General features: G+C 68.4%; 104 protein-coding genes and 2 pseudogenes (2 of these 106 only partly in view). 49 read left to right on the top strand and 57 right to left on the bottom strand.

Annotated features, from left to right (window positions below):
- Both O7R11_RS07595 and O7R11_RS07590 read right to left on the bottom strand, forming a co-directional pair.
- A protein-coding gene (locus tag O7R11_RS07595) for a MacB family efflux pump subunit (protein WP_337996903.1) crosses the window boundary here: on the bottom strand, positions 1-1794 show its 5' portion. 153 nt of this gene lie to the left of the window's left edge; 1794 of the gene's 1947 nt are visible here — the first part of the coding sequence; its start codon is at positions 1792-1794; its stop codon lies off the left edge, out of view.
- Positions 1794-3056, bottom strand: a complete 1263-nt coding sequence (locus O7R11_RS07590) for an efflux RND transporter periplasmic adaptor subunit (RefSeq protein ID WP_337996902.1) — start codon at positions 3054-3056, stop codon at positions 1794-1796. Before O7R11_RS07590 ends, O7R11_RS07595 begins: the two co-directional genes overlap by 1 nt.
- Before the next feature lie 176 nt (positions 3057-3232).
- On the opposite strand from O7R11_RS07590, the gene O7R11_RS07585 reads away from it, so the two are divergent.
- Both O7R11_RS07585 and O7R11_RS07580 read left to right on the top strand, forming a co-directional pair.
- Entirely contained in the window at positions 3233-3895 is a 663-nt protein-coding gene (locus O7R11_RS07585) for a response regulator transcription factor (protein WP_337996901.1), read from the top strand.
- Entirely contained in the window at positions 3895-5172 is a 1278-nt protein-coding gene (locus tag O7R11_RS07580; protein WP_337996900.1) for an ATP-binding protein, read from the top strand. Before O7R11_RS07585 ends, O7R11_RS07580 begins: the two co-directional genes overlap by 1 nt.
- Positions 5173-5349: 177 nt before the next feature.
- Here the strand turns inward: O7R11_RS07580 and O7R11_RS07575 are convergent, their stop codons facing one another.
- The 6 genes from O7R11_RS07575 to O7R11_RS07550 form a co-directional block, all read right to left on the bottom strand.
- Positions 5350-5835 carry a hypothetical protein gene (locus O7R11_RS07575; protein ID WP_337996899.1) on the bottom strand — a complete coding sequence of 162 codons (486 nt, stop codon included), beginning with the start codon at positions 5833-5835 and terminating at the stop codon, positions 5350-5352.
- A 24-nt stretch (positions 5836-5859) separates the two neighbouring features.
- Positions 5860-6321 (bottom strand): hypothetical protein, encoded by a 462-nt coding sequence (locus O7R11_RS07570; RefSeq protein WP_337996898.1) that lies wholly within the window; start codon positions 6319-6321, stop codon positions 5860-5862.
- A gap of 30 nt (positions 6322-6351) precedes the next feature.
- The gene (locus O7R11_RS07565; protein WP_337996897.1) at positions 6352-6918 is read right to left on the bottom strand and encodes an RNA polymerase sigma factor; all 567 of its coding nucleotides are present in this window, start codon (positions 6916-6918) and stop codon (positions 6352-6354) included.
- A gap of 127 nt (positions 6919-7045) precedes the next feature.
- Entirely contained in the window at positions 7046-7474 is a 429-nt protein-coding gene (locus O7R11_RS07560) for a flagellar export chaperone FliS (protein ID WP_337996896.1), read from the bottom strand.
- A gap of 23 nt (positions 7475-7497) precedes the next feature.
- A complete protein-coding gene (gene fliD, locus O7R11_RS07555) occupies positions 7498-9171 on the bottom strand; it encodes a flagellar filament capping protein FliD (protein ID WP_337996895.1) in 1674 nt (557 codons plus the stop codon).
- Between the two features lie 133 nt (positions 9172-9304).
- Positions 9305-10111, bottom strand: a complete 807-nt coding sequence (locus tag O7R11_RS07550; RefSeq protein WP_337996894.1) for a flagellin — start codon at positions 10109-10111, stop codon at positions 9305-9307.
- A 297-nt stretch (positions 10112-10408) separates the two neighbouring features.
- On the opposite strand from O7R11_RS07550, the gene O7R11_RS07545 reads away from it, so the two are divergent.
- The 6 genes from O7R11_RS07545 to O7R11_RS07520 are packed head-to-tail and all read left to right on the top strand — an operon-like array spanning position 10409 to position 15789.
- Positions 10409-11086 carry a flagellar hook assembly protein FlgD gene (locus O7R11_RS07545; RefSeq protein ID WP_337996893.1) on the top strand — a complete coding sequence of 226 codons (678 nt, stop codon included), beginning with the start codon at positions 10409-10411 and terminating at the stop codon, positions 11084-11086.
- A gap of 29 nt (positions 11087-11115) precedes the next feature.
- Positions 11116-12417 carry a flagellar hook protein FlgE gene (gene flgE / locus O7R11_RS07540; protein WP_337996892.1) on the top strand — a complete coding sequence of 434 codons (1302 nt, stop codon included), beginning with the start codon at positions 11116-11118 and terminating at the stop codon, positions 12415-12417.
- Positions 12418-12422: 5 nt separating this feature from the next.
- On the top strand, positions 12423-12677 hold the full coding sequence (locus tag O7R11_RS07535; RefSeq protein WP_337996891.1) for a hypothetical protein: 255 nt from the start codon (positions 12423-12425) through the stop codon (positions 12675-12677).
- Between the two features lie 15 nt (positions 12678-12692).
- A complete protein-coding gene (locus tag O7R11_RS07530; protein ID WP_337996890.1) occupies positions 12693-13145 on the top strand; it encodes a hypothetical protein in 453 nt (150 codons plus the stop codon).
- Positions 13146-13162: 17 nt separating this feature from the next.
- Positions 13163-14869 (top strand): flagellar hook-associated protein FlgK, encoded by a 1707-nt coding sequence (gene flgK, locus O7R11_RS07525; protein WP_337996889.1) that lies wholly within the window; start codon positions 13163-13165, stop codon positions 14867-14869.
- Between the two features lie 17 nt (positions 14870-14886).
- Positions 14887-15789 carry a flagellin gene (locus O7R11_RS07520; RefSeq protein ID WP_337996888.1) on the top strand — a complete coding sequence of 301 codons (903 nt, stop codon included), beginning with the start codon at positions 14887-14889 and terminating at the stop codon, positions 15787-15789.
- Between the two features lie 94 nt (positions 15790-15883).
- On the opposite strand, the gene O7R11_RS07515 is transcribed toward O7R11_RS07520, so the two are convergent.
- From O7R11_RS07515 to O7R11_RS07490, 6 genes are all read right to left on the bottom strand, one after another.
- Positions 15884-16744: an RT0821/Lpp0805 family surface protein gene (locus O7R11_RS07515; RefSeq protein WP_337996887.1), complete on the bottom strand. Its 861-nt coding sequence runs from the start codon at positions 16742-16744 to the stop codon at positions 15884-15886.
- Positions 16745-16915: 171 nt separating this feature from the next.
- Positions 16916-17398 carry a GNAT family N-acetyltransferase gene (locus O7R11_RS07510; protein WP_337996886.1) on the bottom strand — a complete coding sequence of 161 codons (483 nt, stop codon included), beginning with the start codon at positions 17396-17398 and terminating at the stop codon, positions 16916-16918.
- Between the two features lie 67 nt (positions 17399-17465).
- The gene (locus tag O7R11_RS07505) at positions 17466-20462 is read right to left on the bottom strand and encodes an HD domain-containing phosphohydrolase (protein WP_337996885.1); all 2997 of its coding nucleotides are present in this window, start codon (positions 20460-20462) and stop codon (positions 17466-17468) included.
- Positions 20463-20929: 467 nt separating this feature from the next.
- Complete coding sequence (locus O7R11_RS07500; RefSeq protein WP_337996884.1) at positions 20930-21901, bottom strand: TerC/Alx family metal homeostasis membrane protein; 972 nt, start codon at positions 21899-21901, stop codon at positions 20930-20932.
- A gap of 231 nt (positions 21902-22132) precedes the next feature.
- The gene (locus O7R11_RS07495) at positions 22133-24163 is read right to left on the bottom strand and encodes an elongation factor G (protein WP_337996883.1); all 2031 of its coding nucleotides are present in this window, start codon (positions 24161-24163) and stop codon (positions 22133-22135) included.
- A gap of 256 nt (positions 24164-24419) precedes the next feature.
- A complete protein-coding gene (locus O7R11_RS07490; RefSeq protein WP_337996882.1) occupies positions 24420-25622 on the bottom strand; it encodes a pyridoxal phosphate-dependent aminotransferase in 1203 nt (400 codons plus the stop codon).
- A 240-nt stretch (positions 25623-25862) separates the two neighbouring features.
- On the opposite strand from O7R11_RS07490, the gene uvrB reads away from it, so the two are divergent.
- The gene (uvrB, locus tag O7R11_RS07485; RefSeq protein WP_337996881.1) at positions 25863-27971 is read left to right on the top strand and encodes an excinuclease ABC subunit UvrB; all 2109 of its coding nucleotides are present in this window, start codon (positions 25863-25865) and stop codon (positions 27969-27971) included.
- A 43-nt stretch (positions 27972-28014) separates the two neighbouring features.
- Here the strand turns inward: uvrB and O7R11_RS07480 are convergent, their stop codons facing one another.
- Positions 28015-28419: a hypothetical protein gene (locus O7R11_RS07480; protein ID WP_337996880.1), complete on the bottom strand. Its 405-nt coding sequence runs from the start codon at positions 28417-28419 to the stop codon at positions 28015-28017.
- 278 nt (positions 28420-28697) lie between these two features.
- Here O7R11_RS07480 and O7R11_RS07475 point away from each other — a divergent pair, with 278 nt between their 5' ends.
- The 4 genes from O7R11_RS07475 to O7R11_RS07460 all read left to right on the top strand — a co-directional run bounded on the left by O7R11_RS07475 (position 28698) and on the right by O7R11_RS07460 (position 31013).
- Entirely contained in the window at positions 28698-30098 is a 1401-nt protein-coding gene (locus tag O7R11_RS07475) for a ribonuclease J (RefSeq protein ID WP_337996879.1), read from the top strand.
- Positions 30099-30237: 139 nt separating this feature from the next.
- Entirely contained in the window at positions 30238-30441 is a 204-nt protein-coding gene (locus O7R11_RS07470) for a hypothetical protein (protein WP_337996878.1), read from the top strand.
- Positions 30407-30634 carry a hypothetical protein gene (locus O7R11_RS07465; RefSeq protein WP_337996877.1) on the top strand — a complete coding sequence of 76 codons (228 nt, stop codon included), beginning with the start codon at positions 30407-30409 and terminating at the stop codon, positions 30632-30634. Before O7R11_RS07470 ends, O7R11_RS07465 begins: the two co-directional genes overlap by 35 nt.
- A 43-nt stretch (positions 30635-30677) precedes the next feature.
- Positions 30678-31013 carry an FYDLN acid domain-containing protein gene (locus O7R11_RS07460; protein ID WP_337996876.1) on the top strand — a complete coding sequence of 112 codons (336 nt, stop codon included), beginning with the start codon at positions 30678-30680 and terminating at the stop codon, positions 31011-31013.
- 152 nt (positions 31014-31165) lie between these two features.
- Here the strand turns inward: O7R11_RS07460 and O7R11_RS14955 are convergent, their stop codons facing one another.
- The 3 genes from O7R11_RS14955 to O7R11_RS07450 all read right to left on the bottom strand — a co-directional run bounded on the left by O7R11_RS14955 (position 31166) and on the right by O7R11_RS07450 (position 33706).
- On the bottom strand, positions 31166-31414 hold the full coding sequence (locus tag O7R11_RS14955) for a DUF3644 domain-containing protein (RefSeq protein WP_420792977.1): 249 nt from the start codon (positions 31412-31414) through the stop codon (positions 31166-31168).
- Between the two features lie 187 nt (positions 31415-31601).
- Complete coding sequence (locus O7R11_RS07455; RefSeq protein WP_337996875.1) at positions 31602-32657, bottom strand: YeiH family protein; 1056 nt, start codon at positions 32655-32657, stop codon at positions 31602-31604.
- A gap of 224 nt (positions 32658-32881) precedes the next feature.
- A complete protein-coding gene (locus O7R11_RS07450; protein WP_337996874.1) occupies positions 32882-33706 on the bottom strand; it encodes an alpha/beta fold hydrolase in 825 nt (274 codons plus the stop codon).
- A 332-nt stretch (positions 33707-34038) separates the two neighbouring features.
- On the opposite strand from O7R11_RS07450, the gene O7R11_RS07445 reads away from it, so the two are divergent.
- The 4 genes from O7R11_RS07445 to pgsA all read left to right on the top strand — a co-directional run bounded on the left by O7R11_RS07445 (position 34039) and on the right by pgsA (position 38310).
- On the top strand, positions 34039-34818 hold the full coding sequence (locus O7R11_RS07445) for an SDR family oxidoreductase (protein ID WP_337996873.1): 780 nt from the start codon (positions 34039-34041) through the stop codon (positions 34816-34818).
- 44 nt (positions 34819-34862) lie between these two features.
- The gene (locus O7R11_RS07440) at positions 34863-35282 is read left to right on the top strand and encodes a dihydroneopterin aldolase (protein ID WP_337996872.1); all 420 of its coding nucleotides are present in this window, start codon (positions 34863-34865) and stop codon (positions 35280-35282) included.
- A 494-nt stretch (positions 35283-35776) separates the two neighbouring features.
- The gene (gene uvrC / locus O7R11_RS07435) at positions 35777-37636 is read left to right on the top strand and encodes an excinuclease ABC subunit UvrC (RefSeq protein ID WP_337996871.1); all 1860 of its coding nucleotides are present in this window, start codon (positions 35777-35779) and stop codon (positions 37634-37636) included.
- Between the two features lie 89 nt (positions 37637-37725).
- Positions 37726-38310 carry a CDP-diacylglycerol--glycerol-3-phosphate 3-phosphatidyltransferase gene (gene pgsA, locus O7R11_RS07430; protein ID WP_337996870.1) on the top strand — a complete coding sequence of 195 codons (585 nt, stop codon included), beginning with the start codon at positions 37726-37728 and terminating at the stop codon, positions 38308-38310.
- A 289-nt stretch (positions 38311-38599) separates the two neighbouring features.
- Here pgsA and O7R11_RS07425 read toward each other — a convergent pair whose 3' ends face one another.
- Complete coding sequence (locus O7R11_RS07425) at positions 38600-39496, bottom strand: branched-chain amino acid aminotransferase (protein ID WP_337996869.1); 897 nt, start codon at positions 39494-39496, stop codon at positions 38600-38602.
- 77 nt (positions 39497-39573) lie between these two features.
- Here O7R11_RS07425 and O7R11_RS07420 point away from each other — a divergent pair, with 77 nt between their 5' ends.
- From O7R11_RS07420 to O7R11_RS07410, 3 genes are read left to right on the top strand one after another with little or no spacing between them, the layout of a single operon-like run.
- On the top strand, positions 39574-40086 hold the full coding sequence (locus tag O7R11_RS07420) for a MarR family winged helix-turn-helix transcriptional regulator (protein ID WP_337996868.1): 513 nt from the start codon (positions 39574-39576) through the stop codon (positions 40084-40086).
- Positions 40083-40787, top strand: coding sequence for a response regulator transcription factor (locus O7R11_RS07415; RefSeq protein ID WP_337996867.1), 705 nt, complete (start codon positions 40083-40085; stop codon positions 40785-40787). The genes O7R11_RS07420 and O7R11_RS07415 overlap by 4 nt, the downstream gene beginning before the upstream one ends.
- Positions 40788-40804: 17 nt before the next feature.
- The gene (locus tag O7R11_RS07410; RefSeq protein WP_337996866.1) at positions 40805-42154 is read left to right on the top strand and encodes an ATP-binding protein; all 1350 of its coding nucleotides are present in this window, start codon (positions 40805-40807) and stop codon (positions 42152-42154) included.
- Between the two features lie 237 nt (positions 42155-42391).
- Here O7R11_RS07410 and O7R11_RS07405 read toward each other — a convergent pair whose 3' ends face one another.
- From O7R11_RS07405 to O7R11_RS07385, 5 genes are all read right to left on the bottom strand, one after another.
- Complete coding sequence (locus O7R11_RS07405) at positions 42392-43003, bottom strand: septation protein A (protein WP_337996865.1); 612 nt, start codon at positions 43001-43003, stop codon at positions 42392-42394.
- Positions 43003-43338: a tRNA-binding protein gene (locus tag O7R11_RS07400; RefSeq protein ID WP_337996864.1), complete on the bottom strand. Its 336-nt coding sequence runs from the start codon at positions 43336-43338 to the stop codon at positions 43003-43005. The genes O7R11_RS07405 and O7R11_RS07400 overlap by 1 nt, the downstream gene beginning before the upstream one ends.
- A 368-nt stretch (positions 43339-43706) precedes the next feature.
- Complete coding sequence (proC, locus tag O7R11_RS07395; RefSeq protein ID WP_337996863.1) at positions 43707-44534, bottom strand: pyrroline-5-carboxylate reductase; 828 nt, start codon at positions 44532-44534, stop codon at positions 43707-43709.
- A gap of 99 nt (positions 44535-44633) precedes the next feature.
- Positions 44634-45137 (bottom strand): type III secretion system chaperone family protein, encoded by a 504-nt coding sequence (locus O7R11_RS07390; protein ID WP_337996862.1) that lies wholly within the window; start codon positions 45135-45137, stop codon positions 44634-44636.
- 297 nt (positions 45138-45434) lie between these two features.
- Complete coding sequence (locus O7R11_RS07385; RefSeq protein WP_337996861.1) at positions 45435-45770, bottom strand: accessory factor UbiK family protein; 336 nt, start codon at positions 45768-45770, stop codon at positions 45435-45437.
- Between the two features lie 168 nt (positions 45771-45938).
- Here O7R11_RS07385 and rfaD point away from each other — a divergent pair, with 168 nt between their 5' ends.
- From rfaD to ychF, 9 genes are all read left to right on the top strand, one after another.
- Complete coding sequence (gene rfaD, locus O7R11_RS07380; protein ID WP_337996860.1) at positions 45939-46925, top strand: ADP-glyceromanno-heptose 6-epimerase; 987 nt, start codon at positions 45939-45941, stop codon at positions 46923-46925.
- A 12-nt stretch (positions 46926-46937) separates the two neighbouring features.
- On the top strand, positions 46938-47750 hold the full coding sequence (gene lgt, locus O7R11_RS07375; protein WP_337996859.1) for a prolipoprotein diacylglyceryl transferase: 813 nt from the start codon (positions 46938-46940) through the stop codon (positions 47748-47750).
- A complete protein-coding gene (locus O7R11_RS07370; RefSeq protein ID WP_337996858.1) occupies positions 47747-48808 on the top strand; it encodes a class I SAM-dependent methyltransferase in 1062 nt (353 codons plus the stop codon). Before lgt ends, O7R11_RS07370 begins: the two co-directional genes overlap by 4 nt.
- 108 nt (positions 48809-48916) lie before the next feature.
- Entirely contained in the window at positions 48917-49684 is a 768-nt protein-coding gene (pgeF, locus tag O7R11_RS07365) for a peptidoglycan editing factor PgeF (protein WP_337996857.1), read from the top strand.
- Positions 49681-50598, top strand: a complete 918-nt coding sequence (locus tag O7R11_RS07360) for a hypothetical protein (protein WP_337996856.1) — start codon at positions 49681-49683, stop codon at positions 50596-50598. The genes pgeF and O7R11_RS07360 overlap by 4 nt, the downstream gene beginning before the upstream one ends.
- A 112-nt stretch (positions 50599-50710) precedes the next feature.
- Complete coding sequence (locus tag O7R11_RS07355; RefSeq protein WP_337996855.1) at positions 50711-51643, top strand: ribose-phosphate pyrophosphokinase; 933 nt, start codon at positions 50711-50713, stop codon at positions 51641-51643.
- 118 nt (positions 51644-51761) lie between these two features.
- Entirely contained in the window at positions 51762-52385 is a 624-nt protein-coding gene (locus tag O7R11_RS07350; protein WP_337996854.1) for a 50S ribosomal protein L25/general stress protein Ctc, read from the top strand.
- A gap of 27 nt (positions 52386-52412) precedes the next feature.
- Positions 52413-53030, top strand: a complete 618-nt coding sequence (pth, locus tag O7R11_RS07345; RefSeq protein ID WP_337996853.1) for an aminoacyl-tRNA hydrolase — start codon at positions 52413-52415, stop codon at positions 53028-53030.
- 13 nt (positions 53031-53043) lie between these two features.
- Positions 53044-54144, top strand: a complete 1101-nt coding sequence (ychF, locus tag O7R11_RS07340) for a redox-regulated ATPase YchF (protein WP_337996852.1) — start codon at positions 53044-53046, stop codon at positions 54142-54144.
- 191 nt (positions 54145-54335) lie between these two features.
- Here the strand turns inward: ychF and O7R11_RS07335 are convergent, their stop codons facing one another.
- From O7R11_RS07335 to petA, 8 genes and pseudogenes are all read right to left on the bottom strand, one after another.
- Positions 54336-54998, bottom strand: coding sequence for a dienelactone hydrolase family protein (locus O7R11_RS07335; protein WP_337996851.1), 663 nt, complete (start codon positions 54996-54998; stop codon positions 54336-54338).
- Positions 54999-55184: 186 nt separating this feature from the next.
- Positions 55185-56057: a VOC family protein gene (locus O7R11_RS07330; RefSeq protein ID WP_337996850.1), complete on the bottom strand. Its 873-nt coding sequence runs from the start codon at positions 56055-56057 to the stop codon at positions 55185-55187.
- Between the two features lie 108 nt (positions 56058-56165).
- Complete coding sequence (locus tag O7R11_RS07325) at positions 56166-56810, bottom strand: class II aldolase/adducin family protein (RefSeq protein WP_337996849.1); 645 nt, start codon at positions 56808-56810, stop codon at positions 56166-56168.
- Complete coding sequence (gene mtnA / locus O7R11_RS07320) at positions 56807-57907, bottom strand: S-methyl-5-thioribose-1-phosphate isomerase (RefSeq protein ID WP_337996848.1); 1101 nt, start codon at positions 57905-57907, stop codon at positions 56807-56809. Before mtnA ends, O7R11_RS07325 begins: the two co-directional genes overlap by 4 nt.
- Positions 57904-58779 carry an S-methyl-5'-thioadenosine phosphorylase gene (locus O7R11_RS07315; RefSeq protein WP_337996847.1) on the bottom strand — a complete coding sequence of 292 codons (876 nt, stop codon included), beginning with the start codon at positions 58777-58779 and terminating at the stop codon, positions 57904-57906. Before O7R11_RS07315 ends, mtnA begins: the two co-directional genes overlap by 4 nt.
- A gap of 81 nt (positions 58780-58860) precedes the next feature.
- Positions 58861-59511, bottom strand: a pseudogene (locus O7R11_RS07310) (cytochrome c1); the annotation flags it as partial.
- A gap of 111 nt (positions 59512-59622) precedes the next feature.
- Positions 59623-60822: pseudogene (locus tag O7R11_RS07305) on the bottom strand (cytochrome b); the annotation flags it as partial.
- 22 nt (positions 60823-60844) lie between these two features.
- Entirely contained in the window at positions 60845-61378 is a 534-nt protein-coding gene (gene petA / locus O7R11_RS07300; RefSeq protein ID WP_337996846.1) for a ubiquinol-cytochrome c reductase iron-sulfur subunit, read from the bottom strand.
- A gap of 143 nt (positions 61379-61521) precedes the next feature.
- On the opposite strand from petA, the gene O7R11_RS07295 reads away from it, so the two are divergent.
- Positions 61522-61977 carry a tRNA (cytidine(34)-2'-O)-methyltransferase gene (locus O7R11_RS07295; RefSeq protein ID WP_337996845.1) on the top strand — a complete coding sequence of 152 codons (456 nt, stop codon included), beginning with the start codon at positions 61522-61524 and terminating at the stop codon, positions 61975-61977.
- Between the two features lie 3 nt (positions 61978-61980).
- Here the strand turns inward: O7R11_RS07295 and O7R11_RS07290 are convergent, their stop codons facing one another.
- From O7R11_RS07290 to O7R11_RS07265, 6 genes are all read right to left on the bottom strand, one after another.
- A complete protein-coding gene (locus O7R11_RS07290) occupies positions 61981-62664 on the bottom strand; it encodes a GDSL-type esterase/lipase family protein (protein WP_337996844.1) in 684 nt (227 codons plus the stop codon).
- Between the two features lie 81 nt (positions 62665-62745).
- Entirely contained in the window at positions 62746-64047 is a 1302-nt protein-coding gene (locus O7R11_RS07285) for a CCA tRNA nucleotidyltransferase (protein WP_337996843.1), read from the bottom strand.
- Between the two features lie 217 nt (positions 64048-64264).
- Positions 64265-65833 (bottom strand): nitrilase-related carbon-nitrogen hydrolase, encoded by a 1569-nt coding sequence (locus O7R11_RS07280; protein WP_337996842.1) that lies wholly within the window; start codon positions 65831-65833, stop codon positions 64265-64267.
- A 252-nt stretch (positions 65834-66085) separates the two neighbouring features.
- The gene (locus O7R11_RS07275; protein WP_337996841.1) at positions 66086-66355 is read right to left on the bottom strand and encodes a DUF6111 family protein; all 270 of its coding nucleotides are present in this window, start codon (positions 66353-66355) and stop codon (positions 66086-66088) included.
- Positions 66352-67044 carry a CoA pyrophosphatase gene (locus O7R11_RS07270; RefSeq protein WP_337996840.1) on the bottom strand — a complete coding sequence of 231 codons (693 nt, stop codon included), beginning with the start codon at positions 67042-67044 and terminating at the stop codon, positions 66352-66354. Before O7R11_RS07270 ends, O7R11_RS07275 begins: the two co-directional genes overlap by 4 nt.
- A complete protein-coding gene (locus tag O7R11_RS07265; protein ID WP_337996839.1) occupies positions 67002-67502 on the bottom strand; it encodes a DUF1285 domain-containing protein in 501 nt (166 codons plus the stop codon). The genes O7R11_RS07270 and O7R11_RS07265 overlap by 43 nt, the downstream gene beginning before the upstream one ends.
- A gap of 326 nt (positions 67503-67828) precedes the next feature.
- Here O7R11_RS07265 and bioB point away from each other — a divergent pair, with 326 nt between their 5' ends.
- The 9 genes from bioB to O7R11_RS07220 all read left to right on the top strand — a co-directional run bounded on the left by bioB (position 67829) and on the right by O7R11_RS07220 (position 77661).
- Positions 67829-68839 carry a biotin synthase BioB gene (bioB, locus tag O7R11_RS07260; protein WP_337996838.1) on the top strand — a complete coding sequence of 337 codons (1011 nt, stop codon included), beginning with the start codon at positions 67829-67831 and terminating at the stop codon, positions 68837-68839.
- Between the two features lie 11 nt (positions 68840-68850).
- A complete protein-coding gene (locus O7R11_RS07255) occupies positions 68851-70020 on the top strand; it encodes an aminotransferase class I/II-fold pyridoxal phosphate-dependent enzyme (protein ID WP_337996837.1) in 1170 nt (389 codons plus the stop codon).
- The gene (locus O7R11_RS07250) at positions 70017-70754 is read left to right on the top strand and encodes an alpha/beta fold hydrolase (protein WP_337996836.1); all 738 of its coding nucleotides are present in this window, start codon (positions 70017-70019) and stop codon (positions 70752-70754) included. The genes O7R11_RS07255 and O7R11_RS07250 overlap by 4 nt, the downstream gene beginning before the upstream one ends.
- Entirely contained in the window at positions 70751-71524 is a 774-nt protein-coding gene (locus tag O7R11_RS07245; protein ID WP_337996835.1) for a methyltransferase domain-containing protein, read from the top strand. The genes O7R11_RS07250 and O7R11_RS07245 overlap by 4 nt, the downstream gene beginning before the upstream one ends.
- An 18-nt stretch (positions 71525-71542) precedes the next feature.
- On the top strand, positions 71543-72283 hold the full coding sequence (gene bioD, locus O7R11_RS07240) for a dethiobiotin synthase (protein WP_337996834.1): 741 nt from the start codon (positions 71543-71545) through the stop codon (positions 72281-72283).
- On the top strand, positions 72280-73599 hold the full coding sequence (bioA, locus tag O7R11_RS07235; protein WP_337996833.1) for an adenosylmethionine--8-amino-7-oxononanoate transaminase: 1320 nt from the start codon (positions 72280-72282) through the stop codon (positions 73597-73599). The genes bioD and bioA overlap by 4 nt, the downstream gene beginning before the upstream one ends.
- A gap of 252 nt (positions 73600-73851) precedes the next feature.
- Complete coding sequence (locus tag O7R11_RS07230) at positions 73852-74058, top strand: heavy-metal-associated domain-containing protein (protein WP_337996832.1); 207 nt, start codon at positions 73852-73854, stop codon at positions 74056-74058.
- The gene (locus O7R11_RS07225) at positions 74058-76466 is read left to right on the top strand and encodes a heavy metal translocating P-type ATPase (protein WP_337996831.1); all 2409 of its coding nucleotides are present in this window, start codon (positions 74058-74060) and stop codon (positions 76464-76466) included. The genes O7R11_RS07230 and O7R11_RS07225 overlap by 1 nt, the downstream gene beginning before the upstream one ends.
- 4 nt (positions 76467-76470) lie before the next feature.
- Complete coding sequence (locus tag O7R11_RS07220; protein ID WP_337996830.1) at positions 76471-77661, top strand: M20 aminoacylase family protein; 1191 nt, start codon at positions 76471-76473, stop codon at positions 77659-77661.
- A gap of 3 nt (positions 77662-77664) precedes the next feature.
- Here the strand turns inward: O7R11_RS07220 and O7R11_RS07215 are convergent, their stop codons facing one another.
- Positions 77665-79155: a sensor domain-containing diguanylate cyclase gene (locus O7R11_RS07215; protein WP_337996829.1), complete on the bottom strand. Its 1491-nt coding sequence runs from the start codon at positions 79153-79155 to the stop codon at positions 77665-77667.
- A gap of 282 nt (positions 79156-79437) precedes the next feature.
- Between O7R11_RS07215 and O7R11_RS07210 the strand changes: the two genes are divergently transcribed.
- Complete coding sequence (locus O7R11_RS07210) at positions 79438-81456, top strand: methyl-accepting chemotaxis protein (RefSeq protein ID WP_337996828.1); 2019 nt, start codon at positions 79438-79440, stop codon at positions 81454-81456.
- Positions 81457-81510: 54 nt separating this feature from the next.
- Here the strand turns inward: O7R11_RS07210 and mntR are convergent, their stop codons facing one another.
- Positions 81511-81966 carry a manganese-binding transcriptional regulator MntR gene (mntR, locus tag O7R11_RS07205; protein WP_337996827.1) on the bottom strand — a complete coding sequence of 152 codons (456 nt, stop codon included), beginning with the start codon at positions 81964-81966 and terminating at the stop codon, positions 81511-81513.
- A gap of 184 nt (positions 81967-82150) precedes the next feature.
- On the opposite strand from mntR, the gene O7R11_RS07200 reads away from it, so the two are divergent.
- Positions 82151-83470: an Nramp family divalent metal transporter gene (locus O7R11_RS07200; RefSeq protein WP_337996826.1), complete on the top strand. Its 1320-nt coding sequence runs from the start codon at positions 82151-82153 to the stop codon at positions 83468-83470.
- A gap of 89 nt (positions 83471-83559) precedes the next feature.
- Entirely contained in the window at positions 83560-84663 is a 1104-nt protein-coding gene (locus tag O7R11_RS07195) for a hypothetical protein (RefSeq protein WP_337996825.1), read from the top strand.
- 4 nt (positions 84664-84667) lie between these two features.
- Here the strand turns inward: O7R11_RS07195 and panE are convergent, their stop codons facing one another.
- A complete protein-coding gene (gene panE / locus O7R11_RS07190) occupies positions 84668-85597 on the bottom strand; it encodes a 2-dehydropantoate 2-reductase (protein WP_337996824.1) in 930 nt (309 codons plus the stop codon).
- A gap of 123 nt (positions 85598-85720) precedes the next feature.
- Here panE and O7R11_RS07185 point away from each other — a divergent pair, with 123 nt between their 5' ends.
- Positions 85721-86287: a cupin domain-containing protein gene (locus O7R11_RS07185; RefSeq protein ID WP_337996823.1), complete on the top strand. Its 567-nt coding sequence runs from the start codon at positions 85721-85723 to the stop codon at positions 86285-86287.
- A gap of 154 nt (positions 86288-86441) precedes the next feature.
- Here the strand turns inward: O7R11_RS07185 and O7R11_RS07180 are convergent, their stop codons facing one another.
- Positions 86442-86609 (bottom strand): hypothetical protein, encoded by a 168-nt coding sequence (locus O7R11_RS07180; RefSeq protein ID WP_337996822.1) that lies wholly within the window; start codon positions 86607-86609, stop codon positions 86442-86444.
- Positions 86610-86938: 329 nt separating this feature from the next.
- Positions 86939-88633 (bottom strand): Na/Pi cotransporter family protein, encoded by a 1695-nt coding sequence (locus tag O7R11_RS07175; protein ID WP_337996821.1) that lies wholly within the window; start codon positions 88631-88633, stop codon positions 86939-86941.
- 276 nt (positions 88634-88909) lie between these two features.
- Between O7R11_RS07175 and O7R11_RS07170 the strand changes: the two genes are divergently transcribed.
- From O7R11_RS07170 to O7R11_RS07160, 3 genes are read left to right on the top strand one after another with little or no spacing between them, the layout of a single operon-like run.
- Positions 88910-89854, top strand: a complete 945-nt coding sequence (locus tag O7R11_RS07170; RefSeq protein ID WP_337996820.1) for a Bug family tripartite tricarboxylate transporter substrate binding protein — start codon at positions 88910-88912, stop codon at positions 89852-89854.
- Positions 89854-90306, top strand: a complete 453-nt coding sequence (locus O7R11_RS07165; RefSeq protein ID WP_337996819.1) for a tripartite tricarboxylate transporter TctB family protein — start codon at positions 89854-89856, stop codon at positions 90304-90306. Before O7R11_RS07170 ends, O7R11_RS07165 begins: the two co-directional genes overlap by 1 nt.
- A gap of 9 nt (positions 90307-90315) precedes the next feature.
- A complete protein-coding gene (locus tag O7R11_RS07160; RefSeq protein ID WP_337996818.1) occupies positions 90316-91803 on the top strand; it encodes a tripartite tricarboxylate transporter permease in 1488 nt (495 codons plus the stop codon).
- 48 nt (positions 91804-91851) lie between these two features.
- On the opposite strand, the gene O7R11_RS07155 is transcribed toward O7R11_RS07160, so the two are convergent.
- From O7R11_RS07155 to O7R11_RS07130, 6 genes are all read right to left on the bottom strand, one after another.
- A complete protein-coding gene (locus O7R11_RS07155) occupies positions 91852-92676 on the bottom strand; it encodes an ABC transporter permease (RefSeq protein ID WP_337996817.1) in 825 nt (274 codons plus the stop codon).
- A gap of 7 nt (positions 92677-92683) precedes the next feature.
- On the bottom strand, positions 92684-93916 hold the full coding sequence (locus O7R11_RS07150) for an ABC transporter permease (RefSeq protein ID WP_337996816.1): 1233 nt from the start codon (positions 93914-93916) through the stop codon (positions 92684-92686).
- Positions 93917-93976: 60 nt separating this feature from the next.
- Positions 93977-95023, bottom strand: coding sequence for an ABC transporter substrate-binding protein (locus O7R11_RS07145; RefSeq protein WP_337996815.1), 1047 nt, complete (start codon positions 95021-95023; stop codon positions 93977-93979).
- Positions 95024-95054: 31 nt separating this feature from the next.
- Positions 95055-96179, bottom strand: a complete 1125-nt coding sequence (locus O7R11_RS07140; RefSeq protein ID WP_337996814.1) for an ABC transporter ATP-binding protein — start codon at positions 96177-96179, stop codon at positions 95055-95057.
- Positions 96180-96468: 289 nt separating this feature from the next.
- Positions 96469-97764: a 4-aminobutyrate--2-oxoglutarate transaminase gene (gene gabT, locus O7R11_RS07135; RefSeq protein ID WP_337996813.1), complete on the bottom strand. Its 1296-nt coding sequence runs from the start codon at positions 97762-97764 to the stop codon at positions 96469-96471.
- A 27-nt stretch (positions 97765-97791) separates the two neighbouring features.
- On the bottom strand, positions 97792-99255 hold the full coding sequence (locus O7R11_RS07130) for an NAD-dependent succinate-semialdehyde dehydrogenase (protein WP_337996812.1): 1464 nt from the start codon (positions 99253-99255) through the stop codon (positions 97792-97794).
- A gap of 156 nt (positions 99256-99411) precedes the next feature.
- Between O7R11_RS07130 and O7R11_RS07125 the strand changes: the two genes are divergently transcribed.
- Genes O7R11_RS07125 through O7R11_RS07115 form a run of 3 tightly spaced genes read left to right on the top strand, consistent with a single transcriptional unit; the run spans position 99412 to position 102106 of the window.
- The gene (locus O7R11_RS07125; protein ID WP_337996811.1) at positions 99412-100578 is read left to right on the top strand and encodes an amidase; all 1167 of its coding nucleotides are present in this window, start codon (positions 99412-99414) and stop codon (positions 100576-100578) included.
- A complete protein-coding gene (locus O7R11_RS07120) occupies positions 100575-101273 on the top strand; it encodes a GntR family transcriptional regulator (protein ID WP_337996810.1) in 699 nt (232 codons plus the stop codon). The genes O7R11_RS07125 and O7R11_RS07120 overlap by 4 nt, the downstream gene beginning before the upstream one ends.
- Entirely contained in the window at positions 101270-102106 is an 837-nt protein-coding gene (locus tag O7R11_RS07115; RefSeq protein WP_337996809.1) for a sulfite exporter TauE/SafE family protein, read from the top strand. The genes O7R11_RS07120 and O7R11_RS07115 overlap by 4 nt, the downstream gene beginning before the upstream one ends.
- A gap of 229 nt (positions 102107-102335) precedes the next feature.
- On the opposite strand, the gene O7R11_RS07110 is transcribed toward O7R11_RS07115, so the two are convergent.
- From O7R11_RS07110 to O7R11_RS07075, 8 genes are all read right to left on the bottom strand, one after another.
- Entirely contained in the window at positions 102336-103940 is a 1605-nt protein-coding gene (locus O7R11_RS07110; RefSeq protein ID WP_337996808.1) for an ABC transporter substrate-binding protein, read from the bottom strand.
- Between the two features lie 12 nt (positions 103941-103952).
- The gene (locus O7R11_RS07105; RefSeq protein ID WP_337996807.1) at positions 103953-105035 is read right to left on the bottom strand and encodes an ABC transporter ATP-binding protein; all 1083 of its coding nucleotides are present in this window, start codon (positions 105033-105035) and stop codon (positions 103953-103955) included.
- Between the two features lie 11 nt (positions 105036-105046).
- Positions 105047-106111, bottom strand: a complete 1065-nt coding sequence (locus O7R11_RS07100; protein WP_337996806.1) for an ABC transporter ATP-binding protein — start codon at positions 106109-106111, stop codon at positions 105047-105049.
- A 5-nt stretch (positions 106112-106116) separates the two neighbouring features.
- Positions 106117-107010, bottom strand: coding sequence for an ABC transporter permease (locus O7R11_RS07095; protein WP_337996805.1), 894 nt, complete (start codon positions 107008-107010; stop codon positions 106117-106119).
- 4 nt (positions 107011-107014) lie between these two features.
- Positions 107015-107956: an ABC transporter permease gene (locus O7R11_RS07090; RefSeq protein WP_337996804.1), complete on the bottom strand. Its 942-nt coding sequence runs from the start codon at positions 107954-107956 to the stop codon at positions 107015-107017.
- A gap of 440 nt (positions 107957-108396) precedes the next feature.
- Positions 108397-109731 (bottom strand): amidase, encoded by a 1335-nt coding sequence (locus O7R11_RS07085; protein WP_337996803.1) that lies wholly within the window; start codon positions 109729-109731, stop codon positions 108397-108399.
- Between the two features lie 288 nt (positions 109732-110019).
- Positions 110020-111258: a NupC/NupG family nucleoside CNT transporter gene (locus tag O7R11_RS07080; RefSeq protein WP_337996802.1), complete on the bottom strand. Its 1239-nt coding sequence runs from the start codon at positions 111256-111258 to the stop codon at positions 110020-110022.
- A gap of 64 nt (positions 111259-111322) precedes the next feature.
- A protein-coding gene (locus tag O7R11_RS07075) for an ABC transporter ATP-binding protein (protein ID WP_337996801.1) crosses the window boundary here: on the bottom strand, positions 111323-112019 show its 3' portion. It continues 467 nt past the right edge of the window; the window shows 697 of its 1164 coding nt (coding positions 468-1164); its start codon lies off the right edge, out of view; it ends in the stop codon at positions 111323-111325.

Raw genomic sequence — 112019 nt, 5'->3', positions numbered from 1 at the left:
CACCAGGGCGTAGATGAGGAAGGCGAGCCCCACGCCGAGCACGCCGCCGAGCAGGCAGACCAGCACCGCCTCGATGAGGAACTGCTGCATGATGTCCGACTGCCGCGCGCCGACCGCCATGCGCACGCCGATCTCGCGGGTGCGCTCGGTGACCGAGACCAGCATGATGTTCATCACCCCGATGCCGCCGACCACCAGGGAGATCACCGCGATCGCGGAGACCAGGAGAGTCATCGTCGCCGTGGTCTTGTCCACGGTCTGGCGGATGGTGTCGGTGTTGATCACGAAGAAGTCCTTGGTGCGGTGGCGCGCCTGCATGAAATCGACGATGCGGCTTTCCGCCACCTTGGTGTCGGTGGTGTCGTTGACCCGCACGGTGATGCGTTGCAGGTAGGTCTGGCCGAGCACCCGGTTCATCGCCGTGGTATAGGGAATCCACACGTTCAGCGTGTCCGGATTGCCGAAGGCGGCGGTGCGCGCCGCAGTGACGCCGATGATCCGCGCCGGAACGTCGCCCAAGAGGATCACCTCGCCGATCGGGTCCGCATCCTCGCCGAAGATCTGCTTCAGGGTGTTGTCGTCGATCACCACGTCCTGGCTGCGGCGCTGCACGCTCTCCTCGGTGAAGGCGATGCCCGAGGCCATCTCGTAGCCGCGCACCCGGAAGTAATCCGGCCCGACGCCGTTGACCTGGCCGGTCACCGCGATGTTGCGGTAGCGCAGGGTGCGGCTGCCGCCGACGCTGGGGGTGACGCTGTCCACGTAGTCCTGCAGCTTCAGCGCCGCGGCGTCGCGCGGCACCAGGGTGCGCACCCGTCCGGAGCGGGTGTCGCCGAAGTCCTTGCCCGGCAGGATGTCGATGGTGTTGGTGCCGATCGAGCTGATGTCCTTGAGGATCTTCTGACGCGAGCCCTCGCCCAGCGCCACCACCGAGACCACCGAGGCGATGCCGATGATGATGCCGAGCATGGTGAGGAAGGTGCGCAGCCGGTGCGCGGCCATCGCCAGAACCGCCATGCGGAAGGCCTCCGCCGCGCGGTCGGCGCGCGCCCGCCAGCCGTCGCCCGCGGTCGGCGGCTCGGCCATCCGCCGCCGCGCCGCCGCGCCGGTCTCGCTGCGGTCGGCGAGGATTTCGCCGTCGCTGATCTCGATGATGCGCTCGGCGTGCGCCGCCACCGTGGGATCGTGGGTGACGATGATGATGGTGTGGCCCTCGGCGTGCAGTTCCTTCAGCAACGCCAGCATGTCCTCGCCGCTCTTGCGGTCGAGCGCGCCGGTGGGCTCGTCGGCGAGAATGACGCGGCCGCCGTTGACCAGGGCGCGCGCCACCGAAACCCGCTGCTGCTGGCCGCCGGAAAGCTGGGCGGGGGTGTGGTCGAGGCGGTCGTCGAGGCCGAGGCGGACCAGCAGGTCCACGGCGCGGGCGCGGCGCTCGGCGCGGGCGCGCCCGGCATAGACCGCGGGCACCTCGACATTGCCCACCGCATCGAGGATGGAGAGCAGGTGGTAGCGCTGGAAGATGAAGCCGAAGTGCTCGCGCCGCAGCTCCGCAAGCTGGTCGGGGGAAAGCTCGCGGGTGTCGCGCCCGGCGACGCGGTAAGCGCCGCGGGTCGGCCGGTCGAGGCAGCCGAGGATGTTCATCAGGGTCGATTTGCCGGAGCCGGAGACGCCGACGATCGCCACCATCTCGCCCGCCTCGATGGTGAGGTCGAGTCCCTTGAGCGCGGCGATGGTCTGGTCGCCCGAGGGGTATTCCCGCCACACCCCGTCGAGCCGCAGCAGAGGTTCGGCCATCAGAACAGCCTCCCCATAGGCGACCGCGGCTTGAAGCTTCCCGCCGCCGCGGCGGCGAGCGCGCGGCTGCTCACCACCCGCTCGCCGGCGGCCAGGCCTTCCACCACCTGGGCGGTGACGTGGTTGTTGATCCCCACCTTGACGCGGCGCTTCTCGACGCTGCCGTCCTCCTTCGCCACCTGCACCGTATAGAGGCCGTCGCGCCCCGGCGCGCCGAGAATGGCGGCGGGGATGGTCACCGCCTGCTTCGCCTCGGCGAGCACGATGGAGACCTGCGCGGTCATCGCGATGCGCAGCTTGCGGCCCGGATTGGGCACGTCGAACAGCGCGTTGTAATAGATCGCGGTGTTGCTGCTGGACGACGAACTGGACGACGAAGTGGTGCTGGTGGTGGTGCTGCTCGCGGTGCCGGAGGAGGCGTTGCAGCTGTTGCTGAAGTTCTCCGAGGCGGGCTCGATGGCGCGCACCTTGGTGTAGTAGCGGTTGTCCGGCTCGCCGAGGATGGTGAAATAGACGGTCTGCCCCGGCGCAACCCGCGGGATGTCCGCCTCGGAGACCTCGGCGCACACCGTCATGGTGTCGAGCTGGGCGAGCTTGAGCAGGGTCGGCGTGGTCTGGTTGGCGTTGACCGTCTGGCCCTCGTCCACCGCCACCGCCACCACGGTGCCGGAAATCGGCGCGCTGATGCGGGTATAGCCGAGGTTGACCTTGGCGGTGTCCACCGCCACCTTGGCCTGCTCGATCTCGGCGTCCAGCACCGCCACCCCGGCCTTCAGGGTCTTGAGGCCGGCCACCGCCGCCTCGTAGTCCTCGCGCGAGCCCGCGTCCTGCTTCAGCAGGCGGCTCTGGCGCTTGAAGGTGAGTTCCGCCTGCTCCAGCGAGGCGAGCTTGGCGGTGCGCTGCGCGATCACGCTGGCGAGCGCCGCCTCGGCGTTGCGCAGGGCGTTCTGCTGGGTCAGGGAGTCGATCTCCACCACCGGCTGGCCCTCGGAAACCGCATCGCCGAGGTTCACCTGGATCGCCTTGATCTGGCCGGAGACCTGCGCGCCGACGTTGACCTGACGCGCCGCCTGCAACGTGCCGTCGGCGAGCACCGTGTCCTCGATGTCGGCAAGCGCCGCGGCGACCGTCGGCGGCGGCGGCTCGCGCCCGCCCCACAGCATCCGCGCGCCCACCGCCAGCACCGCCACCGCCGCTGCGGCCACGGCGACGCGACGCCACGTCAGCTTCGCCCTCCAGGCCTGTCCTGCCGATTCGCTCACCGGATCCTCCTCGCTGGAAAAAACCGCCGCCACGCGGGCAACCGAAGCCAATATAGCTTCGCCGCAGGCGCGCCGCCGTCAAAACAGCGGCAAGGAAGTGTAAGCGCGGCGTAAATCCTTCCAGGTGTTGCGCGAAGCGTGGCATGAGGGATTATCTTGAAGGCGGAGGAAAAGACATGGCGACTCTGCTGTTGATCGACGACGACCGCGAACTCGCCGCGATGCTGACCGAATATCTGGCCGCGGAAGGGTTCACCGTGTCGGCGCGTCACACCGCGCAGGCGGGCATCGCCGCGGCGCTCTCCGGCGGCTTCGCCGCGGTGATCCTCGACGTCATGCTGCCCGACCGCACCGGCATCGACGCCCTCAAGACGATCCGCGCCGAGAGCCGCATTCCCATCCTCATGCTCACCGCGCGCGGCGACGACGTGGACCGCGTGCTCGGCCTGGAGATGGGCGCCGACGACTACCTGCCGAAGCCCTTCTTGCCGCGCGAACTGGTGGCGCGCATCCGCGCGGTGCTGCGCCGCACCGCCGAGCCCGCCGCCGCCGGGCCGCTGCTCCACGGCGGCCTCAGCCTGGACGCGCCGCGGCGCGAGGCGGCGCTCGACGGGCGCCCCCTGGACCTCACCGCCACCGAGTTCAACCTCTTGGAAATCCTCCTGCGCGAGCGGCCGCGCGTCGTCACCAAGGACGAGCTTTCGATGCGCGTGCTCGGCCACCCGCGCCGCCCCTACGACCGCAGCATCGACGTGCACGTCAGCAACATCCGCCAGAAGCTCGGCACCGTCGCCATCGAGACGGTGCGCGGCGTCGGCTACCGCATGGGAGACGCCTGATGCGGGTGCGGCTGTTCTGGAAGATTCTCCTCGGCTTCTGGCTGACCTTCTTTTTCATCCTGGAGGCGGCGTGGGTGTTCATCGCATTCTACCGCACGCCGACCACGCCGCCGCGCGTCGCCGCCCTGCCCAACGCCATCACCATGACGATGACCGCGGCGGAAACCGCGGTGCGCTGGGGCGGCATCGAGGCGCTCTCGGAGATGCTGTCCGTCTGGCCGGACGTCACCCGCAGCCGCCTGCGCATCGAACCCCCAGCGGGCGAGGCGCCGCAGACCCCCGGACTCTATGTGCGCGACGTGGCGGACCCCGGCGGCGCGGTGCACCGCCTCGTCTACGACGTGCGCGACGTCTCCCGCCACCGCGGCCCCTTCGACATTCCGCCAGACATCCTGACCATCGGCGCGGTCGGCGGCCTGCTGTTCAGCATCGTCCTCGCCTGGTACCTCACCCGGCCGATCCGGCGGCTGCGCGGCGGCTTCGAACGCCTCGCCGGGGGCGACCTCGGCGCGCGGCTGGCCCCCTCGATGGGGCGGCGCAGCGACGAGATCGCCGACCTCGCCCGCGACTTCGACGCCATGGCCGCCCGCCTGCAGGAGCTGGTGGCGGCGCGCGAACGCCTGCTCCACGACGTCTCGCACGAGTTGCGCTCGCCGCTGGCGCGGCTGCACCTCGCCGCCGAACTCGCCCGCCACTCGCCGGAGCGCATCGACGACGGGCTCCGGCGCATCGAAGCCGAGGCGCGCCGCCTCGACGACCTGGTGGGAGAGCTGCTCTCCCTGTCGCGGGTGGAGATCGGCCAGGATGCGGAGCCCGACTATTTCGACCCGCGGGAGCTCCTGCTTTCGGTGGTTTCCGACGCGCGCTTCGAGGCGCAGGAATCCGGCGTCGCGGTGGCGGAGCGCATCGGCCCGCTGCCCGAGCCCGCCCCCACCGTGGTCGGCCACGCCGAACTGCTGCGCCGCTCGCTCGACAACATCGTGCGCAACGCCCTGCGCTTCGCCGGGGGGACCGTCACCGTCGGCCTCGCCGCCGATGCGGCGCGCCGCGTCTACGTGATCTCCGTGGAGGACGACGGCCCCGGCGTCGCGCCCGACACCCTCTGCCGCATCTTCGAACCCTTCGTCCGCGGCGGCGGCGGCCAGGGCTACGGCCTCGGCCTCGCCATCGCGCGGCGAACCATCGCCGCCCACGGCGGCGAAATCGCCGCCGCCAACCGCCCGGACGGCGGCCTCGCGGTGACCATCACCCTGCCCTTCGGCCCCGCCGGGGAATAAAAAACCGACCCTTCGCGGAGGACCTGAGGCCCTCCGCACCTCCCCCTTAGGTTTTTCGCCGCGCAGCGGCAGGCAACGCCTCTCGTTGCCATCGCACGGGTTTATGGCGCTGCGCGCAGAAATCAAAAGTTATGGGAGGTGTGGAGGGTCCGCGACCCTCCACGAAGTTTTGGAGTTTTACGGCCGCGGCGGCGGGCCGGAATCGAGGCAGGCGCGCACGCTGTCCATGCGGGTGCGGATCGCCCGGGCGAAGGCCTCGCGCGCCGGGCGGTCGAGCGCCGCGATCATCTCCGTGAAGGTGGCGCGCAGGGCGTCGATCTCGCGCTTGCGGCGTTCCTCGAAATTCGGGTCGGCGAAGGGCCGGTCTTCCGGCAGGCGGCCCTCGACGAAGGCGCGCAGAATGTCCTCCGGCCGCGGCTGCGGGCCGGGCGGCGGCGCTTCCATGCCCTGGAAATTCCGTTTGAGAATGGCGAGCGCGCGGGTGCGGTCCGCACCGGAAAGCGCGGTTTCCGCCGCCTGCAGAAGATCGCGCTGGATGCCCGGGCGCGGCCCCACCGGCGGCAGCATCGGCAACCGCGGCGCCATCGCCGTGAAGAAGAACCCGGCCCCGACCCCGATCAGGAGGACGTTCACGGCTAGGGAAGCGATCAGCCATCGTTTCATCGAAACCGCCTCAGGCACCGAACCTCAGTTGACACCGAACACCGTGAGCGTGCCGGTCCAATCGCTCTCGGCGGTCGCCGTCAGGCGCTGCTGCCCGACGTAAAGGCCGACGCCGAGAAGAATGCCGCAGGCGAGGCACGCCACCCACAACCCCGCCAGCGGCCGCACCAGAACGCCGATCCCTACGGCGCGATCCGTCGAGGCCGGGCGCGCGGGCGCGCGCGGCAGCTCCCGCGCCTGGCGCGGCAGGGGGTCGTCCGGCAGGTTGTCGAGAATGGCATCGGTGAGGCTCTTGCGCCGCGCCTCCGTCAACGCCGGCTCGGCCGCCGACAGCAGGATGTCGAGTTCCTGCGCCTCCGCGAATTGGGTCCGCGCGGGTTCGGAATCCTGCAACAGCTTCTGGGCCGCCTGGCGGCGCGCATGTGGCCAGCGCGTCAGGTCGGCACCGTAGGTATCGAGCAACGCCCGGAATTCTTCTGGCGTCATGATCCCTCCGAATCGCCACGTCCTGTGGCTTTATTTAAGCACGCTTCTCAGCTTTTGCCGCCCCCTCTTCAGAAGGGACTCCACGGCATTCAGCCGCAGGCCCATAATCTCCGCAACCTCGCCTGCCGTCAAACTTTCGTGGTAATAGAGGGTGATCGCGGTTCTCTGCTGTTCCGACAGATGATGCATCGCGGCGCGCAGGCGCGTCGCCTCCTCCCGCTGCACGCACTGGGCGAGCGGGCCGGGCGCGTCGTCGGCGATCTCGGGGACCTCGTCGATCGAGGTGGAACGGGCGCGGCGGGTGTGGTCGATGCAGCGGTTGACCGCGACGCGGTAGAGCCAGGTGCGGAAGCGCGCCTGGCCCGGCGTCCACTGGGCGCGCGCGGTCCACACCTTGAGGAACACGTCCTGGGCGATGTCCTCGGCCTCCGCCGCGCCGACGATGCGCCGCGCGGTGCCGATGATGCGGTCGATGTGGCGGGCGACGAGCAGGCGGAAGGCCTCCTTGTCGCCGTCCTGAACGCGCAGCATCAGCGCCTCGTCGGTCATGTCCTCCGAAGTCGAACCCGGCCCTACCTTGACGGCGATCTCGTCCATCCACGTCCCCGTGGCGTGACTGTCGTCAACGGCTGCGGTTCCGCCCATTCCGCTCACTGCATTCACCGTTATGATCCCGTTTTAACAGCCGCGCTCCCCGCCGTCACTCGGCAGTATCTGCCTGGAACTAGGCAGATTTTTCCGCCGCCTCGACGACCAGGGAGGGCACCCCCGCAATCGCCGCGAAGGCCTCGCGCATCGCCAGGACCTGGCGTTGCACGCTGCCGTAGCGCAGCTCCGACTCCGGGGACTTCGCCTGCTTGGCACGGTGCAGCTGCACGATCGTGGTCTTGTAGTAGTCGTGCAGCATCTCGGCGATCGGCCTGGCCTTGGGGTCGGTCTGGTTGAGCGCCCCGTCGAGGCCCTGCAGGATCTTGGTGGCCGCGATTATGGCATTGAATTCGCCTTCGAAATCGTCCTGAAGGCAGGCCGCCTTGGCGTGCGCCACCGCGCACAGGACGGAATCGTAAAGCTCCACGATGATGCGCAGGGGCGTCTGGGTGCGGCGCGCCGCGCCGTAGGCCTTGGCGCCCATTTCATGGATGTTTCCGGTCATGGATTTCCCCTCCATTACAGATGTCATGAATCGTCATCGGATCCGAACAGGGCCTCGATCAGCGCCAGGGAGGTTTCCGCCTCCTCCATCGCCGTCTGCAGCTTCGCGTAATACTCAACGAGGTAGTCGTAGTAAGCGTCCGCCCGTTCCTCGATGCGGTCGCGCTTGTCCTGCTTGGTGCCGATGGTGCTTTCGAGCGAATCGATGCGGTTCCGGATCCGGCCGTCGTCCTCGTCCACGTAGCTTTCCAGCGTCGCCACCATCTGGTCGGCGAGGCCCGCTTCGACGGTCAGGGTGATGCTGTCGGTGGTGCCCGCGTTGTCGCCGCCGCCGGTATAGACCAGGCGCAGGCCTTCGTAGGCGGTGCCTTCGACGCCCTTGAGCGTCTGGTCGCTCACCTCCAGCGCCACGCCGTCGATGGTGGCTCCGGCGACGTTGCCGTCCGCATCCACCGTGATCTCCACGGTATAGGCGCCTGCCTCCATGTCGCCCGCGATGTCGCCGACGTAGAGGTCGGAATCGGACACCGAAGTGCTCTGCTGGAAGAACGCCTCCGCCACGTCCGCATGCTGGATGAGGAACTCCTCCAGGGCGTCCTCGTCGATTTCGAGGGTATTATCGTCGGCGTAGGTGATGCCCATGTCGGAGAGCATGTAGGTTTCGCCGTCCACCTCCACCGAGGAGCCGAGCAGCGCATAGAGCGCCGAATTGGCGGAGCGCAAGAGGCTGTCGCCGAACAGCACCGCGTCATCCACGGCGCCGTCGGAATCGGTTTCCTGGTTAATCAGGGCGAAGGAGCGGTAGGTATTGTAGGCGTCCACCAGAGCCTCGATCGCCTCGTAGACGCTGTCCAGGTCCTGGCCGACCTCGAGCGTGATGGTGCTGCCCGCGGTGTCGTCGTAGAGGCTGATCGACACGCCGGGGAGCACGTCCTCGATGTCGTTGGACGAACTGGTGACGGTGACGCCGTCGATGGTGAGCTCCGCCAGCCCCGCCGCCTGCAGTTCGTCGGCAAAGTCGCCACTGGAATCGATGATCCCCAGGTCCTGCAGTACCGAGCCGCTGGTATCGGTGGCGGCGATGCTCTGCCCGGTATCGGCGGAAGTGAGCACCAGGGTATAGCCGGAATCGCTGCTCTTGATCAGGGTGGCGGTGACGCCGCTCTCGCCGCTCACGTCGTTGATCGCCTCCGCGATATCGGCGAGCGACATGTCGGAGGCGATGACGATGCCGGTGGCGGCGCCGCTGTCTTCCGAAAGGGTGAGGGTGCCTTCATAGCCGAGCGCCGCGGTCTTGTCGGTCACCGCGTCGGAGGCGACCTTGTGGGCGGTGGCGAGGCTCTTCACCTCGATGGTGTAGACGCCGAGCTCCGCCTCTTCGGTGACGGTGGTGCCGATCACCTCGCCGGGGTCGGAGATCGACGACGACGACAGATAGGCGGAACGCTGCGCGAACACCGAATCGTCCGCGGCGGCGGACAGGGTTTCCGCCGCGTCCGACAGGTCGGTGAGGTCGGACAGCATCTCCTCGTAGCCGGAAACCTCGGACTCCAGCACGTCGATCTGGTCGTCGATCAGGTAGGCGTTGGCCATCTTGACCTCGTACGCCTCCTCGATCAGCGAGGCGTAGTCGAAATCCGACGACCCGGTGCCGGTGATGTAGGTGGTGCCGCTCGCACCCGTGACGATCGTGGACATGGCGCCTTTCCTCCCCGGCAAACGGGATGGAGGGGCCGGACAGCGCCGCACGCGGCGCGAAGGAGGGGAGCGTCCGGCCACCCCGGGGCGTCGGGCGCCCGCCCGTCAACCGGGCGGGCGCCTTGGCCTTTGCTTACTGCAGCAGCGACAGGAGCTGCTGCGGCATATCGTTGGCCGAGGCCAGGGCCGCGATGGCGGCGTTGGTCCGCACCTGCGCGGAAGAGAAGTCCGACTGCGCTTCCGCCACGTCGGCATCGACGATCGCCGACTGCGCGGCATCCAGGTTCTCCTCGGACGAGGTGATCTGGTCGGCGTGGTAGCTGAACTGCGATTCTTGCGCACCGACATCCGCTCGCACGCTCGCCAGGGTGTTGATCGCGGAGTTGACCGTGGTGAGCACCGTGGTGAAGTCGCTCGACGTGGTGACGTCCGCCAGACTGAGGTCGGTGGCATCCGCACCGGAGATCGCCACGGAGATGACGTCGGAGGCCGAGGTCCCGACCAGGAAGGTCGCGCTGTAGGAACCGTCGATCAGGGACGTGCCGTTGAAGGTGGTGGTCTGGGCGATCAGGTCGATTTCATCGACCAGGGTATTGTATTCGGAAACGATGTAGGCGAGTTCGTCATCGCCGATGGCGCCCGACACCGCCTCGGCGCACAGCACCTTCATGCGCTCCAGCACGTCGGAGATCGAGGAAAGGCCGCCGTCGGCGGTTTCCAGCACCGAGGCCGCGTGGCTGGCGTTGGTCGAAGCCTGACCCAACACCGCGACGTCGGACTGCAGCTTGGTCGCCACGGCGAGGCCGGCAGCGTCGTCGGAAGCGCGGGTGATGCGCGAACCGGACGCCACCTGGTTCAGGGCATTGGTCTGCGCCTCGGAGTTGATGTTGAGGTACCGCAGGGCGGAATTGGCGGAGGTGTTGGTCGTGATGACGGGCATGTGAAATCTCCTTCGTTGATCTCTAAACGGGGCCGTTCGAGCCTCGCTGCTGGGCACCCGCCGACCGCACTCCCGCGTCCGGGCCATTGGCGCCTTACCCGCTCTTACGGGACAGGCGCGCCGACACTGGCGCGCCGCGGCGCAAAATTTTTCCGGAAAGTTTTTCGCCAGTTTTTCCGTCCCCGCCGCGTTTGTCGGGAAATGGAGGCGCGCACAAGCGCCCCATCGCGACATCGCAAACCGGCCCGTCAGACGGGAAATGGCTTTCAAAAGGCCGGTTGGAACGGAGATGCGGAGATGACGACAGTCAGCTCGACCACGTCCAGCAGCGGTCTTTCCTCGACCACGGCGAGTTCCGTGGAATCGCTTTCGGAGAACTACGAGCTCTTCCTCAGCGTGCTCATCGCGCAACTGGAAAACCAGAACCCGCTCGACCCCACCGACACCGAGGAGATGACCAGCCAGCTGATCAGCTACGCGGGCGTGGAACAGCAGATTCTGTCCAACTCCTATCTCGAGAACCTGGTGCTCGCGACCAACAACGAAAGCGCCTCGGTGGCGCTGTCGCTGGTCGGCATGGAGGTCACCTACAACGCCGACGACCTCACCTACACCGAGGGCGGCAGCCTGTCCTGGGCCTTCGAGGTGCCGGACGACTGCGAAACCCTGGTGGCGCAGGTCCTCAACGAAGACGGCACCATCGTCTACTCCGAGGTGCTCGACGCCACGGCCGGGGAAACCACCTTCACCTGGGGCGGCACGCTCACCAACGGCAGCAGCGCCGAGAGCGGCACCTATTCCCTCACCCTCTACGCCGAGGATAGCGACGGCGAGGAGATCACCATCACCCCCGAGACCACCAGCGTGGTGTCGCGGGTCGATTGGTCCGGCGGCAGCGCGCAGCTGATCATGGAGAACGGCGCCACCGTCTCGCTGAGCGACATCGTCTCCGCCACTCAACCCTCGGATTCCTGACCGGTTCCCTCGATTACGGAGGCTCCCCCATGAGCACCCTCAGCAGTTCCATGAACGTCGCGGTCTCCGCTCTTTACGCACAGTCGGCGGCGGTCTCGACGATTTCCAACAACCTCGCCAATTCCAGCACCTACGGCTACAAGATCACCACCGCGTCGTTCTCGTCGATGGTGTCCGGCTCCGGCTCCTACAGCAACTTCACCGGCGCGGGCGTAACGGTGAACCCGAGCCAGAGCCTCACCACCCAGGGCACCCTGGTCGGCACCGAGAGCGACACCGACCTCGGCATCGACGGGGAGGGCTGGTTCGTCGTCGCCAACTCCTCGGACAGCGACGTGTTCTATTACACCCGCGCGGGCGACTTCTCGACCGACGACGAAGGCTATCTGGTCAACTCCAGCGGCTGGTACCTGCAAGGCTACGCCACCGACCGCGACGGCAGCGTCGTCGCCGGCACCTCCGCCGCCTCGCTGGAGGCGATCAACGTCAACGACTATGCGGGCGCGGCGGAGGCCACCACCGAGCTCGAGGTGCAGGCGATCCTGCCCGCGGACGCCGAAATCGGCGACGCCTTCACCGTGGATGCGGAAGTCTACGACAGCCTGGGCACCGCCTATACCCTGACCCTGACCTACACCAAGACCGCCGCCAACACCTGGGAGATGACCGTCGATCAGCCCGCCTACAGCAGCGACGGCACCACCGACACCGCCACCACGGTGACCCTCACCGGCTCCACCGTGACCTCCAACGTGGCGACCATCACCTTCAACGAGGACGGCACCCTCCTGACGCCCGCCGACGACATCGTCATCGGCATTTCGGGGTGGAGCAGCGGCGGCGCCACCAGCAGCATCGCGTACTCCTGCGGCACCGCCGACGCCACCGACGGGCTGAGCCAGTACGCCACCGGCGACGGCACCGCGGACCCCACGCTCACCCTGACGGCGGTAACCCAGGACGGCCTGCGCTTCGGCGAGTTCACCAGCGTCAGCGTCGATTCCTCGGGCTACGTCTACGCCAATTTCGACAACGGCATCAGCTACACGATCTACAAGATCCCGCTCGCCACCTTCGCCAACGACAACGGCCTGGAGGCCGAGAGCGGCACCGTCTACGCCGCGTCGATCTATTCCGGCGAGGCCAACCTGGTGGAAGCGGATTCCGGCTCCGCCGGGGCGATCGAGTCCGGCGAACTGGAATCCTCCACCGTCGATACCGCCACCGAGTTCTCCAGCCTGATCGTCGCGCAGCAGGCCTATTCCGCCGCATCCGAGATCATCAGCACGGTGAGCGACATGTACGACGAACTGATGGCCGCGAAGAGGTGATCCCGATGAAGCCCGACGCCGAGCGCACACGCCTGGACAGCCTGCTCAAACGCGCCGCCGCGGCGCGCCGCCGGGCCGCCCGCGCCACGCCCTCGGCGGACCGGGCGGAACGGCTGCGCATCCTTTCCGAGCTGACCGATACCCTGGCGGCGCTTTCCGCCGCACGCACCGAGGTGCTGGCGCGCCTCGCCAAGACCCGCAAGAGCCGCACCGCCACCGCCGCCTACGGCCGTGCCGCGGCCCTTTTTTCCCATCGTTGAGTGGAGACACCTACCATGTCCACTGCCACCATCGACTCCCTCGACCGCAAAACCCTGGCGGATTTCCAGGCGGTGTTGCATGAGCTCACCACCCTGGTGCAGGAGGAGAACCTCATCCTCGCCGTCCCGGCGGAGACTCTGCCGCAGTCCCTGGTGGAGCGGAAGGAGGAGCTGGGCAACCTCTACGCCGCGCTCACCCAATCGCTGCGCCGCCGCGCCGCGGCGATGCACGCCGCGGGCGAACTCGACCCCGAAGACCTGGAAAAGCAGATCCGCGACCTGGTGTTCCGCCTCAAGGAGAACCAGACCCTGCTCAACGCCCGCAAGGCAGCCACCGCGCTGCGCGTCGAGGCGGTGATGAAGGCCCTGGCCGAGCGCGAACGCAAGGACACGCTGAATTACGGCGCGGGCGGCGATGCCGTGGCGCGCCTGACGGCGCGCGCGGGCGGCCTGCGCCTTCAGGCATAAGCCGGGAGGAAGCGGCGATGTCGATCTCCAGCATCCTGTATACGGCCACCAGCGCCCTCTCCGTGGCACAGACGCGGATTTCCATCACCTCCACCAACATCGCCAACGCGGAAACCGAGGGCTACACCAAGAAAACCGCCTACGTCACGACCTCGGTGGTGGGCGGCCAGGCCACCGGCGTGCAGGTGATCGGCACCGGCAACGACGTGGACGAGAAACTGTTCGCCGGAGTGATGGATGCGACCACGGACTCCGCCTACGATTCCATTCTCTCGTCCTATTACGAAACCCTGCTCACCGCACTGGGAACCACCGCCGACGGTTCCGCCATCTCCGAGGCGCTCACCGACCTGCAGACCGCCTTGTCGAGTGCGATCGAGGACCCCAGTTCCACCTCCGCCGCCGACGATGTGACGGAAGCCTTGCAGGCCTGGGCCGACGCGGTCACCGACGCTTCGGACTCGGTACAGTCGGCGCGCACCTCCGCCGATCAGGCGATCGCGGAAAGCGTCGAAACGGTCAACGACCTGCTGCACCGGATCGACGATCTCAACGATCGGATCACCAAGGCGTCGGCCAACGGGGACTCCACCGCCGATCTCGAGGATCAGCGCCGCACCGCGCTCGAAGAGCTGAGCGGCTACATGGACATCACCACCTTCACCACCTCCTCCGGCGCGGTGCGGATCTACACCTCCTCCGGCCAAGCGCTGCTCACCTCGACGGTGCATGAACTCTCCTACGCCGCCACCGGCACCCTGACCGCGGACACCGTCTACGATTCCGGCGGCAGCGGCGCGATTTCCGGCATCATGCTGGACGGCGAGGACGTCACCGGCAAGATCGAAGGCGGCTCCATCGGTGCGCTGATCGAGATGCGCGACGAAATTCTCCCCGGCATACAGGCGGAACTGGACGAACTCTCCGACACCGTGAAGGACGCGGTAAACGCCGCCGCCAACGCGGGCACCCCGGTTCCCGCGCCCAACAGCCTTTCCTCCTCGGCGGAGGTGGCGAGCGCCGACGCCCTCTCCGGCAGCGGCACGATGACCATCCTGCTCACCGACGAAGACGGCACGATCACCGGCTCCGTCGGCCTCGACCTCTCCACCTACGCCACGGTGGGCGATCTGGTCGCCGGCCTCGACGCGATCTCCGGGGTCTCCGCAAGCATCGATTCCGACGGCCACGTGGTGATCTCCGCCGACGACGCCGACGCGGGCGTGATCGTCACCGGCGACTATGAATCGGACCCGTCGCTCGGTTTCTACGACCTTCTCACCGGCGACGCCTCCGGCCTGTCGGTTTCCGATTCTCTCTCGACGCAGGGGCTGGCCTCCGCCGCCGTGGCCTCCACGGTGGTGGGCGAGGCGGCCTATGTCACGGACGACACCACCGCGCTGGAGGCGGTGTGGTCGGCGCTCGACGGTTCGCTCTCCTTCGATGCGGCGGGCGGGCTTTCCTCCTCCACGTGTTCGGTTTCGAGCTACGTATCGGCCCTGATCGACGACCTCGCCGACCGCGCCGAGGCGGCTTCCGACGCGGCGGACAGCAGTTCGGCGACGGCGTCTTCGCTCGCCACCGCGTTCACCAACACCTACGGCGTCAACGTCGATGAAGAGACGGCGCTGCTCACCACCTACCAGCAGGACTATGAAGCCGCAGCGCAGATCGTCTCCACCGCGCAGGAGATGTGGGATGCCCTGCTCGCAATGATGAATTAAAGAAAGGGAGGCACGCCATGCGGGTTTCCACGGCGGGAATGAACGGTCAGATGATATCCCAGGCGATGAAGGTGCAGAGCAACTACGCCGAGGCCCTGGACCGGCAATCCTCCGGCCTGAAGTCCTCCTCCCTCTCCGGCCTCGCCGGTCAGGCGGGGGCGGCGGTCAGCCTGCAGGCGGACATCGAACGCTCGGAACAGCTCGCCACCCAGGCCGAAAACGCCGTGAGCAAGGTCGAGACCGCCTACTCCACGGTGGACACCATCGTCGACGATGCCGAATACATCCGCTCCGCCATCGCGGGCGCGATCGACGGCGCCGAGGATTCCTCCACCCTCGCCACCCTGCAAAGCACGGCGGCCGGCTACCTGGAAGACATCGTCGGCCTGCTCAACACCAAATTCGCCGACAGCTATCTGTTCTCCGGCGGAGCGGCCCAGACCGCGCCGATCGACCTGAGCGACACCGACTACAGCGCCACCAGCGCCACGGCGGACACCGGCTATTACCAGGGCGGCGGCAATCCGGCGACGGTGATGCTGGACAGCGACAGCAGCATCTCCTACGGCGTCACCGCGGACGCAAGCGCGTTCGAGGAGACCATCCGTGCCCTGCAGACGATCGTCAACGCCTCCTCCCTGGACACCTCCACGCTCCAGACCGCCTACGACCTGCTGTCGTCCGCGGTCAGCGGCCTCGGCTCCATCCAGGAGGACCTGTCGTCCCAGGCCAATGCGCTCAACTCCGTGATCGACAACCAGACGGAATTCCAGATCTATGCCAACGAGGCGCTGGAAAGCCTCACTTCGGTCGATGTGGCGGAGGCCTCCGCCGTGGTCTCGCAGCAGGAGGTGCTGTTGCAGGCCTCCTTCGCCACGCTCTCCTCGCTGAAGAGCGTCAGCCTGCTCGACTACATCTGATCCGGAAAAAGGGGCGGCCGCCCCCGAGGGAAAGGGGCGGCCGTTAAACGGCGAGGAAAGGGGGGAAAACCTCGCCGCCGGGGATTGCCGAAATTCAGTGTCCGATCATCACCCACTTGCCGTCGGTGCCGCGGCAGGCGGTGCTGGCGACGCTTTCCTGCCTGCCGTCGATGGTGACGGTCTGCTTGAACTCGCGGCAGGCGTTGTTCTGCGCGTCGCGGCCCTCGCGCACCGGCGTGATGGTGCCGCCGTGGTTGGTCTCCGGGGTGTTCCAGGTGATGGTCTGGCCGATCGGCGCGATATAGGCGCGCTGCGCCGCCTGCTGCGCCGCCAGCGTGTCGGCGCGGTCGAGCGACTGGCCGACCTCGTGGCCGACGAACGCGCCCAGAAGGGTGCCGAGCGCCGCCGCGGCGATCCTGCCCGAACCCTGGCCGAACTGCGCCCCCGCCACCGCGCCGCCCACCGCGCCGAGCACGGTGCCGCCGGTGGTCTTGTCCACGCCGCCGGAAGAGGACGGTGCAGGCACCGGGGCCGGAATCGCGGGCGGCAGAGACGGAACCGGCATCACCGCCGCCGGAGCGGGCGCGGCCAGGCTGACCAGTTGCCAGGACATCAGGCACTGCGCCACCGCGGGGTAATAGCCCGCCGGATTGGCGCAGTAGTAGGCGTACTGCCCCGCGGGCGCGGCGACCACGCTGGGCGGCGCATAGGGGTTGGGGTACGGATAGATCGGCGCCGGATAATAATACCATGCGGGGCCGACCGCCCACCACCAGCCGAAGCGGCCGTCATGCCAATCGTGGCGCCAGTGGCCGCGGTGCCAGCCGTCGGGAACCAGCGTCCGCCCCGGGCCGTGATACCCGCCGGGCGGCCCCGGGGGATGCGCCTGCGCCGCATCGGTGGCGGCAAGGCCGATCACGCACACTGCAAGGGTAAGGTAGCTGCCGGCACGCATGATGTTTTTCGAACCTCCGTTCGCGGCTCGGGAGAGAGGCCCGGAAGGGCGGGCTTCGCGGTGCGACCGCCCGCCTTCCGTCCTGTAGTGTCGTCCCGCTCGCCACGGTTACAGGATGGAAGATAAAGCCGGTTTGTCGCAGGGATATCCCCGCGACCCCGGAAAAGTGTATCAAAATGTATCGTCGATGGACCGAGTCATGAACCACGCCTCGCCGCCGTAGCTGGCGAGGTCGGCGGCGGTCTCCGCATCGACGGAGAAGCCGCGGCGCTCCCACACCGGACGGGAGGCGTTGACCGCCACCAGCGACATCCGGGCAAACCCTTCCTCCCGCGCCAGGCGGGCGAGGTCGGCGAGAAGCCCGGTGGCCGCGCCGCGGCCGCGCGTCCACGGCAACAGCGCGATGTCGTGCAGGTAATAGGTGTCGGCGTCCGCCGGAATCGCGCCGAGCAGGGTGTCGAGCTTGGGCGGCGCGCCGTGCCGCCACGGATGGGTGAGCGCATAGCCCGCGGCGCGGCCCTCGGCGTCGGCGAACAGGCGGCAGCCCGCCGGATAGAGCGCTAGGCGCTCGGCGAACACCGCCGCATCCTCCGGATAGTCCGGATGCACGGTCCCGGCGATCTGCCGCACCGCCGCCAGGTCGTCTTCGGTCATCGCCCGCCACATCGCCTGCGCCTTCTCCTCGGTTGCGGAGGCAGTGCAGCGCGATCGCGCCCGCCTGTCAAGATTCGCGCGCGGGAAGATAGGCGACGACGTCCACGTCGTCGATCTGCTCGGGCTTGAGGAACTGCTCGGCATAGCGGCGGTAGACGCCGCTTTTCAGGAACAGCACGAACACGTCCGGGTCGATGGCGCGCTCCCGGGTCATGCGGTAGAGGATGTCCACCGCCTCGGACAGCGGCTTCGGGGTCTTGTAGGGACGGTCGGCGGCGGTCAGCGCCTCGAAGATGTCGGCGAGCGCCATGATCCGCGCCGGGATGGAGAGGTCCGCCGCGGTGAGGCCGCGCGGGTAGCCGGAGCCGGTGAGGGTTTCGTGGTGGGTGCCCGCGTATTCCGGCACCCGCTGCAGGTCCTTCGGGAAGTTGAGGCGCTCCAGCATGATGATGGTCTGGACGATGTGCTCGTTGACGATCGCCCGTTCCTCGGCGGACAGGGTGCCGCGCCGCACCGAGAGATTGTGCAGCTCGCCGAAATCGAAGCGCAGCAGCGGCACCTTGAGGTTGAAACCGTAGGACGGGTCGAACACCGGATCGTGCTGCGAGCGCGGCACCCGGTGCTCCGGCCGGTCGGCGAGCAGGGTCTCGGCGGCGGGCAGCGGCGCCTCGGGAATCTCCGCGAGGCGGTCGAGTTCGCCGTGGGAAAGCCCGAGCCGGTCGCTGAAGTGGCGCTGCCAGGCGGCCGCGCCGATGCGGGCGAGGCGGTCCACGTCGGCATCGCTCATCGATTCCGAGCCGACGTTGCAGGCGGCGACGAAGGCGAAGTCCTCGTGCAGTTGGCGCTGCCGCACCGCCAGTTCGGCGCGCGCCGCCGCCGCGTCCTCGCCCGCCAGCATCGCCTCGAGGCTTGCGATCTTCGCATCGCGCAACAGCACCTCGAAGCGGGTGCGCACCTCGTGGATGCGGTTGACGATGGTTTCGAGCTTGGTCGCCTTGTCGATGACGTATTCCGGCGTCGTCACCTTGCCGCAATCGTGCAGCCACGCGCCGGTCCTGAACTCGCGCCACTGCTCCGGCGTGGAGAAGGCGAAATCGGCGAACGGTCCCTGCTCCGCCGTGCTCGCCGCCTCGGCGAGCATCAGGGCGAGCTCCGGCACGCGCGCGCAGTGGCTGCCGGTATACGGGCTCTTGGCGTCGATCGCGCCCGCCACCAGGCGGATCATGCCGTCCATCATCTGGTTCTGCGAATCGAGCAGGGTGCGGTTGTAGAGCGCGGTCGCCGCCTGCGCCGCCAGGGCCTCGACGAAGCTCTGCACCTCGGGCGAGAAGGAGACCACCTGGCCGCCCACCGGGTGCCGCGCGTTGATCAGCTGCACCGCGCCGATCACCGCGCCGCCGCGCGGCTTGAGCGGCACGGTGAGGAACGACTGGCTGCGGTAGCCGGTGTGCGCGTCGAATTCCCGCGTGCCGGAAAAATCGTAGCCCGGCGCGGCGTAGGCGTCGGTGATCGCCACGGTGCGCTCCATATGCACCGCGTGGCTCGCCACGTTGTGGTGGTTGGCCTCGCCCTCGGGGGTGTAGAGCGGCACCGCGGGCAGATCCGGCGCCGCGCCGCCGGGGCCGCCCAGGCGGATGCGCAGTTGGTCGTTGTGCATGATCTCGAAGCGCAGGGTATCCTCTTCGGTGCGCAGGTAGAGGGTGCCGCCGTCGGCGTTGGCGATCTCCTTCGCGCCGACCAGGATGGTCTCCATCAGGCGCGAGGTGTCGCGCTCCGCCGCCATGGACACTCCCAGCGAGATCAGGCGCTCGAGCTTGGCCTGCACCTCGGCGAGTTCGTGCCCCCTCAGTTGCAGGGATTCCTTCATCAGGGAGAACGCCTCGGTGAGCACGTCGAACTCGGTGATGAAGGAGCGCCGCGGCGCGAGGCCGGAAAAGTCGAAATTGCGCACCCGCCCGGCATCGTCGGCGAGACCGCCGACGGTGCGCGCCATGCTGCGCGACAGAAGGTAGATCAACGGCGCGGCGGCGAGGATCACCAGCGCGCCGATGATCAGCACGCGGCGGGTGAGCGCGTCGAGATCGGCGGTGAAGTCGGCAAGCGGCGCGATCACGCCGATGTGGATGCGCCGCCCCGCAGGCCCGATCCAGGTGGCGAGCGCGGCGATGCGCTGCACGCCGCCCTCGGACAGCAGCACCGGCCTTCCCACCCGGCCGTCGGCGAGCATGGCGGAAAGCGCGGCGCGCCCGGCATCGCCGCCGCCGTCGCGCTGCGCCGCGGCGGCGGAGGCCGCGAGCAGCGACATCGCATCGTCGAAGGCATAGATGCGCGCGTTCGGCGACACGGTGAGGCCGGAGATGTAGCGCGCCAGGCCCTCCAGCGTGACGTCCACGCCGAACACCGCTTCGCCGCCATCCACCCCGCGCGACGCGGTCATCCCCAGGGTCATCGACGAGTTGAACACATAGGCCCGCGACAGCACCGCGCCCGAGGCGGCGAGCGCCTCGGTAAACCACGGCCGCTCGCGCGGGTCGTAGTCCACCGCGCGGTCGGCGCGCCGCGCGATCGGCGTCCCCCCGGCGTCGAGGTAGACCCAGTCCTGCCGCCGCTCCGCCGCCTGCGCGGTGATGGTGCGGCCGACGAAGGCCGCCCCCGCGGGCGCACGCAGGCGCTCGCCGATGCGCGGGTCGCCGCGCAGCGCGATGATCTGGAAGAAGGCGCCGTCGGTGCGGCCGACGAACACCGAATAGAGCGAGGCATCGACCCGCAGCATGCGCATCATCGTGGAAAAGCCGGGATGCGCCAGCGCGTCGCTCGCCGGCGGGCGGGCGACGCCGCCGAGCGAAGCGCCGAGTTCCGCCACCGTCAGGGTGCCGGACATCAGGGCGTCGATCTGGTCGTGGGTCTGGCTCACCACGTCGGAGAACGCGGTGGTCGCCGACTTGCGCGCGGTGGCGATGCTGGTGCGGAAGGTCAACGCGGTGATCGCCACGCACGCCGCAACCACGGCCGCGGAGACCAGGATGACCATGCTGACGCGTAGGCTCAGGCGCCGGTGCAACAAGCGAGCCTTCCTCTCAGCGGATACCGGACGGCTCCTTACATCTGCCGCCTAGCCGACTTTCTTTTGTCCCGCATTTCCCGGCACTTGGCAAGCGCGTACTCGGGCGGCGGCGGCGCTCCGCGTGCGGCGGAATTTCCGATCAAAATAATCGGTTATTCCCGTTTCCGCGCCGCCGCGTCCCATGAGACAGTAGACCCGATAGCAATAGTACGGTTCATCCCTCGGTTTCCCCGCTGCGGCGGGGCTCTGCATCGAAACAGACGAGAAGGACCACTCTCAGACCCCACGACAGCACGGCACCGGCGCTTCCCCCCAGACATGGCCGTTGCCGTGAAACCGGAAATAAAGCGGGATCGCAAGCACCCCGTCCCCGATAGCGGTTTCCCTCCCCCCTCTTGGACCGCACCGGGGTTTCCGGTCCGCCCAGAAAGGAGCCCTCCCCCCAAGGGCTCCTTTCTTATTTCCGCTCACTTGCAGAAAGCCGGCAGCCTGCCCCGCAGCAGCGAGGCGGCGACCGCCCCGCCGAGCAACGCCACGGTCACCGCGAGCGAAACCGCCGCAGGCACCGGGCCGACGAGTTCCCCCCAGAAGATCTTCGCGCCGATGAACATCAGCACCGCAGCCAGGCCGTGGCGCAGGTAGACGAAGCGCCCCACCATCACCGCCAGCACCGAATAGAGCGCGCGCAGGCCGAGGATGGCGAAGATGTTGCTGGAGAGCACGATGAACGGGTCTCCGGTGATCGACAGCACCGCGGGAATGCTGTCCACCGCGAAGATCGCGTCGGCGGCCTCCACCACGATCAGCGCGGGCAGCAGCGGCGTCGCCGCAAGGCGGCCGCCCGGCGTCCGCGCGAAGAAGGCGTGGCCGTGGAACTCCGCCGTCACCGGCAGCAGGCGCTTCAGCGCCGCGAGCAGGCGCGGCGGCCCGGCGTCGGGGCGGCGCGGCGGCGTCAGCAGGGCCTTCACCCCGGAGAGCAGCAGGAACGCCCCGAAGGCGAAGAGAATCCAGTGGAAGCGCGCGATCATCGCGGAGCCGAGAACGATCATCGCGCCGCGCATGACGACCGCGCCGAGAATACCCCAGAAGAGGACCCGGTGCTGGTGCTTCGCCGGCACCGCGAAGGCGGCGAAGATCGTGGAGATGACGAAGACGTTGTCGAGCGACAGGCTCTTTTCCACCAGGAAGGCGGTGAAGTAGAGCATCCCCGCCTCGGCCCCGGCAAACCCCCACACCCCGCCGCCGAAGGCCGCCGCGACGGCGACGTAGAGGAGCGTGGTGGCGAGGCTTTCGGCGAAACCGATGGCGTGGTCCGTGCGGTTCAGCACCTTGAGGTCGAACGCCAGCAGCCCGCCCACCAGGACGAACAATCCGCACCAAACCAGAACCGGCCAACCCATGAAGGCGGTGCCGGCCAGCGGCCAGAGCTGATCAAACATGAAAAATCGGAAAGCGGGTGCGCGGCGTCCGCGCGGTTGCAACGCGATCCGACATCGCGGCGGACGTCTCCGCCGCCAGAGGGGCCCGGATCGGGTGAAGCAGGGGCGATTCTACGCCCATCCGCGGGAAAGACAAGGCGGAACCGAAGATCGGTTCCGCCTCCGGATAGGTCTTTGCTCGATGGACCCTTCCGATATGGGAAGCCCCACCCGCCGCCGCCAGGAAAAATTTCAGGCGTCTTCCCTGGCGTCGGCGACCGCCTTGTCGGCGACGCGGCCGGTGAGCTCCTGCAAATGGTCGAAGGCCCACTCGAAGGTGCCCACCCCCATGGTGATCGAGCGCAACTCGACGATCAGGTCGTGCACCTCCATCTGCGGCACCTGCGCCTTCACCACGTCCCAGCCCTTCCAGCCCGGCCGCTTGTCGTAGCCGAGAATCTGGGCGCGGCGCTGGGAGAGCGCGCGCTGCGCCTTGGAGGTCCACTCCGAGGGCACCGCCACCGAAACCTCCCAGATCGGCTCCAGCAGGATCGGCTCGCACTTCGGCAGGGCGGCGCGCATGCCGATGCCCGCCGCGGTCTTGAACGCCATTTCCGAGGAATCGACGGTGTGGTAGGAGCCGTCGGTCAAGGTCACCCCCACGTCCACCACCGGGAAGCCGAGCGGCCCCTTGGCGAGGCTTTCGCGCACCCCGGCCTCCACCGCCGGGATGTAGTTCTTCGGCACCACGCCGCCGACGATGCGGTCGGTGAAGACGAAGCCCTCGCCGCGGGGAAGCGGCTTGACCTCGAGGAGCGTATCGCCGAACTGGCCGTGGCCGCCGGTCTGGCGCTTGTGGCGGCCGCGCTCGGTGACGCCCTTCTTGATCGTCTCCTTGAACGGCACCTTCGGCTTCTCGACCTTGACCTCGACGTTGAAGGCGTTGCGCAGGCGGTCCACCGCCACCATCAGGTGCACCTCGCCCATGCCCCAGAGCAGAAGCTCGCCGGTGTCCGCGTCGTGCCCGAAGGCGAGCGACACGTCGTCGGCGGTGAGCTTGGCGAGCGCGGTGGAGAGCTTCACGTCGTCGCCCGCCTTGACCGTGGAGAGCTTGAGCGCGAACAGGGCCTGCGGCGCGCCGGGCCAGATCTCCGCGGCGGTGCGCCCCGCCTCGGAGAGCACGTCGCCGGGGCGGGTGTCCTCCAGCCGCCCGATCGCCGCAATGGCGCCGGGACCGGCCTCGGCCACCTTGTTCACCTCGGAACCCTGCAAGGCATAGAGGCCGCCGATCTTCTGGCCGTCGATGGCGGTCTGGTCGGTGAGCCTGCCCTGCCACACCCGCACCCAGGAAAGCCGCCCGGTGTGGGAGGCGTGCTGCGTCTTGAACACCTGGGCGATGCCCTCCGGCGTCACCTCCTTGCGGCGCTCCCAGGTCGCCGCGGGCGGCGGCGCGTCGTGGCGCAGCGCCTTCCACAGGCGGTTGACGCCGTGGTCGCGCTCCGCCTCGCCGAAGAGGACCGGCACCACCAGGTTGCCCGCGATGTCGCGCTTGAGCGAGGTGAACACCTCGGCCTTGGCGGGCTCCGCGTCGTTGAGCAGTTCCTCCATCAGCGCGTCGTCGAAGTCGGCGAGGTTTTCCAGCAGGCCCTGGCGCGCGTCGCGCTCGTCGTCCGCCACCTGCGCCGGGATGCTGATCAGGGTGGAGGGCTTGCCCTCCTCGTACTTGTAGGCGCGCTCGTGGATCAGATCGACGTAGCCGGTGACATCCTCGCCTTCGATGATCGGCAGCTGACGCATCACCAGAGGCCGCTCCGAGACCGCCTGCAGGCCGTTCAGGATGTCGCTGAGCGACGCCTTGGCGTGCTCCATCCGGTTGATGAAGATGAGGTGCGGAATCTCGTGGTCGTCGAGGAACTTGAGGAACGGCGCAACCATCACGGCGCGCGCCGGGTCGGGGTCGCAGACCACCACCGCGATGTCCGCCACCATCAGGGCGTGGCGGGTGTCCTGCAGGAATTCGATGGAGCCGGGGCAATCGAGAATCGTCCAGGCGTCGTCCAGGAACGTGGTGGTCGCCGCCACCGCCTCGACGCTCATTTCGCGGCCCTTCGCCTCCGGCGAGGCGTCGCCGATGCGCGAGCGGTCCGCCGCCGATCCCTTGCGGGTGATCCCGCCGGTGGCGAAGAGGAGACTCTCGAACAGGCTGGTCTTGCCGCTGGTGTAGGGGCCGACGATGGCGGCGACGCGTGTCGCACGGATGCCGGTGTCCTCATTGTCAGGCATTATGGTTCCTCCCGCGGTTCGCGGCCGAACGGCTCGGAGAAACCCCCGCACGCCAGGGTGCGCGCGGCGGCACATCCGTTCTTCGGGTCGAGGTTGCAGTCACCCCCGCCCCGGCCGATCGGCCAGGTTCCCCCCAAACGGACCCCGTTCAGGGGTCAAGCAGTGCCGCTTTCATGCTCCCAGGACTGCCATGCCTTTGCAACAAAAAAGCCGCCGGGTCGCCCCGGCGGCTGGTCGATAAATCGCTTGATTTTCCTTACGACAGACCGGCGCAGAATTTCCCGATGCGGCTGCACGCCTCGACCAGGTTCTCCATCGAGGTGGCGTACGAAATGCGGAAATACGGCGACAGGCCGAAGGCCGTGCCCTGCACCGCGGCCACGCCGGTCTTTTCCAGCAGCTGCGCGATGAACACGTTGTCGTCGGCGATCAGCACGCCGTCCGGGGTTTTCTTGCCGATGCAGCCGGCGCACGACGGATAGACGTAGAACGCGCCCTCCGGCGTGCGGCAGGAGATGCCGGGAATCTCGTTCAGCAGCTTCACCACGGCGTCGCGGCGCGCCTTGAACGCGGCGTTGCGCTCGGGCAGGAAGTCGTGGCTGCCGTTCAGGGCCTCCACCGCGGCGTGCTGCGAGATCGAGGCGGTGTGGGTGGAGCTTTGCGACTGCACCTTGTTCATCGCCTTGATCACGTCCAGCGCACCGGCGGCATAGCCGACGCGCCAGCCGGTCATCGCATAGGCCTTGGACAGGCCGTTGAGCGTCAGCGTGCGCGGATAAAGCTCCGGCACCACCTGCGCGATGGTGGTGAACTTGAAGCCGTCGTAGACGATGAACTCGTACATGTCGTCGGTCATCACCCAGACGTGCGGGTGCTTCAGCAGCATGACGCCGATCGCCTTCAGCTCCGCTTCGGTGTAGGCCGCGCCCGAGGGGTTGGACGGCGAGTTGAGGATCAGCCACTTGGTCTTCGGCGTGATCGCCTTCTCGATGTCTTCCGGCGTCACCTTGAAGCCGGTTTCCTCCTTGCCGAGCACCGGCACCGGCACGCCGCCGCAGAGCAGCGTGATGTCCGGATAGCTCACCCAGTAGGGCGCGGGGATGATCACCTCGTCGCCGGGGTTCAGCGTGGCGGCCATCGCGTTGTAGATGCTCTGCTTGCCGCCGCAGGCCACCTGAATCTGATCCGGAGTGTAGGTCAGGCCGTTGTCACGTTTCAGCTTGGCGCAGATCGCCTGGCGCAGCGCCACGATGCCCGGCGCCGGAGTGTATTTGGTGAAACCCTTGTCGATGGCCACCTTGGCGGCGGCCTTGATGTGATCGGGGGTATCGAAGTCCGGCTCACCGGCGCCCAGTCCGATGACGTCCATCCCCGCGGCCTTCATCTCGTTGGCCTTGGTGGTGACGGCAATCGTGGGCGAGGGCTTGATCGCGGACAAACGCTCGGCGATGATCGACATGGTTCTAGACCTTTTTGGATCGTGGGTGGGTGAATACGTGACAACCTTCGGACGATACTGGGGCTATGATGGCCGCGCAAGCGCCTTTGCCCCCAGAAGTCCTGCGGTTTTCGCAAAGGGCATACGCCCGAAGGATATACCCGGAGTCCCGGACGACCCAGGCGCGCGGCGGCCCCCGCACCGTACCCCCGGAAGGCCGCTTTCCGCACGCCCCGCCCCCTCACCCAGCGAGAGACTCGCATGAGCGTCATCCTGCCCGTCTACCAGCGCCCGCCCGCCGGGCCGCCCGCGCGCTTCGCCCTTACGTCGGACTTCGCGCCCGCGGGCGACCAGCCCACGGCCATCGCCGCGCTCACCGAGGGGCTGGAGGCCGGGCTCGCCGACCAGGTGCTGCTCGGCGTCACCGGCTCGGGCAAGACCTTCACCATGGCGCACTGCATCGCCAAACTCGGGCGGCCCAGCATCGTCATCGCCCCCAACAAGATCCTCGCCGCGCAGCTCTACCAGGAGATGAAGTCCTTCTTCCCCGGCAACGCGGTGGAGTACTTCGTCTCCTACTACGACTACTACCAGCCGGAAGCCTATGTGCCGCGCACCGACACCTATATCGAGAAGGATTCCAACATCAACGAGCAGATCGACCGCATGCGCCACGCCGCCACGCGCTCGCTCTTGGAACGCCGCGACGTGATCATCGTCGCCTCGGTCTCCTGCCTCTACGGCCTCGGCAGCGCCGAAACCTATGCCCGCATGGCCTTCGACCTCAAGGTCGGCCAGACCATCGACCCGCGCGACGCGGCGCGCGAACTCGTCGCCCTGCAATACAAGCGCAACGATGCGGGCTTCACCCGCGGCTGCTTCCGCGTGCGCGGCGACGTGCTGGAAATCTTCCCCGTCCACTACGAGGACCGCGCCTGGCGCGTCTCCTTCTTCGGCGACGAGGTGGAGGCGGTCTCGGAATTCGACCCCCTCACCGGCGCGAAAACCGCGGAAATGCCGGAAATCCGCGTCTACCCCAACAGCCACTACGTCACGCCGCGGCCCGCCCTCTCCCAGGCGATCGACAAGATCAAGGCGGAACTCAAAATCCGCCTCGCCGACTACCTCGCCCAGGGCCGCCACCTGGAGGCGGAACGCATCCGGCAGCGCACCACCTTCGACCTCGAAATGCTCGTCGCCACCGGCCACTGCAAAGGCATCGAGAACTATTCCCGCCACCTCACCGGGCGCAACGCGGGCGAGCCGCCGCCCACCCTGTTCGAATACCTGCCGGAAGACGCGCTGCTCTTCGTCGATGAAAGCCACGTCACCATCCCGCAGATCGGCGGCATGTACCGCGGCGACTTCGCCCGCAAGTCCACCCTCGCCGAATACGGCTTCCGCCTGCCCAGTTGCATCGACAACCGGCCGCTCAAGTTCGAAGAGTGGAACGCGATGCGGCCGCAGACCGTCTACGTCTCCGCCACCCCCGGCCCGTGGGAGATGGACCAAACCGGCGGCGCGGCGGTGGAACAGGTGATCCGCCCCACCGGCCTCCTCGACCCGGTGTGCCTCATCCGCCCGGTGGAAACCCAGGTGGACGACCTGATGGCCGAATGCAAGACGGCGGAGGCCAAAGGACAGCGCGTGCTGGTCACCACGCTGACCAAACGCATGGCCGAAGACCTCACCGAATACCTCGCCGAACAGGGCATCAAGGTGCGCTACCTGCACTCCGATATCGACACCCTGGAACGCATCGAAATCGTCCGCGACCTCCGCCTCGGCGCGTTCTCCGTGCTCGTCGGCATCAACCTCCTGCGCGAGGGCCTCGATATCCCGGAATGCGCCCTCGTCGCCATCCTCGACGCGGATAAGGAGGGCTTCCTCCGCTCCGCCCGATCCCTCATCCAGACCATCGGCCGCGCCGCCCGCAACGTCGATGGGCGCGTCATCCTCTATGCCGACAAGATGACCGACTCGCTCAATTTCGCCCTGGCGGAAACCCAGCGCCGCCGCGAAAAGCAACAGGCCTTCAACGCCGCCAACGGCATCACACCCGAAAGCGTCAAAAAACGCATCGCCGAAGCCATCGAAAGCCCCTACGAGGCCGACTACGTCACCGTCGATACCGGCGACGACGAAACCACCCACCTCGTCGGCCAAAGCCTCAAAGCCCACATCGCCGACATGCACAAACGCATGCTCGCCGCCGCCGCCGACCTGGAATTCGAAGAAGCCGCCCGCCTCCGCGACGAAATCAAACGCCTCGAAGCCAAAGACCTCGGCCTCGCCACCGAACCCACCCCCGGCAAACGCGGCTCCCGAAGTGCCAAGGCCGCAGGCAAGCGCCGGAGAAAAGGGCCGTAAGGGTCAAAAAAAGGCCGGGCGCTGCCCGGACCCGCGAGGGGACTCAGTCCCCTCGACCCCATAACTCGTTTTTCGCCGCAATGCGGCAATCACCCCCCTGTTGCATCGGGCGCAGGCTTATCGCGCTTCGCGCAAAAAACCAAACAGTCAGCTCAGCGCCCATGGCGGCCGATAAGCCGGCCAGCATGAATACCTGGGAGCAGACGCGACTTTTGAAGCATCGTACAATCTTAGCGACATCGATAGATGAGCCTTGGGGGCTCAGCACTTCGGCCGAGGCTCTACTTTTAGCCGGATGAAAGTTCCATAGCAGGTCACCCAGGGCGAGCAGGGAGGCGATCACGGCGGTGGTGACTTTGGGGCCTGCCTGCGCCACCGTGCGCACGTCCACGCCGAGGCCGAGGGCGGCCATGGAGAGGACGGTGAGGATGTTTGCCGCCTTTGCCATGGGGGGCAGCGCGGAGGCGGGCTGCCGTTCGGCAAGCCTTCGGCGTGCCCGTGCCCGGACGCCACCTCATCGGCGATCCGGACGAGGTTCCTTGATTATCGCGTCCCAACGGTCTATATCCTCCCTCAATGGATTCAAATAACCTGCGCGAGCAAAAGCTGCGCGCCTCCAGGGGAGCACGAAAGAACTCCCCTGATGCAAACCGGGGGAAATCCCCGACCTCTCAACTCAATCAACGGACTTTGCGACGGCTGCCCCAACCGCGGGCGTCTGAGATCGTGGTCGTCCCGGTGGGCGGTCTTGGCCGCATCGGCATGAACTGGACCCTGTACGGACACGGCGGGCGGTGGATCCTGGTGGACGCCGGCATCGCCTTCCCGGAAGACCGTTCCGGAAAGGTGGACGCACTGCTTCCGGATCCGGAAGCTCTTCGCCGTGCCGTGGGACGCATTGATGCCCTGGTCGTAACGCACGCGCACGAGGACCACATCGGCGCCATCCAGTACGTCTTTCCCCGCGTGCTTTCCTGCCCGATCTGGGCGACGCCCTTCGCCGGCGCCGCGATCTCCCGGCGCCTGGAAGAAGCGGGCACGCTTGGCGAGGCGGATCTGCGCACCTTTCCGGTGGGGGGGGCCTTCCGCATCGGCCCCTTCGCCATCCGGTCGATCCGGTTGACCCACTCGGTGCCGGAAGCCGTCGCCCTCGCCATCGGCACCCCGGCCGGAACCGTCCTCCACACCGGCGACTTCAAGCTCGACCCCACGCCGCTGATCGGCGAACCGACCGACCTTAAAACCATTCACGCCCTCGGCAACGCCGGGCTGCTGGCCATGGTCTGCGACAGCACCAACGCCGAGCGCGACCTGCCGGTGACGTCGGAGGCGGAGGTCCGCGATTCGCTGCGGCGTATCTTCCAAAGCCGGGCGGGCATCGTGGTGGTTTGCTGCTTCGGAACCAACGTCGTGCGTGCCATGTCCGCCGCCGACGCCGCCCTCCGCTCAGGGCGGCAGATCGCCTTCGCCGGGCGTTCGCTGCGGGCGCACGCGGACGCGGCCGACCGGCTCGGCCTCGTCGATACGCAGGACATCCTTGCCGAACCGTCACATCTGCGGGGGCTGGACCGACGGGAGACGGCGCTCGTCTGCACCGGCACGCAGGGAGAGGAGAACGCGGTCCTGGCCCGGCTTGCCGGCGGCACGGACTGGCGTCTGCCGCAGCTTGGCCTGGGCGACACGCTGGTGATGTCCTCCAGCGTGATCCCGGGAAAGGCGGGCGAGATTGCGCGCGTCCTGGAGCCGCTACGGGCGCGGGGGGTCGAGATTCTGACCCAGGACAACACGCCGGAAGGGCTGACCATCCATGTCAGCGGGCATGCCGGACGCGCGGAACTCGCAACCATGCATCGCCACGCCCGCCCGCGCTTCGTCATTCCCGTTCACGGCACCGAGGCGCATCTGCAAGCCCATGCCGCTCTCGCGCGCGACTGCGGCGCCGAGGAGGCCCTGGTCGGCACCGGGGGAGAGGCGATGGCCGTATCGGCGTCCGGCATCAAGCGGCTGGGACGAATCGAAGTTCCCGTTCTCGGCGTCAGGCGCGACGAGGGCGTCCTGATCGCCAGGGCATCGACACCGCCGCACACCGGCCTGGTTGAACGGGATCAGCATCGGCCGTTGGCCTGAAAGTTGAAAAACACTCCCGGGATTCAGCCCAACCGGCGCTAGATCGGGATTTTGATGATCGATTGCCCTATTGTCCGGTGGCGAGCGGAGAAGGCTTGCCTGGGATTGGGATCATGGCGAGAGAGGAGATCGAGCACGAATGAAGCCGAATTTCAATTTCGAGCGAGCCGAACGGGCGCGCAGCAAAGACGCCAAGAAGAAGCAGAAGCGCGAGGCTCTCGCCGCACGGCGCAAGACCAACCGCGCCGCATCCGCCCCGATGGAGGCGGATCCCGATGCCACATCCATTGAGTCAACCGAGGGTCATCATGTCTTCGAACGCACGAACGAGACAAAAACCTAAAGAATACACGCTCTTCGATGTCGTCTATGAAGACGGCTCGCAAACCTCCAATCGAAAGGTTCCGACCGCCGAGCTTGAAAGCCCGGGCGGGGATGGAGCCGCAAAAGCCTTCATCGAATCGCAGGACCGCAAGATCGCTGAAGCTTCGGGGCGCTCACGCGGCGTCATAAAGACGATCCTTCGCTCCAGATAGTGATCTGCCTTTCGTAAAGGCCTATTCCCGAGAGGAAACGATCTTGTATCAAAAAAAACCCGAAAGGGGCACAAAACGCACCTGCTTAAATTGTGGAACTCGTTTCTATGATTTTATGCATGTTCCTCCGACGTGTCCGAAGTGCGATACGGAATTCGTCGTGGCTGCGCGGCAGGCCCGTATTTCACGCGAAAAGCAGAGATGGAAGTCTTCCGGCAAAGGCCATCCGGTTCAGCCACTGGAAGCGGAGGAATCTAAAAATCCCGTGGCGGACGGCCTCCCATCGGACGATGACGATCGAGAGACCGATGCCGAAACCGAAGAAGACTCCGACGATGAGGATGAGTCCAAAACCGAGGATGAGGAATCTGAAGAGTAGCGGTTTGCCTTATCCGGCTGTCACGCAGGCAGACCTGATGGAGGAGCAATATACCGATTAGGGTCCAGAAATTCCGTTGGCCACCCCGGCGTGTTCGCGCCCTTGTTCGTCTTTAAACGAATGGTGCTGAGCGCCTAAAAGCAAAACTTGTTTCACAGCCTCACGAATTTAAGTCCCGCGAATTTTTGCGCGTCATTCGCCTCAGCTTCGAGACGTTGCACCCACTGGTCTGGGAACGTGTAATCGTGGTGGGCTGCGTTTGGCTTAGTGAATTGGATGGGGAATGAAAGATCGTGCGATAGTGTAAGTTTATTTCCAAATAAATTGCATATACGTTTATCAAAATTCATACAGCACGCCTGAAATAATCCAACTATGAGGATCGTTGCCTCGTCTCTCACGATCGCCAAATAAAAATATGCTCAGTAGTCATGCCCGGCAGATGAATAGATGACTGTTTTTCCCCATCTGGGACTGATAGCCGCCTTTCCGCTCCCGGCTCCCTTCGCGACGAGAACCAAAAGTCTATGAGAGGTGCGGAAGGATCGAATCCCTCCGCGAAGTTTTTGATTTTCGCCGGGTTGGTTTTCAGCGCATCAGGTGGATCAGGGCCAGGCTGATGCTGCCCAGGGCGAGCAGGGAGACGATCACGGCGGTGGTGACCCTGGGGCCTGCCTGCGCCACCGTGCGCACGTCCACGCCGAGGCCGAGGGCGGCCATGGAGAGGACGGTGAGGACGCTTGCCGCCTTTGCCATGGGGGGCAGCGCGAAGGCGGGGAGCAGGCCGGTGGAGCGGCATGCGGCGAGGGCCATGAAGCCGATGATGAACCAGGGCGCCAGGCGGTGGATCGCCACGCGCCTGCCCTGGGGCCGGTCGCCCGCGGTGACCATGGGGGCGGGGTCTTCGGGTTCCTCGCGCAGGCGGCTTTCCAGCAGGGAGAGGACCAGGACCACCGGCCCCAGCATCAGCACGCGCACCAGTTTGACCAGGGTGCCGACCTGCACCGAGAGGGCGCTGACCGGCGCGGTGGCCGCCAGGACCTGCGGCACGGCATAGACCGTGAGCCCGGCGAGAACGCCGTATTCGGCATTGCTGAGACCGGCAATGCCGATGAGCAGCGGCAGGGTGAGCACCACCACCACTCCGAGGACGGCGGTAAACGCGATCGACGAGGCGATGTCGTCGCCGTCGGCGCCGATCACCGGGGCGACCGCGGCAATCGCCGAGTTGCCGCAAATGGAATTGCCGCAGGCGACGAGCAGGGCGAGGCGGGTGTGGAGCCCCAGGACCCGCCCCACGGAAAAGCTGAAGAGAATGGCGAACGCGACGACGCCGACGATTCCGGCCAGAAGTTTCGGCCCGGCCGCCAACACCGTGGCGAAGGAGATCGAAGCGCCCAGCAGCACCACGGCGACTTCCAGGAGCAGCTTGGCGCTGACGTTGATCCCCGGACGGAAGGCCGGGCCGGGCGTCCAGGCGGTGCGGATCGCCGCCCCGAGCAGGATGGCGAGGACCAGGGCCTCCAGCCAAGCATGGCCGAACAGGGCCGCCTCCGCCGTTTCGAGGGCGGATGCGGCCAGGGAAACCCCCGCGCACAGCGCAACGCCGGGGAAATACCTGGGCAGTCGGCTCAGCCGGATCATGATAGCCACCATTCCGTCGTGTCTTGATGCCGAAGGCGGGACGCCTCGCCTCCGGAAGCCGCCTTACATGCCCCCGGCAAGCCTGGCAGCGCAACACATTATTCTCATTCTTAGATGGATTATCGTTACGGGATTGCGCGTTCGCCGGTCCCCTGCGCCGAAGGCGGCGGAAACGCCCAACGGGCATTCCCGCGCCGGAGATGCTCCCGCGCAAGGTTTTGGTTTTACCCCGGCAGCCCCAGCACGAAGTCCCGCACCGCGGCGTTGAAGGCGTCGGCTTCCTCGTAGAACGACATATGGCCGCTGTTCTCGAAGAAGGCGGTTTTGGCGCCGGGGATGGTTTCGCCCACGTAGGCGCTGCCCTGCCAGGGGAAGACCTTGGACTGCCTGCCGACGCAGACCAGCGTGGGCAGCGCGATGCGCGGCAGGAGGTCGCGCCAGTCGAGGTGGGTGTGGTCGGTCATGATTTCGGCGCGGGCGGCGGCGGGGCATTTGTCGATTTCCTCGCCGAGCATTTCCACTTCTTCCGCGCTGGGTTTGTAGGTATCGCCGAAGCAGCCGCGCACCAGGCCGCGCGCCACGGCGGGGGCCTCGTATTCCAGGCGGGTGCAGAGGATGGCGAGGGATTCCGCGTCGTAGCAGCCGGGCTGCCCCCAGCGCCAGGTTTCGGTGTAGTACTGGCGCGGCGACTGATCGACGCTGACGTGCCCGGCGAGGCGGGCATTGCCGAAGAGGTCGATATAGCTCCACGCGACGGACGCGCCCATCGACCAGCCGAGCAGGGTCACGCCCTCCAGGCCGAGGCGGTCGATCAGTTCCTTGATATCCATGGCGTAGCGGGAGATGCGGTGCCCCCAGGCGACGTTTGCGGAATCCCCATGCGCGCGCAGGTCCGGGGCGATCACCCGCATGTCCTTGGCCAGCACTTCCACGTTGCGGGCGAAGAAGCGGCGGGAACAGCTCCACCCCGGCATCATCAGGAGGGGACGGCCCTGGCCCAGGTCGTCGTAGAACAGGTCTGCACCATCGGATGTGCGGAACGTCGGCATGGGGAAATCTCCGCGTTTTGAGAAAGGGCGTTTCCGCATCGTACTCCGGGCGCAGCCCGTGGGGCCAAGCGGAAAAGCCAAAAACCAGGCCGGGCTCCGCCCGGACCCGCAAGGGGCCGGGCGGCCCCTTGACCCCCTAACTTTTTTCGCCGCGCAGCGGCTATCAACCGTCACGCCGCATGATGGTTTTCTCGCGCTGCGCGCAAAAAAGTAAAGTTATGGGGTGCGCGAGGGGACCGAGTCCCCTCGCAACGGTTTGTCTTTCCCTGGCCTTATTGACTCCGCCTGCCGGGCAAGGGAGAGTCGGGGAGGCACAGAAGGAGGCTTGTCCGATGTTTGCGATCGACCCGGCGATTCCGCGTGCGGCGTTGGTGACCGGCGGGGCGCGGCGGTTGGGCCGGGCGATGGCGGAGGCCCTGGCCGAGGACGGCTGGGCGGTGGGCATTCACTGCCGGGAGTCGGAGGAGGAGGCGGCCGGTCTCGCCGCGGCGATTTGCGCCGCGGGCGGGCGAGCGGCGGTGCTGCCGTGCGATCTGGCGGACGAGGCGGCGGTGGCGGGCCTGGTGCCGCGCGCGGTGGCGGCGCTGGGGCCGTTGGGGTGCCTGGTCAACAACGCCTCGGTGTTCGAGATGGACACCGTGGGCAGCGCGACGCGGCGCAGCTGGGACGCGCACATCGAGCCCAACCTGCGCACCCCCCTGGTGTTGGCGCAGGCGTTCGCCCGGCAACTGCCGGAGGAGGCGGAAGGCGTGGTGGTGAACATGCTGGACCAGCGGGTGTGGAACCTGACGCCCTATTTCCTCAGCTACACGGTCTCGAAGTCGGCGTTGTGGACGCTGACCCGCACCCTGGCTCTGGCGCTGGCGCCGCGCGTTCGGGTGTGCGGCATCGGGCCGGGTCCGGCGCTGCCGAGCGCGCGGCAGAGCGAGGCGGAGTTCGCCCGCCAGTGCGCCGCGGTGCCGTTGCGGCGCGGCACCTCGCCGCAAGAAATTGCCATGGCGTTGCGGTTTATTCTTGCGGCGCGCTCGATGACCGGGCAAATGATAGCGCTCGACGGGGGGCAGCACATGGGCTGGGCGCAGGAAAGCGCCGTCGCCGCCCACATCGAATAGAGCCGTTCTTGGCGCGCCCGCGGGGCGCATGGAGTTTCCGTCCCTTGACCCGTGCTTCCAACGTCGTTCAGCCGCTGCGCATTGCCGACGCGAAGAAGAGCCTGCGTCATGTCTTCGTGCGCGATCTGGTGCTCGCCAGCCGCGTCGGCATCTACGAGACCGAGAAGGTGGCGGCGCAGCGGGTGCGCATCAACCTCGACCTCGCGGTGCGCGAGGAGGTCCGCCCCATCGGCGACGACTACGCCAAGGTGGTCTGCTACGAGCAGATCGTGAAGAAGGCGCGCGCCGTGGCCGAGGACGGCCATGTCAACCTGGTGGAGACCCTGGCCGAACGGCTGGCCGACATCTGCCTGCAGGACCCGCGGGTCCGCGCCTGCCGGGTGCGGGTGGAAAAGCTCGACGTCTTCGCCGACGCCCTGTCGGTGGGCGTGGAGATCGAACGCGAAAGCCCCTATCCGGAATAACCGCGCGGGGCGGGCAGCATCCGCACCGCCGCAAATGACGCCCAGGTGTCGCTTCGGTGACGTTATTTTCCGGTTTTTCAACCTTTTGATTTATCCCGTCGGTTTTTCCGGAAAGAAAATACGGACTCGGCTGTGACTTTTACACAAGCTGTGACGGCGGACACACCGGCTGCGCGCCAACGCCATAAAATGGCCCCAGCTTTCCGTTTTTTTCGTATTGACAAGACCATAAGTTATGTAAATCAATATGTTGATGTTTATGCTCAAGTTTTAGGCAATGACGTCCCGCCCCAAGGAGAGCCTTGGCGGAGGGGGCCTCCCCCACAGATTACCAACAAACTTATCCACAGCTTTCGTGGACAAGGTTTCAAGCCGTCATATTCCGTGAAAACTCAATCCGATCCGCGAGTCACGGTTCCGTAACCGCCTTGTCATGGATTCGGGACTCGCCTCCGCCCTTGCGCGGAGACCCGCTTCGATGGAGTGTTTGCGACATGATGATCGACGCACCCGCTGCATCCCTGGCCCATGGCGCCGAAGTCATCGAGGCCGTGCTCAAGACCCTGCCGGGCTCCCCCGGGGTCTACCGCATGCTCGACGCCAAGGGCGACGCGCTCTACGTCGGCAAGGCGAAGAACCTGAAAAAGCGGGTGGTCGCCTACACCCGCACCGACCAGTTGCCCCTGCGGCTACAGCGCATGGTCGCCTTCACCCGCACCATGGAGATCGTCACCACCCACACCGAGGCCGAGGCACTGCTTCTCGAAAGCAACCTGATCAAGAAGCTCAAGCCCCGCTACAACATCCTTTTGCGCGACGACAAATCCTTCCCCTTCATCCGCATCTCGCGCGAGGGCGAGTGGCCGCGCATCACCAAGCACCGCGGCGCGCGCAGCGACGGCGCGGACTACTTCGGCCCGTTCGCCTCCGCCGCGGCGGTCAACCAGGCGCTGGTGATCCTGCAAAAGGCGTTCCTGCTGCGCAATTGCAGCGACGCGATGCTGAAAAGCCGCACCCGCCCCTGCCTGATGCACCAGATCAAGCGCTGTTCCGCGCCATGCGTCGGCCGCATCGCGCGCGCGGACTATGCGCGCCTGGTGGGGCAGGCGCGCGCCTTCCTCACCGGCGACAGCCACGACCTGCAGAAGGACTTCGCCCGCGCGATGAGCGCGGCGGCGGAGCGCCAGGACTACGAGGAGGCCGCCGCCTGGCGCGACCGCATCCGCGCGCTTTCGCAAATTCAGGCGCACCAGGACATCGACCTCGGGCAGGACCGCGACCTCGACATCGTCGCGGCGCGCCGCGAGGGCGGCCTCACCGCGATCCAGGTCTTGTTCTTCCGCGCCGGGCGGCACACCGGCAACCGCGCCTACTTCCCCTCCCAGACCGCGGACGCGGAAGCGGCGGAGGTGCTCTCCGCCTTCCTCGGCCAGTTCTACGCCACCCACCCGCCGCCGCCCCTCATCCTCGCCGCCCCCGCGCCCGCCGACGCCGCGCTGCTGGCGGAAGCCTTCTCCCTGCGCGCCGGGCACAAGGTCACCCTCGCCCACCCGCAGCGCGGCCCCAAGCGCGCCCTGCTGCGCACCGCGGAAACCAACGCCCGCGATGCGCTTTCCCGCAAGCTCGCGGAAACCGCGACCCAGGCCCGCCTGCTGGAAGGCGTGGCGGAACTGTTCGGCCTGCCCGCGCCGCCCGCGCGCATCGAGGTCTACGACAACTCCCACATCCAGGGCACCAATGCGGTGGGCGCGATGGTCGTCGCCGGGCCGGAAGGCTTCGAAAAGGCGGCCTACCGCACCTGGACGATCCGCGAGGCGACGCCGGGCGACGACTTCGGCATGATGCGCGAGGTGTTCCGCCGCCGCTTCGCCCGCGCCCTGGCGGAAGACCCGGAACGCGCCCGCTGGCCCGACCTCGTGCTGATCGACGGCGGCGCGGGCCAGCTCTCCGCCGCCGCCGAGATCCTCGCCGGAATCGGCGCGGACGGCGTGCCGCTGGTCGCCATCGCCAAGGGGCCGGACCGCAACGCCGGGCGCGAGTGGTTCCATTGCGCGGGCCGCGCGCCGGCGCAGTTGCCGCCCAACGACCCGGTGCTGTTCTACCTGCAACGCCTGCGCGACGAGGCGCACCGCTTCGCCATCGGCAGCCACCGCGCCAAACGCGCCCGCGCGCTCACCGCCTCGCCGCTCGACGCGGTGCCCGGCATCGGCGCGGCGCGCAAGAAGGCGCTCCTCCACCACTTCGGCTCCGCCCGCGGCGTCGCCGAGGCGGGGGTGGAAGACCTCGCCGCGGTGGAGGGCGTCAGCCGCGCCCTGGCGGAGCGCCTCTACGCCCACTTCCACGACGAGGGGTAGCCCCCGTACTTTTCCCATCCCCCCGCCGCCGCGAGTTGTGCTATGAGACTCCCGGGCCGCAATCCCGCGCCCCGCCGAGAGCCGCCGCCATGTGGACGTTCCCCAACATCCTCACCTATGCCCGCATCGCCGCCATCCCGCTGATGCTCGCCACCTTCTATTGGGACACCACCTGCACCCGCTGGCTCGCCTGCGGCCTCTTCGCCGCCGCCGCGGTCACCGATTTCTTCGACGGATACCTGGCGCGGCGCTTCAACCAGGTTTCGGCGATCGGCCGCTTCCTCGACCCCATCGCCGACAAGCTCCTCGTCGCCGCGCTGCTGCTCTTCCTCGCCGCGTTCGACCGCATCGGAAGCCTCGGCCTGATCCCCGCCGCGATCATCCTCTGCCGCGAACTCCTCGTCTCCGGCCTGCGCGAGTACCTCGCCGAACTCCGCATCGGCATGCCGGTCACGCCGCTCGCCAAATGGAAGACCGCAACCCAGCTCGTCGCGCTCCCCGTGCTCATCGTCGGCGACCCCGGCCTGCCCGGCCACGCCATCACCCTGATCGGCGAAATCCTCCTCTGGGTCGCGGGCCTGCTCACCCTGATGACCGGCTACACCTACCTCCGCGCCGGCGTCGCCCACATGCGCGCCGAGGACGAAGGCCGGGACCGGGCGCCTGAAAAATAAAACTTTGCGAGGGACCATTTCCGCCTTGGGAACGCCCACTGGGCGTTCCCACCGCCTTCGGCGGTCGGCTGCAATCCCCTCGCGCACCCCATAACTTTTGCTTTTTGCGCGCAGCGCCATAGAATCATCACGCAGCATGACGATACCTGCCGCGGCGCGGCGAAAAACAAGTTATGGGGTCAAGGGGCCTCCCGGCCCCTTGCGGGTCCGGGCGGAGCCCGGCCTGGTTTTCCCCCATGCAAAAAGGCGCAGCCGGGGGGCTGCGCCTTTTGCGGTCGGTGCGTGGCGCTTACGCCGCGTCTTCCAGTTTCAGGCGTCCGTGCACCAGGTCGTCGTAGTCCTGCATCAGCACCTTGGTGACCTCGCGGCCGGGGAAGACCACGTCGTCGATCGAGGCGACGGGGGTGACTTCCGCCGCGGTGCCGGTGACGAAGGCCTCGCTGAACAGGCGCAGTTCCTCCGGCAGGATCGTCCGCTCGACGATGGTGAAGCCGCGGCGCTCGGCCAGCGGCAGCACGGTCTGGCGGGTGATGCCGTTGAGGAAGCTTTCGGTGCTCGGGGCGTGGATCTCGTTGCCGCGCACGAACATCAGGTTGGCGGCGGTGGTTTCGGTGATCGCGCCCTTGTGGTCGAGCATCAGGCTCTCGTCGTAGCCCGCTTCCATCGCCGCATGCTTGTTGAGGGTGCAGATCATGTAGACGCCCGCGCACTTGGCATGGCAGGGGATGGAATCCGGGGCCGGGCGGCGCCATTTTCCGGTGACCACCTTGAGGCCCGCCATCCGCGCCTCCGGCGAGAAGTAGGACGGCCAGTCCCACACCGCGACGGCGACGTGGATTTTGTTGAGCTTGCCGGAGACGCCCATCTGCTCGCTGCCGCGCCACGCGAAGGGGCGCACATAGGCGTTGGTGAGCTTGTTCGCGGCGATCACCTCCGCTTTCGCCGCGTTGATTTCGGCGACGGAATAAGGGATGGTGAAATCCATCTGCTGCGCGGAATAGAACAGGCGCTCGGTGTGCTGCTGACCCTTGAAGATGGCGCCGTCGTAAAGCCGTTCGCCTTCGAACACCAGGGATGCATAATGGAAGCCATGGGCGAGGACGTGGATCTTGGCATCGCGCCAAGGGACCATGCGACCGTCGAACCAGATAAAACCGTCGCGGTCGTCAAAAGGTAGAAGTGACATGATACGGTCTCGTGATGTTTACACTTGTTTCCGACTCGGTGTCATTTTGAGTAACATCCGGCACGGAATATGTCAACATGGCTGACGTAACCACACGCATCAACCCGCTGTTCCTGCGCGACGAGGAGCTGCGGCAGGGCATCGAGTTCCTCTATTTCGCCTACCGGGAGTTCACCAAAGAGCCGGACACAATGCTTGCGGAACAAGGGCTTGGCCGGGCGCATCATCGAGTCATCTATTTCATCGGCCGCCAGCCCGGGATCAGCGTGTCCGACCTGCTATCCACTTTACGCATAACTAAGCAGAGTTTATCGCGGGTCTTGAGCCAGCTTCTGAGGGAGGGCTACGTGCGCCAGCGCCCCGGCCTGCGCGACCGCCGCCAGCGCCTGCTGGAGCTTTCCCCCAAGGGCATCGAACTGGAGCGCAAGCTGACCGAAAACCAGCGGAAACTCCTGGCCCGCGCCTACCGCGAGGCGGGCGCCGAGGCGGTGGAGGGCTTCCGCAAGGTGATGCTGAACATCATGAGCGAGGAGGACCGCGCGCGCTTCCCGGCGCAGGCGACTCCGCCGCTCTCCGGCTGGCGCGCATGACCGCCCCCTCGCCGCCCCATATCCTGGTGGTCGATGACGACACCCGCCTGCGCGGGCTGTTGCAGCGCTTCCTCACCGAGAACGGCTTCATGGTCTCCCAGGCCGCCGACGCGGCGGAGGCGCGCCAGGCGCTGATCTCGCTGGAATTCGACCTGCTCATCGTCGATGTGATGATGCCGGGCGAAGACGGCATGAGCCTGACCCGCGCCCTGCGCGAGACCAAGGATGTGCCTGTCCTCATGCTCACCGCCATGGGCGAGGCGGAGGACCGCATCAACGGCCTGGAGACCGGGGCCGACGACTACCTGACCAAGCCGTTCGAGCCGCGCGAACTGTTGCTCCGCATCAACGCCATCCTGCGCCGGGCGCGGCGGGCCGATGCGGGCGGCGTCGGCGAGGCGGGCCTCGAAGTGCTCAACCTCGGCGCCTGCGTCTACGACGTGCGCCGCGACGAACTCCTCTGCGGCGCCGCGCCGGTGCGCCTCACCCCGGCGGAGGCGGCACTGTTGAAGGAACTCGCCCGCCGCCCCGGCGAAATTCTCTCGCGCGAGGAACTCGCCGCCGCCACCGGCGCGGCGCGCAACCTGCGCACCGTCGATGTGCAGGTCACCCGCCTGCGCAAAAAGATCGAATCCGACCTGCGCCTGCCACGCTATTTACAAACGGTTAGGGGCAAGGGCTATATGCTGATGCCGGATTGAAACCAGGGACCGGAGAGATGGCGGAGAACGCCCAGCCCGAGCCGGGGCACGCACGCTTCAGCTTCAAGGCGCTGCTGCCGAAAAGCCTGCTCGGCCGCTCGCTGATGATCATCCTGACGCCGCTGATCCTCTTGCAGCTGGTCACCGCCACGGTGTTCTACGACCGTCACTGGGGCACCATCACCCGCCGCCTCGCCGCTTCCGTCGCGGGCGACGCGGGGGTCATCGTCGCCTACCTGCGCGACCACCCCGGCCCCGCGGCGCGCGCCTGGATCGTCTCCGAAGCACGCAACCGCATGCAGCTCGACATCGTCTTCGCCGACGGCGAAATCCTGCGCAACCTCCCGTCGGGCGACGAGGAACCCTCCTACGGCGCGCTCGCCGAGGCGCTCAAGGAAAACCTCGCCCAGCCCTTCCAACTGGCCGAAAGCGACGACGAGGACAACAACGTCGAGATCCGCATCCAACTGGCGGATTCCGTGCTCACCGTCTCCTCGCCGAAGAAGCGCCTCTCCAGCTTCACCATCTACCTCTTCCTGATCTGGATGATCGGCACCTCGCTCCTGCTCTTCGGCATCGCCACCATCTTCATGAACAACCAGGTGCGCGCGGTGCGCCGCCTCGCCGTCGCGGCGGACAGCTTCGGCAAGGGGCGCGACGCCCCGTGGTTCAAACCCGAGGGCGCAACCGAGGTGCGCCAGGCGGCGCAGGCCTTCCTGGTGATGCGCGACCGCATCAAGCGCCAGATCGACCAGCGCACCGAAATGCTCGCCGGCGTCTCCCACGACCTGCGTACGCCGCTGACGCGGATGAAGCTGCAACTCGCGATGATGGGCGAGGACGCCGCGGCGGCGGACCTCAAGGAGGACGTGGAGGAGATGGAGCGCATGGTCGAGGGCTACCTCGCCTTCGCCCGCGGCGAAGGGCGCGAGGCGATGCGCCCGGCCAACATCTCCGCCCTGGTGGAAACCGTGGTCGGCCGCTTCACCCGCAACGGCGCGCCGATCGACCTGCATATCGAACGCGGCCTCAGCCTGCCGCTGCGCCCGCAGGCGGTGGAGCGCTGCATCGCCAACCTCGTCTCCAACGCGGTGCGCTACGGCAAACACGTGGCGGTGCGGGTGGGCCAGCGCGCCGACGCGGTGGAGATCCTGGTGGACGACGACGGCCCCGGCGTCCCTGCGGAAAAACGCGCCGACGTGTTCCGCGCCTTCTTCCGCATCGACAACTCGCGCAATCCGGAAACCGGCGGCATCGGCCTCGGCCTCACCATCGCCCGCGACGTGGCGCGCAGCCACGGCGGCGACATCCAGCTTGCGGACTCGCCCTTGGGCGGCCTGCGGGTGCGCCTGGTCCTGCCGCTGTAAAGCCTTCGGCGGGGCTGCCGCCCCGCACCCCGCCTGGGGCGGTGCCCCAGCCCTCCTTTATCTTTCTTCACGCGCGAAGCGCCATAAGCCTGCGCGGCAGCAACGTGGGTGTTGCCTGCCGCTACGCGGCGAAAAACTTATGGGGTGTGCGAGGGGTCCGATCTCAGCCTTGGGAACGCCCACCGGGCGTTCCCACCGCCTTTGGCGGCCGGCTTCGATCCTCGCACGGTTTTGGTTTTACGCCTCGTCTTCCGGCGCATGGCGGCGCAGAAGCGGCGTCTGCGCGATGGCGAAGACCAGGGTGACCGGCATGATGCCGAACACCTTGAAGTCCACCCACATGTCGGTGGAGACGCTGCGCCACACCGCCTCGTTCAGCACCGCAAGGAACAGGAAGAACAGCCCCCAGCGCTTGGTGAGGATGCGCCAGCCCGCGGGGGTGAGGCTGAACGCCTCGCCGAACACATGGCCCAAGAGCGGCTTGCCGAACGCCAGCCCGCCCAGCAGCGCGCCGCCGAACAGCAGGTTGACGATGGTCGGCTTCATCTTGATGAAGGTGTCGTCCTGCAACCACAGGGTGAGCGCGCCGAAGACGAACACCACGACGCCGGAGACCAGGGGCATCACCGGCAGCCGCCCGTCGCGCATCAGCGACGCCGCAAGCGCCACCGCGATCGCCACCATGAACGCCGCGGTGGCGACGAAGATCGGCCCGCCCAGCGCCGCGAGCGCGGGGAAGCGCGCCGTCAGCGCCGCGCCCTTGGCGTTGGCGAAAAAGAACACCGCGAGCGGCCCCAGTTCCAGAAGGAGCTTCACCACGCTGCCGCTTGCCTGCTGCCGCTGCGCCATCAGAACATCCGCCCGCCGAGCGGCGCGTCCCGCTCCGGCTGCAACAGAATCACCTCGCCCGCCGCATCCGGCACGCCGAGCACCAGGCACTCGCTGCGCACCGGGCCGATCTGCTTCGGCGGGAAGTTCACCACCCCCATCACCAGGCGGCCCACCAAGTCCTCCGGCGTGTAATGCTTCACCAGCTGCGCCGAGCTTTTCAACTCGCCGACCTCGGGACCGAAATCCACCCACAGCTTGTAGGCGGGCTTGCGCGCCGCCGCGTTGACCTCCGCCCGGATGACCCGCCCGACGCGGATGTCCACCTTCTCGAAGTCCTCATACGAAATCGTCATCTCTGCCTTCCCGAGAAAAACCAGGCCAGGGCTCCGCCCTGGACCCGCCGGGGTCGCGGACCCCGGACCCCATTCCTTTTTCCGCCGCGCGGCGAGCGACCGGCGGCGCATCAATATACCGCAGCTTCCAGACACAAGGTGTGGAGGGTCCGCGACCCTCCGCGACGTTTTTTCTTTCAGCGGGGCTGCCGCCCCGCGCCCCGCCCGGAGGAGCGTGGGCCCTCCGGACCTCCCTTTGGTTTTTCGCCGCGAAGCGGCAAGCATTCCCTACTGCATCGGCCCGGGACTTATGGCGCTACGCGCAAAAAACTTGCAGGGGTCTGGGGCCCGCGGCCCCAGCGGGTCCAGGGCGGAGCCCTGGCCTTGTTTTACCCCGCCAACTCCTCCGAACGTTTCGCCGCGGCGGCGAGCGCCTGCGGCAGCAGGGCGGGCATGCCGTTCCTTGCGTCCATCAGCACGGCGAGCGCGGCGGCGGTGGTGCCGCCGGGGCTGGTGACGTTGGCGCGCAGGGTGGCGGCGTCTTCCGGGCTTCGGCGCAGCAGTTCGCCGGAACCGGTGACGGTGGCGCGGGCGAGTTTCATCGCGACCTCGGGGCTGAGGCCGAGGGCTTCGCCGCCTTTCGCCATCGCCTCGACGAGGTGGAAGACGTAGGCCGGGCCGCTGCCGGAGAGCGCGGTGACGGCGTGCATCTGCGCCTCGGTGGCGAGCCAGACGGTTTCGCCGACCGCGGCGAGCAGGGTTTCGCCGAGGCTTTTCTGCGCCGCGGAAACCGCGGCGTTGGCGAAGAGGCCGGAGATGCCGCGGCCGACCGCGGCGGGGGTGTTGGGCATGACGCGCAGCACCGGGGTTCCGGGGCCGAAGGCGGCCTCGAAGGCGGCGATCGGCTTGCCCGCGACGATCGAGACGATGAGGGGCTTTTGCGGCAGGCCCGCGAGGCGGGCGGCGACCGCGGGCAGCGCCGCGGCGAGGCCCTGCGGCTTGACCGCGACGAGCACCGCGGCGGGGGCGAAGTCCGCCGGGATGTCGGCGGGCTCGGCGGCGGCGGCGACGCCCTGGGCGGTCCAGGCGTCGCGGGTGGGGGCATGGGCCTCGACGATGCGGATGGCGGTTTTCGGCCAGCCGGTGGCGAGCCATCCGGAGACGAGCGCGCCGCCCATCTTGCCGCAGCCGATGACCAGGATCTCAGCGTGGGTCATGGGGGTGTCCTTGGTTTCTTGTCCGGCTTCAGGGATAGCAGGCCCGCGGCCATGAAAAAAGCCCCCTGTGCGGGGGCTTCTTCGGGTTTCGCGGGCGGGTCAGGCCTCGCCGACGGTATCGAGCATCGCGGCTTCCACCGCCTCGGCGGGGGCCTTGCCGCCCCAGGTGACGTACTGGAAGGCGGGGTAGAAGCGCTCGCACTCGCTGATCGCCACGTCGATGAGGGACTCCAGGCGGTCGGCGCCGAGGTTGAGGTCGGTGCCGAGCAGCAGGGAGTAGCGGAACATCGGCAGCCCCTCCTCCGCCCACAGGGCGAAGTGGCCGATCCACAGCTTCTCGTTGGCGATGGCGAGCAGTTCGGCGATGGCGGCGCGGCGCGGTTCCGGCACCCGCATGTCGAGCGCGCAGGAGATGTGCAGGGTTTCCAGTTCCGGCGCGAGGGCGAAGAACACGCCGTAGTCGCACCAGCGTCCGGGCACCTCCACGGCCAGTTCGTCGTCGCCGCGGCGTTCGAACGTCCAGTCGCGGGCGCTCAGCACCTGTTCGATCAGTTCGATCGGGTGGAGGGTTTCGACATCGAAGAGGGAGTCCGAGGTTTGCATGGGGGAACCTCCGCTACGCTAGCGGCCCGGGTGGAGCTCTGTCCCGGGCCATGAACCGGACCCTGTGCACCGGAACGGCATCCGGCGTCAATGCGTTTCTTCGGGAGGGGGTGTTCCCTACCCGGGGCGCATGGCAGGCGATTCACATATATCGCGGTTCGCCCAACCGCCACCACAAGATTTAGAGTGCCAAACCCCTTCCGGCAATGCAAGGGGAGTTTGATGACGCCTCGATGACGCGCCGCGCCGCGCCGCCGCGCACGCAGGCGGGGAGGCGATTCGTCCCGGGTGGGACGATCACGCCTCGGGCGCAGGGGTAGGCTTGGCCGCGGGCTTTTTCGCTGCGGCGGGCTTTTTCGCCGCGGGTTTCTTCGCCGCGGCGGGCTTCGCCTTGAGCGCCGCCTCCAGTGCGGCGACGCGCGCGGCGAGGCGCTCCTGCTCCTCGCGGGCGGCGGCGGCCATGGCGCGCACCGCCTCGAATTCCTCGCGCGGCACCATGTCGAGATCGGCGAGCATGCGCTCCAGGCGCTGCTTCACCGCGGTTTCGACCTCCGACTTGAGGCCGCCGATGGCGGTGGCGGCATCGCCGGCAAGGCGCGAGACGTCTTCGAACAGGCGCGGGCGGGACGACATGGCAGTTTCCTCCGGCGGGTCGGGGGCGGCGCTTCTTCAAGATCGTGGCGCCGCCTTGCGCTTGTTATTATGATGGCGGTGCGGCACCCTGTCCACACCCGGACCGGACCCCATATCTCTTTTCCGGAACGCGGATCCGTCTCCGCAGCAACGCGAGGGAAAGCCCGAATGTACGTGGTCACCGGCGGCGCCGGCTTCATCGGATCGAACATCGTCGCGGCCCTGGAAGCACGGGGCGTGCGCGACATCGTGGTCGTTGACCGCCTGCGCACCGGCGACAAGTGGCGCAACCTCGGCAAGCGCCGCCTCGCCGACATCGTCCACCCCGACTACGTGCTGCAATACCTGGAAACCAACGCCAAGATGATCGAGGCGGTGGTGCACATGGGAGCGATCTCCTCGACCACCGAGACCGACGCCGACAAGATCCTCGCCAACAACTTCAGCCTGACGCTGGGGCTGTGGAAGTGGTGCGTGGCGCATCAGGTGCGGTTCATCTACGCGTCCTCCGCCGCCACCTACGGCGACGGCAGGCAGGGCTTCTCCGACGATTTTTCCGAGGCGGCGCTCGCCCGCCTGGTGCCGCTCAACGCCTACGGCTGGAGCAAGCACCTGTTCGACCGCCGCGTCGCCAGCAAGGTCGCCGACGACCGCCGCACGCCGCCGCAGTGGGTGGGGCTGAAGTTCTTCAACGTCTACGGCCCCAACGAATACCACAAGGGCAGCCAGCAGAGCGTCGTCGCCCAGGTCTACCCGCGCGCCGCGGCGGACGCCCACTGCCTGCTGTTCAAATCGCACAATCCGCAGTATCCGGACGGCGGCCAGTTGCGCGACTTCGTGTGGGTGGGCGACTGCGTCGAGGTGGTGATGTGGCTCTTGGACAACCCGCAGGTTTCCGGCCTCTACAACCTCGGCACCGGGCAGGCGCGGTCCTTCCTCGACCTGGCGAACGCGGTCTACCGCGCGCTCGACATGGAACCGAAGATCCGCTTCATCGACACCCCGACGGAAATCCGCGACCGCTATCAATATTTCACGCAGGCGGACATGCGCGCCCTGCGCAAGGCGGGGTATACCAAGCCGTTCACCAGCCTGGAGAGCGGCATCCACCAGTACGTGGCGAACTACCTGCATGCCGCCGATCCCTACCTCTGATACGGGAACGCGATGTCCTCGCCCCTGATGTTTCCGCACTTCGACCCGGTGGCGATCGCCATCGGGCCGGTGGTCATCCGCTGGTATGCGCTCGCCTACATCGCCGGACTGCTCGGCGGCTGGCGGCTGGCGCTGCGCCTGGCGCGCAAGAGCCCCGGCGACATCGCCGCGCGCGACGTGGACGACTTCCTCGCCTGGGCGACGCTCGGGGTGATTCTCGGCGGGCGGCTGGGCTATGTGCTGTTCTACAACCTGCCGTTCTATGCCGGCCACCCGCTCGCCGCGCTCCAAGTGTGGAAGGGCGGCATGTCGTTCCACGGCGGCTTTCTCGGCGTGGTGCTCGCGGCGTGGCTGTTCTCCCGCGCCCGCGCCATTCCGCCCTTGTGCTTCGGCGACCTCTTGGCCGCGGTGGCGCCGCTGGGCCTGTTTCTCGGGCGCATCGCCAACTTCATCAACGGCGAGCTTTACGGCCGCATCGCCCCGGATGCGCCGTTCGCCATGGTCTTCCCGGGCGGCGGACCGCTGCCGCGCCACCCGAGCCAGCTCTACCAGGCGGGGATGGAGGGGCTGCTGCTGTTCGCCGCGATGATGCTGCTGTGGCGCGCCGGAGGGGCGCGCCGCCCCGGCCTTTCCATCGGGGTGTTCCTCTCCGGCTATGCGCTCGCGCGCATGGTCGGCGAGATGTTCCGCCAGCCGGACCCGCAGCTCGGCTTCCTGTTCGGGGGGAGCACCATGGGGCAGCTCCTCTCCGTGCCGATGCTGCTGGCGGGGCTGCTGCTGGTGCGCCGCGCGCTCGTCCGCCCGCCCGCCGACGCGGCGCGATGAGCGGCGAAACCGCATCGCGGCTCGCCGCGCGCATCCGCGCCGAGGGGCCGATGCCGCTCGCCGCGTTCATGGGCGAGGCGGTCGCCGCCTATTACCGCCGCGAGCGGGTGTTCGGCGCGGCGGGGGACTTCGTCACCGCGCCGGAAATCAGCCAGATCTTCGGCGAACTGATCGGCATCTGGTTCGCCCTGCGCTGGCACGCGGCGGGCCGCCCGGCGCGCTTTCCCCTGGTGGAGTGCGGCCCCGGCCGCGGCGCCCTGATTTCCGATGCGTTGCGCGCCGCGCGCTCCGTCCCCGGCTTCGCCGACGCCATCGAACTGCACCTCGTCGAGACCAGCCCCACCCTCGCCGCCGCCCAGGCCGAGGCCCTGGCGGGCTTTCCCGCCACCTGGCACGCGGACCTGGAAACCCTGCCCGACGGACCGCTCCACCTCGTCGCCAACGAGTTCCTCGACGCCCTGCCGGTGACGCAGTTCGTCTTCCGCGGCGGCGCCTGGCGCGAACGGCGGGTCGGCCTCTTCCGCCAGGACTTCGCCTTCGTCGATGGACCGGAGGCCGCGCCGCCCGCCGAGATGCTCTCCCGCCTGCCGCCGCCGCGCGAGGGCGAGATTTTCGAGACCGCCCCCGCCGCCGAGTCCTTCGTCGCCACGGTGGCGGCGCGCATCGCCGCTTCGGGCGGCGCGGCGCTGGTCTTCGACTACGGCCATGCGGAAAGCGGCTTCGGCGACACCGTGCAGGCGGTCTCCCGCCACCGCTATGTGCAGCCGCTGGCCGACCCCGGCGAGGTGGACCTCACCGCGCACGTGGACTTCGCCCGCATCGCGGAGACCGCGCGGGCGCACGGCGCCGCCGCCTTCGGCCCCGCCGACCAGGGGGTGTGGCTGGTCGCCATGGGGCTGCCCACGCGGCTCACCGTGCTGTTGCGCCAGGCCACGCCGGAACAGACCGAAGAGCTGGTTGCCGGCACCCGCCGACTCACCGAGCCGCACGCCATGGGCCGCCTGTTCAAGACGCTGGCCCTACTGCCGGTTTCGGCGGCTCCGCCCGAGGGCTTCTAAAATCCATTGAACCATCCGTAAAATCCTTTACTCTCATCGGGATGAGGGAACCGTCCGGTTGCATCGCCGCGCGGTGATACACGCGAAAGACTACGAGGGGTCGAGACGATGATTACGGTCTCCGCGCTGAACGACATTTCCCGTGTGCGGCACGCCTTCTTCACCCGCAACCGCGGCGTCTCCACCGGCCTTTTCGCCTCGCTCAACTGCGGCTACGGCTCCGGCGACGACCCGGCCGACGTGACGCGGAACCGCGCGCTCGCCATGGAGCTGATGGAGCAGCCCGCCTCCGCCCTGGTCACCCTGCACCAGCAGCACACCACCACCGTCATCACCGTCACCCATCCCTGGGCCGCCGAGGACGCCCCGGTGGCCGACGCCATGGTCACCGACGTGCCGGGCATCGCGCTCGGCATCCTCACCGCCGACTGCGTGCCGGTGCTGCTCGCCGACACCCAGAAGGGCATCGTCGGCGCGGCGCACGCGGGGTGGAAGGGCGCGATCAAGGGCGTGCTGGAGGAAACCGTGACGCGGATGATCGACCTCGGCGCGCGGCCGGGCACCATCGCCGCGGCGGTGGGGCCGTCGATCACCCAGCGCACCTACGAGGTGGGGCCGGAATTCCCGCCGATGTTCATCGACGAGAACCCGGAAAACGACCAGTTCTTCGCCCCGTCGAAAAACCAGGGGCGTTTCATGTTCGACCTGCCCGCCTACGTGGCGCGCAAGCTCGCCCGCGTCGGCGTCACCGAGGTGATCCGCACCCCCTGCGACACCTGCCGCGAGGCGGACCGTTTCTTCAGCTACCGCCGCGCCTGTCAGAACGGCGAGAAGGACTACGGACGTTGCCTCTCCGCCATCGTTCTGGAGCGATGATCCTCCGCATCCTTGCCGCCGGAGCGCTCGCGGCGCTCGCCGCCTGCTCCACCCCACGCCCCTTCGAACGCCCCTCCGGCAGCGACGGCGAACTCGGCCTGCCGGAGGCGGAGGTGCTGTGCGTTCCGGCGTTCCCCCTTCTGCCGCCGGAGCCGGGGCAGGCGCTGCGCGCCGCGCTCGCCGAGGAACTGGTGAAGCGCGAGGTGCTGGCCTCCGCCGCGGCGGCGTGCCCGCCCGGCGCGCCGCGCATCCTGGTGTGGGAGGCGCCGCGCCGCGACGGCGACGCCGCGCCGCCGCGCCTGATGCTCAGCCGCCCGCCCGCGGCCGGAAGGCCCTATCCGCCGGCCATCGTCGCCCTGCCGCCCGCCGCCGGCCTCCGGCCGGACGTCGCCGCCCGCGGGGCGGCGACGCTCGCCGACCGCCTGGGCTACCTGCCGCCCGCCCGGCCCTCGGTGCGCTCGCCCCTCGCCGGACTCGCCCCGCTCTCCCGTTCGCCCGCGCCCGCCGCGCCGCCCGCGCCCGCGGACGAGACGGCGTTCGTCGCCCCGGTGATGGGCGCCACCGGCAACGGCAACACGCTGATGCGCTTCGCCATGCTCGGCCACCTGCGCCGCGCCGGGCTCGCCGCCTCCGCCGAGGGCGAAGGCGGCGACGCCCCGGTGGTGCAGGGCCGGGTGGATATCGGCCCGGTGCGCGCCGCCGACGACGGAACCCAGGTGCGGCGGGTGAGAATCGTCTGGTCGGTCACCGACGCCAAGGGCCGGGCGCTGGGTTCGCTGGTGCAGGCCAACGACGTGCCCGCCCTCGGCCTCGACCGCGTCTGGGGCCAGGCCGCCGACGCGGTGGCCGCCGCCGCCGCCGGAGAAATCGCGGAAATCCTGCGCCGCGCCCGCGCCGATATGCAAAAACCGTGACGGCGGGTTTACAACGTGCCTTGCGGCTGATAACAATCGCCGCGATTCCAATGGACCGCGCGCGTCGTCTTGGGCACCATCGGTGCGCGGTTTTGCATGGAGAAACGCCGCCATGAAGGTCCTCGCCTGTAACAGCAACCGCCCGCTCGCCGAGGCGATCGCCGCCTACCTCAACATCGAGCTGACGAGCGCCAGCATCCGCCGTTTCTCGGACATGGAAATCTTCGTCGAGATCCACGAGAACGTACGCGGCGAGGACGTCTTCGTCATCCAGGCGACGTCGTACCCGACCAACGACAACCTGATGGAACTGCTGATCGCGCTGGACGCCTTGCGCCGCGGCTCGGCGCGCCGCATCACCGCGGTGATCCCCTACTTCGGCTACGCCCGCCAGGACCGCAAGACCGGCCCGCGCACCCCGATCTCCGCCAAGCTGGTGGCCAACCTGATCACCGAGGCGGGGGCCAGCCGCGTCGTCACGCTGGACCTCCACTCCGGGCAGATTCAGGGCTTCTTCGACATCCCGCTCGACAACCTCTATGCCGCGCCGGTGTTCACCAAGGACATCAAGGCCCGCCTCGGCAAGGAACGCCCGATGATCGTCTCCCCGGACGTCGGCGGCGTGGTGCGCGCCCGCACCCTGGCGCGCCGCCTCGACGCCGACCTCGCGATCATCGACAAGCGGCGCGAGCGCGCCGGGGTCTCCGAGGTGATGAACATCATCGGCGACGTCTCGGGCCGCGACTGCGTGATGGTGGACGACATCGTGGATTCCGCGGGCACCCTGTGCAACGCCGCGGTCGCCCTGATCGCCGACGGCGCCAACTCGGTGCAGGCCTACGTCACCCACGGCGTGCTCTCCGGCGGCGCGGTCTCCCGCGTGTCCAACTCACCCTTGGAAAATATGATCATCACCGACAGCATCCAGGCCACCGAGGCGGTGCGCCTGTCGGAAAAGATGCGGGTGCTGTCCATCGCGCCGCTGATGGCGGAGGCGATTCAACGGATCAGCGAGGAACGCTCGGTCTCCAGCCTGTTCGATTGACCGCGCCCGCGGAAAAGAGTAAACAACCCGCTTCGCCGCCCGCGCCACAGCGGACGGCGCTTGGCGTCGGCACCCCTGGAGGCCGACGCGACCATGACGGCTGAGGAGAAAAACAGTCATGAAAGCCACGACGTTGACCGCTCTCAAGCGGGAACGGGCCGGTAAGGGGGCAGCTCGTGCGGTGCGTAACCAGGGCCTCGTCCCTGGCGTCATCTATGGTGACAAGCAGCCGCCGGTGCTCTTTTCGATCGATCCGCGCCAGTTGCTCGCCCAGATGGCCCGCCCCGGTTTCTGGACCCATCAGTTCGAAATCGACATCGAGGGCGAAACCACGCTCACGATGTGCCAGGACCTGCAGGTCCACCCGGTCTCCGACCGCCCGATCCACGTGGACTTCCTGCGCATCCGCGCCGACTCCGTGGTGACCGTGGACGTGCCGGTGAAGTTCGTCAACGAAGAGCGTTCCCCGGGCCTGAAGCGCGGCGGCGTGCTCAACGTCGTCCGCCACGAGATCGAGGCGCACTGCAAGGCCTCCGAGATTCCGGAAGTCCTGATCGCCGACCTCGCGGGCCTGGACATCGGCGACTCGATCCACATCAGCGCCATCGCGCTGCCCGCCGGCATGCAACCGACGATCACCCGCGACTTCACCATCGCCACCATCGTCGCCCCGAGCGGCCTGAAGAGCGAAGAGACCGGGACCGTGGCCGCCACCGAGGCCGCGCCGGAAGCCAAGGCCTAAGGCAGGAGGCCGATTGCGGACGACGCCATGCGCTTGATCGTCGGACTGGGCAATCCGGGCACGGACTACGCCCGCAATCGGCACAACATCGGTTTCATGGCGGTGGACGCGATCGCCCGCCGCCATGGCTTCTCCGTCTGGAAGGTCCGCAACCAGGGCCTCGCGGCGGAGGGAACCATCGGCGGCGAACGCGTGATGCTGCTGAAGCCGCAAACCTACATGAACAAGTCCGGCGCCTGCGTCGGCCCCACCGCCCGCTTCTTCAAGATCCCGCCCGGCGAGGTCATCGTCTTCCACGACGAACTCGACCTCGCGCCCGGCAAGCTGCGCGTCAAGACCGGCGGCGGCGCGGCCGGGCACAACGGCCTGCGCAGCCTGGCGGAGCAGTTCTCCGCCGATACGGTGCGGGTGCGCATGGGCATCGGCCACCCCGGCGACAAGGACCGCGTGCAGGGCTACGTGCTCTCCGACTTCGCCAAGGCCGAGCAGACATCCTGGCTCGAACCGCTGCTCGACGCGGCGGCGGACGCCGCGCCGATGCTGGTGGCGGGCGACGCCTCGGGCTTCATGACCCGCGTCGCGCTGCTCACCCGCCCGCCGAAACCGAAAAAGGGCGCCGACGCCGCCCCCACCGCCGAATCATAACGGAGAGACCAAGATGGGATTCAACTGCGGCATCGTCGGCCTGCCGAATGTCGGCAAGTCCACCCTGTTCAACGCGCTCACCGCCACCGCGGCGGCGCAGGCCGCCAACTTTCCGTTCTGCACCATCGAACCCAACGTCGGCCGCGTCGCGGTGCCGGACGAACGCCTCGCCACCCTGGCGGAGATGGCCAAGTCGGCGAAGATCATTCCCACCCAGCTCGAATTCGTCGATATCGCGGGCCTGGTGCGCGGTGCCTCCAAGGGCGAGGGCCTGGGCAACCAGTTCCTCGCCAACATCCGCGAGGTGGACGCCATCGTCCATGTGCTGCGCTGCTTCGAAAACGACGACGTCACCCACGTGGAAGGCAGCATCGACCCGCTGCGCGACGCCGAGACGGTGGAAACCGAGCTGATGCTCGCCGACCTGGACAGCCTGGAAAAGCGCATCGTACCGCTCTCGAAGAAGGCGAAAAGCGGCGAAAAGGACGCGAAGCTCCAGGTGGACCTGATGGAGCCGGTGCTCGCCGCCCTGCGCGACGGCAAACCCGCCCGCACCGCCAAGCCCACGGACCCCGAGCAGGCCCGCGCCTTCGACCGCCTGCAACTCCTCACCGGCAAGCCGGTGCTCTACGTCTGCAACGTCGCGGAAGAGGAAGCCGCAAAGGGCAACGCGCTGTCCGCCAAGGTGGCGGAAAAGGCCGAGGCCGAAGGCGCGGCCACGGTCATCGTCTCCGCCGCGATCGAGGCGGAACTCTCCCAACTGCCGGAAGACGAACGCACCGAGTTCCTCGCCGACCTCGGCCTTGCGGAACCCGGCCTCTCCCGCGTCATCCGCGCCGGGTACGGCCTCCTCCACCTCATCACCTTCTTCACCGTCGGGCCGAAGGAGGCCCGCGCCTGGACGGTGCGGAACGGCGCAAAAGCGCCGGAGGCCGCGGGCGTGATCCATACCGATTTCGAAAAGGGCTTCATCCGCGGCGAAACCATCGCCTATGCCGACTTCGTCGCCTGCAAGGGCGAAGCGGGCGCCAAGGAAGCGGGCAAGATGCGCTCGGAAGGGAAGGACTATGCCGTGAAAGACGGCGATATCTTCCACTTCCTGTTCAACGTGTAAAGATAACACAAGGCCAGGGCTCCGCCCTGGACCCGCCGGGGACTCGGTCCCCGAACCCCATAACCGGTTTTTCGCCGCGAAAGCGGCAGGCAACCCATTCGTTGCCGCCGCACGGGCTTATGGCGCTGCGCGCAAAAACCAAAAGTTATGGGGAGCGCGAGGGGACCGAGTCCCCTCGCAAAGTTTTGGTTTTACCCCAATTCCCGCACCAGAAACTCCAGCGTCCGCACCTCCGCCTGCCGCGTCGCGGCGGCGTCGAAGCCCGGGCGGTGGGGGCAGGTGAAGGCGTGGCCCGCAGCATAATCGAAGGCGGCGACGCCGGGCAGCGACGCGGCGGAAGCGCGCAGCGGCGGCGGGGTCTTGGCGTCCTCTGCGCCGAAGTGGGCGAGCACCGGGCAGTTCGGGGTTTCCGCGAGGAATTCGGCGAGGTTCCCCGGAGAGCCGCACACCGCGGCGGCGAAGGGAAGTTTTGACGCGGCGCGCCAGGCGAGGGTTGCGCCGTAGCTTTCCCCCACCACGGCGACCTTGCCGAGGGGGGCGAGCGCGGCGCGCGCCGCCTCGATGTCGAGAAGCGGCGCGTCCCAACCGATGGCGTCGCGCAGGCGGCAGCCGTGCTCCGCTCCTGCCGCGGAATAGTCCAGTTCCGCGCCTTTTTCCGCGCGGTCGAAGAGGGCGGGCACGATCACCGCGTAGCCTTCGTCGGCCAGCAGGTCGGCGAGGCCGCGCAGGTGGGTGTTGACGCCGTAGATCTCCTGCAGCAGCACCACGCCGCCGCGCGGCGCGCCCACCGGATCGGCGCGGTAGATGGAAAAGCGGTGGCCGTCCGCCGCGGACATCTGCCGTATCGCACCCATGCTTCCTCCTGAAAGATAAACCATTACGAGGGGTCTTGGACCCCTCGTGCTCCCCATCCCTTTTTTGCCGCGAAGCGGTAGGCAACGCCTTGCTCGCAGCCGCCACAGGCTTATGGCGCTTTGCGCAAAACCCGAAAAGTCATGGGGAGCGCGAGGGGACCGAGTCCCCTCGCAAAGTTGTGGTGTTTACGCCGCTTCCGAGAACTCAATGAGAATGCCCAGGGTTTCCGACGGCGGCACGCGGATCAGACCTTCCTTCGACAGGCAGAAGGGCACGCGGTTGGCGGTGAGCACGCGGGCGGTTTCCTCGATATCGCGGACCGCGAGGCCGATCGCCACCGGGCGCGGCGGCTTGAGGTCCGGGCATTCCAGTTCGCAATCGGGGTGGAGCTGGGTGAGCTGGTCCGGCGAGCACAGCACGATGGTCTGGTCGCCGAAGTGCACCGCGACGGTGCTGTCGGTGACCACCGTCGCCCCCGCGCCGAAGAACTCCTCGTAGGCGGTCTTGGCGGCCAGGGGGTCCTCCACCACGATGGTGAGCGAATCGATGCCGACCGCGCCGTTGGGGTGATCCATCCAGCCCGGCCGGCGCACCGCATCGGGCGAGAGGTGCTGCGCGACGAAGGCGGAGAGGCCGACCAGCGCATCCTCCGGCAGGCGGACCATGGAGAGCGCGGCGCGCACCACGCCGGATTTGGTTTCGATGCTGCGGTAGACCGCCTGCGGCGGATCGACCTTCACCCCCTTGCGGGCGAGCGCGGCGTGCACCGCCGCGCCGTCGTTGGTGGCGAGAGCCACCGCCATCACGCCGTTGCCCGTGGCTTCCAGGGACTTGCGGAGGCGGCGGCGCAGCTCGCTGTCGGCTTGTTCCGGCGAGACGGCGACGAGTTCCAGGTAGTCGCGGGGCATCATGATGCAGTGGTTGCCGGTGCCCATGCCGTCGTGCCGCCCGTAGGGGGTCAGCGCGAAGCCGAGGCGGGCGTAGGTATCCACCGCTTCGGCCAGGGATTTGACACCCACCACGATATGGTCGATGCCGGAGATATGGCTGGCAGTCATGTCGGGAATCCTGAAAAGAGAACGCAGCGCAATGCGCAACAGCATACCGCCAAGCCGCCGGGGAGGCCAGACGGCAGGCTCCTCACATGGACACAACCGGGCGCGGGATCAAGCCTTGCGCGGCTGTCCGTAGGTTTTGAATTTCTCCAGGACCACGTCCATCTCCGCATCCGGCAGGATGATCGGCGCGCCGACCTGCAAGACTCGCCAGAACTGCTCGGCCAGTTCCTCCACCTCCTGGGTGAGTTTCAGCGCCGCGCCGAGGCTGGGCGCGGTGGCGAGCATGCCGTGGTGGGCCAAGAGGCAGGCGGTGCGGCCTTCGAGCGCGGCGAGCGCCGCGTCGGAGAGCGCCTGGGTGCCGAAGGTGGCGTAGTCCGCGCAGCGGATGTCCCTGCCGCCCGCCACCGCGATCATGTAGTGGAAGGCCGGAATGCCGCGGCGGTGGCAGGCGATCGCGGTGCAGAACGGCGCATGGGTGTGCACCACCGCGCCGACATCCGGCCGCGCCGCGTAGACGTCGCGGTGCATGCGCCACTCGCTGGAGGGTTTGAGGCCGCCGTGGGCCTCGCCCGCCATGGTCATCTCCACCATCTGCGCGGGGGTGAGGTTCTGCGTCAAGACCCCCGACGGCGTGATCAAAAAGCCGTCGTCGCAGCGCACCGAGACGTTGCCCGCGGTGCCGCGGTTGAGGCCGAGGCGGGAAAGTTCGGCCGCGGTCTTCAGCAGGTCGAAGCGCAGGGCGCGGATGTTCATGGCTGCCTCCGTTCCGGATAGAGCGACAGAAGCCCCGCCGCGGACGCGGCGCAGACGCCGCGCTCGGTGATCAGCGCGGAAACCAGGCGCGCCGGGGTGACGTCGAAGGCGTAGTTGGCGCAGGGGCTGCCCTCCGGCACCAGGCGCACGGTCCTGACCGCGCCGTCCTCGGCGAGGCCGGAAATGTGGGACTGCTCGGCGGCGGCGCGCTGTTCGATCGGAATCTGCGCCACGCCGTCGGTGAGCGTCCAGTCGATCGTCGGCCCCGGCAGGGCGACGAAGAACGGCACGCCGTTATCCTGGGCGGCGAGCGCCTTGAGGTAGGTGCCGATCTTGTTGCAGACGTCGCCGGTGGAGGTGGTGCGGTCGGTGCCGACGATGCAGGCGTCCACCAGGCCGTGCTGCATCAGATGGCCGCCCGCGTTGTCGGCGATCACCGTGTGCGGCACGCCGTGGTGCGCCAGTTCCCACGCGGTGAGGCTGGCGCCCTGGTTGCGCGGCCGGGTCTCGTCCACCCACACGTGGACCGGCATCCCCGCATCGTAGGCCATGTAGACCGGCGCCAGCGCGGTGCCCCAGTCCACGGTGGCGAGCCACCCGGCATTGCAGTGGGTGAGCACGTTGAGGCAGCCCGTGCGCCCCTTCATCCCGTAGATGTTGTCGAGCAGGCCGAGGCCGTGGGCGCCGATGGCGCGGTTGATCTCGACGTCTTCGTCGGCGATCTCGTTGGCGCGCACCCAGGCGGCAAGCGCACGGCGGTTGGGCGCGGCGGGGGCGATGGCGGCGCGCGCATCGTCCAGCGCCCAGCGCAGGTTGACCGCGGTGGGCCGGGTGGCGAGCAGCGTCTCGTAGGCGGCGGAGAGCGACTCATCCGAGGGGTCGTTCTCCATCGCCAGCGCCATGCCGTAGGCGGCGGCGGCGCCGATCAGCGGCGCGCCGCGCACCTGCATGGTGGAGATGGCGCGCGCCGCCTCCTCCACGGTGGCGAGCTTGACCACGTCGAAGTCGTGCGGCAGCAGGGTCTGGTCGATGATCTCCACCGTCTTGCCGTCGTCGGCGGGCCAGATGGTGCGGGTGGCGATGCCGTCAATCTTCATCCCCGGAGCACCCTTCCGGCGACGACGCGGAGCTTTTCCACCATCGCCGGGTCGCGCGCCTCCGGCGCGGTGATCAGGGCGTGTTCCAGGGCGGCCTCGCAGCCCTCGGGGCAGAACGCGTTGCGGTCCTTGAGCTTGGGCGCCACCTGGCGGATCAGGGCGCGGGCGGACTCGGCGTTGGTCTGCATCACCTTCAGCACCTTATCGACGGTGACCGCGCCCTCGTCCGGGTGCCAGGCGTCGTAGTCGGTGACCATGGCGACGGTGGCGTAGCACAGCTCCGCCTCGCGGGCGAGCTTCGCCTCCGGCATGTTGGTCATGCCGATGACGTCGCAGCGCCAGGAGCGGTAGAGCTCGGACTCCGCGGCGGAGGAGAACTGCGGCCCCTCCATCACCAGATAGGTGCCGCCGCGGCGGCAGGGAATCTTCAGTTCGCGCGCCGCTTCCTCCAGCGCGTCGCCGAGGCGGGCGCACACCGGCTGCGCGCAGGAGACGTGCGCCACCAGCCCGGTGCCGAAAAAGCTCTTCTCGCGGGCGAAGGTGCGGTCGATGAACTGATCGGCGATGACGAAGGTGCCGGGGTGGAGGTCGGCGCGCAGGCTGCCCACCGCGGAGACGGAAACCACCTCGGTGACCCCCGCTTCCTTCAACGCATGGATGTTGGCGCGGAAGTTGATGTTCGACGGCGGAATGCGGTGGCCGCGGCCGTGGCGCGGCAGGAATACCAGGCGTTGCCCGTCCAGGGTGCCGAAAAGAAGCTCGTCGGAAGGTTCGCCGAAGGGCGTCTCCATCCTGACCCAGCGCCGGTCGATCAGTCCGTCGATGTCATAAAGGCCCGAGCCGCCGATCACGCCCAGAATCGGATCGATCATCCTTTTCTCCCCCATGCGGAAAAACAAAACCCGGGCCGCACCATAACGCGGGCGGCCCGGGCCGGACAAGGCATAAGCGGATCAGTGCACCGAGGCCCAGACGCGCCGCTTCAGCGCATAGAACAGCGCGGTGAAGACGAAGAGGAAGAGCACCACCTTGACGCCCATGGCATGGCGCTCCTCCAGCTCCGGCTCCGCCGCCCATTGCAGGAAGGCGGTGACGTCGCGGGCGATCTGCTCCGCGTTGTCGGCGGTGCCGTCGGCATACTCCACTACGCCGTCGGAGATCTGCGGCGGCATCGAGATGGCGTTGCCGGGGAAGACGGTGTTGTAGTACTTGCCGGGCGGCAGCTCGTGGTCCGGCGGCTGCGGCGCGAAGCCGGTGAGCAGCGAGAACACGTAGTCCGGCCCGCCCTCGCGCGCCTTGACGATCAGCGACAGGTCGGGCGGCGCGGCGCCGCCGTTGGCCGCCTTGGCCGCCTGCTCGTTGGGGAACGGCGCGGGGAAGCGGTCCGACGGCAGGCCCTTGCGGTCGAACATGTCGCCGTTGTCGTCCGGGCCGTCGGCGACCTGGTAGGAGGCCGCGAATTCCTTCACCGCGTCCTCGGTGTAGCCGAGGCGCGAGAGGTTGCGGAAGTGGACCAGGTTCATGCTGTGGCAGGCGGAGCAGACCTCGCGGTAGACCTGATAGCCGCGGCGGAGCTGCGCCTCGTCGTAGGCGCCGAACGCTCCCTGCCACGACCACGACTGCTGCCGCAGGGCCGCGCCCTCCGAGGCGTGCGCCGGACCGGGCGCGGCGATGAAGGCGATGAGCGCGAGCGCCGCGGCGGCGGTGCCCTTGAGCACCGGGGCGGCGATGCTCTCCGGCAGCGGCAGGGTCTTCTCGAAGCGCGCGAGCAGCGGCAGGATCACCAGGAAGTGCAGGAAGTAGTACCCCGCGGCGATGCGGCCGACGGTGATCCACACCCCTTCGGCGGGCATCGCCCCGGCATAGCCGAGGACGAAGCAGTCGATCACGAACAGCCAGAACGCCTTCTTGAACCACGGACGGAAGGTGCCGGAGCGCACCGGCGAGGAATCGATCCACGGCAGGGCGAAGAGGATGAGGATCGCGCCGAACATCGCCAGCACGCCCATCAGCTTGTCCGGCACCGCGCGCAGGATCGCGTAGAACGGCAGGAAGTACCACTCCGGCACGATGTGCGGCGGCGTCACCATCGGGTTGGCCGGGATGTAGTTGTCCGGGTGGCCGAGGACGTTGGGATACCAGAACACGAACACCGCATAGACGATGAGGAACACCCCGATGCCGAAGAAGTCCTTCACCGTGTAGTAGGGGTGGAAGGGAATGGTGTCCTGCGGGCCGTTGACGTCGATGCCGAGCGGGTTGTTGGACTTCACGGTGTGCAGCGCCCAGACGTGGAGCACCACCACGCCGAGAATGGCGAACGGCAGCAGGAAGTGCAGCACGAAGAAGCGGTTGAGCGTCGGGTTGTCCACCGAGAAGCCGCCCCACAGCAGGGTGACGATGTGCTCGCCGACCACCGGGAAGGCGGAGAACAGGTTGGTGATCACCGTCGCGCCCCACAGGCTCATCTGCCCCCAGGGCAGCACGTAGCCCATGAACGCGGTGCCCATCATCAGCAGCAGGATGACCAGGCCGATCCACCACAAAAGCTCGCGCGGCGGCTTGTAGGAGCCGTAGTAGAGGCCGCGGAAGACGTGGATGTAGACGACGACGAAGAACATCGACGCGCCGTTCATGTGCAGATAGCGGATCAGCCAGCCGTAGTTGACGTCGCGCATGATGCGCTCGACGGAATTGAACGCCATGTCCACGTGCGGCGTGTACTGCATCGCCAGGAACAGGCCGGTGGCGATCATCATCACCAGCATGAAGCCCGCGAGCGAGCCGAAGTTCCACCAGTAGTTCAGGTTTTTCGGCGTCGGGTACTCGACCGCGGAATGCTTCATCAAAGAGATGATCGGCAGACGGGAGTCGAACCAGTCGAGGGCTTTGTCGAGTTTTCCTGGGGCGCTCATGGGTCTCTCGTCTCCAGCCGGATCAGCCGATGCGGACCGTGGTGTCGGTCAGGAAGGTGTATTGCGGCACTTCCAGGTTCTTCGGCGCGGGGCCCTTGCGGATGCGGCCCGAGGTGTCGTAGTGGGAGCCGTGGCAGGGGCAGAACCAGCCGCCGAAGTCGCCGCGCGGGTCGGCGGGCTTCTGCCCCAGCGGCACGCAGCCGAGGTGGGTGCACACGCCGACGAGGATCAGCCAGCCGGGCTTGGTAACGCGCGCGGAATCCGGTTGCGGGTCGCGCAGGTCGTCCACCTCCACGCTCTCGGCGGCGGCGATCTCGGCGGCGGTGCGGTGACGGATGAACACCGGCTTGCCGCGCCACTTCACGGTGATCGCCATGCCCACCGCGATCGGGGCGAGGTCCACCTCGATGGAGGAAAGCGCGCGCGTATCCGCCGCCGGGTTGAGGCTGTCGATGAACGGCCAGGCCGCCGCCGCAGCGCCCGCCACGCCCACCGCGGTGGCGGCGTGCAGCAGGAAATCGCGGCGAGATGCGTCCTTCATCGAATCTGCGGACATCCTTTCCCCCTGACTCAAAACATCATCTTCTCGGACACTTGTGCAACAGCTAGGAATTCGCCAGGCTCTTTCCTAGGGGTGGGCCGCCGCCCGCACCCGAAAAAGTACCCGGTTTTCCCGGTTTGCTCAAAAGCTTCCGCCCCATGCGCATCGCCCTCTACGAACCCGATATCCCGCAGAACGTCGCCGCGATCCTGCGGCTTTGCGCCTGCTTCGGCGTGGGACTCGACATCATCGGGCCGGAGGGCTTCGTCTGGGACGACAAGAAGCTCAAGCGCGTCGGCATGGACTACGTGAATTTGGCGGAGGTGCGCCGCCACGCCTCGTGGGCGGCGTTCCGCGCCGCCGCCGGGGGGGCGCGCCTGGTGCTGCTGACCACGCGGGGCGCGACGCCGCTTGCCGCCTTTCGCTTCGCCGCGGACGACATCCTGCTGTTCGGCCGCGAGAGCGCGGGCGCGCCCGAGGACGTGCACGCCGCGGCGGATGCGCGCCTGGTGGTGCCGATCCGCGCGGCGACGCGCTCCCTCAACGTGGCGATGACCGCGGCGATCGCGCTCGCCGAGGGGCTGCGCCAGACCGGCGGCTTTCCGGAACTCTAGGGGTCAGCCGCCCGCCGCGGCGGAGACGAAGTGCAGGTTGGTGGCGCGCCCGTTGTCCAGCCAATCGCGCCAGGGCGCCCACGCGCCGGCCGCCGCGGCGATCACCGCCTGGCCGTCGCCCGCCGGAATCACCCCGTTGCCGCTGCGCAGCGCCCCCGCATAGCGGGCGTCGGCGGAAAGCGCGCCGCACAAATCGAGGAACGGCACGCCGCAGCGCGCCGCGATGGCGGCGAAGCCCTGGCTCAGCCCGCGCAGGCGCACCGGGTCGTAGAACAGCGGCCTGCCCTGCCGCCCCGGCACCGAAACGCCGCCCGAGACCACCGGCGGCGGCCCGATCCAGAAGCAGGCGCGCCAGGATGCCGCCTCGGCGATCACCGCCTCGGCGAGATAGAGGGTCTCCGGCAGGGGGACGCGCACGCCGTCGCCGTCGGCCGCCTGGTCGTTGAGGCCGAAGCAGAACACCAGGGCGGACGCGGGCAGGGTGGAAAGCCGCGCCTCCGCCTCGGCGCGCCAGCGGCGGGCGACGTCGGCGGTGGTGTCCGCCTCCACGCCGAGGCCGTAGGCGATCACCGCGTGGCCTGCGTCCCGCTCCGCCCGGGTCAGGCGCTGCGGCCAGCCGAAGCCCTCCGGGTCGCGCAGGCCCAGCAGGGTTTCGTCACCGATGAAACATACCGAATGCTTCGCCAAGGCGGCCCTCCCCCCGTGCCGACGGGGCCAACTCCTCCCCACCTGCATAGAATAAGCGCGGCGCGGACGAAGTGACAGAGGTCACCCCCCGCCGACGATCTCCGCCAGGCGCGCCAGCAGCGCCGCGCGCCCGAGGGCGAAATCCCCCGCCGCCCATTCCGCCTCCAGCCGCCGCAGCGCCGCGCCGACCTCCGGCCCCGGCTCCGCGCCGAGCGCCAGAACGTCCGCCCCGGAAACCGGGAACTCCGGCACCGCATCGCTCTCCGGCAGGCGCAGCAGCGCCTCCCAGGCGGCGCTGCCGCGCGCCCCGGGCAGCGGCCCGCGCGCGCCGTGGCGGTGGCGGTAGCCGGCCCAGGCGACCAGCACGCGGTCGCGCCAGCGCTCCGCCCCCAGGCGATGCAGCATCCGCCGCGCCGCGGCCCGCGGCATCGCAACGCAAACCGGCTCCGGCAGCGGCGCCAGCGCGCCGAGCAGGCGGTCGCGCTCCGCATTGGAAAAACGCCAGGCGGCGGCGAGCGCCCCGGCGCGGGCGCAGTCGGCCTCCGCATCCTCTCCGGCGATCAGGGCGGCAAGCCGCCGCACCGCCGAAGGCTCCACCTCCGGCACCTTGAGGCCGCGGGTCTCCAGCCAGGCGAGCACGCGCAGACGCCCCGGCTCCAGCGCCCCGGGCATCAGCCGCTCCGCCACCCCCTCGCCGCGCATCAACAGCAGCACCTCGCCGGGGTCCGGCCCTGCGAGAATGCGCCGCATCTCCGCCCACACCCGCTCGCCGGAAAGCGCATCGAGCATCGGCGCGAGCTTGCGGCAGGCGGCGAGCGCCGCCGCGTCGGCGGGCGGCGCGCCGTAGCGCCCGAAGAAACGGAAGAAGCGCAGGATGCGCAGGCCGTCCTCGGCGATGCGGCGCTCCGCATCGCCGACGAAGCGCACCCGCCGCGCCCCGAGATCGGCCAACCCGTCGCACGGGTCGTAGACCGCGCCCCCGGCATCGGCGTAAAGCGCGTTGATGGTGAGGTCGCGGCGCGCCGCGTCCGCCGCCCAGTCGCCGGTGAAGGCGACCACCGCGTGGCGGCCGTCGGTTTCCACGTCGCGGCGCAGGCTGGTGATCTCGAAGGCGCGCGACGGCGTCACCGCGGTCACCGTGCCGTGGGCGAAGCCGGTGGGCACCGCGCGGATCCCCGCCGCGGCGAGCAGGCTCATCGTCTCCGCGGGCGGGCAGTCCACCGCGATGTCCACGTCGTGCACCGGCAACCCGAGCAGGGAATCCCGCACGCACCCCCCGGCGAAGCGCGCTGCCGCGCCGCGCGCGGAAAGCGCCGCCATCACCGCGCGGGTGTCGGGATGAACCAGCCAGTCCTGCGGCGCGATCTGCCCCACCGGGTCCACGGAAGCCTCCGCCGGCCTAAAACCAAAACTTCGCGGAGGGTCGCGGACCCTCCACACCTCCCTCAACTCTTTTTCGCCGCGGCAAAGAACGCCGAAGACGTTCGTAAGGCCATGGCCCGAGGGAGAGAAAAATGCGTCCGGCATTTTCCGGGCAAGCGGCAATCGACCGCTGCCCACCCACCATAGCTTTAGCGGGCCGCGCGCGAAAAACCAAAAGTTATGGGAGGTCCGGAAGCGCTGCAAAGCTTGGCAGCCAGGAGACCGAATAGAGGTCGAAGCGGCGGTCCTTCAGGTTCTGCACCGTGCCGGAACGGCGCGCTTGAGCGAGAATGTCCAGGCGAAGGTCGGCGAGAGCAACCATCTCGACATTGGGCGTGGTATCCGCCGCTACGCCATCCCGTGCGAACGGAAAATCGCAAGGAGAGAGAATGCAGCTTTGAGCGTACTGAATGTCCATGTTATCGACCTTCGGCAGGTTCCCGACGTTCCCCGCAAGGATGACGTAGCATTGATTCTCGACCGCACGCGCCTGACCGCAATAGCGGACCCGCAAATAACTTTTGCGCTCGTCGGTGCAGAAGGGGACGAACAGCATCAGCATGCCTTGATCGACGAGGTGGCGTGCAAGCTCGGGAAATTCGCAATCATAGCATATATTGACGCCGATCGGGCCGCAGTCGGTCATAATCACCGAGAGTTCGGAGCCTCCCTGGATGTTCCACCAATACCGCTCATTGGGTGTCGGATGGATTTTTGCTTGGCTATGAATCGAACCATCCCGCAAACATATGTAACAAACATTCTGGATGCTGTCGTTTTCTCCACGTGTCGGGTGTGAACCGCCGATGATATTGATGTTGTAGTTGACCGCAAGCTCGGAGAGCATTTTCTTCAGCTGCTCGGTATATTGAGTGAGGCGTGCAATCGCTTCCCTGGCCGGAATTTGCTCGTTCTCTATCGAGAGCAATTGCAGACTGAACAGCTCCGGGAGCACTGCAAAATCCGCTTTGTAGTTTGCGAGCGCATCGATGAAATATTCGACCTGCTGCCTGAATTCCTCAAAAGAGGCGATGCGGCGTTGCTGATACTGAATGACGCCGATGCGGACGGTATCGGGAAGCTGCCCCCGCTGCTGCGTGGTAAGCAGCCTCGATTCCGTGCGGCGGGCATTTCGCCAGACCAGGTGCGCGGCATACCCCTTTGACTCTTTGTCGAACGGCAGATATTTCGGCAGAATTCCGTGAAGCTCAAAGCCATTGCGCAACTGGAAGGACAGCACTGTGTCCCGCAACCGCTTGTCGGCCACCGCCTCGACATAGGCTTCTGCCGACCCCACGCTCCTCCAGCGCCGCGCCAGCCCTGGAATCCGTCCGCCGAAGACGATCCCCTTCAGATTGAGGCCTACGGCCAACGCCTTGCGGGCATTATAGAGACGCTGCCCGATGCGCAAACCTCGATGGCCGGAGTCGACGCAAACCTCCATGCCGTACAACCAGTCGCCATCCGGATCGTGGCGGGAGGCATAGCCGCCGCCGGTGATTTCAGCCCAGGTGTGAGAGTGAAAGGCCGTGGCTTCGTCGGTCCGGAAGGTGGCGCAATAGCCCACGACGGCGTCCTGGTAGACCGCGACGAATTGCCCTTTGGGAAAGACATTCATATGCCCTCGGACTTGGTCGGACGTATACGACAGTTTCTCATCGTACACTTTCAGACAAAGCCGCAAAATATTCGGGATATCATTGGGCGTGGCATTCCGCACGATTAGCGTCGGCTTGGCGTCTATCATTTTATTTTCATCCCACGAGCGATAAGCGCAATACGCTGAATCTGACGATAGACTTTACTTCTTGTTATTGTCGGCCCTCGGCCTTCTCCTGAATGTGGCGCATATCATGGAGAATTGAACGGAAACGACACTCTTAGAGCGCATATCCCGGCGTCTTCATCCGGGGGACGGCATGCGGGGCTCCGCCCGGGGGCGAAGCACTTCCATGACGGCCGTCCACTCTTCCGCCATGCATGATGCCGCCGGAGAATTTCAGTCTTTCGGCGGCAGGTAGTGGCCGGGGACGATGCGGCCGTCCGTGTATTCCGGCGGCACGTAGGTGGAGCCGGCGGGCGCGCCGCCGCTGAGGGCGAAGAACCCCAGCATCGCGAGCAGGCAGAGCGTCCCGGCGAGGAACAGCACGTGCCAGGGGTGGGTCCATTCGCGTTCCGAGCCGAAGCGGCGCATCAGCCACACCCAGGCGAAATAGCCGAGAAACGGCGCGAAGAAGGGCAGCAGGTAGCGCAGCAGCAGGCTGGTCATGCGGGGGCCATGAGGCGGGAGAAGTTCACCAGAATGCCCGCCGTCGCCCCCCAGATCAGCCGGTCGCCGTAGGGGATGGCGTAATAGCCGCGGCGGCGGCCGTTCTCCTCGCGGAAGTGGCGCTGGTGGTGCGCCGGGTCGAGCACGTGGGCGAGCGGCACCTCGAACACGTCGGCCACCTCGAAGGGGTCGGGGCGCGGCGAGAACGGCTGCGTCACCACGCCGACCACCGGGGTGATCGCATAGGCGGAAATCGTCACGTACTGCGGCAGCACGCCGAGCACCCGCACCGCGGCGGGCGGCAGGCCGATCTCTTCCTCGGTCTCGCGCAGGGCGGTGGCGGTGATGTCGGGGTCCGCCTCCTCCTTGCGGCCGCCGGGAAACGAGATCTGCCCGGCATGATGATGCAGGTGGTCGGTGCGGCGGGTGAGCAGCAGGGAAAGGCCGCCGTCACGCTCGACCAGCGGCACCAGCACCCCGGCGGGCTGGGTCTTGTCCACGCTCGGGCGCCAGCCCTCGCGCCCCGGCGTCACCGAAAGGAGGTCCGCCTCCCGGTTCAATGCGTCGGAAACCCCAAGGTCGGAGAGAATCGGCGAAGACCCCAGGCGCGCCAGCCGCGCCGCGATGTCCGAAACCGTAACCCCGGCTAGACCATCGTGCCGAGAACAAAGAACTGCCGACTGCTCCATAGACCTATAACGTCCTTTCCATCGTGCTGGCGCGCCTCGCCCAAGGCCGCGAGTTCATAATACACGGGGCGCGACAGACGCGCCGAAATGCCGTCGCCGAGGCTGAGATACGGCACCGATTCGCCGCTTTCCGGGTCCTCCGCGAGAAAAAGCGGGTGTTCCGCGTCCAGGGTGACGATGCGGTCCACGTTGGTGCGGAAGCTCACCACCTGCGCATCGCCCGCACCGCAGACGAACACCTCGACCGCGAGGAAGGGCACGTCCTCCACAGCGACCGGCAGGGGCTGGGGATCGCAGGGCAGAAGCACCTCGTAACCGCCGTCGGCGGCGCGGCGCAGGCGCGAGGCGAGCAGGCAGACCATGTCCTTGCGGGCGAAGGGCTCGCCGGCATAGGACCAGACGCCGCGGCGGTCGATGCGCAGGCCGGGTTCGCCGGCTCGCGCCGCCACACTCGGCATCGCAACGCCCGCCTCACCCGATTCCGTGACCGAAACCACCGACCCCATCGCCCTACCCTTACATCTGCGCGCCACCCACGAGAACAGGCCTGCTAAGCGATATATGGGGAGTCGCGCCCCCACGCAAAGCCCCCCGGACGGTGCGCGTGGCCTCCCTCCATCCGGCCGCGTCCCGGCCGGTTGCCCCGTGACCGCAGAGGATGCGCCGGCCGCGCCGTCAAGGCAAGCATACGCGTCTACGCCGGTGAACCTGGACAGGCGTCTCACCGGGGGGTATGGTCCGGCCCGTTTGCATTTCGTGTAAAGTGGACGGAAGGGGAACCGCCATGAACTACCAAGCTCTCGCCGAACAGGCGATCGCCAAGCAACCGCTCAGCCGCGAACAGGGGATCGCGGTGCTCGCCGCGCCGGACGACGCGGTGATGGACATCCTGGCCGCCGCCTACAAGGTGCGCCGCCACTATCGCGGCAACCGCGTGCACGTGCAGCTCTTGAGCAACATCAAGAGCGGGCTGTGCGGCGAGGACTGCCACTACTGCTCGCAGTCGCGCGTCTCTCACGCGCCGATCGAGAAGTACAAGCTGTGGCAGAAGGAAAAGGCGATGGACGAGGCGCAGCGCGCCACCGCCATGGACGCCAAGCGCTACTGCATGGCGCTGTCCGGCGGCCAGCCCACCGACCGCGAGATCGACACCCTCGCCGACATGGTGCGCGCGATCAAGGCCGAGACCTCGATCGAGCTTTGCCTCTCCATCGGCTTTTTGTCGCTGGACCAGGCGAAGAAGCTGAAGGACGCGGGGCTGGACCGCATCAACCACAACCTCAACACCAGCGAGCGGCACTACGCCAACATCTGCACCTCGCACACCTACGCCGACCGCGTGAACAACCTGATGACCGCCAAGGAAGCGGGCCTGGACATCTGCTCCGGCGGCATCATCGGCCAGGGCGAGACCGAGGACGACATCTTCGACATGTTCGATGCGCTGCGCACGATCGGGCCGCGGTCGATTCCGGTCAACTTCCTGATTCCGGTGCCGGGCACGCCGTTCGGCGACCTCGACCCCAACCTCACGCCGCGCAAGTGCCTGAAGGCGCTGGCTCTCGCCCGTTTCATGCATCCGGACGTGGACCTGCGCGTCGCCGGCGGGCGGGAATTCCACCTGCGCTCGCTACAGCCCTTGGCGATGTACGCGGCCAACTCGATCTTCGTGGAAGGCTATCTCACCTGCGACGGCCAGACCCCGAACGAGGCGGTCGAAATGATCAAGGACCTGGGCTTCGAGGTGGAGGTGGAATCCGCCTCCGAGGACTCGCTCGGCGCCACCGCGGCATAGGGACGCGGACGATGACACCGGACCAGGCGCTCTCGGACCTGAAGCGGCGCGGACTCTTGCGCAGCCTCAGGGCCCTGCCCGACAACCGCGGCAAACTGGAGATCGGCGGCGAGACGTGGCTCAACTTCTCGTCCAACGACTACCTCGACCTTGCCCACCATCCGGCGCTCGCCGACGCCGCCACCGCGGCGGTGCGGCAGCTCGGCTGTTCGTCGGGCGGCTCGCGCCTGACCTCCGGTCATCTCACCGTGCACGCCGCCCTGGAATCCGCGCTCGCCGACTTCACCGGCATGGAGACGGCGCTGGTGTTCGGCAGCGGCTTCCTCACCAATCTCGGAGTGATCCCCGCGCTCGCCGGGAATCGCGCCCAGGTCTTCTGCGACCGGCTCAACCACGCGAGCCTGATCGACGGCGCCTTGATGTCGGGGGGCAAGTGGCACCGCTACCGCCACAACGACACCGCCCACCTCGAGACCCTGCTCTCCCGCCACCCGGCGCAGGAGGGCGAAACCCGCATCGTGGTGACCGATTCGATCTTCTCGATGGACGGCGACGCCGCGCCGCTCGCCGAAATCTTCGCCATCGCCCGCCGCGCGGGCGCGCTCCTCGTGGTGGACGAGAGCCACGCCATCGGCGTGCTCGGCCCCGCGGGCGCGGGCCTGTGCGCCGAACTGGGGATGACCCCCGACGTGCTCACCTGCGGCATGGGCAAGGCCTTCGGCAGCTACGGCGGCTTCGCCGCGTGTTCGCACGCGCTCGCCGCGCTGATCGTCAACCGCGCGCGCAGCTTCATCTATTCCACCGGCCTGCCGCCCGCCTGCATCGCCGCCTCCCACGCCGCGCTCGGCCTCTTCATCGAACACCGCGGAGCGCTGGGCGAGGGGCTGATGGACCGGGCGCGCCACATGCACGCCCTGCTCGCCGCGGCGGATTTCGCCATGCCGCCCGCCGTCGCCTCGCCGATCCTGCCGGTGATGGTGGGCGACAACCACGCCGCGCTCGCCTTCGCCGATCGCCTGGCGGAAAAGCGCATCCTCTGCGGCGCGATCCGCCCGCCGACGGTGCCGCCCGGCACCGCGCGGCTGCGCCTCACCGTCACCCGCGCGCATTCCGCCGCCGACCTCGCCGCCGCGGCGGACGCCTTCGCCGCCGTGGGCCGCGACCTCGGAGTGCTGCAATGACCGCCGCCGTGGTGTTCTGCTCCGGCTGGTCCACCGGCCCCAAGGCGTGGGACGCGGTGATCGCCGCCCTGCCGCAGGACGCCCCGGCCGCGCACCTCAACTGGTGGGACGGCCTGACCGATCCCGCGGGCGCGATGAAAGACGCCGCGGCCCGGGCCAACGCCGCCGCGGGCAACGCCGCCGACGCGCCGGTCGCCGCCGCGGCCTGGTCGCTCGGCGGACAGATCGCGCTCAAGGCCGCGCTCGCCGCGCCGGAGCTGTTCTCCGCCCTGCTGCTGCTCGCCACCCCGGTGCGCCTGCTCGCCGACGAGAGCGGCCTCGGCGCCGATGCCGCCTCGCTGCGCGCGATGCGCCAGGGCCTGCGCCGCGACGCCAAAGGCATCGTCCAGGCCTTCTGGGCCGAGGCCCTGGCCGGGGACCGCACCGGCTTCGACTTCGACGACATCCCCGCCATCCTCGCGCCCTTGGACGCCAAGGCCCTGGACGCGGGCCTCGCCGCCCTGGCCGAGACCGACCTGCGCCGCCTGCTGCCGCGCATCGCGGTGCCCACGGTGGCGATGCAGGGCGACGACGACCGCATCGTCGGAGCCCACGCGGCGCAGCAGCTCGCCGACGGCCTGCCGCAGGTCACGGTGCTGGCGGTGGCGGGCGGCAGCCACGCCCTGCCGCTCACCCATCCGCGCATGGTCGCCGAGGTGCTGGCCGCGCTGACCGGCGCAGGAGAAGAGCGATGAGCGTCGTCAAATCCGCCGTCGCCGCCAACTTTTCCGCCGCCGCCGCCACCTACGAGGACAACGCGGCGGTACAGATCCCCGCCGCGCGGCACCTGGCTTCAATCCTGCCGCCCGGCTTCTCGCCGCGCACCGTCCTCGACATCGGCTGCGGCACCGGCGTGCTGACGCGCGAACTGACGCGGCGCTTCCCCGCCGCGCGGCTGGCGGGCATGGACCTCGCGCCCGCCATGGTCGGCGCCTGCCGCGCCGCCTGGCCGTATCCGCACGTCTTCCTCTGCGGCGATGCGGAGGACTTCGACGCCGAGGGCAACGCCTTCGACCTCGTCGCCTCGTCCTTCGCCATGCAGTGGTTCGCCGACAAGCCGGGGACCATCGTCCGCTTCGCCGCCGCCCTCGCGCCGGGGGGAATCTTCGCCCTCGCGACGCCGGTGCACGGCACCCTGTTCGAGCTTGCCGCCGCCCATGCGGTGGCGCTGAAGCGCCCGCTGCAAGCCCTCTCCTATCCGCCGGAAGAGGCCTACGCCGCCTGGGCCGCCGCCGCGGGCCTTTCCGTCATCCACGAAGAGGCGCAGGACATCGCCATCCCCTACCCCGATGCCTTCGCGGTGCTGAAGTCGTTCAAGGGCATCGGCGCGACCTTCAAGGGGGCCTCCAAGCCGCTCTCCCCGCGCGAGGTGCACCGCCTCACCGCCGCCTACGAACGGGACTTCCGCAGCGATGCGGGGGTGCCCGCCACCTACCGGGTGCTCACCCTGATCGCCCACCGCTGAAACGAAAGGAGCCTGCCCATGCCCAGGGGCTTCGTCGTCACCGGCACCGATACCGACGTCGGCAAGACCATGACCACCGCCGCGCTCGCCCTGTGGCTGCGGCACGCGGGGCTCGACCTCGCGCCGATGAAGCCGACGCAGACCGGCGCTTCCCGGGATGCGGGCGGCCTCTGGCACGCGCCGGACCTCGACTACACCCTCGGCATGCTCGGCCTCGACCCCGACCCCGCGGAACGCGTCCTGATGCAGCCCTTCTGCTTCGAACCCGCATGCTCGCCGCATCTTGCCGCCGCGCCGGGGGAAACCCCGCCCAGCGTCGCCGCCATCGCCGCGGCCGCGGCCGCCCTCGCCGCGCGCCACGCCGCCATCGTGGTGGAGGGCGCGGGCGGCCTGATGGTGCCGCTCAACGGCTCCGAGATGATGATCGACCTGTTCGCCGCCCTCGCCCTGCCGGTGGTGCTGGTCGGCCGCGCCGGGCTGGGCAGCATCAACCACGTGCTGCTCTCGCTGGAAGCCCTGACCGCGCGCCGCATCCCGGTGCTCGGCGTGGTGCTCAACGAAACCCGTCCGCAGGACCCTGCCGACGCCTTCATCCGCGCCGACAACCCGCGCACCATCACCCGCTTTTCCGGCGTGCCCTGCCTCGGCGCCCTGCCCTTCATCCCGGAGCCGACGCCCGCGCGCCTGCTTTCCGCCGCGCAGGCGCTGCCCGGCCTCGCCGCCGCCTTCGCGCCGCTGCTGCAAGGAGTTGCCCCATGACCTCCGACCTTCTCGCCCGCGACCGCCGCGTCATCTGGCACCCCTTCACCCAGGCGCAGACCGCGCCGGAGCCGATCGCGGCGGTCAAGGCGCAGGGCGCGGTGATCACCGACGCCGACGGCAACGAAATCCTCGACATGATCTCCTCGTGGTGGGTCAACCTGCACGGCCACGCCCACCCGGCGATCGCCGACGCGGTGGCGCACCAGGCGCACACCCTGGAACAGGTGATCTTCGCCACCTGCACCCACGCCCCGGCGGTGGACCTCGCCGAGGGCATCGCCGCCCTGCTGCCGGAACCCCTCACCCGCGTCTTCTATTCCGACAACGGCTCCACCGCCGTCGAGGTGGCGATGAAGATGGCGGTGCAGTACGCCAAAAACCGCGGCGACGCCCGCCGCACCCGCTTCGTCGCGATGGAGGGCGCCTACCACGGCGACACCGTGGGCGCGATGTCGGCAGGGGTGAGCTGCGGCATCTTCGACGTCTGGGGCGGGATGCTGTTCTCCGTCGATACCATGCCCAACGCCCCCACCTGGGACGGCGACGAAGCCGTGGACGCCAAGGAAGCCAAGGCGCTCGCCGCCCTCGACGCCTACCTCGCCGAGCACGGCGATGCGGTGGCCGCCGCCATCGTCGAACCCCTGGTGCAGGGCGCGGGCGGCATGCGGATGTGCCGCCCGGCGTTCCTCAAGGCGTGGACGGAAAAACTCAAGGCCGCGGGCGCGCTGGTCATCTTCGACGAGGTGATGACCGGCTTCGGCCGCCTCGGCGACCTCTTCGCCTGCCTCAAGGCGCAGGTGACGCCGGACTTCGTCTGCCTCTCCAAGGGCATCACCGGCGGCTTCCTGCCGATGGCCGCCACCGTCACCACCGAGGCGGTCTATGCGGCCTTCCTCTCCGAGGATACCGCCAAGGCCTTCCTCCACGGCCACTCCTATACCGCCAACCCGCTCGGCTGCGCCGCGGGCAACGCCTCGCTGAAACTGCTGCTCTCCCCCGCCTGCGCCCAACGCCGCGCCGAAATCGAGGCCTTCCACCGCGCCGCCCTGCCCGGACTCGCCAAACTCCGCGGCGTGAACAAACCCCGCATCTGCGGCACCATCGCCGCGGTCAGCATCGAAACCGGCAGCGGCGAAAAAGGCCTCGGCGCTGCCGTCGGCCTCCGCCTCAAGGAATTCTTCAAGGCGGAGAACATGCTCATCCGGCCGCTCGGCAACGTCCTCTACCTGCTGCCGCCCTACTGCATCACCGACGCCCAACTCACCCGCGCCTACGACAGCATGACGCGCGGCGTGAAGGGCCTGTTCGCTTGAAAACCAAACCGTTGCGAGGGGACTCGGTCCCCTCGCGCTCCCCATAACTTTTCTTTTTTGCGCGCAGCGCCATAGAGCCATCGCGCGGCGTGACGGTTGACTGCCGCTTCGCGGCGAAAAAACTTAGGGAGTCAAGGGGTCCGCGACCCCTTGCGGGTCCGGGCAGGGCCCGGCCTGGTTTTTTCCCGCTTGCGCGCGGACACTGCGCGGCCCCACATTAAGAATCGTTCTCAGCGTATGGAGTTTCCCGCAATGAGCACGCAATCGATCGTTTTGAGCATCGGCGGCATGGGCTGCGCCGGGTGCGTCGCCGCCGTGGAGAAGGCGCTGCTGGCCACGCCGGGAGTGGAGCGCGTGGTGGTGGACCTGCCGACCGGGCATGCCACCGTGGAGGGCGGCGAGACCGCGGCCCTGGTGGCGGCGGTGGAAGCCGCCGGATACACCGCGCAGCCGTTGTGATGGCCGCGTCCGCGCATCCTTTGCGTCTGGCCGTCACCGGCATGAGCTGTGCGGGCTGCGCGGGCGCGGTGGAGCGTGCGCTCACGCGCCTGCCCGGCGCGCGGGATGCGGCGGTGAACTTCGCCCTGGCCACCGCCGAGGTGACGCTCGACCCGCCCGCCACCGCGCAGGACGTGGTGGCGGCGGTGCGCGACGCGGGCTATGGCGTGGCGACGCAAGTCCTGCGTTTCGACATCGGCGGCATGCGCTGCGCCGGGTGTTCCGGCGCGGTGGAAAAGGCGCTGGCCGCCGTGCCGGGCGTGGTCTCCGCGAGCGTCAACCTGGCGCTCGCCACCGCCGAGGTGGAAATCGCGGACGCCGACCCCGACCCCGCGCCGCTTGCCGCCGCGGTGGCGGAAGCGGGATTTTCCGCGAAGTTGCAGAGCGGCGAGGGCGCTTCCACCGCGGATGCGGCGGAGGCCGCGGCGCGGGATGCCGCCGCCGGGCGCTTGCTGCTGCTCTCCGCGGTGCTTTCCGCGCCGTTCCTCGTGGAGATGGTGGCGATGGCGTTCGGTCACGGCGGGCTGCTGCCGCCGTGGGCGCAATTGGCTCTGGCGATTCCCGTGGAGTTCGGCGCGGGCTGGCGCTTCCACGTCGGCGCGGTGAAGGCCTTGCGCCACGGCGCGGCCAACATGGACGTTCTGGTTTCCCTCGGCACCTCGGTGGCGTTCTTCTTCAGCATTTATCTGTGGCAGGCCGCGCCCGTGGGGCGGCCGCCGCATCTCTATTTCGAGGCGGCGGCGCTGATCGTCACCCTGGTGCTGTTCGGCAAGTGGCTGGAGGAACGGGCGAAGCGCGGCACCACCGCGGCGATCCGCGCGCTGATGGCGCTGCGCCCCGAGGACGCGCTGGTGGAGCGCGACGGCGAACAGGCGCGGGTGCCGGTGGCCGAGGTGGCGGTGGGCGACGTCGTCATCGTCAAACCCGGCGAGCGCGTGCCGGTGGACGGCGACGTGACCGACGGCGCGACCGAGGCCGACGAATCCCTGCTCACCGGCGAGAGCCTGCCGGTGGAAAAACAGGTCGGCGACCGCATGGCCGCCGGGTCGATCAACGGCTCCGGCCTGGTGCGGCTGTCCGCCGCCCGCGTCGGCGCGGACACCACGCTGGCGCGCATCGTCGCCCTGGTCTCCGCGGCGCAGGGCGGCAAGGCGCCGATCCAGCGCCTGGTGGACAAGGTGGCGGCGGTGTTCGTGCCGGTGGTGGCGGGGGTGGCGTTCCTCGCCTTCTGCGCCTGGCTGCTGGCGGGCGCGCCGCTGGAGCATGCGGTGACCGCCGCGGTTTCGGTTCTCGTCATCGCCTGCCCGTGCGCGCTCGGCCTCGCCACGCCCGCGGCGCTGGTGGCGGGCACCGGCGCGGCGGCGAAGGCGGGCATCCTGATCCGCGACATCGAGACGCTGGAGCGCGCCGACGCGGTGGATACGGTGATCTTCGACAAGACCGGCACCCTCACCGAGGGGCGGCCGCAGGTGACCGCCCTGCACGCGCTCGCCGACGAAACCGGGATGCTGCGCCTCGCCGCCGCGGCGCAGGCGGGCAGCGAGCATCCGCTCGCCAGGGCGATACTCGCCAAGGCGGCGGGCATGGCGCTGCCGCCGGTTTCCGGCTTCCGCGCCGTCGGCGGGGCCGGAATCACCGCCACGGTGGAGGGCCGCCGCATCGTCATCGGCACCGCCGACCTGCTGGAGCGGGAAGGCGTTTCCGCCGCGCCGCTGGCCGGCCTGGTGCGGGAGTGGCAGGAAAAGGGCCGCAGCGTCGCCCTGGTGGCGGCGGAGGGCGCATTGCTCGGCGCGATCGGCATGACCGATACGCCGCGGCCGGAATCCGCCGCCGCCGTCGCCGCGCTGAAGGCGCGCGGCCTCACCCCGTGGATGCTTTCCGGCGACAGCGCGGCGGCCACCGCGCGCATCGCGGGCGAGCTCGGCATCGTCCACTTCTCCGGCGCGGCACGGCCGGAGGACAAGGCGCACCGCGTCGCCGACCTGCGCGCCCAGGGCCGCGTGGTGGCGGTGATCGGCGACGGCGTCAACGACGCCCCGGCGCTCGCCGCGGCGGACGTGGGCATCGCGGTGGGCGGCGGCACCGACGTGGCGATGGAGACCGCGGGCATCACCCTGATGCGCCCGGACCCGCGGCTGGTGGCCGCCACCTTCGACATCGCGCACGCGACGCGGCGCACCATCCGCCAGAACCTGTTCTGGGCCTTCGCCTACAACGTCGTCGGCATTCCGGTGGCGGCGCTGGGCCTGCTGCACCCCACATTGGCGGGCGCGGCGATGGCGATGAGTTCGGTCAGCGTGGTGAGCAACGCCTTGCGCCTGCGGTCCTGGCGTCCCAAGATAGCCCCCCTTTCACAACCGAGAGCATGACATCGTGAGTCCCACGCCGCCCGCCACCGTTCTTGCGGCGATCCGCGCCTTCGAGAAGGAACTGATCGCCATCCGCCGCGACATCCACGCCCATCCGGAGGCCGGTTTCGAAGAGACCCGCACCGCCGCCCTGGTGGCGGAGCGCCTGCGCGCCTGGGGGATCACGGTGGCCGAAGGCATCGCCAAGACCGGCGTCGTCGGCACCCTCGAAGGGCGGCATCCGGGCAACCGCGCGATCGGCCTGCGCGCCGACATGGACGCCCTGTTCATCACCGAGAAGACCGGCCTGCCCTATGCCTCGCAGGTTCCGGGCAAGATGCACGCCTGCGGCCACGACGGCCACACCGCGATGCTCTTGGGCGCGGCGCGCTATCTGGCGGAGAACCCGGACTTCTCGGGCACCGTGCGCTTCATCTTCCAGCCCGCCGAGGAGGGCCTGGGCGGCGCGCGGGTGATGATCGAGGAAGGGCTGATGGAGCGCTTTCCGATGGCGGCGGTCTACGGCATGCACAACGCGCCGGAGGTGGAGCTCGGCCGCTTCGCCCTGCGCACCGGCCCGATGCTGGCGGCGAGCGACACCTGGACCGCCACCTTCTGCGGCACCGGCGGCCACGGCGGCTCCGGCGCGCACCTCGCCACCGACCCGACCCAGCCCGCCGCCGCCTTCGTGCTGGCGACGCAGGGAATCATCGGGCGCAACGTCTCCGCCATCGAACCCGCGGTGCTGAGCGTCGGCCACATCGCGGCGGGGGATGCCAATTCCCCCAACATCATCCCCTCCGAGGTGGTGGTGCGCGGCACCGCGCGCAGCTATGCCGCCGAGGTGCGCGACACCCTGGAGCGCCGCCTCACCGAGGTCGCCCTCGGCCTCGCCGCCACTTACGGCTGCACCGCGAAACTCGACTACCTGCGGCGCTATCCGCCGCTGGTCAACGCCGCGGAGCAGACCGAGGCCGCCGCCGCGGCCGCCACGGCGATCGTCGGCGCCAACCGCGTGGACACCGCGATGCCGCAGCGCACCGGCGCGGAGGACTTCGCCTTCATGCTGGAGAGGGTGCCGGGCGCGATGATCTTCATCGGCAACGGCACCGGCGGCGCGCACCTGCACCGGCCGCTCTACGACTTCAACGACGAGGCCCTGGCGCTCGGCTCCACCTACTGGGTGCGCCTGGTGCAGGACCAGTTGTCCGCGTAGGGGCTAGTTGGCGCAGACGACGCGGTTGCGGCCCGCCGCCTTGGCGGCGTAGAGCGCCGCGTCGGCGCGCGCGATCAGGCCGTCGGCGTCCTCGCCGGGCTTGAGTTCGGCGACGCCGACGCTCACCGTCGCCGCAAGCGCCGGCCCTTCGTCGAGTTCGAGCGGCGCGGCGAGCAGGGACTGGCGCGCCTTCTCCGCCACCTCGCGCGCCTGGCTCAGGTCGCAGTCCTCCAGCAGCAGCAGGAATTCCTCGCCGCCCCAGCGGCAGAGCGCATCGCCGGAGCGCACCTCGGCGCGCAGGCGCTCCACCACCGCGACCAGGGCGGCATCGCCCATCGCATGGCCGAGGCGGTCGTTGATTTCCTTGAAATGGTCGATGTCGAAGAAGGCGAGCGCCAGCGGCTTGGCGTCGCGTTTGGCGCGCTGGCGCGTCTGCGCGAACACCACGTCGAAGGCCAGCCGGCTGAGCGCGCCGGTGAGCACGTCGGTGGCGGCGAGTTCCTCGAGGTGGCGCTGCGAGCGCCGCACCAGAACCGCGCACAGCCAGGTCACCACCAGGGTGGCGAAGAGGCCGACCGCGAGGTTCTGCACCAGGGTGCGCCGCGCGGGGGCGAGCGCCGCGTCGCCGTTCTGCTCCACCAGGAGATACCAGTCGAGGTCGGGGATGAAGCGGCTGTTGAGGAAGATCGTCGCGCCGTTGGCGGCGTGGTATTCGAAGCGCCCGTGTTCCTGCCCGAGCAGCGCCCCGGCCACCGCGGAGATGCCCGGGCGCTTGCGGATGTCCGGCTCGGCGGCGTCCATCTCGTGGCCGTAGAGCACGAGCATGCCCTTGCGGTCCACGAAGTAGACGGTGCGGCGGTACTCGCGCTGGTAGCGCTCCACCAGTTGCTTCACCGCGGTCGCCCGCAGGCCGACGCCGGTGGCGCCGAGGAAGCGCCCGGCATAGTCCAGCACCCGGAAATTGATGAAGATGGTGATGCTGTCCTCGTTCGCCATGTCGGGATCGACGTTGGTCTCGTAGGGACGCTCCATGCCGCGCACCCGGAAGAACCACACGTCGCGCGGCTCGTCCTCGCGCACCGTCTTGAGGATGCCCTTGTTCTGGTAATAGATGCGGCTGCGGTCGGAAACGAAGAAGGCGGTGAAGGCGTCGTACTTGCGCTTGATCTCGTCGAGATAGCGGACCATCTGCTCCGGGTCCTTCTCCCCCGCCAGCACCCAGTCGCGCAGGAAGGTGTCGTGCGCCATCAGCGACGAGACGAAGATCGGCTTGAGCAGGTCCTGCTGGATTTCGGAATACAGGGTGTCGCTGGTGAGCGGCAGGTCGCTTTCGACGATCGCCTGGCGGATGGCGGAACGCGACACCCAGTAGTTGGCGACGGTGACCAGGGAGAAACCCAGCGCCACCACGCCGACGATGACCGCGACGATGCGGCTCTTGCGCACCCCGTCCGGCAATCCGGGCGGCGCTGCCTTGGCGGTTAAGAACGGCACCTGACCATGCTCCTTCGTCACGGAAATCCGCGGTTCTCCCCCGTCCGCGAAGGTAGGGCCCATGAGGGCGGCTGTCCAGCCCCGCGCGCCGCGCCCTGCAAAATTGGCGCATTTGCATGAATCTTATGCATGTCTTTGCCGCCTTGACGGAGCGCCATAAAAAAAGACACACTTACTCCATTACGTCGTTTCAAGGGGTTTCACAAAAATCGGAATACGTTCTCGTGTCGCGCGCGCCGCGGTGCGGCACAAGGGGGTAAGCGGCTGGGGGAAAAAAGACTCATGCTGGACAAATTACGCATCAACGCCAAGTTGACGGCTCTCTCCGCGACTTTTCTGCTTCCGGTTTTTCTTCTTACCTATTTCTTCGTCGGCCAGACCAACGTCAGCATCGTCTTCTCCGAGCAGGAGATGAGCGGCAGCCGGTATTTCCGGGTGCTGCGCGACGAGATGGACGCTCTGGTCAACCTCGCCATCGGCAAGGGCGATGCCGCGGCTCTCGGCCGCGCCGCCGCCGCGGCGAAGGCCAAGGATGCCGAACTCGCCGCCGCGATGAACACGGTGGAGCCCGCCGCGGCCGCGGCCAAGGCGGTGGCCGCCGCGGCGGCGCTGCCCAAGGGGAGCGGCCTTGCCGCCTACTTCCCGGCGATGGAGGCGGCTTCCACCCACATCACGCGGGTGCAGGACGGTTCCAACCTCACCCTCGACCCCGATCTCGACAGCTACTACGTGCAGGACCTGATCACGGTGAAGCTGCCCGCCACCGAGGTCGCCACGCTCAAGACGCTCGATGCGGCGCAGAAGATGCTGACCGCCGGGCAGGTCTCGATGGAGCAGATGCTCGGCTTCGTCTCGCTCAAAGGCGAGTTGACGGGGGCGCTGGACGGCGTGGCGACCGACGTCGCCTCGGCGATCCGCGGCAACCTCACCGGCACCACCAAGGCGGCGCTGGAAGCCCCGTATGCGGCCTTCACCGCGGCGCGCGCCACCCTGATCGGCAAGCTCGACGCGATGGCGGGCAACGGCACGCGCCCGACCGCCGCCGAACTCTCCGCCGCCGGGGCGGCGCTGCACGCGGCGGGCCGCACCCTTTCGGTCGCAGGCAACGACGAACTCGACCGCCTGCTCGCGGTGCGCATCGACGGCTTCAAATCGACCCTGCGCACCCAACTCGCCATCTCGCTGGTGGTGCTGCTCGGCTCCTTCTTCTTTTCGTGGAGGCTCGGGCGCTCGATCGGGCGGCCGATCCGCGACATCGCGGACGCGCTCAAGGTTCTGGCGAACGGCAGCTTCGATGTCACCGTGCCGCACACCGGCCGCCACGACGAGATCGGCGGCATCGCGGTGGCGGTGGACGCCTGGCGGCAGAACGCCCTCACCCGCAGGGTTGCCGCACAGGAGGCGGAACGCGAGCGCAAGGCACGCGAGGAGCGGGCGCTCAAGGTGCAGTCCCTGACGCTGGAGTTCAACGACCGCATGCGCGCCTCGATCGGCGACCTGCTGGCCGCGGCGCAGGGGCTGGAGGCGACCTCCACCACGATGTCGGCGGTGGCGGAGCAGACCTCGATGCAGACCAACGCGGTGGCCAACGCGGCGCAGGAATCCTCCAGCAGCGTCGATTCCGTCGCCGCCGCCACCGAGCAGATGAACATGTCGATCTCCGAGATCGCCCGCCGCATCGACGAGGCCGACGCCATCGTCAAGCAGGCGGCGGAGCAGACCGCCCACGCCGAGGCCCTGGTCGGCAGCCTGGAGACCACCGCCCAGAAGATCGGCGAGGTGGTGCAGATGATCAACGACGTGGCGAGCCAGACCAACCTTCTCGCCCTCAACGCCACCATCGAGGCGGCGCGCGCGGGCGAGGCGGGCAAGGGTTTCGCCGTGGTCGCGGGCGAAGTGAAGAACCTCGCCAACCAGACGGCGCGCGCCACCGAGGAGATCTCGAGCCAGGTGATGGCGGTGCAGGAGGCGAGCCAGACCACCGCCAAGGAGATCGCCGCGATCTCCCAGGTGATGTCCTCGGTCACCTCGATCACCGCCTCGGTCGCCGCCGCGGTGGAGGAACAGCAGGCCACCACCGCCGACATCGCGCGCAGCATCTCGCAGGCGGCGAACAGCGCCCAGGAGGTGAGCGAGAACATCGCAGGCCTGAATGCGGGCGCACAGGAAACCGGCAACGCCTCGCGCACCGTGCAGGAGGCGGCGAAGGCGCTGTCGCAGAAGTCGGACGCGATGAAGGGCGACGTGGAGCGCTTCATCGAGGAGGTGCGCTCGGCGAGCGCCGGCGCCAAGCAGGCCTGAGGCATCCCCTCCCCAACGCGGAAACGGCAGCCCTTCGGCCGCCGTTTTTTTGTCTCACCCCTGCTTCGCCAGCCGGCGGCGCATGGTTTCCAGGGTTTCGCGGCTGACGTGGTGCTCGATGCCCTCCGCGTCCTTGCGCGCGGTTTCCGCGGGAACGCCGATGGAGAGCAGGAAGGCCTCCACCACCTGGTGGCGGTCGCGGCTCTCTTCCGCCAGGCGGCGGCCTGCCGGAGTGAGGAAGACGCCGCGATAGGGTTCCTTGTCCACCAGGCCGTCCTCGGCCATGCGGGCGAGCATGCGCGCCACCGTGGGCTGCGCCACGCCCATGCGCGCCGCGATGTCCACCTGCCGCGCCTCGCCGCCCGCGTCGATGAGGTCGGCGATCAGCTCCACATAGTCCTCCACCAGTTCGACGCGGCGCACCGCGCGCGCCAGGCGGAAGCCCTCGACGTGGGTCTCCGGCGTCAGCAGGCGGCGCTCCTTGCGGGCGGGGGGCTTTACGGCGGCCATGCGTCTCTCCATGCGAGTCGTCCTCCAGAATAGCCAAACCCGCCCTTCCGCGCAATCCACCCGCCGTGGAAAACCCTTTTCCGCCAATTCGTTGTCGGGATAGCACGGGGCACATGCTGAAGCCTCTTGCATAAGATTTAGCGTAAGCTATATTGAGAATGCTTCTCATTTACAGGAGAGGGCCATGACATCGCAGGCAATCGCCCAGGCCTACCCCGCCGCCGGATTGGCCGACCCGACCACCATCGCCATCCGCGAGGCGCTCGCCGGGCGGCGCCGCGGCCTCTCCTCCTCTCTCCTGTTCGCCGGTCCGGCGGTGATCGCCTCGATCGCCTACATGGACCCCGGCAACTTCGCCACCAACATCCAGGCGGGCGCGCACTACGGCTATGCCCTGCTCTGGGTGGTGGTCGCCGCCAACCTCATCGCCATGCTGTTCCAGGCGCTGTCCGCCAAGCTCGGCATCGTCACCAACCGCAACCTCGCCGAGGTCTGCCGCGACCGCCTGCCCGCGCCCCTGGTCTGGGCGATGTGGGCGGTGAGCGAGGTGGCGGCGATGGCCACCGACCTCGCCGAGTTCGTCGGCGGCGCGATCGGCCTGGCGCTGCTGTTCGACATGCCGCTGATGGCGGGGATGACGGTGACCGCCATCGTCACCTACGCCATCCTGCTGCTGGAGCGTTCCGGCTTCCGCCGCATGGAGGTCGTCATCGGCGCGATGGTCGGCACCATCGGCCTGTGCTACCTCGTCGAGGTGCTGATCGCCCCGATCTCGTGGAGCGGCGTCGCCGCCGGGGTGGCGGTGCCGCGCCTGCCCGACGCCGGGGCGCTGACCATCGCGGTGGGGATCATCGGCGCCACGGTGATGCCGCACGCCGTCTACCTGCACTCCGGCCTCACCCAGAACCGCGCCCCGGCGCGCGACGAGGCGGAACGCGGCAAGCTGGTGCGCTTCTCCCACCGCGAGGTGGTGATCGCCCTCGCCATCGCCGGGCTGGTCAACATGGCGATGGTGATGATGGCCTCCGCCGCCTTCCACGCCGGGCACCCCGACGTCGCCGAGATCGAGACCGCCTATCACACCCTCACGCCGCTTCTCGGCGCGGGCGCGGCGGCGATCTTCCTGGTCTCGCTGATCTTCTCCGGCGTCTCCAGTTCGGTGGTCGGCACCATGGCCGGGCAGATGATCATGCAGGGCTTCGTCGGCTTTTCCATCCCGGTGTGGCTGCGCCGCCTGGTCACCATGGCCCCGGCCTTCGCCGTCGTCGGCCTGGGGGTCAACGCCACCCACGCCCTGGTGCTGAGCCAGGTGGTGCTGAGCTTCGCCCTGCCGGTGCCGATGCTCGCCCTGGTGTGGTTCACCGGGCGGCGCGACATCATGGGCCGCTTCGCCAACCCGCGCCCGGTGCAGATCGCCGCGGTGGTCGGCTGCGCCATCGTGCTGGCGCTCAACCTGGTGCTGCTGGTCCAGGTGGCGGGGGTGGAAATCCCCGGCCTCGGCTGATGGTCCTTGGAATGCGGTGAATCCACCACGGATTCGCCGCATTTTTCCCCGACCCTCCCTGCCGTCCGGCAGAGGAGGCCCGATCGCCGATGAAACTCCCCATAGTGTCCGCCGCCTGCGCCGCCGCGCTGTTCGCCGCGCCGGTCCGCGCCGAAACGCCGTTCGTGCCGCACACCGATGCGGAGATCGCCCGCCTCACCGAGTACCGGGGGCCGGCCCGCTCCGAGGAGATTCTCTCGATCTGGCGCGGCCTCTTCCTCGGCATGCCGGGACACCGCGCCTTCGCGGTCTCGCCGGACGGCGCTTTCGGCACCGCGTGGAGCCACGCCTCGCGCGAAAAAGCCGCCGAGGGGGCGCTCAAATACTGCGCCGCGCGGGAGGCCAAGGCAAAGCGGGAGAACGCCTGCGCGGTCTATGCCGCGGATGCGGAGATCGTCCATCCCGGCGCGGCATATGCGCTGCGCGAGATATCCTTCAGCGTCGGCGACTTCACCTCCGGACCGGAATACTTTTACCGCGGCCCCGAGCGGGCCAAGGGCGTGATCGTCTGGCAGCACGGCAAGCACGGCACGATCGACCAGCGCAAGGGCGCGGCCTATCCCATCGTCAACCGGCTCAACCTCGCGGGGTGGGATATCCTGCGCTTCGACCGCGACCCCGACTACGACCAGCTGTGGTGGGCGCTTTCCCACCTCGAGTCCTCGCTGCCGCAACTCAAGGCACTGGGCTACAAGCGCATCGTGCTGGCCGGGCAGTCGCGCGGCGCGATCCAGAGCCTGCACATCCTGGAGAACGCCAAGGCCGCGCCGCTGGTCGATGCGGTGCTCGCCACCGCCCCGGCGGAAAACGGCACCGGCAGCGCCAGCGTGCTTTCCGCCCCCGACGAGTGGCGGCAGACCGTCGAACGCCTGCCCGCGGCGCCGCGCATCGCCATCGCCTTCTTCGGCAAGGACCCCTACAACCCGCAGGCGGAAGAGAAAGCGGCGCTGGCGCGGCAAGCCTTCGCCGCGCGCGGCCAGGCCGCGGTGGTGATCTACGAGAACGACCCGCGCATGCTCGTCCGCAAGGACGCGGACGGCAATCCCTCCGGCCACTACGGCGCGGCGACGCGGGAATTCACCGACAAATACGCCGACTGCCTCGAAGCCTTCCTCGACACCGGGGCGAAGAGCGGGGCGTGCGCCGCGTTCTGAGCGGTTACGAGGCCTCGCGGGCGCGGCGCGCCTCGTAGGCCTTGAGGTGCATAAAGGCGAGGGTGAGGAGCGGCGCATCGTCGTCGCACGGCGCACGGTCGAGCAGCGCGCCGAGGATATGGTCGGCCTCCACCGCGCCGCCGCGCTCGATGTCGCGCAGCATCGACGCCATCAGCGGGGACTCCGGATTGAGCAGGAAGGACTCCTTCTGCTTCGCCAGCCATTCGCCGGGCGGGAACCCGGCGGCGGCGGAAATCGCGGCGCATTCCTCGAACAGGCCGTTGACCACGCCCGCGCCGCCCGCCTCGATGATGTCGCAGACCGCGGCGCGCATCAGGCAGGTGATCCCCGCGCCGACCGCGATGAACACCCACTTCTCCCACATTTCCTGAACGATCGCCTGGCTGTGGCGCATGATGAACCCGGCATCGCCCAGCGCCTCGGCGATCAGACCGGCCTCGGCCGCCTGGCCGCCGGCGCGCGCGCCGAACACCAGGGTGTTCATCCGGTTGAAGTGGAGGATCGCGCCGGTCTCGTCGGTGCCCGAGGAGATCAGGCACAGCCCGCCCAGCACATGCGCCGCGCCGAAGCGGTCGTCGAGGGATTCGAGGTGGGTCATGCCGTTCAACAGCGGCAGGATCAGCGTCTCCTCCCCCACCGCCGGGGCGAAGGAGGCCATCGCGTCGGCGAGGTCGTAGGCCTTGCAGCTGAGGATGATCAGGTCGTAGGGCGCGCCGTCCAGACGGTCGGCGGTGATCAGGGGCGGCGTCGGGTGGTGGTAGTCGCCGAGCGGGCTCCTGATGGTGAAGCCGTTCTCGGTGAGAAGCTTGGCGCGGCCCGGCCGCACCAGAAAGGTCACGTCGCGGCCCGCCTGCAACAGCCGCCCGCCGAAATAGCCGCCGATCCCGCCGGCGCCGACCACCAGAATGCGCATGCTTGGAAACTCCCTGTCGTCTGGAAGAATCCAGACTAGGCGTCCCGCGGCGAAAAGCCAACGCCGGACTGGACCGGGGAGACTTTTCCCGTACTATGAAGGCGTTGGGAGAGGGAGACGCGTATGGACTTCGATGTCGGAACCCGCCTGCGCGCGGTGCGCGAGACCGCCGGAATGTCGCAGCGCGAACTGGCGCGCCGCGCCGGTGTGACCAACGGCACCATCTCGCTGATCGAGCAGAACCGCAACAGCCCCTCGGTGGCGAGCCTGCGCAAGGTGCTGGAGGGCATTCCGATGACGCTGTCGGAATTCTTCAGCCAGGAGATCCCGGCGGCGGAGCGCATCGTCTTCGGCCAGGACGAGATGATCGAGATCGCCTGCGAGATCGAGCGCAAGAACAAGGGCGCGATCTCCTTCCGCCAGGTCGGCGACGCGGCCAAGCACCAGTTGCAGATTCTCTTCGAGACCTACCAGCCCGGCGCCGACACCGGACGCTCGATGCTCAAGCACGAAAGCCAGGAGGGCGGCGTCGTCATCTCCGGGCGGATCGAACTCACCGTCGAGGGGCGCAAGTTCATTCTCGGACCGGGCGATTCCTACCTCTTCGACAGCCGCCAGATCCACCGCTTCCGCAATCCCTTCGACGAAACCTGCACCCTGGTCTCCGCCTGCACCCCGCCGTACCTCTGAGGCGGGAAAAACCAAAACCTTACGAGGGGACTCGGTCCCCTCGCGCTCCCCATAACTTTGGCCTTTGCGTATAACGCCATGGGGCCATCCTACCGTATGGTAGACAGATGGCGCTTCACGCAAAAACTAAATCTAGATAACAGAATCAACCAACCTAATCGCCGATACGGCTCTTCAATTCTTTTGAACGTAATTTTGATATCTTTTTCTCTATCTTTATTTTTTCTTTCAATGCGGCATTCTCCACCTTAAGCTTTTCATTCTCCGCCTTTAACCGCTTTTCACGCAGCGATAAATTTGTATCTCCTGGTGCACGGCCCATCCTCATCTCTCCTAAAACATGCCTGATATGCTTTTATATTTATCATAATGCTAGAAACATATTGAGATAAAAATAACATGCGCTTCATTAGAAGAGATCTACCGAGATAAAGCCATCGTCTCAATTACGCGCAAAAGTGCATCGCCCCCTGCTCTTTTCCTGGCTATGCGGCACCACCATCAACCCCTTGAAAACAGGGAATGGGGCGTGAGAGAACACTGGAACCGACCGCCGAAGGCAGCGAGAGTACCAGCGGGCCTTCCCGAGGCAGGAATACCCCCTTTCTTTTCCCAGCTCAGATCAATTCCAGGGCAGGGCACCACCCTCGCTCACTCCGGGTGGCCGTTCAGGCCTTCCACCACGCCCTCGTCCGCCGGTTCCGTGCCGGGCAGCGCCTCGTAGGCGATGCAGGAGACCTGGCCGTTGATCCAGCGGATGTTGAGGATCAGTTCGAGGTGGGCCGAGCTGCTTTCCATGGTGCGCGAGATGCCCTCGCTCAGCCGGGCGAAGTGCCGTTCCGAGCTGTCGGTGCACATCTTCTTGAGTTCGCGCTTGCGCTGCACCAGGACGCCCGCGGTGTCCTGGTTCCACGCCATGATCACCTCGGCGGCGAGCTGGGTGTTGCCGACCAGGTAGTGGAAGAGGGTGGCGATCTCCTCCTTGCCTTCCGGCGAGAAGCTGCGGCCCGCCTTCTTCATCGACTTGGAGATGCCGACCATCGCCTTGCTGATCACGTCGCCCGCGTTCTCCAGGCTGGCGGTATAGCGCAGCAGCGCCGTCACCTTGTGCTGCTCCTCGTCGCTCATGCCCTTGCGGGTGAGGTCCACCGCATAGGCGCGCACCGCGGTGAACAGGGTGTCCACCTTGCTTTCCATCTTGGCGATGTCCTGCGCCTTCTCCGCCGCGCCGGTGGTCAGCATTTCCAGCGTCGTTTCCAGCATCGTCTCGATGGTGCCGACGATGCGCAGCACCTCGCGCGACAGCGCGGTCACCGGCAGCAGTTCGGGGCGGGCGCCGGCGTCGGTTGCGGTGGCGGTGGGAATGTATTTCGGCCCCACGTCGTCGGCGGGCTTGGGCGGATCGGCGAACCACTTTTCGAGGACGCGGGCGATCGGCGTGACGAAGGCGGCGAACATCACGATCAGCGCGATGTTGAACAGGATGTGGAGGATCATCACGCGGAAGCCAGGCTCCCCCGGCATCCTGGCGTAGAGGCCGTCGATCAGGTGCAGGCAGATGAAACCGGCGGCCACGCCGGTGAGCTTGAACAGCGCGTTGCCGAAGACGATGCGCCGCGCCGGGGCCGCCTGGCTCCAGGTCATGATGATCGGCGGCAGGGCGTTGCCGAGGTTGATGCCGAAGAGCGCGGCGATGATCAGGTCGGGGTCGGAGGTGACGCCGGTCTGCACCAGCGACGCCCAGAACAGAAGGATGGCGATGGAGGAGTGCGCGAGCCAGGTGAGCACCGCGAACAGCAGAAGCGCGATGAGCAGTTCGCTGCCGAGCGAAGAGACGATGATCTTGATCAGGCCGCTTGCGGCGAGCGAGCTCGACACCTGGCTCATGAAGGCGAGGGCGATGAGGATCATCGCGATGCCGAGCATGATCCGCCCGACCTGCTTGAAGGGGGAGGCGGTGTCGCTGAAGACCGCATGCAGCAGGTAGCCGACGAACATCAGGATCGGCCACATCGCCTTGAGATTGAGGGTGAGCAGCGCCGCCACCAGGGCGCTGCCCGCATCCGCGCCGAGCAGCAGGAGCAGGCCGTCCGCCACCGGGATCACCCCCACCGCGGCGAGCCCGGAGGTGAACACCGCGACCGCGATGGAGCTTTGCAGGGCGGTGGCCGCGCCCGCGCCGATCAAAAGCGCAATCACCGGGTTGTCCAGGGCGCGCGGCAGGGTCTTGTGGATCTGCGACCCGTAGATGCGCATCACGCCGGTACGCGCCATCCTGACCCCCCACAGCAGCAGGGTCGCCGCGCCGAGGATCATCGTCAGTTCATAGGTACCAGATATCTGCATTCCACCCTCATGGGGAGGTCATCCCGGAGTCTCTCGGCCCTCCCCCCGGCGGCGCCGCACGATCCTCTCCCGACTCCTCTGTTCGGCTGCCGATTCTTCCGGATTTCCGAGGGTTGCCCTTCTGTCCGGACGGTCCTTTCCCGGCATAACGGCCCGGTCGGAACCGGAGTCTCGTTTTCCAGGTTGACACCCCCCCGAAGGGCGGCATAACACGGTACTGTCATAAAAGTAACATAAAAAGTTAATCCGTCTGTAACAAATACACGGAGGAACTCCATGCTGAAGCGCATCATCCCGGTCGCCCTCGCCATATGCCTGGCGGCGCCTCTTGCGGCGCACGCCGAGTACCCGGAAGGCCCGGTGACCATCATCGTTCCGTCCAAGGCGGGCGGCTCCACCGACGCCACCGCGCGCCTGTTCATCCTCTCCGCCAAGAAGTTCTGGCCCGGCGCCGAATTCGTGGTGAAGAACGTCGGCGGCTCCGGCGGGCAGAAGGGCTTCGAGGAAATCGCCGCAGCCAAGCCCGACGGCCAGACCATCGGCATGGTGTTCACCACCCAGGTGGTGGCGCACATCGTCTCCAAGCGCGCCCGCTACACCCTCGACAGCTTCCACGTGATGGGCAACCTCAACGACGACCCGGAAATCGTCGTGGTGCCGCCCGAAAGCCCCTACAAGACCCTCGCCGACTTCGCCAAGGCCGCCAAGGGCAAGAGCATGACCGTCGCGGTCAACGGCATCGGCTCCGACGACTTCATCGCCGCCAAGAAGTTCGAGGAGAACGCGGGCGTCGATTTCAACCTGATGCCGACCAAGGGTTCCACCGAACAGAAGGCCGCGGTGCTCGGCGCCCATGTGGACGCGAGCTTCATGAACCTGTCGCAGATGTTCGCGCAGCACAAGGCGGGGCAGGCGCGGATCATCGCCATCCTCACCAAGAAGCGCAGCACCCTTCTGCCCGACGTGCCCACCGGCATCGAGCAGGGATATCCGGTGGAGATGACCGCCACCCGCGGCTTCGTGGTCTCCGCCAAGGTGCCCGCCAAGATCATCAAGAAGCTCGACGACCTCTTCCTCAAGGTGCAGAACGACCCCGGCTTCATCGCCGCGGCGGAAAAGGACAACCAGTTCCTCCTGCCGATGACCGGCCCGGAATACCTGAAGTACCTCAAGGACTTGCAGGTTGAGACCAAGCGCTATTACGACAAGAGCCCGTGGTAATGAACAAGCGTCTCGTCGGGCCGGCCCTGCTGGCCGGTTTTCTGCTGCTTGCCGTGCTGCTTCACCGCAGCACGGCAGGCTATCCCGCCTTCGTCCAGGGCTCGACCGCAAGCTACGTGCGGTTCCTCGCCTGGTCGCTGGGCATTCTCTGCGTGGCGGACCTGGTTTTCTCGCTGCGCCGCCGGACCGCAGGCGCAGGCGAGGATGAAACCGGCGGCCGCAACCCCCGGCGCTTCTGGTCGCTGCTCGTGCTGCTTGCGGCCTACAGCTGGGCGCTCGGGATTTTCGGCTTCTTTGCGTCCTCTCTGGTGTTTTTGCCGCTCACCATGGCCGCCATGGGATCGCGCCGCCCCCTGCCGATCGCAGGCACCACCGTCGGCATCCTGATCTTCGTCTATATCGTCTTCGTCCAGTTGCTGGAAGTCAGCCTGCCCGAGGCGACTCTCTTCTGAGGAAAGCGCATGATTTTCGAAGCCGCACAATCGCTGCTCGCGCCCTCGGCGCTGCTCGCGGTGTTCATCGGCACCGTCGCGGGCATCATCGTCGGCGGCATGCCCGGGCTCACCGCCACCATGGCGGTGGCGCTCCTCATCCCGGTGACCTATGCGCTGCACCCGCTCACCGGCCTCGTGCTGATGGGCGGCGTCTATTGCGGCGCGATGTACGGCGGCTCCATCCCCGCCATCCTGCTGCGCACCCCCGGCACCCCGGCGGCGGTGGCCACCGCGATGGAGGGCTACCCCCTCACCCAGCAGGGCCGCGGCGGACTGGCGCTCAAGGTTTCGGTGATCTCGAGCTTCGTCGGCGGGACGTTCTCCACCCTGGTTCTTCTGCTCACCGCGCCGCTTCTCGCCATCTTCGCGCTGAAGTTCGGCCCGCCGGAATACTTCCTGCTGGCGATCCTCGGCCTCGTCGGCATCGTCTCCCTCGCCGAGGAGGGCAAGCTGCTCAAGGCGCTGATCTCCGGCGTGCTGGGGCTCGCCATCGCGGTGATCGGCACCGACCCGATCTCGGGCAACCTGCGCTACACCATGGGCATGCGCGAGCTGTTCGACGGCGTCTCGTTCATGCCCGCGCTGATCGGCATGTTCTCGATCACCGAAATGCTGAAGCTCACCGGCGCGTCCCACATCGTCCACGAAACCGTGGACGTGAAGTCGATCAAGCGCGAGCCGATGCCCAAGGGCCTCGGCAAGTTCATCGGCCTGGGCTCGTGCGTCGGCACCCTGGTCGGCATCCTGCCGGGCGAGGGCGCGACCATCGCCGCCTTCATCTCCTACAACCTGGCGCGCCAGCATTCGAAGAACCGCAGGCTCTTCGGCAAGGGCAATCCGGAGGGCATCGCCGCCGCGGAAAGCGGCAACAACGGCTGCGTCGGCGGCTCGCTGGTGCCCACCCTCACGCTGGGCATTCCCGGCAACAGCGTCGCCGCGGCGCTCCTCGGCGGGCTGCTCATCCACGGGATGATCCCGGGGCCGGAGCTCTTCACCAAGCACGGGGTGATCACCTACGGCTTCATCCTCTCGATGTTCCTCGCCAACCTGATCTTCCTCGGCATCGGCCTGTTCTTCGCCCCCTATTTCGCGCGCATCTCGCTGATCCCCACGTCGCTTTTGATCCCCGGGGTGTGCCTGTTCTCGGCGCTCGGCTCCTACGCCATGGACGGCAACATCTTCGACGTCTACGTGATGCTCGGCTTCGCGGTGCTGGCGCTGGTGCTGGAGAAGGGCGGCTTCTCGCTCGGCGCGCTGATCCTCGGGCTGATCCTCGGGCCGATCGCCGAGACCGGCTTCGCCCAGGGCCTGATCATCGGCCACGGCAGCCTCGGCGTGTTCTTCACCCGCGGGCCGTGCCAGATTCTCTGGGCGGTGATCGTCCTCCTGCTGGTGCCGCCGGCGCTGCAATTCTACCGCAACCACGTCAGGCAGCCGATCCCGGCGGCGGACTGACCGCGCCGCGCGCAAAAACGCCCGGCCTCAGGCCGGGCGTTTCGCGTTTCAGGCCTGGCCGCGCATCCGCGCGTTGCGCCGCCGCAGCAGTTCGAGCGCGGCGAGGAGAACGATGGAGAGAAGGATGAGGATGGTCGCCGCCGCGGTGATGGTGGGGGAGATGTTCTCGCGGATGCCGGAGAACATCTCGCGCGGCAGGGTGCGCTGCCCCGGCCCGGCGACGAAGAGCACGATCACCACCTCGTCGAAGGAGGTGGCGAAGGCGAAGAGAGCCCCGGAGGCGACGCCCGGCGCGATCAGCGGCAGAATCACCTTGAAGAAGGTGGTGGACGGCCCCGCCCCCAGGCTGGCCGAGGCGCGGGCGAGGTTCATGTCGAAGCCCGCGAGCGTCGCGGTGACGGTGACCACGACGAAGGGCGCGGCGAGCGCGGTGTGCGCGACGATCAGCCCGGGGAAGGTGGCGGTGAGCCCGAGCGGCGCGAAGAAGAAGTAGAACCCCACCGCGGTGATCACCAGGGGCACGATCATCGGGCTCAGCAGCACCCCCATGATCAGCCCCTTGCCGCGGAAGTCGGCGCGCACCAGGCCGAGGGAGGCGACGGTGCCGAGCGCGGTGGCGAGCGCCGTGGCGGAGATGCCGACGATCAGGCTGTTGGCCAGGCTGCCGGTCCACTGCTCGCTCTGGAAGAACTCGGCATACCAGCGCAGCGAGAAGCCGGGGATCGGATAGGTGAGGAACTGCCCGGAGGAGAACGACAGCGGCACGATGGCGAGAATCGGCGCCAGCAGGAAGAAGAACACCAGGACGCTCACCGCCCACAGCACGGCGGTCCAGATGCGTTCGGAAGGGGTGCGGACGGAAGGCGCGGCCATGTTGCGGTTATCCCAGTTTGATGCCGCCCGCCCCGACCAGGCGGTTGTAGACGGCATAGAGGATCATCGTGGCGGCGAGCAGCACCGCGCCCAGCGCCGAGGCGAGGCCCCAGTTCACCGAGCTCGAGGTGTAATAGGCGATGAAATAGCTGATCAGCTGGTCGCCCGCGCCGCCCACCAGGGCCGGGGTGATGTAGTAGCCGATCGCCATGATGAACACCAGGATGCCCCCCGCGCCGATGCCGGGCAGGGTCTGCGGCACGTAGATGCGCAAAAACGCGGTGGCGGGCGCCGCGCCCAGCGAGCGCGCGGCGCGCACATAGGTGGGCGGGATCGCCTTCATCACCGAATAGAGCGGCAGAATCATGAACGGCAGCAGGATGTGGGTCATCGCCACGTAGACGCCGACCTGGTTGTAGATCAGGCGCATCGGCTTTTCGATGATGCCGAGCCAGATCAGCGCGTTGTTGACCAGGCCGTGCTCCTGCAGCACCACCACCCAGGCGGCGGTGCGCACCAGAAGCGACGTCCAGAACGGCAGCAGCACCAGGATCATCAACAGGTTGCCGCGGTCGGGCGGCAGCGTGGCGAGCAGATAGGCGACCGGATAGCCGAGCGCGAGGCAGATCAGCGTCACCGCGAGGCCGACGACGAAGGTGCGCTTCAGCACATCGAGGAAGAGCGCCTCATCCGGCGGCGCGACGACGATCCTGCCGGTCGCGGTGCGGTTGCGGTCGAGCGCGGCGAGGAGGAAGAAGCCGGTCACCGGGCCGGAGGCGCGATAGACCGCGCCCCAGGTTTCCGGGTCGGCCCAGCGGCCGTTGGCGGCGATCACCGCATCGGTCCAGCGCTCCGCCGTCTCCGGCAGCGCGCGTGCGGTGGAAAACACCAGGGAGCGGCCGTTGCGCAGGTCGTAGTTGAGGCGCCGCGCCGCGGTGGAGAGGGTGCGGTCCTTGTGGCTCGCCTTGATATCGTGGGCGAGCGCGGCGAAAACCGCCTCGTCCGGCAGCGCCTTGCGGTCGCGCCAGGAGGGGATGGCGGCGGTGACCTCGGGCCAGACGGAGGAAAGCTCGGTATCGTGGACCGCGCGCATCATCATCGAGGCGATCGGCACGACGAAGGAAATCAAAAGGAACCCCAGAAGCGGCGCGATCAGGCCGAACGCCTTCACCTGCCGCATCCGTTCGGCGCGGCGCAGGCGGGCCTTCAACGGGTGGTTCTGCTCGCTCATGCGTTTCATGCCTCGCCGCCGGGGGGAAACCGGCCGGGGGGCGCAAGCCGCCCCCCGGCGCAACGGGTTCTACTTGCTCGCCGCCCACTTGTTGAAGCGGTCGTTGAGCCGGTCGATGTTCTCCAGCCAGAAGGCGGAATCGATGGTGACGATGTTCTTCATGTTGTCCGGCGCGGTCGGCATGTCGGGCAGCCGCTTGGGGTCGATGTACTTCGCGGCGTCCTTGGCGGTCGGGCCATAGGCGATGGCCGGGGTCAGCTTCGCCTGGGTGGCGGGCTTGCCGACGAAGTCGAGGAACTTGTAGGCGCTCGCGACATTGGGCGAGCCCTTGAGGATCACCCAGGAGTCGATGGTGAACAGCGCGCCGTTCCAGACGATGCCGAAGTTGCGCTTGTCGTTCAGGTTGGCGGCGTCGATGCGGCCGTTGTAGACCGAGGTCATCACCACCTCGCCCGAGGCGAGAAGCTGCGGCGGCTGCGCGCCCGCCTTCCAGAAGATCAGGTCCTTCTTGATGCTGTCCAGCTTCTTGAAGGCGCGGTCCTGGCCTTCCGGCGTCGCCAGCACCTTGTAGACGTCCTTCGGGGCCACGCCGTCGCCGATCAGGGCGAACTCCAGGGTGGACTTGGCGCCGCCGCGCAGGCCGCGCTTGCCCGGGTACTTCTTGGTGTCGAAGAAGTCGGCCCAGCTCGTCGGCCCGGCCTTCAGCTTGTCCTTGTCGTAGGCGAGCACGAAGTCGTAGGCGATGGTGCCGACGCCGCACTCGTGCACCGCATCGGGCAGATAGGCGGCCTTGCCGCCGATCTTCGGCCAGTCGAGCGGCACGAACAGGCCTTCCTCGCAGCCCACCGCCAGTTCGTCGGATTCCACTTCCACCACGTCCCAGGTGGCGTTGCCGCCTTCCACCTTGGCGCGCAGCACGCCGATGCCGCCGTCCCAGGACTCGTCGGTCATCTTGATGCCGCTGGCCTTCATGAAGGGATCGAAATAGACGTCCTTCATCACCTTCTGGAACGCGCCGCCCCAGCCCACCACGCTCAAATCGCGGGCCTGGGCGGAGGCTGCGCCGCCGATCACCAGCGCCGCGGCGATCGCGGCGGTCGTCATACGCTTGCTCATGCTGTCGTACTCCCTGCGTTGGCCCCCAAACTCAACTCTCGTCTTCCGCCGGCGCATCCAGCGCCCGGCAGTCCTCCGCGGCGAAGGCCACCGCCACCCGCTCGCCCACCTCGGGGCGCGGCCGGTTGGGACGGAAGCGCATCTTCACCGTGAATTCCGGATTGCCCGCCACGGCGAGGCGCAGCCGCGTGTGGTCGCCGTGGTAGATCGTCTCCTTCACCGTGCCGATCAGCCGGTTGACGTGCTGCGGGCCGTAATCCTCCACGTGCACCTTCTCGGGCCGCATCGACAGGCGGGTCGGCTGCCCCGCGGCGGTCACGTTGACCGCCCGCGCGGTGACGTGGCGCCCGTCGGCGAGCGCGACGCGGCAGAGACCGTTCTCCAGCATCTCCTCCACCGTGCCCGCGAGCATGTTGTTCTCGCCGATGAAGTCGGCGACGAAGGCGTTCTGCGGCTCCTCGTACAGGCCGTGCGGCGTGTCGAGCTGCCGGATCACCCCGTCGTCGAACACCGCGATGCGGTCCGACATGGTGAGCGCCTCGGTCTGGTCGTGGGTGACGTAGACCACGGTCACCCCCAGGCTCTGGTGCAGGTGCTTGATCTCGATCTGCATGTGCTCGCGCAGCTGCTTGTCGAGCGCGCCGAGCGGCTCGTCCATCAGCACCAGTTGCGGCTCGAACACCAGGGCGCGGGCCAGGGCGACGCGCTGCTGCTGCCCGCCGGAAAGCTGCCCCGGACGCCGCCGCCACAGGTCCTCCAGCTTCACCATGGAAAGCGCCTCGCGCGCCTTGGCGCTGCGCGCGCCGCGGTCCATGCCGCGCACCATCAGCGGAAAGGCGACGTTCTCCTCGATCGTCATGTGGGGGAACAGGGCGTAGTTCTGGAACACCATGCCGATGCCGCGCTGATGCGGCGGCACGTTGCGGATGGAGCGGCCCGCAAGCTCGATCTCGCCGTCGGTCGGCACCTCGAAGCCCGCCAGCATCATCAGCGAGGTGGTCTTGCCGGACCCCGACGGCCCGAGCAGGGTGAGAAACTCGCCGCGGTGGATGTCCAGGTTGAGGTCCTTCACCACCAGGGTCTCGCCGTCATAGGTCTTCCGCACGCCGGAGAAGCGGACCAGAACATCGGATGCGGGTGCGGCGGAATCGGTCATGACGTGTCCTTGGGGTGAAACCGGCGGTCGCCGGAAAGACGGCACCGGCGACAACGCAAACAGCATGCCACGTTTAATTAATTAAACAAGTCCCGGGGCTTAATTTTTGTTCAAACCCTTGAGCCGGTCAAATATGCCTATTTTTTAAACACGAACGCCGCGCGGAGCGGCAGCGTCCGGGGCCGGAAAAGCCGGTGTCCGCGGCGACGAAAAAACCGGAGGGACCGAGTCCCTCCGGTTTTTCGTCATCAGGGCCGGGAGCGCCGCCGCCCGGCCGCGCGCCGCACGGCTATGCGGAGAGCACTTCGGCGAGGGAGGCTTCGAGAATCTCCATGCCCTCCCGCACCTGCGCCTCCGGCATGGTCAGCGCGGGCAGGAAGCGCACCGCATTGCCGAACACGCCGCAGGTGAGCGCCATCAGCCCGTTCTCCGCCGCCTTGGCGACCAGGGCCTTGGTGAGGTCGGCCGCCGGTTCGCGGGTGACGCGGTCCTTGACCAGCTCCACCGCCAGCATCGCGCCGAGGCCGCGGATGTCGCCGATGCAGGAGAACTGGTTCTTCCCCGCCATCGCCTCGAGGCGCTCGGTGATGATGCCGCCGATCGTCCTGGCGCGCTCCACTAGGCCTTCCTCCTCGATCACGTCGAGCACCGCGAGCGCCGCGGCGCAGGACATCGGGTGCCCGCCGTAGGTGCCGCCCACCGCGCCGACGGCGGGGTGGTCCATGATCTCGGCCTTGCCGACCACGCCGGAAATCGGGAAGCCGCCGCCGAGCGACTTCGCCACCGTCATCATGTCGGGGGCGACGCCGGAGTGCTCCACCGCGAACAGCTTGCCGGTGCGGCCGAAGCCGGTCTGGATCTCATCGGCGATCAGCAGGATGCCGTAGCGGTCGCAGATCTTGCGCAGCGCCTGCAGGAACTCGGGCGGCGCCGGGTTGAAGCCGCCCTCGCCCTGCACCGGCTCGACGATGAAGGCGCAAACGCGGTTGGGGTCCACGTCGGAGCGGAAGAGCGCGTCGATCGCCTTCAGCGACTGTTCCACCGAGATGCCGTGATAGGCGTCCGGGAACGGCACGTGGTAGATATCGGCCGGCAGCGGCGCGACGCCGAGCTTGTAGGGCGCGACCTTGCCGGTGAGCGCGACGGTGAGCAGGGTGCGGCCGTGGAACGCGCCGTTGAACGCCACCACCGCCGAACGCCCGGTGGCGATGCGGGCGATCTTCACCGCATTCTCCACCGCCTCGGCGCCGGAGTTGAGGAACAGCGACTTCTTCGGTCCCGGTCCGGGCATCAGGGCGTTGAGGCGCTCGGCGAGCTTCACGTAGGGCTCGTACGGCGTCACCTGGACGCAGACGTGGGCGAAACTGTCGAGCTGCGCCTTCGCCGCGGCGACCACCTTGGGGTGGCGGTGGCCGGTGGCGAGCACCGCGATGCCGCTGGCGAAATCGATGTAGCGCTTGCCGTCCACGTCCCAGATCTCGCCGTTTTCCGCCCGCGCGGCGAACACCGGCTGATTGGTGGAAAGCCCGCGCGGGACCGCGGCCTCGCGCCGCGCCTGAAGCGCGGCGTTCCCGGACTGTGACATGACCTTCGTCTCCTGTTTCTGATGCGGTTACCCGGCGATGCCGCCGAGGCAGAGGTATTTGATTTCGAGGAAGTCCTCGATGCCGTACATCGAGCCTTCGCGGCCCAGGCCGGATTCCTTGACCCCGCCGAAGGGCGCCTCGGCGGTGGAGATGATCCCTTCGTTGATGCCGACGATGCCGTATTCCAGGGCCTCGGCGACGCGGAAGACGCGGCCGACGTCGCGGGCGTAGAAATAGGCGGCGAGGCCGAAGCGGGTGTCGTTGGCCATCGCCACCGCTTCCGCCTCGGTCTTGAAACGGTAGAGCACCGCCACCGGGCCGAAGATCTCCTCGGCGAAGATCTCCATCTCCGGGGTCGCCCCGGTGAGGATGGTCGGCTGGTAGAAGGTGCCCTCCGCGGTGACGCGGCGGCCGCCGCACACCGCGTTCGCGCCCTTGGCGAGCGCGTCGGCGACCAGGCTTTCCACCTTGGTCACGGCGGCCTGGTTGATCAGCGGTCCCTGGGTCACCCCGGCCTCCATGCCGTTGCCGACCTTGAGCGCGCCGACCGCGGCTTTGAGCCTGGCGGCGAAGGCGTCGTAGACTCCCTCCTGCACCAGGAAGCGGTTGGCGCAGACGCAGGTCTGCCCGGCGTTGCGGTATTTCGAGGCCATCGCGCCCGCCACCGCGGCGTCGAGGTCCGCATCGTCGAAGACGATGAACGGCGCGTTGCCGCCGAGCTCCATGCTCACCTTCTTCACCGTCGCGGCGCAGTCGCGGATGAGGAGCTTGCCGACCTCGGTGGAGCCGGTGAAGGAGAGCTTGCGCACCAGCGGGCTGTCGCACATCGCCTTGCCGACCGGCGCGCCGCGCCGCGCGGTGACGATGTTGAACACCCCCGCGGGAATCCCCGCGCGCTCGGCGAGAAGCGCCAACGCCAGCGCCGAAAGCGGCGTGTCGCCCGCGGGCTTGACCACCGCGGTGCAGCCCGCGGCGAGCGCCGGGGCGACCTTGCGGGTGATCATCGCGTTGGGGAAGTTCCACGGCGTGATCGCCGCGACCACGCCGATCGGCTGCTTCAGCACGACGATGCGGGCGTCCGGCTTGTGCGCGGGGATGACGTCGCCGTAGATGCGCTTGCCCTCTTCGGCGAACCACTCGACGAAGGACGCGCCGTAGACCACCTCGCCGCGGGCCTCGGCGAGCGGCTTGCCCTGCTCCGCGGTCATCAGGAGGGCGAGGTCGTCGGCGGCGGCGAGGATCAGCTCGTACCACTTGCGCAGGATCGCGGCGCGTTCCTTGGCGGTTTTCGCCGCCCACGCGGGGAAGGCGGCATCGGCGGCGGCGATCGCCGCTTCCACGTCGGCGGGGTCCATGTCGGGCACTTCGCCGATGACGTCGCCGGTCGCCGGGTCGGTCACCGCGAAGCGGCGTTTCGCCGCGCCGTCGCACCATGCGCCGTTGACGAATGCCCGGCTGCGGAGAAGAGTGGAATCGACGAGGAAGCTCATGGCAATATCCCTGATACGGAGAGGCGTTGATGGGGCCACGCTACGCCTGTTTAAAAAATTAGACAAGTCTCGTAGCGCATCCCGCGCACTTTCGATTGCGCGGGATCGGGTGTATTGTATACAATACCATAAGGCCGCCCCGCCGAGGAGTCCCCCATGCACGATCCCGCCAACGCCTTCGCCGAACGCTTCACCCTGCCCGGCGCGAAGACCGGCCCGCTCGCCGGTCTCAGCTTCGCCGCCAAGGACCTTTTCGACGTGGCGGGGCGCGTCACCGGCTGCGGCAACCCGGACTGGGCGCGCACCCACGCCCCCGCGGCGGAAACCGCGCCCGCCGTCGCCGCGATGCTCGAAGCCGGGGCGACGCTCACCGGCAAGACCCACACCGACGAACTCGCCTTCAGCCTGCTCGGCATCAACGCCCACTACGGCACGCCGGTGAACGCCGCCGCGCCCGGCCGCGTGCCCGGCGGCTCCTCCTCCGGCTCCGCCGCGGCGGTGGCGGCGGGCTCGGTGGACACCGCGCTCGGCACCGACACCGGCGGCTCGGTGCGCACCCCCGCCTCGTTCTGCGGGCTCTACGGCATCCGCACCACGCACGGGCGCATTCCGCTTGCCGGGGTGATGCCGCTCGCCCCCGGCTTCGACACCATCGGCTGGTTCGCCCGCGACGCCGCCACCTTCGGCAGGGTCGGCGCGGCCTTCGGCATCGCCTGCGAGGCACCCCTGCCGGACCGCCTGCTGCTCGGCGTGGACGTCTGGGCGGAGGCCGACGCCGCCGTCGCCGAGGCGCTCGCCCCCGCGGTCTCGCGCCTCCAGGAGATCGTCGCCCCCGCCCGCCCGGCGCGGCTCGCCGAATGCCCGCTCGACGACTGGTTCGCGGCGTTCCGCACCTGCCAGATGGCGGAGATCTGGGCGGTGCACGGCGCGTGGATCGCCGCCGCCCGGCCGAAGTTCGGCCCCGGCGTGCGCGAGCGCTTCGCCGCCGCCGCCCGCATCACCGCCGAGGAGGCCGCCGCCGCACGGCAGGCCAAGGCGGAAATCCGCAGCCGCCTCACCGCCCTGCTGCCGCCCGGCACGGTCTGCGTGCTGCCCGCCTCGCCCGCCCCCGCGCCGCTGCTGAACGAGAGCGAGGCGGCGCTCGACCGCTACCGCGGGCGCGCCATGCGCATCCTCTGCGCCGCGGGCCTCGGCGGCCTGCCGCAAATTTCCATCCCCGGAGCCACGGTCTCGGGCGCGCCCATCGGGCTGTCGCTGCTCGGCGGCCCCGGCTCCGAGGAAACCCTGCTCGCCCTTGCCAAACTGCTGGAGGACCGCCGATGACCGCCGCTTCCGCCCTTATCGCCCGCAGCAGCGTCGAGGATATCCGCCAGGCGCTGGCCGACGACATCCTGCTCGGCCGCATCGCGCCCGGCACCCACCTGAGCGAGGCGAGCCTGTCGCTGCGCTTCGGGGTTTCCCGCACGCCGGTGCGCGAGGCGCTCAACCAGATCGTCGCCTCCGGCCTGCTGGAGCGCCGCGCCAACGCCGGGGTGCGGGTGTGCGCGGTGCCGGAACGCCGCCTCGCCGAAATGTTCGAACTCTCCGCCGAGCTGGAGGCGATCTGCGCCCGCCACGCCGCAAAACGCATCACCGAGACGGAACGCGACCGCCTGCTCGCCATCCACCGCCGCGGCCGCGACTGCCTCGCCGCCGACAATCCGGAAGCCTACGACGCCGCCAACCTCGACTTCCACGCCACCATCTTCAACGCCAGCCACAACGCCTATCTGGTCGAGGCGGCGCTTTCGGCGCGCGCCCGCGTCATCCCCTACCGGCGCGCCCAGTTCGCCTCCTCCGAGCGGATGCACCGCTCCTTCGCCGAGCACGAGGCGATCGTCGCCGCCCTGACCGCGGGCGATGCGGCGGCGGCGGAGGCGGCGATGCGCACCCATGTCGGCGCGGCGGGCGCGGCCTCGCGCCGCATGCTGGAAACCACGCCGCTGCTGAACGGCACGGCGCCGGAGACGACGCGATGACCGCCCACATGAGCCTCGAATTCCTGCTGCCCTTCGCCCTCGCCCTGCTCGCCACCGGGGCGATCGCGGGCACTCTGGCCGGCGTGCTCGGCGTCGGCGGCGGCATCGTCATCGTGCCGGTGCTCTACCTGCTGTTCCCCCTGCTCGGCATCGCCCCCGAGGTGCGGATGCACCTCGCGGTGGGCACCTCGCTCGCCACCATCATCCCCACCTCGATCATGTCGGCGCGCACCCACAACAAGAAGGGCGGCCTCGACTGGGACCTGCTGAAGTCCCTCGCGCCCGGCATCGTCATCGGGGTGATCGCGGGCTCGGTGTTCGGCGGCCGGGCGCGCGGCTCTACCCTCACCCTGATCTTCGCGGTGATCGCGCTGCTCGTCGCCACGCACATGGCGTTCAAGCGCGAAGGCTGGACCCTGCGCGACGCCCTGCCCGCCGGGCCGCGCTTCCGCGTTCCGCTGGGCTGCTTCATCGGCGGTTTTTCGGTGATGATGGGCATCGGCGGCGGCACGCTGAGCGTGCCGATCCTCTCCTCCTTCGCCGTGCCGATCCGCCGCGCCGTCGGCACCGCCTCGGCGATCGGCCTGATCATCGGCCTGCCCGGCACCGTCGGCTACATCGTCTCCGGCCTCGGCGACCCGCACCTGCCGCCCTTCAGCCTCGGCTACGCCAACCTCTTGGGCTTCGCCCTGATCGTGCCGACCACCATGCTCACCGCCCCGATCGGCGCGCGCATCGCCCACGCCATCGACCCGGTGCTGCTGCGCAAGGCGTTCGCCTTCTTCCTCTTCGTCACCTCGTGCCGAATGTTCTGGGGCGTGTTCGGGCACTGAGGGAAAAACTTTCCGGAGGGTCGCGGACCCTCCGGGCCTCCCATAACTCTTGGTTTTGCGCGCAGCGCCATAGAGTCATCGTGCGGCGTGACGGTCGATGGCCGCTACGCGGCGAAAACCAGTTATGGGGGGTGTGGGGGGCCCAAGGTCCCCCACGAAGTTTTGGCTTTACCTGCCCACGAAAAAGGCGGCCTTGCGGCCGCCTTTCCTGGATTGGGTGTCCGCCGCCTTACGGCGCGACGGAGACCGGGGTGAGGTCCTGGAACCAGCTGCGCGCCTGCACGAAGCCCTTGACCTTTTGGGTCATGGCGCGCGGCCCGACGTCGTGGGCGACCCACAGCCAGGTGGCGTCGTCCACCATCTTTTCGTGGACCTTGGCGAGCAGCGCGTTCTGCTTGTCCGCGTCGAAGGTGGCGCGCGCCTCGTCGAGCATCTTGTCGTACTCGGGGTTGGAGAACAGGCCCCAGTTGAAGCCGCCGGGGGGCTGCGCCTTGGTGTGCATGAAGCGGTAGAAGGCGCTGTAGGGGTCCTGCCAGGCATAGGACACGTTGGTGGCGTCGCCGCCGCGGCTGCCCGGGTCCTTCACGCCCTTGCGCCAGTTGGCGAACAGGGCCTGCCATTCCATCACCTCGAAGGTCACCTTGAAGCCGACTTCCGCCAGGCTCTGCTGGATGAACTCGTTCATCGGCAGCGGCAGCATCTGGCCGGAGCCGGAGGCGGAGATGAGAATCTTCACCGGCAGCGGCTTCTCCGGGGTATAGCCCGCTTCCTTCATCAGGCGCTTCGCCTCGGCCGGGTCGTACTTGATCTTGAAGGCCGGGTGGCCGAACCACGGGTGATCGGCGGTGACCTGGCCCTGCGCCGGCACCATCATGCCGCCGAGGAGCTGCTTCAGGCCTTCGCGGTCCACCGCCAGGTTGGCGGCCTTGCGCACCCGGATGTCCTGCCACGGGCTGTCGGGCAGCCAGCTGAACTGATAGGGCCAGGTGTGCGGGTAGACGTTGGAGGTGATCGCCATGCCCGCCGACTTCAGCTGCGGGATCATGTCCGGGGCCGGGGCCTCGATCCAGTCCACCTGACCGGACATCAGGGCGGCGGAACGGGTGTTGGGCTCCGGAATCGGCATCAGGATGATCTTTTCCGACTTGGCGACGCGCTTCTTGTCCCAATAGCCGTCGAAGCGCACCAGTTCGGCGCGCTCGCGCGGCACCATCTTCACCAGCTTGAACGGCCCGGTGCCGGACGGCGCATAGGCGAACTTCTCCCAGCTCTTGCCCAGCTTTTCCCACTGCGCGGGGCTGGAGAAGAAGATGAAGGAGAGGTTGTAGGGCAGCCAGGCGTCCGGCTCCTTGGTGGTGATCCGCACCGTCATGTCGTCGATCTTGGCGACCTTGGCGACGGTGGGAATGCGGCCGCGGCCGTTGGCCGCCTGCTTGGGGTCGAACTGCGGCGACTTGTCGTTGAGCAGCTTCTCGAAGTTCCACACCACCGAATCGGCGTTGAAGGCGGAGCCGTCATGGAACTTCACGCCCTTGCGCAGGTGGATGATCCACTTGGTCTTGTCGGCGTCGTCCACCTTCCACGAGGTGGCGAGGCCCGGCGTCAGGCCGCTCGCCTTGTCCGCCGAGGAGAGGTCCCAGTTGATCAGGGAGTCGTAGATGGTGTAGCCGAGGAAACGGTAGCCCTCGAAACCGTTGTCCGGCTGGCCGGTGGTCAGCGGAATGTCCGCCGCGGTCATCGCGATGCGCAGCGGAGGCGCGGCGAAGGCCTGGCCGGAGACGGCCAGACCGGCGGCGAGCACGGCGCCCGCCACGGTACGCAGAAATGGTCTCATGTCTCAATTCCTCTAAGCAGTTGGGACAGCGATGGGACCGGGGCCCAGGGCACCGGGAACGGCGGACTCGAGAGGGTGGAAACAGGCCAACCTTCCCGCCTGACCGAAGGCGCGCACCGGCGGAACCGCGGCCGCGCAATCGGCGGAAGCGAATGCGCAGCGCGGCGCGAAGGCGCAGCCCTGCGGCAGATCGGAGAGATCGGGCGGCGCGCCCGGAATCGTCGTGAGGCGGCGGCCGCGCAGGCCGGGCGTCACCGTGGAGGCGAGCAGGCCCGCGGTATAGGGATGGCGGGGGTTGCGCACCACCGCGGCGAGATCGCCCTCCTCGACGATGCGGCCGCCGTACATCACCGCCAGGCGGTCGGAGACCTCCACCGCCACGCCGATATCGTGGGTGACGAAGATCACCGACATCCCGAACTCCTTCTGCAACTCGCGCAGCAGCAGCAGAATCTGGATCTGCACCGTGGCGTCGAGCGCCGTGGTCGGCTCGTCGGCGAGGAGAAGCTTGGGGCGGCAGGAGAGCGCGAGCGCGATCATCGCGCGCTGCCGCATGCCGCCGGAGATCTCGTGCGGATAGGACTCGTAGCGCCGCGCCGCCTGGGGAATCTGCACGTGCTCCAGCATCTCGATGGCGCGGGCGCGGGCGGTGGCCCAGTCCACCGCATCGTGGGCGCGCACCGCCTCGGCGATCTGGCGGCCGACGGTATAGACCGGGTCGAAGGCGAGGATCGGCTCCTGGAAGATCATCGAGGCGATGCCGCCGCGATAGTGGGCCAGCCCCTTTTCGTCGAGCGCCAGAACGTCCTGCCCGTCCACCAGGATGCGCCCGCCGATGCGCGAGCGCCGCGGCGGCAGAAGGCGCATCAGGGCGCGCAGGGTGACGCTCTTGCCGGAGCCGGACTCGCCGAGGAGGCCGAGCACCCGGCCCTTCGGCAGGGAGAAGGAAACGCCGTTGACCGCGCTCGCCTTGCGCGAGCCGGTGAACTCCACGGTGAGGTCCGAAACCTCCACCAGCGGCGCCTCGGCGGCGGCCGCGCCGGTGGCCTCGGCGGGCGGGGTGGAAAGCGGGTGGCGCGGGCGGAAGCGGAACATGCGGCGGCTCCTCAGGCGGACCGGGGGTGGCCGGAAATGCGGTCGGCCATGTGGCAGGCGACGATGTGTCCGCTGCCGGGCGTCGCCTCGATCGGCCGCGGCTTGAGCGCGGCGCAGACCTCGGCGGCGAAGGTGCAGCGGTCGCGGAAGCGGCAGCCGCTCGGCGGGTCGATCGGGTTGGGCGGGTCGCCCGCGATCGGCGGTTCCAGGGTGCGGCGGTCCGGGTCCATCGACGGCACGGCGGAAAGCAGGGCGCGGGTATAGGGGTGGCGCGCGTCGCTGTAGATGCGGTCCACCGGCCCGGTCTCCACCACCTCGCCCAGGTACATCACCAGCACGCGGTCGCTGATGTACTGCACCACGTTGAGGTCGTGGGAGATGAAGAGGTAGGTGAGCGCCCGGTCCTCCTTGATGTCGAGGAGCAGGTTGAGCACCTGCGCCTGCACCGACTTGTCGAGCGCCGCCACCGCCTCGTCGAGGATCAGCAGGCGCGGCGAGAAGGCGAGCGCGCGGGCGAGGTTGACGCGCTGGCGCTGCCCGCCGGAAAGCTCGTGCGGATAGCGCCCGGCGAACTGCGCGGGCGCAAGGCCGACGCGGGCGAGCAGGCCGCGCGCGGAGGCGATCGCCTCTTTTGCGGAAACGCCGTGCACCCGCGGGCCGAAGGCGATGGTGTCCTCGACGGTCAGCCGCGGGTTGAGCGAGGCGAAGGAATCCTGGAACACCATCTGCACGTTGCGGCGCAGCTCGCGCAGCGACATGCCGTCGCTCGTGCCCACCGTCTCGCCGTCCACCACCACCTCGCCGGAATCCGGCTCGATGAGGCGGGCGAGCAGGCGCGCGGTGGTGGACTTGCCGCAGCCGGATTCGCCGACGATGCCCAGCACCTCGCCCTTGGCGACGGAAAAACTCACCCCCTCCACCGCGTGCACGTAGGCCTGGGCGCGCTTGAACATGCCGCCGCCGATGGGAAAGCGCTTGGTCAGCCCCTCGACGATGAGCAGCGGCTGCGCCGGGCCGCCGCGGTCCTCGCCGACCGGCAGGATGGTTTCGGGCATCGTCGCGTCGAGGGTTTCCATCGGCGTCAATCCCGGATGTCCATGGCGAGGCGGGTGCCGTCGGCCAGGAGGTTGAAACACAAGGAGGTGACGAAGATCAGCGCGCCGGGCAGCGCCGCGACCAGCGGGTTGACGTAGATCGCCGAGCGCAGGGTGTTGAGCATCAGGCCCCATTCCGGCTCCGGCGGCTTCACCCCGAGGCCGAGGAACGACATGCCGGAGGCGAGGATCATGCACACGCTGATCTGCCCGGTGGCGTAGACGAACACCGGCCCCATCACGTTGCCGAGAACCTGCACCCGCACGATCACCCAATTGGGCGCGCCGCTCATCCGCGCCGCGTCGATGTAGTCGAGGCGGCGCACCTGGGTGGTGACGCTCTCCGCGACGCGGGTGATCGGCGGCACGAAGACGAGCGTCAGCGAGATCAGGCTGTTGAGCATGCCCGGCCCGAGAGCGCCGGAGATCGCCACCGCCAGCAGCACCGAGGGGAAGGCGTAGAACACGTCGAGGACGCGCATCACCGCCATGTTGAGCCGCCCGCCGACGAAGCCCGCGGTGACGCCGACGGTGGTGCCGATGGCGAAGGCGATGCCGATCGGCAGGCAGCCCATAAGCAGGGAAAGCCGCGCGCCGTACATCAGGCGCGACAGCATGTCGCGGCCCAGCTCGTCGGTGCCGAGCAGATGCCCGGCGGTGCCCACCGCCTTGAGGCGGTGCAGCATGCTCGCCTTGTAGGGATCGGCGGGAGCGAGGATGGGCGCGAACACCGCGGCGATCAGGATCAGCGCCAGGATGGCGAGGCAGACCATGGAAACCCGGTCGTTGCGCAGGCGGCGGCCGACGGTGCGCCAATAGCCGGGGGACCGCAGCACTTCGGCGGGAACGGTCAACGGCGCGGTGGGGGTGAGGATGCTCATGGCGTCAGCTCCGCCGCATGCGCGGGTCGAGCATCGGCTGCACGATATCGACCAGCAGGTTGAGCGCCACGAAGAACAGGCTGAGGATGAGGATGGTGCCCTGCAGCAGCGGGATGTCGCGCTGGAAGATCGCGTTGTTGAGCAGGAAGCCGGTGCCCGGCCAGGCGAACACCGTCTCCACCAGGATCGACCCGCCGAGCAGATAGCCGAGCTGCAACCCCATCACCGCCAGCGCGGTGGGGGCGACGTTCTTCACCACGTGGAAGAACACCTGGCGGTGGGTCAGCCCCTTCGCCAGCAAGGCCTGCACGAACTCCTGCCCCAGCACGTCGGCGACCAGGGCGCGCACGGTGCGCGCCACCATGCCCATGGGGATCACCGAAAGCGTCACCGCGGGCAGGATGAGATGGCGGATGTGGGCATAGTCCCAGGTCCATGCGCCGGAGCCGCCCGGCCCCGCGCCCATCGCGGGCAGCCAGTGCAGCTGCGCGGAAAAGATGATGGTGAGCACCATGCCGAGCCAGTAGTGCGGCACGCTCACCCCGGCCACCGAGAGCGCGCTGACCACACGGTCGAGCACGCTGCGGCTGCGGTAGCCGGCGATGCCGCCCATGGCGCATCCGGCGAGGAAGCCCAGACACGCGGCGACGAAGGCGAGCAGCAGGGTGTTGCTCACCGCGCCCAACACCTCGCCCGTCACGGCGCGGCCGGTGGCCACCGAACTGCCGAGATCGCCCTGCACCGCGCGCCCCAACCACAGGCCGTATTGCACCACCAGCGGCTTGTCGAGGCCGTAGGCGCGCTTCAGCGCCTCGATCACCTCGGTCGGCGCATCGACCGGGGCGACCGCGGAGAGCGGGTCGCCGGGGGCGATATGGACGAGAAGGAAACAGATCACCGTCACGCTCAGCGCGATGGGCAGCGCGTAGACGATCCGTCTCAACATGTATGCGAACATCGGTGACCCACAGACGCCATGAACGGAAACAACCCGCACACAGGGGCATTTCCCGTGCCAGCTTTGCGGCGTGCCGAAAAATACCTGGGTCGAAAATTTTCTCGTGGAATCGCAGCGGATTGCCGGGCCGCCGCGAGCCTGTTGCGGGGCTTTCGCATCTGCCTATGTGGTAGGCACATGATTTCTACGTCTAAATTTTAATCAATGTGCATTAATTTCGTCCGATTGCATACACATCAATCCGGATTAATTCCGCGGGGCGGGACAACAAAAGCTTTGCGAGGGGTCTTGGACCCCTCGCGCACCCCATGGCTTTTGGCTTTTGCGCGCAGCGCCATAAGCACGGGCGTTGCCGCAAAGGTATTGCCTGCCGCTACGCGGCGAAAAGTTATGGGGGGAGTGGGGGGACCGAGTCCCCCCGCGAAGTTCTACCGCAGCAACGCCTCGACCCCGGCGGCGAAGTCCAGCAGGTCCGCCTCCGCGCCGCCGCGGGCGACGATCTGCAGGCCGAAGGGCAGGCCCGCGGCGGTGCGTCCGGCGGGGATGGAGACGGCGCAGAGGTCGAGGTAGTTGGCGAGCCGGGTGAAGCGCGACATCGGCATCACCGCCTCGTCCACCTCGGAGAGCGGCGGCGCAGGAATCGGCGTGGACGGCAGGAGAAGGAAGTCGAGCCCGGCGATCGCCGCGGCGAACGCCTGCTTCGCCGCGGCGCGGTCCGCCTGGGCGCGGTCGTAGGCGGCGCGGGTGGTGCCCCGCCCGGCGAGGATGCGCTCCCGCACGAAGGGGTCGATCGGCAGGGTGCGGTCCTCGGCGAGGTCGCCGACCGAGGCATAGCCTTCGAAGCTCATGATCTCGCCGTTGCGGCGCTGGTATTCCGGCAGGTCCATGGGCAGGGCGAAGCTTTCCACCCGCGCCCCCGCCGCCGCGATGCGCGACGCCGCGGCGGCGACGCCCGCGGCCACCTCCGCATCCACCGGCGCGAGCTGTTCCGCCGCGACGAGGCCGACGCTTCCGCCCGCGACGCCCTTTCCCGCCGCCGGGCAGGGCCGCGCCGCCAGCGCCGCGAACACCAGGCGCGCATCGTCCACGCAGCGGGTCATCGGGCCGATGGTGTCGAAGCTCGGGCTCAACGGCGCGACGCGGGCGGTGGGCACCAGGCCGATGGTGGTCTTGAGCCCGACGATGCCGTTGAGCGAGGCGGGAATGCGGATCGAGCCGCCGGTGTCGGAGCCGATGGCCACCTGCACCATGCCCGCCGCCACCGCCACGCCGGAACCGCTGGAGGAACCGCCGGGGGCGCGGTGCGCCGCGGCGTCGCAGGGGTTGCGCGGCGTGCCGCGGGAATGGTTGCTGCCCCAACTGCCGAGCGCGAACTCCACCATCTGCAGCTTGCCCACCACCACCATGCCCGCGTCGATCAGGCGCTGCACGAAGGGCGCGGTCGCCGCCGCCGGAGCGGTGGAAAACACCCGCGAGCCGAAGCTGGTGACCTTGCCCGCGATGTCCGCCAGGTCCTTGATCGCAATGGGAATGCCGTGTAACGGTCCGCGCACGCGGCCCGCCGCGCGCTCGGCGTCCAGCGCCTTGGCCGCAGCCGCAGCCTCTTCGGCGTAGACCTCGACGAAGGCGTGCAGGGCAGGGTCCAGCGCGGCGATGCGCGCGAGGGAGGCGGCGGTCACCGCCTCGGCCGTGGTCTCCCCGGCGGCGATGCGCCGGGCGGTTTCCGCGATGGAGCAGTCCAGCGGATCGGTGGAATGGGTCATTGCGTGCAGTCCCCGCTTGCGAAGGTGAAAGGCCGCGGCCGGCCGGCCGCGCGGGGAATCCGAATGCATAATCCGGACCAATGGGGGGCGGAGACTCGTTTGAAAACCAAAACGTTGCGGAGGGACTCGGTCCCTCCGCGCCTCCCCTAAGTTTTTCGCCGCGCAGCGGCCATCAACCGTCACGCCGCGTGATGGCTTTCTCGCGCGACGCGCAAAAAATGGGGGGAGGCCTGGAGGGCCTGCGGTCCTCCAGGCGGGGCGCGGGGCGGCAGCCCCGCCTTGGCGGCCCTAATACAGCACGCCCACCACCGCGCCGGTCATGCAGGTGGCGAGGGTGCCCGCGACGATCGACTTGAAGCCGAGGGCGACGATTTCCGCCTTGCGCTCCGGCGCCATGGCGGAGAGGCCGCCGATCATGATCCCCAGGCTGCCGAAGTTGGCGAAGCCGCACATCGCGTAGGTCATGATCAGCATCGAGCGCGGGCTGAGCGCCCCCTTGGGCAGCGCCGCCATCTGCAGGTAGCCGAGGAATTCGTTGAGCACCGTCTTGGTGCCCATCAGCGAGGCGGCGGTCATCGCCTCCGCCGGGGGAATGCCGACCAGCCACACCACCGGCCACATCGCCAGGGCGAAGATGCGTTGCAGCGAGACCGGCGCGCCCGCCACCTCGGGCAGCAGGGCGAGAATCTGGTTGGCGAGGGAGACCAGGGCGACGAGGACCACCAGCATGGCGACGACGTTGAGGTAGAGCTTCACCCCCTCCTCGGCGCCCTTGGTGATCGCGTCCATGGAACTGGTGGCGGGGGAGACGATGGCGGCGTCGGCATTTTCCGCCACGGCGGTTTCCGGCACCATCACCCGCGCGATGAGGATGGAGGCGGGGGCGCTGATGATCGAGGCGGTGAGGATATGGCCGATCGCGCCGGGCAGCACCGGGTTGAGGATCGCGGCGTAGACCACCATCACCGTGCCCGCGATGGTGGCCATGCCGCAGGTCATCAGGGTGAAGAGTTCGCTGCGGGTGAGGCGGTGGAGGTAGGGTTTGACGATCAGCGGGGCCTCGACCATGCCGACGAAGATGTTGGCCGACACCCCGACGCCGAGCGCCCCGCCGACATCCATGGTGCGTTGCAGCACGGCGGAAAACCCCTTCACCACCGCCGGAATCACCCGCCAGTAGAACAGCAGCGCGGAGAGCGCGCTCATCACCAGGAGCAGCGGCAGCGCCTGGAACGCCATGATCCACGCGCCGCCCGGCGCGGTTTCGGCGAACGGCAGCACGCCGCCGCCGAGGTAGCCGAAGACGAAGCTCATCCCCGCCCGGGTCGCCGATTGCAGCGCGTCCACCACGCCGTTGAGGCGCATCATCGCGCCGGAGAACAGCGGCACCTTGAGCATCAGGAGCGCCACCGCGCCCTGCAAAGCCAGCCCCACGGCGACGACGCGCAGCGACACGCACCGGCGGTTCTCGCTCAAGAGCCAGGCGACGGCGACCAGCCCGAACAGGCCCACGGCGCTCTGCAACATCGGATACCCCCTGGAAATTCCCCGAGGTTTCCTTGATGCGCCGCCGCGCGCGCGGATGCAAGCCTCAGCCGCGCAGGCGGTCGATCGCCGCGACCAGATCGCCGAGGGAGGCGCAGCCCTGGCCGCCGTCGTCCGCCCGCCCCATGCGCAACACCGGCAGGCCGCGCGCCAGCGCCGCTTCGAGGATGCGGCGGTTGGCCTCGCCCCCGTTCTCCCCGGCATCGACCAGGAAGTCGCAGGTTTCGAGCGCGGCGAGCGCGGCGGAAAGCGAATCCCCGCCGCCGGTACGCGGCGCGACGAAGGCCTGCGCGCCGAGCGCCTGGGCGACGTAGGCGTCGAGGTCGCCCTCGGAAAGAACCCCGGTGGCGATCGCCAGGCCGCGCTTCGCCAGCAGGCGGAAGATCGCCGCGCCGCTGCCGAATCCGGCGGTGACGAAGGCGCGCCCGGCGGAGCCGTCGCCGCGCAGTTCGATGCCGCCCAGGTCGCGGCTGAAGTCCGCGGCGTCGAAGCCGTAGAGCGCCGCCACCGCGGCGGAGGTGAGCACCTTCTCCGGCAGGCCGTCGTCCACGGTGCGCCCGTCCTTGACCAGCATCACCCGGTCGGAAACCTTGGCCGCGATGTCCACGTCGTGCAGCGCGGCGAGCACCGCGAGGCCGCGCGAACGGCACAGCCCGCGCAGGATGCCCATCACCTCGACGCGGTGCTTGAGGTCGAGGTGCGCGGTGGGTTCGTCGAGCAGCAGGATCTTCGGCTCCTGCGCC

Origin of the sequence: Oleispirillum naphthae (assembly GCA_027864655.1) — a bacterium.
Taxonomy (GTDB): Bacteria; Pseudomonadota; Alphaproteobacteria; order Rhodospirillales; family Rhodospirillaceae; genus Oleispirillum; species Oleispirillum naphthae.
Note: the sequence above shows the minus strand (reverse complement) of the source record. Positions and strands in the feature narration are given on the sequence as shown.

What these genes read in the sequence shown, in the direction of transcription:
- O7R11_RS07090 (WP_337996804.1), bottom strand. Translation starts at nt 107,956, where the DNA reads ATGTTGAGACGGATCGTCTACGCGCTGCCCATCGCGCTGAGCGTGACG.
- O7R11_RS07255 (WP_337996837.1), top strand. Translation starts at nt 68,851, where the DNA reads ATGACACCGGACCAGGCGCTCTCGGACCTGAAGCGGCGCGGACTCTTG.
- O7R11_RS07125 (WP_337996811.1), top strand. Translation starts at nt 99,412, where the DNA reads ATGCACGATCCCGCCAACGCCTTCGCCGAACGCTTCACCCTGCCCGGC.
- pth (WP_337996853.1), top strand. Translation starts at nt 52,413, where the DNA reads ATGCGCTTGATCGTCGGACTGGGCAATCCGGGCACGGACTACGCCCGC.
- O7R11_RS07250 (WP_337996836.1), top strand. Translation starts at nt 70,017, where the DNA reads ATGACCGCCGCCGTGGTGTTCTGCTCCGGCTGGTCCACCGGCCCCAAG.
- O7R11_RS07200 (WP_337996826.1), top strand. Translation starts at nt 82,151, where the DNA reads ATGACATCGCAGGCAATCGCCCAGGCCTACCCCGCCGCCGGATTGGCC.
- flgK (WP_337996889.1), top strand. Translation starts at nt 13,163, where the DNA reads ATGTCGATCTCCAGCATCCTGTATACGGCCACCAGCGCCCTCTCCGTG.
- O7R11_RS07500 (WP_337996884.1), bottom strand. Translation starts at nt 21,901, where the DNA reads ATGTTTGATCAGCTCTGGCCGCTGGCCGGCACCGCCTTCATGGGTTGG.
- O7R11_RS07550 (WP_337996894.1), bottom strand. Translation starts at nt 10,111, where the DNA reads ATGCCCGTCATCACGACCAACACCTCCGCCAATTCCGCCCTGCGGTAC.
- O7R11_RS07110 (WP_337996808.1), bottom strand. Translation starts at nt 103,940, where the DNA reads ATGAGACCATTTCTGCGTACCGTGGCGGGCGCCGTGCTCGCCGCCGGT.
- O7R11_RS07385 (WP_337996861.1), bottom strand. Translation starts at nt 45,770, where the DNA reads ATGTCGTCCCGCCCGCGCCTGTTCGAAGACGTCTCGCGCCTTGCCGGC.
- O7R11_RS07145 (WP_337996815.1), bottom strand. Translation starts at nt 95,023, where the DNA reads ATGAGCAAGCGTATGACGACCGCCGCGATCGCCGCGGCGCTGGTGATC.
- O7R11_RS07105 (WP_337996807.1), bottom strand. Translation starts at nt 105,035, where the DNA reads ATGTTCCGCTTCCGCCCGCGCCACCCGCTTTCCACCCCGCCCGCCGAG.
- petA (WP_337996846.1), bottom strand. Translation starts at nt 61,378, where the DNA reads ATGTCCGCAGATTCGATGAAGGACGCATCTCGCCGCGATTTCCTGCTG.
- fliD (WP_337996895.1), bottom strand. Translation starts at nt 9,171, where the DNA reads ATGTCCACGATCGTCACGGGTGCGAGCGGCACCACCTACATCACCGGC.
- O7R11_RS07225 (WP_337996831.1), top strand. Translation starts at nt 74,058, where the DNA reads ATGGCCGCGTCCGCGCATCCTTTGCGTCTGGCCGTCACCGGCATGAGC.
- O7R11_RS07405 (WP_337996865.1), bottom strand. Translation starts at nt 43,003, where the DNA reads ATGGCGCAGCGGCAGCAGGCAAGCGGCAGCGTGGTGAAGCTCCTTCTG.
- O7R11_RS07470 (WP_337996878.1), top strand. Translation starts at nt 30,238, where the DNA reads ATGAAGCCGAATTTCAATTTCGAGCGAGCCGAACGGGCGCGCAGCAAA.
- O7R11_RS07165 (WP_337996819.1), top strand. Translation starts at nt 89,854, where the DNA reads ATGAACAAGCGTCTCGTCGGGCCGGCCCTGCTGGCCGGTTTTCTGCTG.
- bioA (WP_337996833.1), top strand. Translation starts at nt 72,280, where the DNA reads ATGACCTCCGACCTTCTCGCCCGCGACCGCCGCGTCATCTGGCACCCC.
- O7R11_RS07350 (WP_337996854.1), top strand. Translation starts at nt 51,762, where the DNA reads ATGAAAGCCACGACGTTGACCGCTCTCAAGCGGGAACGGGCCGGTAAG.
- O7R11_RS07425 (WP_337996869.1), bottom strand. Translation starts at nt 39,496, where the DNA reads ATGTCACTTCTACCTTTTGACGACCGCGACGGTTTTATCTGGTTCGAC.
- O7R11_RS07175 (WP_337996821.1), bottom strand. Translation starts at nt 88,633, where the DNA reads ATGCAGATATCTGGTACCTATGAACTGACGATGATCCTCGGCGCGGCG.
- O7R11_RS07495 (WP_337996883.1), bottom strand. Translation starts at nt 24,163, where the DNA reads ATGCCTGACAATGAGGACACCGGCATCCGTGCGACACGCGTCGCCGCC.
- O7R11_RS07465 (WP_337996877.1), top strand. Translation starts at nt 30,407, where the DNA reads ATGTCTTCGAACGCACGAACGAGACAAAAACCTAAAGAATACACGCTC.
- O7R11_RS07325 (WP_337996849.1), bottom strand. Translation starts at nt 56,810, where the DNA reads ATGAACATCCGCGCCCTGCGCTTCGACCTGCTGAAGACCGCGGCCGAA.
- panE (WP_337996824.1), bottom strand. Translation starts at nt 85,597, where the DNA reads ATGCGCATTCTGGTGGTCGGCGCCGGCGGGATCGGCGGCTATTTCGGC.
- O7R11_RS07355 (WP_337996855.1), top strand. Translation starts at nt 50,711, where the DNA reads ATGAAGGTCCTCGCCTGTAACAGCAACCGCCCGCTCGCCGAGGCGATC.
- O7R11_RS07265 (WP_337996839.1), bottom strand. Translation starts at nt 67,502, where the DNA reads ATGCCGAGTGTGGCGGCGCGAGCCGGCGAACCCGGCCTGCGCATCGAC.
- bioD (WP_337996834.1), top strand. Translation starts at nt 71,543, where the DNA reads ATGCCCAGGGGCTTCGTCGTCACCGGCACCGATACCGACGTCGGCAAG.
- O7R11_RS07120 (WP_337996810.1), top strand. Translation starts at nt 100,575, where the DNA reads ATGACCGCCGCTTCCGCCCTTATCGCCCGCAGCAGCGTCGAGGATATC.
- O7R11_RS07230 (WP_337996832.1), top strand. Translation starts at nt 73,852, where the DNA reads ATGAGCACGCAATCGATCGTTTTGAGCATCGGCGGCATGGGCTGCGCC.
- O7R11_RS07370 (WP_337996858.1), top strand. Translation starts at nt 47,747, where the DNA reads ATGAGCGGCGAAACCGCATCGCGGCTCGCCGCGCGCATCCGCGCCGAG.
- O7R11_RS07420 (WP_337996868.1), top strand. Translation starts at nt 39,574, where the DNA reads ATGGCTGACGTAACCACACGCATCAACCCGCTGTTCCTGCGCGACGAG.
- O7R11_RS07535 (WP_337996891.1), top strand. Translation starts at nt 12,423, where the DNA reads ATGAAGCCCGACGCCGAGCGCACACGCCTGGACAGCCTGCTCAAACGC.
- O7R11_RS07445 (WP_337996873.1), top strand. Translation starts at nt 34,039, where the DNA reads ATGTTTGCGATCGACCCGGCGATTCCGCGTGCGGCGTTGGTGACCGGC.
- O7R11_RS07130 (WP_337996812.1), bottom strand. Translation starts at nt 99,255, where the DNA reads ATGAGCTTCCTCGTCGATTCCACTCTTCTCCGCAGCCGGGCATTCGTC.
- O7R11_RS07415 (WP_337996867.1), top strand. Translation starts at nt 40,083, where the DNA reads ATGACCGCCCCCTCGCCGCCCCATATCCTGGTGGTCGATGACGACACC.
- O7R11_RS07580 (WP_337996900.1), top strand. Translation starts at nt 3,895, where the DNA reads ATGCGGGTGCGGCTGTTCTGGAAGATTCTCCTCGGCTTCTGGCTGACC.
- O7R11_RS07520 (WP_337996888.1), top strand. Translation starts at nt 14,887, where the DNA reads ATGCGGGTTTCCACGGCGGGAATGAACGGTCAGATGATATCCCAGGCG.
- O7R11_RS07185 (WP_337996823.1), top strand. Translation starts at nt 85,721, where the DNA reads ATGGACTTCGATGTCGGAACCCGCCTGCGCGCGGTGCGCGAGACCGCC.
- O7R11_RS07195 (WP_337996825.1), top strand. Translation starts at nt 83,560, where the DNA reads ATGAAACTCCCCATAGTGTCCGCCGCCTGCGCCGCCGCGCTGTTCGCC.
- O7R11_RS07515 (WP_337996887.1), bottom strand. Translation starts at nt 16,744, where the DNA reads ATGCGTGCCGGCAGCTACCTTACCCTTGCAGTGTGCGTGATCGGCCTT.
- O7R11_RS07160 (WP_337996818.1), top strand. Translation starts at nt 90,316, where the DNA reads ATGATTTTCGAAGCCGCACAATCGCTGCTCGCGCCCTCGGCGCTGCTC.
- O7R11_RS07530 (WP_337996890.1), top strand. Translation starts at nt 12,693, where the DNA reads ATGTCCACTGCCACCATCGACTCCCTCGACCGCAAAACCCTGGCGGAT.
- O7R11_RS07510 (WP_337996886.1), bottom strand. Translation starts at nt 17,398, where the DNA reads ATGACCGAAGACGACCTGGCGGCGGTGCGGCAGATCGCCGGGACCGTG.
- O7R11_RS07095 (WP_337996805.1), bottom strand. Translation starts at nt 107,010, where the DNA reads ATGAGCATCCTCACCCCCACCGCGCCGTTGACCGTTCCCGCCGAAGTG.
- O7R11_RS07575 (WP_337996899.1), bottom strand. Translation starts at nt 5,835, where the DNA reads ATGAAACGATGGCTGATCGCTTCCCTAGCCGTGAACGTCCTCCTGATC.
- pgeF (WP_337996857.1), top strand. Translation starts at nt 48,917, where the DNA reads ATGATTACGGTCTCCGCGCTGAACGACATTTCCCGTGTGCGGCACGCC.
- ychF (WP_337996852.1), top strand. Translation starts at nt 53,044, where the DNA reads ATGGGATTCAACTGCGGCATCGTCGGCCTGCCGAATGTCGGCAAGTCC.
- O7R11_RS07245 (WP_337996835.1), top strand. Translation starts at nt 70,751, where the DNA reads ATGAGCGTCGTCAAATCCGCCGTCGCCGCCAACTTTTCCGCCGCCGCC.
- O7R11_RS07490 (WP_337996882.1), bottom strand. Translation starts at nt 25,622, where the DNA reads ATGTCGATCATCGCCGAGCGTTTGTCCGCGATCAAGCCCTCGCCCACG.
- flgE (WP_337996892.1), top strand. Translation starts at nt 11,116, where the DNA reads ATGAGCACCCTCAGCAGTTCCATGAACGTCGCGGTCTCCGCTCTTTAC.
- O7R11_RS07115 (WP_337996809.1), top strand. Translation starts at nt 101,270, where the DNA reads ATGACCGCCCACATGAGCCTCGAATTCCTGCTGCCCTTCGCCCTCGCC.
- O7R11_RS07545 (WP_337996893.1), top strand. Translation starts at nt 10,409, where the DNA reads ATGACGACAGTCAGCTCGACCACGTCCAGCAGCGGTCTTTCCTCGACC.
- bioB (WP_337996838.1), top strand. Translation starts at nt 67,829, where the DNA reads ATGAACTACCAAGCTCTCGCCGAACAGGCGATCGCCAAGCAACCGCTC.
- O7R11_RS07100 (WP_337996806.1), bottom strand. Translation starts at nt 106,111, where the DNA reads ATGGAAACCCTCGACGCGACGATGCCCGAAACCATCCTGCCGGTCGGC.
- O7R11_RS07270 (WP_337996840.1), bottom strand. Translation starts at nt 67,044, where the DNA reads ATGGAGCAGTCGGCAGTTCTTTGTTCTCGGCACGATGGTCTAGCCGGG.
- O7R11_RS07210 (WP_337996828.1), top strand. Translation starts at nt 79,438, where the DNA reads ATGCTGGACAAATTACGCATCAACGCCAAGTTGACGGCTCTCTCCGCG.
- O7R11_RS07585 (WP_337996901.1), top strand. Translation starts at nt 3,233, where the DNA reads ATGGCGACTCTGCTGTTGATCGACGACGACCGCGAACTCGCCGCGATG.
- O7R11_RS07560 (WP_337996896.1), bottom strand. Translation starts at nt 7,474, where the DNA reads ATGACCGGAAACATCCATGAAATGGGCGCCAAGGCCTACGGCGCGGCG.
- O7R11_RS07330 (WP_337996850.1), bottom strand. Translation starts at nt 56,057, where the DNA reads ATGACTGCCAGCCATATCTCCGGCATCGACCATATCGTGGTGGGTGTC.
- O7R11_RS07480 (WP_337996880.1), bottom strand. Translation starts at nt 28,419, where the DNA reads ATGGCAAAGGCGGCAAACATCCTCACCGTCCTCTCCATGGCCGCCCTC.
- rfaD (WP_337996860.1), top strand. Translation starts at nt 45,939, where the DNA reads ATGTACGTGGTCACCGGCGGCGCCGGCTTCATCGGATCGAACATCGTC.
- O7R11_RS07150 (WP_337996816.1), bottom strand. Translation starts at nt 93,916, where the DNA reads ATGAAACGCATGAGCGAGCAGAACCACCCGTTGAAGGCCCGCCTGCGC.
- O7R11_RS07275 (WP_337996841.1), bottom strand. Translation starts at nt 66,355, where the DNA reads ATGACCAGCCTGCTGCTGCGCTACCTGCTGCCCTTCTTCGCGCCGTTT.
- O7R11_RS07155 (WP_337996817.1), bottom strand. Translation starts at nt 92,676, where the DNA reads ATGGCCGCGCCTTCCGTCCGCACCCCTTCCGAACGCATCTGGACCGCC.
- O7R11_RS07450 (WP_337996874.1), bottom strand. Translation starts at nt 33,706, where the DNA reads ATGCCGACGTTCCGCACATCCGATGGTGCAGACCTGTTCTACGACGAC.
- O7R11_RS07140 (WP_337996814.1), bottom strand. Translation starts at nt 96,179, where the DNA reads ATGACCGATTCCGCCGCACCCGCATCCGATGTTCTGGTCCGCTTCTCC.
- uvrC (WP_337996871.1), top strand. Translation starts at nt 35,777, where the DNA reads ATGATGATCGACGCACCCGCTGCATCCCTGGCCCATGGCGCCGAAGTC.
- mntR (WP_337996827.1), bottom strand. Translation starts at nt 81,966, where the DNA reads ATGGCCGCCGTAAAGCCCCCCGCCCGCAAGGAGCGCCGCCTGCTGACG.
- O7R11_RS07170 (WP_337996820.1), top strand. Translation starts at nt 88,910, where the DNA reads ATGCTGAAGCGCATCATCCCGGTCGCCCTCGCCATATGCCTGGCGGCG.
- O7R11_RS07410 (WP_337996866.1), top strand. Translation starts at nt 40,805, where the DNA reads ATGGCGGAGAACGCCCAGCCCGAGCCGGGGCACGCACGCTTCAGCTTC.
- O7R11_RS07400 (WP_337996864.1), bottom strand. Translation starts at nt 43,338, where the DNA reads ATGACGATTTCGTATGAGGACTTCGAGAAGGTGGACATCCGCGTCGGG.
- O7R11_RS07315 (WP_337996847.1), bottom strand. Translation starts at nt 58,779, where the DNA reads ATGATCGATCCGATTCTGGGCGTGATCGGCGGCTCGGGCCTTTATGAC.
- O7R11_RS07390 (WP_337996862.1), bottom strand. Translation starts at nt 45,137, where the DNA reads ATGCAAACCTCGGACTCCCTCTTCGATGTCGAAACCCTCCACCCGATC.
- O7R11_RS07455 (WP_337996875.1), bottom strand. Translation starts at nt 32,657, where the DNA reads ATGATCCGGCTGAGCCGACTGCCCAGGTATTTCCCCGGCGTTGCGCTG.
- O7R11_RS07180 (WP_337996822.1), bottom strand. Translation starts at nt 86,609, where the DNA reads ATGGGCCGTGCACCAGGAGATACAAATTTATCGCTGCGTGAAAAGCGG.
- O7R11_RS07080 (WP_337996802.1), bottom strand. Translation starts at nt 111,258, where the DNA reads ATGTTGCAGAGCGCCGTGGGCCTGTTCGGGCTGGTCGCCGTCGCCTGG.
- O7R11_RS07360 (WP_337996856.1), top strand. Translation starts at nt 49,681, where the DNA reads ATGATCCTCCGCATCCTTGCCGCCGGAGCGCTCGCGGCGCTCGCCGCC.
- O7R11_RS07280 (WP_337996842.1), bottom strand. Translation starts at nt 65,833, where the DNA reads ATGATAGACGCCAAGCCGACGCTAATCGTGCGGAATGCCACGCCCAAT.
- gabT (WP_337996813.1), bottom strand. Translation starts at nt 97,764, where the DNA reads ATGTCACAGTCCGGGAACGCCGCGCTTCAGGCGCGGCGCGAGGCCGCG.
- lgt (WP_337996859.1), top strand. Translation starts at nt 46,938, where the DNA reads ATGTCCTCGCCCCTGATGTTTCCGCACTTCGACCCGGTGGCGATCGCC.
- O7R11_RS07565 (WP_337996897.1), bottom strand. Translation starts at nt 6,918, where the DNA reads ATGGACGAGATCGCCGTCAAGGTAGGGCCGGGTTCGACTTCGGAGGAC.
- proC (WP_337996863.1), bottom strand. Translation starts at nt 44,534, where the DNA reads ATGACCCACGCTGAGATCCTGGTCATCGGCTGCGGCAAGATGGGCGGC.
- O7R11_RS07335 (WP_337996851.1), bottom strand. Translation starts at nt 54,998, where the DNA reads ATGGGTGCGATACGGCAGATGTCCGCGGCGGACGGCCACCGCTTTTCC.
- O7R11_RS07570 (WP_337996898.1), bottom strand. Translation starts at nt 6,321, where the DNA reads ATGACGCCAGAAGAATTCCGGGCGTTGCTCGATACCTACGGTGCCGAC.
- uvrB (WP_337996881.1), top strand. Translation starts at nt 25,863, where the DNA reads ATGAGCGTCATCCTGCCCGTCTACCAGCGCCCGCCCGCCGGGCCGCCC.
- O7R11_RS07295 (WP_337996845.1), top strand. Translation starts at nt 61,522, where the DNA reads ATGCGCATCGCCCTCTACGAACCCGATATCCCGCAGAACGTCGCCGCG.
- pgsA (WP_337996870.1), top strand. Translation starts at nt 37,726, where the DNA reads ATGTGGACGTTCCCCAACATCCTCACCTATGCCCGCATCGCCGCCATC.
- mtnA (WP_337996848.1), bottom strand. Translation starts at nt 57,907, where the DNA reads ATGAAGATTGACGGCATCGCCACCCGCACCATCTGGCCCGCCGACGAC.
- O7R11_RS07085 (WP_337996803.1), bottom strand. Translation starts at nt 109,731, where the DNA reads ATGACCCATTCCACCGATCCGCTGGACTGCTCCATCGCGGAAACCGCC.